This is a genomic window from Lysinibacillus sp. Bpr_S20, from assembly GCF_023337835.1.
GTDB lineage: Bacteria > Bacillota > Bacilli > Bacillales_A > Planococcaceae > Lysinibacillus.
Window position 1 is genome coordinate 1 of sequence record NZ_JALNLQ010000003.1, and the last position, 115,343, is coordinate 115,343.

Sequence of the window (115,343 nt, forward strand, 5' to 3'; positions counted from 1 at the left end):
ACCACATGAATGGGCGAACCACCAGTAGTTAACAAACAAAAACTTCTTGACCAGAACATTTCTTTCCAAAGTTTTTTTACGAACTAATGGGAAGTCACGTTTTATCAGTCGGGAACTAGCACTCTTATACGCATTGATGAACTTACTATAATTCTGTATTAGGTTTGCTTTAAACAAAATGTGAACATGATCTTTGTCATGATTCCACTCATCAATAGTAATATTATATTCTTACCTAGATACGCCTGATTTTACTATAAGGCATGATGTGTTTAAATACTTTTGGCTAACGCCAACCACAATTCATCTCCCACCTATCACTGTGCTACGCCCTGCACGTGATTGAGGAAGGAGTCTTCTTGTGGAAAACCGATAAACTTGGTTTGAAGTTCCCCAATTTAATTACATTGTAAATGAATAATCTTTTAGGACCTTACATATTTCCACATTATATTGCTTATACCATTTTTCTTTTCCAAATTTCTGTGCAACTAGATGTTTTGAATTTTCTTTCCATGCCTGAATAGCCTCTAGTGATTCCCAATAGGATACAGTAATTCCCTTTCCTTCAGTATTTCTGGCACTTTCTACACGGAGAAAACCGGGCTGTTTTTGTGCTAATTCGTCCATCACTTCTGCCATCTTGGCATAGCCTTCTCCATCTTCGTCTGTTCTTTGTGATGTAAAAATTACGGCATAATATGTTTTCATAGCTATTTACTCCCTCCTCAATATGTATTATTGTAAACGATAAATACTATTACGAATATCGAAATGTGAAATGCAGAAAGGATTGTGACAAATGGGTATTAATCCAAACATGGCTGAAATCGCTGCGCTTCTTGGAGAAACTTCAAGAGCTACGATGCTCGCTAGTATGATGGATGGTCGTTTTCATACTGCCAGTGAATTAGCTTATATGGCAGCCATTAAGCCTCAGACTGCTAGCTTTCATCTTGCAAAGTTAGTAGATGGTAAACTTGTTAAAGTAGAGAAACAAGGTCGTCATCGATATTTTCAATTAGCAGACGAAGAAATTGCTCATTTCCTCGAATCCTTCTTAGCAATTTCTCCTCCCCCTGAAGTACGTTCTTTAAAACAATCTAGTCAAATGAAATTATTACAGGGTGCAAGAACTTGCTATGACCATTTAGCAGGTAAACTAGGTGTTCAATTAACAGATTCATTGGTAAACGCGGGTTATCTAAAACTAGAAGAGAAGCAGTTTCTCATAACATCTGAAGGTGCACAATTTTTCACAGATTTCGGTCTTGATTTAGTTGATTTAAAAAGAAAGCGTCGATCATTTTCCCCTGCCTGTTTAGATTGGAGTGAACGACGTTATCATCTAGCCGGTGCTCTCGGTCAAGGGATCCTTGCGCATTTATTACATTTGGGATGGGTGACTCGTGTCCCGTCAATTCGTGCCATTAAAGTGACTGAAAAAGGAAAGGCTGGCTTTAAAGAAGTTTTTCAGCTAGATATCTAAACTAACATAGGGCTCTGCCTTCTTTCCGCGGACAGTCTATACTCGATTCTCCGCGGATATTTTCCTTGTGTGAGCCGTAAAGTTGCGATTCACCAAATAAATACCAACAATAATAAACAGCCCTCCTATGACTAGCGATGGTTTTAACGGATCATTTAATAGTATCCAGCCTGTTATCACGCCGAAAAAAGGGGCTAAAAACAAAAAGGCACTCGTTTTTCCAGGATCACTATTTTGTAAAAGATAATACCAGCCTGCAAATTGAACAATTGACGAGAAAATGCTAAGCCATAACAAAATGAATACCGAATGAACATTCATAGTAAAAAATGGTTGTTCTAACACGAAACTTGCCAATAAAAGTAATAAACCACCAAAAAGCATTTGATAGGCTGATAGCACCCATGTATCAAATAAAACTCCCCATTTTTTAGCCAGTAATGTTGCAATTGCCCAAAAAACAGCTGAAAGAATACCAAAAAGAATGCCGATTTCCCCTTCAATCTGCATACCCATTGTAATCGTAACCCCAATTAACCCCAAGAAAACACCACACCATTGATACAATCGGTAACGCGCTTTCGTAAATATTGTAGCAAATATGACTACAAGCAATGGATTCGTAAATGTTAGAATAGAAGATTCACTCGCCGTAATGGTCCGTAAGCTTAAAAAAATACAGCCCATTACACCCGCAGTTTGAAATGCTCCAATTGTTAAAATTTTCATCCAACCTTCTTTTGAAGTTGGATGGGGTCTTTTCAACGCTGACACCACGACAGCCATCAAAATCCCTGCCAGTAGAAAGCGAAGTGCAGCCAATAATAGTGGCGATGAGTAAGGTAATCCCAATTTAACAATGGCAAATGAAGATCCCATTAAAAAGGTCGTTAAAACTAACAATGCTGTAAATTTATAAATATTCATTATTTCCCCTCCTATTTCAATTAAAGAACATTATAGATAGGAAAAACTTCAACTCTTATCGAAGTATGGAATACATATAATTTTTTCAGTTTCATTTCATTTTTAATGTGTATACTTAGTTGAATATAGGTACTAGGAGGAAGTTGCCTTGAAAATATTACTAGCAGAAGATGATGCAAGATTAAGAAGAAATATCGTTCATATTTTAAAGAAAGAATTTCACAATGTGACAGAAGCAGCGAATGGACAGGAAGCGCTAGACTATACGCTTATAGAGCAATTTGATCTTGTTATTTTGGATTGGATGATGCCGCACCTTAGCGGAATTCAAGTGTGCCAGCAATTACGAAACACTGGGTTCAATGGTAGTATTTTAATGCTAACAGCGAAGGACGACACAGAGGACATCATTAAAGGACTTGATAGTGGCGCAGATGATTACATAGTAAAGCCATTTAAAATAGAGGAATTGTTAGCAAGAATTCGTGCATTATTACGGAGAAAAGATAAAGTGATAGAGCAGGTCATTCAGATCGATCAATTACAGCTGAATGTAGATTCCCGTGTGTTTTTGTATAATAATGAAAGTATTGATTTAACTAAAAACGAATTTTTACTTTTAGAGTATTTATTTATTAATAAAGGTCGTGTACTAACGAGAGAACAAATTTGTATTTATATTTGGGGATACGATTACGATGTTTCGAATAATTCCTTAGATGCTTTAGTCAAGCTTGTACGAAAAAAAATTGATGATGGTCAATCCAAATCACGTATTCAAAATGTTAGAGGGATTGGCTATAAACTGAGGGAAGATTAATGTTTCAGAAAACGAAAAAAAAATTATCCTTTTTGTATGCAACACTTTACTTGTTGTTATTTTCACTATTCGTTATTGTGCTATACTTTTCCCTCGTAAAATTAATGGAAAATCAACAAATAAACGAATTACAAGACTTTTATGTTCGGCAAGAGCACGATTTCTTTGAACATGTTCATGCCAACACTAAAACGTTAAGCTATGATCCAAATCGCAGTTTTTTTTACTATATTTACACAAAGGATCATAAGTTTGTCCATGGAGACGAATCTTTCAAGGGACTGAAAAATCAGATTGAAAAAGCGTTTGGCAATAGAAATCCAGATGAAGACCTCGTACAGCATTATGAATGGCAAGAAGAGCATTTTCTACTTCTAAAAAAGCCAATTTTCAACGACGGTACGGTAGCCGGTTATATAATCGTTGGTAAATCTGTGACATCACAGCATCATTTTTTCCAAATGACAAAGTATTTATTAGTATTATTAACTTGTATTTCTACGGTCTTAATCGGTCTGCTGTCCTATTATATGGCTGGGAAAGCCATGATACCTATTCAATGGTCATTTGATAAACAAAAAAAATTCGTATCCGATGCATCTCATGAATTACGAACGCCACTTAGTATTTTTTATAGTTCACTTGAAATTTTAGAAGTAGAGGAAGGCAAGCAATTAAGCCCTTTTGGAAAAGAATTAATTACGGATTTAAAAGATGAGGCTGAAATAATGAAAGAGCTTATAGAAAAACTGCTGTTCTTAGCAAGACATGATCAGCAGCAAGTTTCCATTCAAAAAGATACCATACCGTTATCAACTTTACTTAAAAAAGTGAGCACGAAATTCCAAAGGATTATGCCTCCTGAAATACAGTTTTCTACAGAAATCCAAGAAAACATCGAGTTACTCGGTGATGCTTCAAAAATACAAGAACTGCTTTATATTCTATTAGACAATGCGATTAGATATACAAATAGTGGAGCCATAACACTTACCCTTTTACAAAATAAAGACACTGTAAAAATGACGGTTGCTGATAGTGGAATTGGTATGACTGAACAGGAATTGCCTTTAGTGTTTGAGCGATTTTACCGTAGTGATGCTGCTCGTCAACGAAATGGCTCTGGTTTAGGTCTTGCCATCGCAAAAGCTATAGTGGAGCAGCACGATGGGAAAATTTATGCGACAAGTTTTGTGGACAAAGGCACTACATTTCATATTGAATTCCCTATTTAATAAGGAATCAGGGCTTGTATAACAGCCCCGATTCCTTTTAATGATTAGGTGACGTTGAAACATTTCCTTTTTTCATGAACTGGCTTATTGTTCTTGCTACCAGTACTAACATAGTAATCCCTCCGGAAACTACATAAAACAATATAAACAACGTATTTTCTGTATCCGTTCCAATTAACACTCCATGAGCAAGTGAAAATGCCCACGCTGGTAACACAAGAAAGTGAAGTTTTTTCCATAAGTTGCGATTCATTGTTCGAATCCATAAATCCGATGTCATGATGACCATTAAAAACAAATAAAATGCGATTGTTCCAAGAGCCGATGGTAGAGACTGATATTTAGCTGAGAAAGGAATTAAAATCTCCGCTATGCTAAAAGGCTCAAACCGATCGATTAAAAGCACTAACATATGTGCGATTACGGTAATTAACCCTAGCCAGCCCGCATTTTGATGTATATGATAAATTAAATTTTTATGTGCTTTGACAAATGATGATTTTCTCAACAAACCAAATATAATGGAAATTGTAAAGTAAAAATACGCTAACAACCCTAATAATCGAATCCATTCCCAAGTACTGATGATCATTTATTTCACCCCCGTCATCTTCCAATTTGCTGCTTGCCCTTCTTTAACAATGAAGCGAGCACTTTGTTGACAATTCTTTTCGAACCATCGCTGTAATTCACCCTCATCCATAAGAAAGCAAAGTTTTGCACCGACCTCTGCATCACATAGAGATGACGTAACGACTGAAGCTTGTACTACTTCTGTATTGGCGATTTGACCTGTTTGTCCATTTAATAAATGATGTTTCTTCGTAATTCCTTGCAACCAGCTACGATAAACTCGATTCGAAGTAGCGATGGCACCTGTTTTTAGTTTAATCGAGCTAATTTCCTTGTCGACATCCCAGGCATCTGCAACACCAATTGTCCAGGTCTTTTCCCCGGAAGACCACATTTTCATATCCCCTCCCCCGTCTATACATCCGAAATCAGGTGATACCTTTTGCTCAAGCCAATTCGCCAATTTTTCAATGGCATACCCTTTCGCAAATCCACCTAAATCAATTTCCTGTGGAGCTATCTTCATCACTTTTTCATCACCTAGAAATTGAAACGGTTGATCTACAATCATAGGTTTATTTTGCAAGTCAACGCTGTTAACTTTATCAAACGGGAAAGATTGATTGTAGCCATGCAGTTCCAATTGACGTTTAAGATATGGAGAAAATAGACCATTAGAACGTTGATAATACCGATCCGCTTGCACTAAACAATCATATAGGAGCGAACTAATGCGGAGCGTTTCGCCAACTTCTAAACTATTAAGTTGGGCTAATTCATTATCTGATTGAAATCTTGACCATTCTTTTGCTACGTATTGAAGCCATTTTTCGGCCTCATCTTTCCATGCAAAACGTACACCTTTTGGCATAGCTAGATAAAATTCAGTATTCATTATTTGTAAAGTTAGAGTATCCACACAACCCACTCCATTACGTTCTTTTCGTTTTGCGGTCACTTTTGACAGCAGGTTGACTTGTCACTTCAAAATTTGTCCAATCTAGCTGTACTAGTTCTTTTTCTTTTTTCGTCATCTTTTCCTGATTTACATCCTGGATAGCATTGGTGCGTGTCATTTCGGCTTCTGTTGGGCTATTAATTTGGGTTAGTATCGCTGCAGATAAAAGTATCCCAGACGCTCCTAATACCCATTTTGCCTTTTTCGGATCTTTCATAGTGCTTCCCCCTAATTCGTAATTGGCTGGCAGACAAACGTTTGGTTGCTTTCTTGCCACTCTGCTATATAACCTAAGCCATTCGTTATAGTACTAATAGGCAAATATAATTCTTCATTTACATAAAATGCTTGTGCAGGTGATGGTGTTTTTACACTGTTATCATAAACAACATTCGTTCCAGCACGGTAAATTAATTCATTCCCCCGTTTTTGTATATCCAAAATTTTACTTTCTTTATAAAAGGTTGCTTTTGCTCCTAAAACCTCCGCTACTGCTTTTCCCGGTACAAAAAATTCACCGTCTTTTGGTATCACAAAAAAGCTCAGTTCCTTATTTGTATCTTCTACCTTTAACGTGACCTTTTGAGAGCCTGTGAAAGGTAACACTTCTTTATCTACTGCAACTGTTCGTGTCCAAATATTCCAAGTCCCTTTTGTAGTTACTGCATCTTGAAAATAGTAAGTTTCACCCTCTTTTTCATCGTCATCGTAATATTCCTCGTCGTCATCATCATCGTCGTGGTCTTTATAGTAGTCCTTATATTCTTTATACTTTTCATGTTTTTTATCTTCATGTTTGTGATCGTCTGCCTGTACGACTACGTCATTTGTGATGAAAATTGCCAATAATAGAACTACAACAAGACTTATTTTTTTTACCTTCATCTACAACACTCCTTTCCTTTGACTTCATTGTAGGTTTAAAAAATGATACGAGACTGAATTTTTCAAAAGAATTTTAGACAAATAAAAAAACACCTCACGTTGAAAAACAGGTAATGTACCTTATTAAATCAACGTGAAGGTGTTTGTCTATGGGACAAGAGTTGTTATCCAGTAGAAGGACCTAAATAGGTGCTTATTTATCTTTAACTATTGCTGAAGAAGAAAATACAATTTTTGCAAAGGTTATACACCCAACAACACAGCTTAATGTTATTAACGATGATACTATGCCTACAATAATCCAAACAGTTGAAAAGTTCATAGCAAGAAGAAGCACGAGACCCGTTATCACGCCAGCCATAATTGTTATACCTGTCCATAAAAATACTTCCTTGCATAAATGGAAAAGAGTTTTTGTCCTTGTCCAACCAATAATATGATACATTTTCAGCTCTGTACTTCTAGACTGAAATAAAACATGTAAACATTCACTTAGCCCTAAAATGGATAAAATAAAAGTAGAAATTAAAATAGATAGTTGAAACCATAAAGTTGCATCTACAGTAAACTCTCCTAAGGAAGATTTTTGAGCATTTACTAATACATTTCCAATACTTGTTGTTTGAATGATTAATAAAATGGTAGAGACATACAAAACGACCATAGTTGGTATAAGAATATTCCGATAATAAAGAAATGAGTATGCTTTTTTATTAGCAATATGCCTTTTCTTTACCTGCTTATTAATAGAAAAAACAAGGCTTAGTATTAATAAACCAATAAGAAAAATAATCGTTGTAATAAAATACGCACTTGTTTCTAATGAAAATAATCGGATCAATGGGAGACTTATTATATATGCTACAAATAGTAACATATACTGTTCAAAATAATTTCTTTGAATGATATGTTTCCGTTGCCAGCCCACTATACTAAGTAATTCATCCTCATTTTTTAGTATAATCTTCTCAAATAAAAGCCTTGCTATGAACCATACAATCGTAAAAACAACAAATAATATCGTTGTAATAAAGGTTAATTTATTCCAGTTTTCTTCAAGCTCTTGTGCTACACCTAATGTAGTCCAAGGCGCTATAACTTTTCCAATACCTTCCACATCTAATGTTTGATTAACAAAAGAAGATCCTGCTACAATATCCACTTCATAACCTGATTTAAGTAAATCAATTGCTACATTTTCAATTTTTTCTTGAGCTTCACCATTATATTCATTGATACCTGCTACTCTTATTCTTATTGCATCAATAGGCTTTGGTCCTTTAATAATTTCAGCAGTTTCCATCGATATTAATGCACCAGCAGGTTGTGCAATAAAGCTTCCCGGTATAGTAGTAGGTTGTAATAAATGCCCCTGTGCAGTTTTTATGTTAGCTGTAGAATATATACCTAAAGGACTAGAGGAAAGCTCTTTAGTTTCAGTTCCCGAAGCTGAAAAAGTTCCTACTTGCTCAAGAAGATAAGGTACCTCTCGTGACTCATATAAACTACTCCCTTTTTTATCTATTTCTTTATAGGATGGAGGACTTCCTTCTTCAACTATATTTATTTTGAAAACTTCATCCGAAAGACCATATTCTAATTTATGAGCAGTAAAAAAAACAGGTGTTTCTCCTCTATTTGCAACAAAATTACCTGTAATTTCAGGTTTAAATTGTTCATTTATTTTCACTGGTGTACCATCAAATGGTCTTTGAAAAGAAGATAAATCAATTTCACGATCAATAGGTGAACTTGCTTCTTTTTGATTTAACTCCGCTATTATTTTTTTTCGGGTTGATTCGTCAGAATTCATTAACCAATCCTGTTCTGATAGACCTAATTTCTTACTATAATCTTTTAGATCAATATCAAGTGTCTCTGTTTTTAGTTTCAAAGTTAGGGGGACTTGTATATCCTTTCTTTGTATAACTTTTATAATAGGGATGTCACCAAAAGTACTATGAATTGCTTGTAACTCTAAAGGGTTTATTTCATTTTCCAGTTCAGAAAAATCAACTTTTGTTAATTTTTGTTCACTTTCAACATCAATTGCAGCTAGTAAATGGTAAGTGGATGGAAGCATAATTTCCATTGTAGCTCCTGAAGCTGTTTCTCCTAAAGACAAATCTTTTAAGTATTGAACATTTCCAGGTTTAGATTCTTTAAAATAGATAAGGCTACGAGGAGGACTTAGAGAGTAATGATGATAGCCATCGGTTGTATAGAACTCCCATGTGAATCTTGTAGATTGATCTAACTGTGGCAATTCAACAGATAATTGTTTACCAGTGAAATAGCCAATCGATGCAACAGGAGCTGCAACTTCAATGGCAGGGTTAGATTTTAGATTTTTCCATTCCTCCATAGATATTCCACCTTGACTATCACCTATATAATTCTCTTCAACAATTCCAATCTTTTTTTCAATATTTGTCCTAGCGTTAGGAGGTCGTACTAATAAATCATAGGATCCTCTTCCATGTTCAGAAATCGAATTTTGAACAACTAACTTTGTTTCCTTGGTGTTTTCAAGACCTATAGGTATTAAAAGAAATACGCTAAGAAATACTAAAATAATTGTAATTGAAACAAACTTCCTATTTTTTATACGATTCCAAGCAAAATGTATCATAATTTATTTCCTCTGACTTCTTCTAGTTTCCCAAGGTTTAATCTATATGTCACATCACCTTGGTTTGCTACTTCCTCATCATGAGTAACTAATAAAATTGTCAAACCCATTTGCTTTAATTCTAACAATATATTTATTATTTTATTTCGATTAACTAAATCTAAGCTGCCTGTAGGTTCATCGCAAATTAAGACTTTTGGATTTGCAATTAAGGCACGTGCGATTGCGACTCTTTGCTTTTCTCCACCTGATAAACTTTCCGGTAGTCTGTTAAATAAATTTTCCGAAATACCTACTTTTTGCAAAAGATTTCTTGCCCTACTATATAAGTTTCTTTTTGGTTCATCATAATACAATGGAAGCACTACATTATCTAACACAGAATAATGAGGTAGAAGTTTGAAGTCTTGGAATATAAACCCCATATTAAGTCTTCGATAATTATTTCTTGTTTTTTCTTTTATTTTATGTATATTGATTGCTTCATAAAGAACATCACCTTCATCGGGGTGTGTTAAACCAGCTACGCAATTTAAAAAAGTGGTTTTTCCACTACCAGATGGCCCTATAATTGAACACCACTGTCCATGATCAATTACTAATGAAATATCATTAAATATTCCGAATTCTTCAGAAAGATAAGTATAAGTTTTCTTTAAATTTTTAATCTCTATCATATTTTTCCTCCTAATTTGGATTATTAAAATGCAAGCCTTTCACCATTCACTTTTGATTTACTAGTACATGAACCAAATGAATTATAATAATATGTAAATTATACATTTTTATCAAATATAATCAATATTATTCCATTTAAATTTATAATGTATCCAACTAGTTAAACTTATCTTCTCTGTTTTAAAAATAGATTTCCAGTAAGGCAATAAAAATATTACAATAATTTGAAAATTCACCATTTACAATACAATTGTTTTTATATACAATAAATATTAACATCTAATACATTTATTGGATGTTAATATAATATATCCCAGGGAGGGTTTTATTTATGAAAACAAAAAAACTATTATTTAGTGCACTGGCAGCAACATTTATTTTAGGAGCAGGTTACACAACTGCATCTGCATCTACTGCTGAAGAACCGTCTAATTCTATTACTCCACGTTACGTTCCCGTAGATGCGTATATTTCCCCTAAACTTGTTACATTAAATACTTCTAGCTCAAGTGTAACAAAAACAATCGGTTGGGGCGGAGGAGTTTCATCATACTATAATGTGTCATATAATGATGGATATACTTCTCGCACGTTTACGGCTGATTTCTATAGCACGACTCATACTAGAACTTATAGTTTATCTAAAAATGACACTACCCGAACTTGGGATAACTATTTATCGGTTACTAATGGTAATACTGCTTCAGCAACCGGGTCGGTTACACTTAGAAGATAAGTTTTATATATAATATGATATAAAATCGTATCTTTTACTGAGTATAAGAGCTTCTCATTTTCTTCCAGGAGAGAGATGACTACTCCCTTTCTCTCCTGAATTTTTTCGTATTTTTAAGATCTAACGAATATTCATATTCATTTTTTCGTTAGATCAATTATGACATAGTGATTTCGAACTAAGTAATTGTTGTTTCGTAAACATAAGTTATTTCATGTGTATAAAGTTGAAATAATACGATAAAGTTAAGTCCTCCATTCAATAAATTGAATGGAGGCTATTAAGATTAGTGAATTTTTAAAAAATTGTAATTAGGGAAGAAATTTTTGTTAAATTTCCCTTTTCAATGTAGAACTGTCTATATAACATTGAACATGTCATATAAGCATTCAAGCTTTCTTGAAAATATAATATTGTACTTCCTTTAGGAACAAAGAATGTACACGTTTCTTTAGAGGACAATTCATTTAAATACCCCTTTGCATCAATTTTTTATCATTGGAAAATCAAAAACAACTGTTCAATCACTTAATCTATCCATCATGTAAAAAATACCTTTTTCATAATATCGCTTCCCTCTTCCGTGAATCTTCAAACAAAATAGGTTGCAAATGTGTGAGTGTTTTATCTACCACATTGCAACCCTGATAGTATTTTGTTCAGTCAATGGATATAGAAATGCGTTCGCCCTTTGACAATCTTGAACTTGGTTTTATGACTTGATCATTTAATTGAATCGTTCCTTTTTCAATTTTTTTGATAATCTGTGATCGGCTCCAATCCTCAATTTGGTTTGCAAGCACTTTATCAATTCGATGTTTTCCAATCACATCATCCAGTACAATGTATATCATCTTAATGCCTTGTTGTATGAAGCTGTTTATCGGAATCGTTGACAAAAATGAAGATTCTTCTTGGTGCTCCTCCATTTCAGCAACATGCTCTGAGAACGTTTTATAAATAGCTAACTTTTTGTTCCACGTATGATTTTTTTCACATTTATAAATTGCATATTGGTAAATATTTTTTCCGTTTGCGTTATGTCTTCGCACATTTGTATCCGTAAAAATAGATATTTTCCCACACATTTTGCAGTGCTTCTTTACGGTACATTCAGGTATTTGAGAAAGTGTCCAGCGAATTGTAATATTTAACATTATCCTTCACCTCTTAATAAGATATAAAGGAACGCAAGCATCTATTCGGATATCTTGCAGTACAATGTAAAATGAATGAAATAAAAAAAGGAGATCCACATAAGGACCTCCTGTCATATCGAGACTACAGGGTTGCTCGGTTCCTTTGTAATGAAAAATGGGCATACTACCCCCTTGAAAAAAACATTGTTTTTTTGAGGGCAATGCTATCCAATTTATTAATCATTACAAAGTAAAGTTTGGCATACGTGTTCTCCTGTATCCTTTCTATCCAAATAGAGTTATCCCTACATTACCCGTAATTAGCTTCGATTGCAAGTGTAATATTTTAAATTATCCGAATTGTAACACATTTTGAATTTGAACTTAAGAAACCCTATTAACTTTGTAGCTAATAGGATTTTCATTCAAGTTTTTTATAATATCATTCGTTTTATATTACATAAGGCTATATTAAAATTCTCCCAACATAATTTATGATACGCTTAATCTTTTGACAAGCAACGTGGTCTTTTGCAGTGATATTGATTGATTTCATACAAAACAAAAAGCACCCTTGTTTAGATACGATATTGTAACTAAAACAAGAGTGCTGTATATTTGTTTACTCAAACGATTTTATATGATTTTTATAAAGAGTTCAGTACTTCATATTACCTACATAGATACCGTTTTTGTTGCAACTGTTTGTTGAAATGCCTGATCATGTTCAACAAACACCATTGTGGGATTAAATCGTTGAATAAGCTCCTCAATTTGCATGCGCGAATAAATATCAATAAAATTCAACGGTTCATCCCAAATATAGATATGAGCTTTTTCACATAAACTTTTGGCAATCAGCAGTTTTTTCTTTTGTCCACCAGAATAATGAGATATATCTTTCTCAAATTGAATTCGGTCAAAGTCCATCTTTCGTAGGATGGATTTAAATAACGTTTCATCAATCTCATGCTCTTCAATAAAGTCCGATAATAATCCCTTCAAATGAGAAGTATCTTGTTGGACATAGGAAATGATGAGACCTGAACCTATATTCATGAAGCCTGTATGCTGTATCGGATCTCCTTGAATTAGTTTGAGGATGCTACTTTTTCCGCTTCCATTCTTTCCATCAAGTACAATTCGGTCACCTTGTTCAACTTTAAAGCTAACTGGCTTATTCACTATTTGGTCATCGTACTGAACAGACACATCAGCCAAAACAATCAATTCATTTGCATGAAAATCCAATGATTCTAATTTTAATGACTCCGTTTTTTCCACATTTTTTAGCAGTTTCGACTTCTCCTCAATAGCTTTTTGTTGCCTTGACTCAAGGTTCTTTGCCCTCTTCATCATCTTTGCTGCTTTATGTCCTACAAAACCTTTGTCTAACTTAGAGCCCGAATTCGTTGTCCCATTTTTGGAAGCTTCCACTTGATTAGACCAACCCGATGACCGCTTGGAAGACTGTTTTAATCTCCCTATGTCTTTTTGTAAACGCTCATTAGTTGCCTCTTCGTGTTCCTGCTGTCTATCGAAATTTAATTTCCAAGAAGAATAGTTACCACTTTGAACTTCAATATTGGCTCTATTTATAGAAAGGATATGGTCAACGCATCCATCTAAAAAGTTTCGGTCATGTGAAATTAATATAAACCCTTTTTTCTTCCTTAAATATTCAGAGACCATCTTTCGCGCTTCCGTGTCTAGATGGTTCGTCGGCTCATCAATTAATAGAAATTGACCCTCCGTCAAAAAAAGTGCAGCAAGCAACACCTTTGTTTGTTCCCCATTTGATAACGTTTTAAAAGGTCGATACATAACCTCGGCATCAACGTCTAGATAGGATATTTCACGAAGAACTTCCCAATCTTCTGCTTGGGGGCAAATTTCTTCCATGATTTCATGAGTATACTTGTTTTTATCCGAAACTGGATAAGGGAAATAATTAAATTCCACCGAAGAATTGATTTTCCCACTATACTCATAATTCCCTAATAATAAATTAAAGAAAGTTGTTTTTCCTCGTCCATTTCTACCGATAAATCCAAGTTTCCAATCCGTATCTATTTGAAAGTTTACATTTTCAAAAATATTGTCAAAGCTACTTGGATAAGAAAAAGTTAAATTTTGAACTTGTATCATTGACATGATAATTCCTCCTTTGTATAGCTATACTTTTTACTTTTTATACAAAGTCGGCATATCCATCCATTGTAAATTTCTCCGTATAAGTTCGATGGATATTAACGACTTGTACGGAGTAATACATGCGTAACAATAGTATCTGAATCGCTCATTTTTAACTCTCCTTTCTTTCTTAAAAGTTCCTGATATGAACCATGAGAGAATAAAAAAACCCTCCCAATTTGTAATAATTGGAAGGATTAATCTTTAACACTTATCATAAATAATTTCTATTTTGCCATTGGAACCATGACAAAAAACGTATAAACTGATTTATAAAAATGGACAGACTAATCCTATATTTTGTAATTTGAAGTTTGAAGTTATTCATTTCAAATAAAAATATAGTTTAGTTAATCATTGTCCATTCATCAGTCCTCTCATAATTGTAATTATATATTAGCAAACTTTTTCCTGAAATACAATTCAAGCATCAACTTCACTTCAAATTATTTTATTTATTATAATACCACTTAAAGCAAACAGCTTAGGGTTAGTGATTACATCTAAGACATCATACTATACCTAACGCTTGTTACTTTTTATCCTCAAAATGTTCAGTTGAATTTTTTCGAATTATTGATATATTACTAATATGACAGACTGATTATAATACCAACTGGAAGGGGATTCACAATGGATAACAATGTTTTTGTCGTAATTTTAGTAGCATTCCTCAGTGCCATGGTCTGTTGGATTTCAGTTTTAAGAAAGAAAAAAGGATCATAGTGAGTTGCTTATGATAGCAACTCATTTTGTTTTAAATTCCAAGCCAATATTTACCGTGATCACTTGTACATCTGGTCATGGTTTTACATGTATCTACATTAAGAAGTAAATTAATTATAGTACAAATTCGATAGTTGTTTTAGCTGCAAATTCACCCGTAATTTGCTCAACCAAATATAAAGTCAGGGTTAAGTACGGTGAGTGAAGATAATAGTTATAACCATTGTGATTTTCATTATACTTTACCTGAACTCGCCCTTTTTCCTACACTTGACTTAGCCGATTCTGGATACTATCATAAAATAAAATCCAAACGGGATAAAATGTAAAATAGCATTATATATGGATGTGTTATCATTAGAATCAAACCTTTTTAGCAGTTTATCCTCAAGCAAAAGAAATAATTTGAATTTTCGTGGGTGATAATATGAAAATTTCAATAGAAGAAATAAGCCAACAATTAGAAGAAGAAATTATTATTAGGTGTCATGAGGTTAATGAAGAAATAAATGCAATTATGAACAAGCTGAAAACTGAAAACCCTATTTTACTCGGTCATCAAAATGATAGTATTCACCGCATTAAGCTTAGTGATATTTATTATTTCGAGGCAGTCGAGGGAAAAGTGTTTATGTACTGCAGGGACAATGTTTTTGAGGTAAAACAAAAACTATACGAGCTAGAGGAATTATGCAAAGGTAAAAACTGTTTTCGCGCATCGAAATCAACCATTTTAAACATCACGAAAATTTCATCTGTTTATCCGACCATAAGTGGCCGATTCGAAGCGGTGCTGGATAACGGAGAACGTGCTGTTATATCAAGGCAGTATGTGCCTGTCCTTAAAAATATGCTTGGTTTATAAAGAGGGATACATATGAATTTTTTTAAATTTGTACAAGAGATAATTAAGGATTTCTTTATCATCTTCGCATCCATAATCATGGTGATTACTTTGTTGCGACAAATGTATTATCCTGACATGGCCTTTGATTTGAAATCGATTTATATCATTATGGCATCTTCATTTTTAAGTGCATTAACGGGGTTTATCTTTTATTCTCCGAATGATCTTAGTGAGAAGAAAATGCGTATAAGAATCATTATTCATTTCTTCACTTTGGAGATTTTATTGATTGTCTTAGGCAGCGCTATTCATATTGTTAATGATGCATCAGGTGCAATCTTTCTAGCACTGCAAATTGCGGTAATCTATATCATTGTTCGTCTACTCTCATGGCAAAATGATAAAAAAGATGCAAAAAAAATCAATGAAAAACTAAAATTAATGAAAAAAGACTTTGATGAATAGTCAAGAGAAGCAGTAGTTACCTATAATAAATTATTTTACGGTAAGCATTAGAGCTTACCGTTTTTTTGCATCTTATTGGCTTGTGAATACAACTTACCGTTTTTCCATATACATCCTTCCATCCGTTTATTATGATGATTTCATAAAAATTTTTCCAATGAAGTGGAGGAACGACTATGGGAATATTACTATTATCAATGGCTTTGATTTTCGAAATTGCTTTTGCCATCTACTGCATAGCGACTAAGCAAAACCATAAAAAATTAAAGAATTGGATGAGGATTGCAGTATTTATCGTATTTGCAATACTTACTGTTTCATCAGTGATTGTCTGGGATTTCCGCTGGGTAATGCTTGCTTTCCTACTTTTCTTATTAGCCGTAAAAGGGACAGTATCTCTTATCCTTAAGATAACGAATATCAAACAATTCAAAACATCTAACATTGTGTGGAAGTCCATTATGATGATATTGTTATTTGTCTTTGTCCTTTCACCCGTCATTATTTTTCCACAGCACCCATCTCCAAAAGTGACAGGACAATATGAAGTCGCAACCGCTACTGACACATTTATTGACAAGAATCGTATTGAGGAGTTTTCTGACAAGGGAGACAACAGAATTGTTAATGTGGAATTTTGGTATCCAAAAAACGCAGATGGAACATATCCGCTTTTGGTATTCTCACATGGAGCATATGGGATCAAGGAAGGTAACGCCTCTACATATACTGAGTTGGCAAGCCACGGTTATGTAGTCGTTTCCATCGATCATCCCTATCATTCCTTCTATACTCGTTCAGAGGATGGAATAGTAACGATGATCAATTCAGATTTTAAAAATGAAGTCAATAATACGAATAAAGGTATTTATTCGTATGAAGAATGGTACAATATCATTCAAAAATGGATGAAACTACGAACAGACGATATGAATTTTGTCATTGATACAATACTTACAAAAGCTAAAGGTGACAATAACCCTATTTATCAACATATTAATACAGAGAAAATTGGTGTGTTTGGGCACTCAATGGGAGGTGCGGCAAGTGTGTGGTTAGGTAGAGAGCGTGATGATATAAGTGCAGTAGTAAATATCGATGCCCCTTTCTTTAGTGAACTTGTTTATAACAAAGCTGATGATAATTTTATGGCAAGCAGCAAAGCCTACACAACTCCCCTTTTTAACATTTATTCGGACGATGTTTGGCGTCAACTGGATCGTACTCCTGTTTACGTAGCGAACAAACTTAATAATAAACAGTTCGAAGGAGCCTATACTACTCATTTCAAAGGGGCAAAACATTTAAGCTTAACCGATTTACCGCTATTCTCACCTATAGTGGCAAATATACTACAAGGAGGAAAAGCCGATATTGATAAGTTCTATTGTATTGAAACTGAAAATGAATTAATTCTTCAATTTTTTGACTTTGAATTAAAGGGAATCGGCCATTTCGCTCCCAAAGAGACATATTGAACACAAAGTTTCTTTCGTCGTTATATAGGATACGGTTAATACCCTTCAAATACTTGTATAGATGTTTGAGGAAATAAAAACAGCTGAGGTTCTTGTGTAACAAGAGTCTCAGCCGTTTGTTTTTCCAAGGCAGGAGTTTATATTCTAATTAATATTACCTGTTGGGTATAATGTTGTTCCTCCAATTGAAACTTTTATTTCATTAGATAACGGAACATTGTATTCATCAATAACTGTTCTCCACCATTCCCATGCAAGACCTGTACATTCTCTTGCATAAATTCTTATATTCTTTGAATTAGGCGGAAGTGGTATCACTGTAGAGAAATGTGCTGTTTTGTCTTTCCAGCTTCCATCCCAAGTTTTATGGGATAGTACTTCTTTTCCGTTTTCGTCATAAGAAAATTCATCCCAGGCTACTTCAAATTGAGCAACATATGCACCATAATGATCAAGGATGATTTTGCCTTTAGAATATTCTGTAGCCGTCGTCTCGATATAATCTGTATTGTTATGAACTGCAGCAATCGAATTATCCTTTAAGAAAACGCTTGTATATGATATTGGGTATGCTGGATTTTTAAGACTAAATTCTGCATTATCCTGAATTATTTTTCTAATATCATTAAAGTCTTTTGAAACAACCTGGTTATGCTTTTGGGAATCTCCCCCTAATACTACAGCAGTAAAGGAACTTTCTTCAAAAATATCTTTGTATTGTCCACTAGTTTCTACATTAGTATTGACATCCTTCAGTAAGGCTTTAAAAGCAGCTTGTACATCCTTACTCTTAGAGCTTGTTTCTAATTTCACATAAATTGTTCTGCCATACGCTACATTTGAAACCATAACGGGAGGAGCACTATTACTTACACCTTTACGGGTTAACTCTTCAAAAGAAACACTATCATCAAAAAGGTCTGATGGATTGTTAGGTAATTCTGCACTTACGGTATAAAATATTTGTTTATATGCCGCAACCATCACTTTTTTCTCTCCACTCGCAATTGCATTAAAGTCAATTCCCAGTGAATTATCAAGAACTTGGGCGTTAACATTCAGAGCGCTTGCTATTTGAGATTTGCTATAAACCATAGATTCTGAATATTGTAGTCTTGCAGGTAAAGTATGGGTTGTTGAATATTTTTCACTCCATGTAGACACTAACTCATCTACTGCCCCAGAAACATTACCATATGTTGGATTATCCACGGTCGTAGTATTTTCCCTTTTCATGCCAGGTAAATCTATGCTAATATTTAGCGGTTTTCTTTTGGCCACTAATAAACTAGGTTGATTGTCTACAAAAGCTTTGTTGGCAAGTTGTAATGCTCCTGGATATGTACGATTCGCCATAGAGTCGATAATAGAAATATCTACCGGTGAAGTTGTAAGTGATTTCTTGTTACGTTCAACCACTATAAACTTATCATTTGAATTAATACCTTCTTTTGGGACAAAACGATCAACCTTATCACCATTCACTGCTAAAACTTCGCTGTTATTATAGTTCAAGTTTGCTATACCAGTATCAATGTCATTAGGATTGCTTTTTTCACTAACTACATTAGAATCAAGTATTGCTGCAAAGGAAATAGTCGGATAATTTATAATGCATAAACTAACAGATAAACATACTAGAACTTTTATTACTTTAAAATAATTTCGAATTCCCAAAAACACCACTCCTTTTAGGAAATTATACCATAAAAACATTTTATTCAAATATAGTACTTTGGTTTTGTGTTCAGATTTTTGAAGAGTAAATATGTAGTGAATATAACAAATTATTATTTCCATTTTTAACTATTTTAGTCATAATAATTATAGTAACAACCTAAATAAGAATTGAGGATAAAAGACCTACTACTAAAGACAGCGTTGCATATAACTCGCATTAGCTACTCTCATACCTGAATCCCAACACCCTACCATTAAATGATCAATTTCTAATTCTTTCGCTACTGTTTTATAACTCCCTCCTGGATCAGTGCTTTCTTCTCGGAGTGGTATTAACTTTGAAGTAGTATCTGTATTTATTTCAATGTTATATTTCCTGAAGAGGTTTCTAGCTGCACTTCATAATCTCCGTTCCCAGATGTTCCTTTTGTTTCTTTTTTACTTTGTTGTTTATCTTTTAATACAATGCCGACTGAACGTCTTCCACTGTTTGATTTAAGTAGGAACGTGGCATTAGGTTTAGCCTCATTCAATGAAATGTCCACTTTTCCACTTGTTGTAGTAACGTGAACATCACTATGAAAATCAAGGAAGTCAAGTTTTACGTTACCACTGCTACCACTAACTTGAAGATCGTGCATTTGCAGATCCTTACCAACGACATTACCAGAAGTGCTATCAACAAAGATTTCCCCTTTGAATTCAGTAGGAACTCGAACTTCTAAATGAGGCATCCGGTCGATTTTAAACAGACGGCTTATATCACTTTTTAATCGAATCGTTAATTTTCGTTTCCCTTTCTCCATTACAATTCCCGGCCCGTTGTCGTATAAAAGTAAGTTTGCTTCCAATTCATCTATATCTGCTGATACTACATCTATATTGATGCTCCCATTTTCAATATAAATGCTATCTATATCTTTAAGGGAAGCTATTTGAATGTCTTCTCTTTCCTCCCCTCCTGAACAGGCACTTACAAACATTATTGTAAAAATAACCGATATAACCATACAGTATTTCTTCATATTCACCACTCCTCTCTTTTGATGCCATTATAAAAGGTGACCCCTCGTCAGTTTCAAGGCTTCTATAAATTAATTCATAAAAGTTTAAAAAGAACTTGAAGCTTACGTTACGTCATTTTGTATACTGTTAAGTAACTACTTTTTGAAATATCTAAATAAATTAGAAAAATAAGGAGGATTAGATGAAACAGGGAGATATAATTATATATGGATGTGTCATTATAGGTGCTGGGATTGGACTGGCTCTAGATCATGCATTTCCTGGTGTACTGATTGGCTTGGGAGCAGGGTACTTACTTAAATCCCTTTTTAATAAAGAAGAATAAGAACGGAATGAATAAAACAGTTGTTAACAAAAGGTATAACGTACAGAAAGGTAGGTTTATTAGTTGATACACATTAACAAAGTGGCAGAGCTGACAGGTGTTACAGTAAGAACACTGCGGCACTACGATAAAATCGGATTATTAAAGCCACCATCCAAAACAGAAGGTGGTCATCGTTTATATACGAATACTGAAATAAAAAAACTACAGCAGATTCAATTTTTAAAAAAAATTGGATTTCGCTTAAATGAAATTATGAACATGCTCGCTTCCAGTGAATGGGATTGGTCTGATAGTCTAAAGAGCCAATTATCTTTTGTCATAAAAGAACAGGAAAACCTAAAGAATATAGAGCAGTCCTTACGGGAATTGATACATGGAATTGCTATAGAAGGTGAAGAAAACTGGGTTGCAATTCAGAAGCTCATGCAATTATCCAGTAAAGATAAAGAAATACAGCAGAATTATAGAGAATCTATATTTAAAGAACGAGAAATAAAGCTATTCGAAAAAGTTCCCAATATGACAAGTGACAGTTCTGATTCACTGGAATGGATTGCTCTGATAGGTCAGTTAAAGCGTTATATGAAGGACGGTCCTAAATCAAGCAAAGTTCAAAATATCATTAGAAGAATGGATGAAAAGCGTTTAGAGGAATTTGATGGTGAAGATGAATTTTTAGATAAGCTGTGGGAAATAAGGATGTCGCAAAAGCAGTCAGAGAAACTGGGATTATATCCGATTGATCAGGATGTACTTGAATTGTTGAACCAGGCATATGAAGTTTTTATAGCTAAAAAGAATAATCCTCAACCGGAATAAGGGGGAAAGAATGGTGAGTATAGAACTACTTCTCCTGATAGGAGGTTTAGCTTTACTGGATACATTAAGCCCTGCTACATTAGGGGTAACGGTCTATCTACTTTTAACAGATAAAGAGCAACAAACCAAACGTTTATTGATTTATTTATTGACGGTTGCAGGATTTTATTTTGCTGTTGGAGTTTCACTTATGTTAGGATTAGGGTTTTTGTTCGAGATTATTTCTGGCTTATTTCAAAATCGAATTGTAAGCTGGATAATCTTTATTATTGGAGTACTTTTGTTCATCGCAAGTTTTTATGTTCCAGCAAAGAGAAATTCAGAACTGCCTTCTCCAAAATCAAAAAGCATTCTTTCAATTGTGGCTCTAGGATTCACTACTTCATTAATCGAAGTAGGTATGGCATTTCCTTATTTTGCAGCAATTGGAATAATGACTACTTCTAATCTATCATGGATGGAGTGGTCTTCTATTTTAGCTGGATACAATTTGATCATGGTGATGCCTTCCCTCTTGCTGCTTCTCTTTTACCTCCTGTTTGGTTGGAGGATGCATAAACCTCTGAAGAAACTTCGAGTGAAACTAGCAAATAATACAGGGTCAGCCCTTTCTTGGATAATGTGTATTGTTGGAATCATTCTAATTTTTAATAGTCTGGATTACTTGTAGGGCGTTTTAAAAAATCCCCTTTAAATAAAATGTTATCTACTTACTGTAGGTTCATTGTTTACTTAAAGGGGATCTACTAGTCTTCAATAGAATGTAGTTAAGGCTTAGGAAGATACTCTATTTTAAATAAGTGAAATCATAATAAGTTTCAATTGACGCTGCTTTTTTCAAGTCGAGAACAAAAGCCTTATATTTCTCTTCTAGCTTTTCATATTCAAGAATAACACGAATGTATTCCATTTGCATTTCCCCATTTTCAGGTGAATTTTGGTATTCGTATTCAATCTCTTCCTTGGATACACGAGTATCTCCCAACTGATTATCAATAAAGCGTTGCATGCGCAATTCTTGCACTACTAATTCTTCAATCTCCTGTTTAGAGTATTCCTCTGATACATCAATTCCAAACTCGTCAAATAATTCTTGCATACAATCCGTAATTTGTTCTTTATCAGGTTCCCATTCAGAAATACTTCTATCCTCATTCATTTTTTGTACAATAAGCTCATGTTCAATGATTGATTCAAGAGCACAATAATAACTCTCAAGAAGGTCTGATGAAGACATTTCAGAAGGTATGATGCCCAACATCAGGTCGTTCATCAGCTCAATATTTAAATAGTTTAAAGTTATTTCATAATCGTTAACCCTTGCCACTATGAACGGTAGTTTAATATTATTATTGTCAGTCAACATCAAAAAATCCGTAATGACTACATTATCTCTACCAATACTTTGGCTAGTATTATTCTTTTTGTTTAACACTAATCATCACCATTTTTCATTCAATTTTTTAATTGCAGTTTCTATTATTACAAACGACTTTTTTGGTCCAGGAATATTCCCTTTAATTAACAATAAGTTGCGTTCCCTATCAACCTTTATGATTGTAAGATTTTGAATAGTGGTTTGTTTTCCACCCATTCGTCCGGGCATTTTTTTTCCTTTGATTACTTTCATGCCATCATTTTTGGCGACTACACCGATGGAACCAGGAGCTCGATGGAATCTTGAACCGTGAGATGCAGGACCTCCACTTAATCCATGCCTTTTAATGACACCTTGGAACCCTTTTCCTTTAGATATCCCGGTAACATCCACTAAGTCGCCTTCTTGGAATATATCTGCACTAATACGTTTTCCAACATCTAATGATGCTCCACGAATTTCTTTAACATATCTTTTAGGATTGGTATTTGCCTTTTGACTTCTTCCTATTTCCGCTTTGTTTGGATTTTTCTTATCAGAAAATCCAATTTGGATTGCATCGTATCCGTCACTTTCCAACGTTTTCTTCTGTAACACAACATTTTCTTCCACTTCAACAACTGTCACAACTATAGGATCTCCACTATCACTAAACACTTGAGTCATGCCTATTTTTCTTCCTAAGATTCCTTTTATCATAATATCCTCCTACTAATTTTTATTTATTGTTCGTAATATCTCTTAGGGTACTTCCCACGTTCTAAACATTACTCTCACCTTTATTTATTGGTTATATTTTTTTGATAGTTTCCATACAATTGCCCACAAGCAGCATCTATATCAATGCCAAATTGACTTCTAATGGTAACGTTAATTCCTGCTGACTTTAATTCTTTATAGAAATTTACAACTTGATGTTCATTTGCTTCCTCAAACCTCATAGGTGAACTAACAGTTGGGTTATATCTAATGATGTTTACATGGAACAAACTCCCTCTTTTATATCTACTTCTTAAAAGGTTTACTACTTCTTTTGCATGGTTAATAGAATCATTAACTCCTGGCAACATAATATAAGCAATATAAACTTTTCTTGAGGTCACACGTATATGCTCATCTAATGTATCCATTACATCCAATAATGGGTAGTGTTCATTAATTGGCATTAACTTGCTTCGCTGTTCATTAAAAGGAGAATGTAATGAAAACGTCAGGTTGACCTGCGGATAGTTTTGAGTCATTTTTTTTATGCCCGGAATAATACCTATAGTCGAAATAGATAATCTGCGAGGACTTAAAGCAAACAACTCTGGATTTGTCAGTACATTTAAAGCATCAAAAACTTGCACGTTCGCTAATGCTTCTCCCATTCCCATAAAAGAAATACTATCAATCGAATGTCCTTTTAAGTGAAAATACAAAATTTGGTCAGTAATTTCATCTGACGTTAAGTTGCGTTTTAAACCTATATCTCCAGTTGCACAAAATTTACACCCAAAATTACAACCGCACTGAGAGGATATACAAAATGACTCCCAGCCAGCTTTATATTTCATATTTACCGTTTCTATTTTTTCGTTTCCTGAAATTCCAAATAAAACTTTTGAAACCTGCTCAGAATGTTGCTCCTTTAAAGGAATAACATCTAAAATAGACTCCCCAAATTCTTCAACTAATTTCTCTCTTAACAATTTAGGAAGTACATTCATTTCATGGAACTTATCAATTCTTTCTTTAAAAATGGCATTCAATATTTGTCTCATTCTAAAATTAGGGTAATTGTGTTCCCTTAAGAAATCTTGTATTCTTATATACTTATTGCTTTGTTTTAATTGCATCATTTTCATCCTTCCTTAGAACTCTCTAGTTTTATAGGAGTAAATAGAAAGGAGTTGTCTATCCTTTAAGCTAAAAATAAACACAAAAAAGCACCAATAGAATTATCGGTGCTTAACTTAAAATAAAAAAGCACCAATAAAATTATCGGCGCCTATCTTAAATAAAAAATATGCTCAAATAAATAAGGACTTTAAGTCATTACCTTGTCATTTAATTGGCATAGAGGCAAAGCTCCGATAACTGTTTTGTATGGTTGTATAACTTAAAAAAGGACAGACTACTCCCTTTGTCCGCCAAACCATTTCCAAGTTTTACATTTTTACCAAAAAGAATTCTAAAAACAGTTAACATTGCTTGCACCTCCCTTAATCAAATTTATTATTGAGTAATTTAACATAAAATTGAATATATGTAAAGTTTGATTTTGGCATATCACTATTAAATGAACAATCTTTTAAATATACTATTTCTAACAATACCTCTGCTTCCATATTAGACTCTCTAAATAAGTTTGTTATACATAATAACGTATTTGCTATTTTTGACGTTAAATATGCATTGTTCATTAGTTAAAATGGAATCCAAACAAACTGTCGCTAAAAACGATAAGAACATCCAACACACTAAAACTTTTTAGATAAAACTGGTCAAACCTTAAAAAGCGCTAGAAATCAATTTTAGAAACGTTGATTTCTAGCGCTTTTCTGATGTGAAACTTTCCGATTTTGCTTTTAAAATATATAAAAAGGCAATTCCAGATTACGGTAAGATACCATAGAGCAATCGGATAAAAACTCTTTGATATCAAACACGTATTCTTGAACTGCCTTGCAAATTGCAATATTTAATTAGATTCTAATTCACATCTTTGGAGTAATTATACTTCGAACGATCAACCGGAGTATAATCTGTTGGCGTATAGAATCTCAATAAGTCACCATTCACGACTTTATCAGATAATTGTAATTTACGATCTACTTTATCTTTGATAGTTTTCGCAAACTCTAATTGACTATCATCTAGTAGTAAACCTGTTTGATTATCATAATATTTTTCATTAATTGAATAAATCGTAGGGCTGACAAAACCGCCATTTCTAAATGGTACAACTTCATCATGTTCTTTTGATAATAAGTCGGAACCAAATTGAACAAATTTTTGCGTATCAATTCCTAGTAAATGTAATAATGTTGGAAGAAGGTCTGTTTGGCCACCATAAGTATGGTTGGTTCCACCTTGCATTCCTGGAACATGTATAAATAATGGTACGCGTTGTAAATTAGCACTTTCATACGGTGTAATTTCTTTTCCAATGATTTGTTCCATCGCTTTATTATGGTTATCTGAAATACCATAATGGTCACCATAAAGAACAATCATCGAATTATCATATAAGCCTGATTCTTTTAATTGATTGAAGACCTGTTCGATTGCTTCATCTGCATAACGTGCTGTTTGGAAATAATTATCGACACTTGCATCTCCAGTATTAGCTTTATCAATTGTTACTAAGTCTTGATCCATTTTATATGGATAGTGGTTCCCTACCGTAATTAATTTCGTATAGAAAGGTTGTGGTAACGAACTTAAAAGACTTTCAGACTGTTTAAAGAATGGTTTATCTAACAAACCATATTCAGCCATGTTTTCTGAAGAATTCGTGTCATAATAACTAGCATCGAAGAAGTGCTCAAATCCAAATGATTTATAAATCTCATTTCGATTCCAGAAGCTTCCGTTATTACCATGGAATACAGCAGATGTATAACCATGATCTTTTAAAATGCTAGGAGCTGCTTGGTACGTATTTTGTGCTTTTGTTATATAAGCAGACCCTTGTGGTAACCCGAATAAAGAATTTTCTAGCATAAATTCTGCATCAGAAGTTTTACCTTGACCAGTTTGATGGAAGAAATTATCAAAATACAATGTATTCTTATCTTTTGTTAATGAATTTAAAAATGGTGTAACTTCTTCACCGTTTAATTTATAGTTGATCAGGAAGTTTTGGAATGATTCTAAATGTAAATAGATAACGTTCATTCCTTTTGCTTTACCAAAGTACTCCGCGTTAGGTTTTGCGTAGTTGGATTTTGTATAGTTCAGCACTTCTGTAATATCACTACTATCCGCCAAAGCTCTCTGTGAAGATGCTTTCATCGTTTCTACTGAATCATAAATCGTATAGTTATACATTCCTAGATATTTCACAATATAGTTTCTATCAAAACCACGTGATAATAGTTGTGGACGGTCCGCTTCAGCAAGTCCTAAATTCAAGATTGAAATTCCTAATGCAAAGGCAATGATTGCGATTGCTTTTTTATTGCCAAAACGATTAGTTTCTTTTTGTATTTTTCTTGAGAATCGTAGGTAAAACATTACAAATACATCTACGAAGAACAAGATATCATAAGGCTTTAATAAAGAAAGAACACTACCGCCTAAATCACCGAAGTTCTGCGTTTGGGTAACTGTAGGTAATGTAATGAAATCACTAAAGAATCGGTAATAAACAATATTGGCATATAAAACAATAGACATCAGCGTGTAAACTATAACTAGTGATGTATATTTTCTCTTTCCTCTAAATAAAAACGAAAATCCTAGGAATAGCATTGCTGAACCTAGTGGATTTAATAGTAAAAGGAATTGTTGAAGCACTCCTTCTACGCCCAGTTCAAATTGTGCTTTTTGCGTGATGTATGTTTTAATCCATAACATTAAAACAGCAACTATATATATCCCTAAAAATTTGTTTAATAGGGCATCTTTTTTATTTAATAAATTTTTCATTTTTGCACCTACTTTTTACTTAATTAATTATGCCTCGGTATAATTCCGTCCGGAGGCTTCAGGCCAGTACATGCTGGTCAATCACTCATTGCGCCATAGAACATGGCAATATTGGACTGAGTTCCTTATGAGGGCATTTGAACACACCCACTAAAAGAAGTTTAATTTAAATCTAGCTATATATTAACTATGATTCAAAAGTATTACGTTTAAAAAGTGTTACTTCACATTAGCTTTTCACGTAGCTATTGTATACTACTCCCCTTATAGAATTCTGTCAAGTTATTATACATAGTAAAACACTTCTAACAACTTTCAAATATTAGTTTTTTAACATAACCTTTGCAAGTCAAATGCCTTCTTTTATATCCTCATTCAGTTCAACCACGCAACCGTTTCACCATGAGATGATCGATGATGATTACCAAGTGTTTTAGATTCGTAGCTTACTTATTGACTGCAAGCACTCAGTGTACCGAACCCAACAAAGGATTCTTTATCAAATTGAAAAACTATATAAACACAACTTCCAAGTAATATTATGTAAAGTAAAAATACTTTGCACCCCTATTTCCTTCTAAGGGTCACTTCGATTAAATGAATTCTTTTCCTTATTTCACCCATACTATCCATGTTTAAAAATGTTCATATAAGAAAAGATGAACAAGTATGGCGATAATAAGTGGAAACTCTAAAGACAAGCCATAAGTTTAGCATCTGGTTCGCTTTAAACTTTGGCTGTAACTGTTCCATTAATAAAATCTACGAGGTAATGTTATGGATATATTTTCATGGTTAGCAAAAGGAACAGGTTTGTTATATTTTTTACCTTCGATGATGGTCTTACTAGTTGTTATTGTAGTATGTGTGAGAATCTACGTTTTACTATTCGTAAAGACTCTTTCACCTAAAGTATTTAAAACTCTTTTGGTACCTGTTGTCCTTTTAGGATTCATTATTTGGGCTATTCCAATGAACATGGGATTTTATGATTTTTTTAGAGCGAAGTTTTCTTAGTAACATGATCTACAGGTAAAATTAGCTGGTAATTCATGCTTGGTACTTCATTAGAAATATCTACGAATAATAAAGCATCTTCTGTACAGACTAATTTCAGGAGGTGAAATCCATGAATAATAACAACCAAAACTTTAACCAAAAAGCCCCAAATGCAATGAACTCGTTGAACGCAGAATTTGGGAATGAGACTGATGTTAATCAAATTAGACAACAAATCCAACAAGCCGAAGCAAACAAAAAACAAGCTTCTGGTACAAAGCACTCAATGAACGAAGAATTCGGGAATGAGACTGATGTTAATCAAATCAAACAACAAATCCAACAAGCAGAGGCAAACAAAAAACAAGCTTCTGGTCGATTTGGAAATAATAACAGTATGAAATAGTGAAATATCTTCCCTAACCGGCAATCTTCTTTGCCGGTTTTTCCTATTTCACCCACCTTTTTTATTCTAAGATGTGAACCCTTTCTTGTAATAAAAAAGATTCTTTTGATGCACACATTCGAAGTACCGAACGCCGACAAAAGACCTTAAATTATGTTGGTTTAAAATTGTTTGATTAAATTTCACTCAATACTCTTGATTTCACTGCATAAAAAAAACCAATGTTTTTGACTATAACGTTGGTTTTCCTTTAATGTTATTACTTTTTTAAAAGATTGCATTTGTTACTGTTGTTGTTTAGTAATATTTAATAAACTATCCATCAATGTAAGAAAAAAGCCACCCTATTTAAATGTGTCGCACATCCAGTTATAAAATTTTTCCTTCTCTTCAAATTGTGGATAATGAGCTGACTCTTCAAAAGAAATGAACCCCTTTTGATCCGCTTCAAGCATATCAAAATACTTTTTTGCTGCATTCGATGAAGTCATTGCGTCGTATTTACCCATTACAAAATAAAATGGTAACTCAAGTTTGGTAACGATCTTAGATAGCGGCTTATCCAAGGTTTCTTTTACAAGCGGTTCTTGTGAATTAGCAGCTCCATTGTTATAGCGAATAAAATCCAACAAATTATATTCACGACTTAATAGTATATCGCCATCCGACATATTAATAAGTCTTGTAGCGCCGCCGTACTTATACACATAACCTCTTGGAGTCACTGCCTCTCCAGCATGTATTTTTTCAGCGACCCCCTCTAAGTACTTCACATCTTCTGTATTTCCGGCTTTTTTCGCTTCACTTATCATATTATTCAAATTATCTATTTCACTTTCTTGCATATTACTCATCTGACCAATCCCAATATAGGCTTCATATTTTTCTGGAGCTTTATAAGCAGCCATTGTTCCTAAGTATGTGCCGTAAGAATGACCCATTAAGATCACTTTCTCTTTGCCAAATCGTTTCGAAATATTGTCCGTAAGTTCTAATAAATCATCTACAAGTACATCTGCCGTTAATTTAGAATAATCCTCATTAAAATGATACGATTTGCCGCTTCCTCTTTGATCGTAATGAACGACTGTAAAATCCTTTTCTAATAAGTCTTGGAACTTAGCAGCATAAGGTATTTCGGAACAACCCGGTCCCCCATGTACATAAATAATGACCGGGTTATTTTGATCACGACCTCGAATCATGATTTGCTGTTTGGTACCGTTGATCTTAACTTGTTCTAAGACGCTAATACTGTTATCCCCTTTTATATTCGAAGTCCATGTGGGCCTGAAAAGTGCGATTACCAGTATTATAATAATGAATACACCGACATATTTTATTAATCTCTTTAAGTTTTTCATCTAATCCCTCCTTACCCAATACACTACAATTAAAAAGTAATATATTGTAGTGCCGGTAAGTCACTAATAAGTCATAAATATTTATAAATAAAACGACAAATTATGACTTTTGGCTAATATTTTAAAATAAGGGGCCGCAATCAAAAAAAGAGCATAGACAAAGTCAATTTAACTTCATCTACGCTTTCTTATTTAATATTTCTTATCTTCTATAAGACTCTCTTCCATTGCTTTAGTAATAGCGGAAGATCTGTTTTTTACATTCAATTTCGAATAAATGGTAGAAACATAGTTTTTCACAGTTCCCATAGAAAGAAACATTTTTTCTGTAATGTCTTTATTGGACAATCCTTGGGTTAAACATTTGAGAACTTTTATTTCTTGATTATTTAAATCATAGGGATGAATCATAGAGTTATGGTCTTGATCCGTGTGTGAGTTATTTTTTAATTGTATTTGACCAAACACCTCTTTTGCTAATTGTTGAGGAATGAGGGAGCCTCCGTAATACACCATTTTAATTCCCTGAACTAAATATTCTGGATCAACAGCCTTTAATATATAACCCTCTGCACCAGCATTTAAGGCATTCAACACATGAGTGACATCTTGAAAAGTAGTAAGGATGATCACTTTTATATTGGGCCAACGTTTTTTTATTTCTTCTGTTGCCTTAACCCCATCCATCACCGGCATTTGAATATCCATTAAAAGAATATCAAAGTTTTCTCTTTCGCATAAAGCAATTGCCTCTTCTCCATTTTCTGCAGTTCCAACAATCTCAATGTCAGAAATATTTTCAATCACAATTTTTAAACTTTTTCTTAGAATCTCTTGATCTTCAACGATTGCTGCTTTAATCATGATCATTAAACTTCCTTTGCCATAGGTATGTTACACGTGATCCTCATACCATTATTCAATTTAAAATCAAAGTTAACCGTACCCGCTAATTCCGATATTCGATCTTTCATGGAGCGTAAGCCAAATCCTAAATTTAATTTATGACAACCCTTTCCATTATCTTCGATAAGAACGATCAATTCTTCTAGTTCAAACGAAATATTTACTTTAATAAAAGTAGCCTGACCATGTCTTTTCGCATTTGTAAGTCCTTCTTGGATACAACGAATAATGGCAAACTTTACTCTTTCACTGACTTTGGTCGCTTCCCCTTTGACACTCAGTTGTATATCTGTTGATGTATGTTTCATAAAATCAGCAATCAATTCTTTCACTGATTCAACAAGTGTCTGATGGTCCATTGGAGACATATGGTGAATTGTCTTTCTCACATCGTTCAAGCCATTCCGTGCTAAATCTGAAATCTCTTTTATACTTTTTTCTGCTTCTTTTTGATCTGCCCGATATAGAAAAGGAAGGGCGTCTAAGCTTGTTATGACCGATGTGAAAATATGGCCTACCGTATCATGCAAATCTTGTGAAACTCTATTTCGTTCTTCCTTTATCGTCAGTTCCTCAATTTTTTTTGAATAATACTTCAAATCCTTATTTTTTTCCTCTATAGAGGCAATTAACTCTTTATTTGCTTTATTGACGATGGTCATCCTTCCTAAGCAAAACCCAATACCATAAAAAATAGTAGTATCAATGAAGAGTTTAAAGAAATCCTGATTAGTGAAGAGACTGCCTGCCCATGTACTAGCAGATACGGCAAAAGGTCCTAACCAAATTAATGGCTTAACTTGACAAGCATAAGCAAGAGTAAGGATAGGAACAAGTAAAAAACTGTAAGTCACTGATATATCATACTGACTTGATAAGTAAATAAACAAAGACCCCGTTAACAACACCTCGGCCATTAAATAATAATGGAACTTTATAAGCCCAGGCCGATAAAATAGATGGGGTATGATATAAGAACAACTAGCCCATAAAAAAATAATCCACTTTTCCGAACCAATCGTACTAACGAATATCGCGTATCCATTAAAAGAAAACCATACCGTACGCATGAGAAATAGAAAATAGTCGGGCCAATGCCATTTCCTTTGATCTATTATTGCTTCCACTTTTATTCCCCTATCTTCGGTGTATATACCATCATTCCTAATACTAATCATTTTCGAATCCTACCTGGAGATTATAAATTGAACTGCAATTGCAGTTTCAAAGAAGTAAATATTTTCAAATCTTTGTATTTATTTAGTTATCTCTAAACTCCAAGCTACAATCTTCTATTACAATTCCGATTAATGTCCCTTTTTTTAATTTCTCGCCCACTAAATAATTTAGAGATGATATCTCCTTTTGTTAAATTAGGTTTTTACAGATAATTAGCCATTATATGTATTATTAATTGGAATATTTATCATATGCATTTTTTAATTATACCATCTCCTTCTTCAACTGAACTCAAAATAAACAATGTTGTGATCATGGACTAAGTACTGACATGCAACATTGTTTTTTTATTATGAATTTATCTTCTGCCCTATTGCACAAGAAGCGACTGCTCTTATTGAACAATCGCACCTGTTAGTTGAATAACATAACCTCCAATTTGAATCAATAATCAATTGAATTGGCTATATCTATCAAGGTTTCAGGAGTAACTTTATCTGATACTCGTTTATCAATACTTAGCATATACTGCCAATCATCTCTCTCGAAAACAAGTACATTAAATCCTGAAATAGTCATATAAGTGGCTACACTTCCATTTTTTAATTCAAAGGTTTTTACCACGTACTTCTCTCTTAAAGGAATATTATTCTTTATCGGTCGAACGTTAATTTTATAATGATTTTCGGGTAATTGATCATTTATAAACGTCACTTCAAATGAGTCATTAATATCGCCATCTAAATCATTAAACCTACCAAAATGATGTGTAAAGCTTATTGGTGGTACCCTAAGCGGAAGCTTAAGTTTTTGTTTGAAATGCTGTTCAAAATCTTCCAATGCAGCTTCCACAGTTTTGTAACCTATTTCAGGATAAATTTCTTCATAAGGACTGGATTTATCGTTTGCAGTTGCATATATGGTCAAGAAAAAAAACAAACAAAATGAAATCAACAATAGTGAAATAGATCTGGTCATTTTCTAACACCTCAATGTATTTTAGGTGTAGTATTCCCAGCTTCATTAAAATTAAATTGACATTGCTTGTTCAACTAAACCTCGCCGTTAGCCATCCATGACGCGCCAAAAATCAACACTTCACCACAGAAAATGAAAGATGATTAAGTTCTTTCATGGGAGTTGAATAACTTAATAATCAGTTGTTTGGAATAGCACACCTTATTTTTAAATGTTGGAGTTGGGAGGCGTAAGCTTAAAAGCAAGGTATGTTGAGATTGTGGTAGCACATCATTAAGTTGATGTGCTTTGTTAAGTCTCTCAGACAGCGCTCAGACGACTCGAGTATCAGTTAGACATACACTTGGTTGCATGGGTTGCTATCAGGTAGGTTCTCAGAGCTACTTTCCAATTCTTATGAACGTTGATCAAGAGCAGGGAGCATAACAAAAAGGACTTGTGTATGATATTACGCACAAGTCCATAGTTTGAAGTGTGATAGGATGTTGTTCCTCTTGTTGAAAAATGACTCATAAAATTATTTTTTCTCCAAGATAATCTAAATCCCTTTTTAAGTTAAAAATAATAAGTATTCTATGAGACCTTTCTGTAACTCGACCAAAATCTACAATTTGTTGTATTTCAACTATGTCATTTGTATAAATTTTTTGTGAGTCTCTAACTTCGGTAATCTTTTCGCCTAAATTGTCAATAGATTCCCAATGTACAATGTTAAGTTCAACTACTCCTTGATAAGAAGCTTTTATACTCAAATCATCATCTCCCTGCATCTTAAATAACTGAAAATTATGTCTATTAAGAATGATAACACAGAAAAGTTTGATTTGGTAGATAAATAGAAAAATTTACCAGAGGTTTATTTCTATTACAGTAGTCCACACAATAAGGTCAAAACAGATTCTTAATAAGAACAGCGACGCTTCTTGCACAATCGCGCCCGATTGTGCAGGATCGTTATTCAACTAAGAATATATTTTTTAAGGTATTTGCATTATCATTATTTAGTTCTCCGTGACTTTTGTATTTATCAATGCTAGCAATTGTTCCTGTACCAGTATTTTCATTGAACCAAACTCCTAATTCCCTCAATCTTTCAGGCTTTTTATCATCAGTGTAAAAAAATGTAGCTTTTACATCTGGATTTCTAGCCATGTTAACCCCTGTATCTTCCCATTTAATGTTTTCGATTGTTTTCTTTAATAAATCAACCGTTTCATTATCTGTTATCATTAAAACTTCTTCGTAATTTCTTTCTTTACTTAACTTTTGAAAATCTACTCTTGTTAATTCCCTTTCATCTTCACTATAACAGGCAACTAAAAACATTGTTGCAAAAAGAAAAATAATAGTTATTATTCTTTTCAAATTCATAAACCTCCAATATTAGTTTTCAATACGCAAATATTCGGAAGGATTTCTCATGACAAAATGTTTTTCAATAGACATTAGGACTTCATCATTTCCAGGTAATGAAACCGTGGCAATTGCCTCTTTAAACGATAACCATTTATATTCGCTGTGTTCGTAATTTAATGTGACTTCTTGTTGTTCTTCAACATATCCAACAAATACAGGTGCAACATAAATATAATTTTCTTTTGGTGAAAATATTTGATCAAATTTGTTAGTAGTATATAATAAAATCTTTGAAATACCTGTTTCTTCTTTGACCTCTCTTACAGCAGACTCCCAAGCCATTTCTCCTTCCTCGATACCTCCGCCAATATAACACCAAACATTATTTAATACAGATGTAGACCTTTTCAATAACAGTACTTTATACTCTTTTTCAATCTTTTTTAAAAGTACAATTGCAACACCTGTACATTTTATTGGAACTTCACCATAATCTCCACTCATTTACTCACCTCGTAGTGTTTTTCTATAACCCTTAAATTTCCTTTTTGCTTTAAATAGAATTATTCATAATCTCAATATAGAGAACGAAACTTAGTGGTAAATGTTTCCTTAAAGTGTATAAAAACGTCCCTCAAGAATATGGCCCGATTGTTGAATACAAGTTAAACAACACTGTTCAACTAACCTGCCCCTTTAGTTTAAGTAAATTTCTTCACAATCTCCAAAGAGTTTGGGGCCGGGATCCTGTTTTTTGCGGCCCGGAATTTTACGTTGTGGTACAATATGTTAATTAATTACAATACTTTCTAAAAGGAGGATACATAATGAAAGCAACGAAACTCGTATCATTAGCAATACCTATTCTATTATTAGTAGGTTGTGCGGTAGAAAATAAAGAGTCTACTCCTAAGACTGAGCAGGTAAGCAAATCAACAATGAAAACAGTAATATCAGAGAAACAGTATCCCTATTATATTTGTGAACAATTAGTAGAGTTTCAATACTTGAAGGATTTATTCATAGTAAACTCGATGAAAGCTACGAAAGACAAAGAAAAAGAAAAAGATATTTTAAAAACAGCAAACAAGATGGATGAGATTTTAGACAATATGGAATATATAAAAGTTCCTGATAAATACAAAGACATTCACAAAGACATACAATTAGGGGTAACAGATGCAAGAAAAGGAACAAAGACTATTAAAGACGCTAGTAAAGAGGATAAACCGAATATGCAAGAAGCTGTACTAAAAAGTATGCCACATTTATCAGGTGTAGATGGGGAATATTGGAAAAGGGCGGGTTATGAGTTAAGTAAGGAAAACAAAGATGCTTATGTTAAAGCACTTGAGAAATTAACGAAAGAACATTCGGAAAATGACTTCCGCTAACGATAATTATGTAAATGAGCTGACCATATGGGCGGCTCATTGTATTTTTTGCTTAGCATGGGTTTTTTCCAAAATGCTGGCGGTACCCCAATCAATCTTTATTTTAAATAATCGAACTTTGTTTTAAATGATCAATCTTTTTTATAAAACTACAGTATTTTCAGATAATGACTCCTCCCAACCTTACAAACCATGCTATGACTGACTTTTAACAAAAGTGTATAAAAAGCTGTATAAATAATGTTCATAAGAAAAGCCACGAAACGTTGATTTAACAACATTAGCGGCCTTTGAGTTCGTCTCCAAACTTGTATTTGGGAACGTTTTTTTGAATGTTTATGTATTTACTTATATTTACAAAACAAGTAATATGTAATAAATTTATTACATATGAAACATATTAATAATGGTGATGAATTACTTTTGTTTTTGGAAGCTTTATCTAATCCTCATAGATTAAGAATTATTAGCATTTTGTCTAATGGTAAACAGTACGTTAGTCAGCTTGCTAGAGAGCTTGGTATGAGCAGACCCCTTTTGTATTTGCATTTACAAAAGCTTGAAGAAGCAAATCTTGTTTCAAGTGATATGGAATTACTAAAGAGTGGTAAAGCTGCGAAATACTATATGCTAAATTCTTTTAAATTACAGTTAAATGAGGAGCTTATTTCAAAGTTAGAACCAACGCTTACTCTCAAAAAAAATAAGAAGATGGAGGATTAAATCAATGTCTCATGGTGCGACAGGTGTAAATGCAGGAGATACAGTAGCAACAATTATTATGTTAGGATTTATGGTAGTTCCAATTTTTTTAGTAGTTTTATTTTACAGAGCGTATAAGAATAACGTTAAACGTGCAGAGGAACGATTAAATGTTGAAAAACAGCAAACATTTAATTTACAAAAACAAGTGGATGAATTAAATGAACGAGTAGGGAAAATTGAAAGTTTATTAAAAGAAGTAGATTAATAGTCAACAAAAGCCTTTATCCGAAATGATTGGAAAAAGGCTTTTAAAGTCCCAAAGTGTCCTTTGGGTACATTTCATTGAGATTCTATTTATATGTTACCGCCATTCAGAACAAGTGGATCGATCAGTCTTCTTTAAAATTATTTTTCGCAGCGTCTCAGAGTGTTATTTTATTATCACAAGATCAAACTACGACATTGTGAACTTCACCTGTAAAAAACATCGATAATCCCATCAATGAAATTAAGATACCAATATAAAATGGCCAAGGGTTATCTTCTTTTTCCTTATCAAATGTAAAGTAGGTTAGTATACAAAAAATCAAAGTAATTATGGATAGACCGTATTGTGGGAAAAGGAATGCCAATATACTAAGAACAACCGCCATCATGCCATACGGATTTTGGATTCGTATATGCTTCATTTGTTCCTCAGTTAATTCCATATCTTTGTCTCCCCAAATATCAAATTTTTTCATTTTGTTAAGAAACTCAATTATTTTTTTAAAGATATCCATAATTCTCCTTTGAAATTAATAATAATTCTTTGAAAATGGTACGAAATAACAAATATAATAGTTTCAAAATTTTGGGGTTTTTATTTTAAATAAAGGCGTGATTTAGATGCATTTATTGAATAAGTAGCTAAAAGCAAATACCCCATTCAAATTACTTCAATAATACTAAGATAATCTCTTCTTCATTTTCCCCTTTATAAGTGAGCTTTTCATCACGTCCACGTTATCCAAAAAGAAAATAAATCCCAATCCCTAAAATCCCCTCATTATCACTCAATCAAATTATACCAAAATAATCCAAACGTTTGTTGAACTACTCTTCCCCTCCATTCAGAACAAGTGAATCGAACAGTCTTCTTTAAAATTATTTTTCGCAGCGTCTCAGAGCGTTATTTTCTAATAAAAACAGCGACAAGCACTGTTAAATCAGTATTTGTCGCTGTTTGAAATGTTACCAACCTTTTGTTTGGGAACGTTTTTTGAGTAACATATACATGAAGCATTAATTAAGCTTCTCCAATTCCCATGGCTAATAATAATAGAAACGCAAGAACTAAAATCACTAAATTTGCGATTAACCCGATTAATCCGATTAATAATTTACTTATGCGTCCTTTAGACATCCATAAAGATATTACAGAAAGTATAATACCTATAATGGATAAAACCCCTGAAATATTAATTATTAAGTAAATATCAGCATTCGGACCTCTTTCTGTATAGTAAAAAATAACACTTACTATCGCAGGCAATATAGATAAGAATCCTAAAGTTGTCCCTACTTTGCTTTTATTCAAAATCCATCCCCCTTACATTAAGCTCTCCCTTTTTCAATATAGACATAAATTGTAATTAAATTGTTCCCAAACCCTCGTTTGGTCACATTTCTTAACTTAGCGTTGTAAATCCCCATAATTTTGAAGGTACTCCTTGTTGCACTAAACTGCCCCGTTAGCTCAATAAGAAAAAAAGATGCTGCCGCAGCAACATCTTTTTTAACTCTTGCACTCGTTAGTTTAAGAAGAACAGCGACGCTTATTAAACAATCACGCTCCCTTATCAATTAGTCGACTCAACTTTAAACACTAAATAACCATCTGTTGAGAAATTCGCCAGGTGGCTAATTCGTTTTATAAGCGATTATAGTTACGAAAGTAAAAATTATTTTTCTACTACTTGCATAGCTCCTTGAAAAATAACAAGCATTCACTCATCAAGAAGAAGTGTTTTATGCAGGAAAATGATCTTCAAGAAACGCACTCCGTTAGTTGAAAAAAATCCTTTAACTCTCCCGCCTACATTGTATAGTGCTTTCTTTTTCAGAAATACCCTTTTGTATTGTAACTTTATTTATTTTAACACCATTTTCTGGAGTATCAGTCAACGTGATATAGATTCTATCAAAGGGAGCGTCACCATGATGTGCACTATAATTTAACGCACTTGCATGAACTATATGTCTTCTTGTATCGCCATCCAGTCTTTCAACTTTATCTATTTTTGGACACATGATAAAATCTGAATAAGTTTCAGCGAGATAGGAAAAATATCTGGTATATAAAGTTTCTTCAAGCAACTCATCTTTAGGTGGCCCAACACTTTCATATTTCCAACCAACTAAGAGCCAATCATAAAATTCTAGTGATTTCAATCGAACCTTTTTGTTATTTCGAGTATATATAACCTCACCATCTGCTATCGTGCATGTTTTTACATGGTTTTCGGACACACAATTATATGCAGGTTCAATAACTGCAACGTCCCCATCTTTCATTTTTATTTTCATTATCGAGACTATGGGAGTTTTATTTAACTCAATTACTCCTTCGGAAGGACTTGCTGTGTTTATCCAGTTAACAACCTTACTGATAATCACTTCCTCATATCCATCATTTTCTTTAAATAAACGAGTTTCCTCATTTAAACGGTTTACTTGAATAAATGAAACAGCCTCTTTTTCTAATTTTGGTTGAAAACTCGCTTGTACTAATAGTAATTGCATCGAGAAAAATAATCCAAAAATCACCGTGACTAGTATAACTAACTTTCTCAAGAATTATCGCCACCTCTATTGTGAATTTTGTAGGTATTTTCCCCTTATATTAAAAATAAATACTTAAAGAACAAAGATGCAAATCAAACAGATTACGATACAAAAAGGAACGTTATTCAATAGCCCTTCTTGTTCAACTAAACTGCGCCGTTAGTTCAATAAAGAAAAAAAGAGCTGCATTATGCAACTCAATGATCTTCAAGTAAAGCCCCTGTTTGTTTAATAAGAAAACATTATTTTTTTACAATCGGTATATAAATATTAAAATGCGGATCATTCGGATCACGATCAACTGGATAATGTTCATGTTTAATCGGCATATAAGGATCATAATAATCTACACCAGCTTCTCTAAATGCGGAATAGTCACTATCAAATAACCATTGATGTAAATCCGTATAGGTCTTTTGTATATCTTCTCCTTTATTATGTGTCGTCTTCACATACATCCATTCAGGAACCCATATTTCAATCATCCCATCAGGAATTTCCTGCTCCTCACTCACTTCATACACCGCGTAATGTACAAATCCATTCTCAATTACATGATAAGATAGACCTAATTGAACATTTGGATTCACCTTATTCTCTAACTCATCAGCACGGTCTTCAACTTGTTGAATGACATTTTTTAAATTCGGTACAATTTCAGAGAATGTTCCCTCCCATTTTAATCCTACTGTCCGATAGGCAGGTAACGTTATAATTTCATAACTCAATTTATTCTACCCCTTTCTCCTAAAGCGTCATAAATTCCTTTTAACATTTTTCGCTTGGAGAATACCTTCTTTCACTAACTTGCTCCGTTAGTTCAAAAAAAAAGAGCTGCATATGCAACTCGTATCGGAAAATACCGCCATTCAAAATCAATAATATCCTTTGAATTATTCTGTTTTGAAAGCTGCAATAACTCTTTAGATTCTTTACTATCCCTTGTAAAAGGTTTTTCGCATACAACATTTATTCCTCTTTGCAATGCGTATTTCACCATTTCAAAGTGATGAATTGGTATTGAACTCACAAACTCAAGTTCCTCCTTCTCTAACATATCCGTCCAATTTTGATAATGAGCAGGAGGATTTTCACCATTTAATAATTCTTCAGGTAATTGATGACACTCCATAGTGCTAACAGCAGTAATTTTCATCATAGGATGTATTTTACATGATAGGGGCTTGAACTTTTAAACCAAAACCGCCCCCGATTATTCCAACTTTCATATATATATACCCTTGTTTGCTCAACAAAAGTCCCTATCCCGTTATAGTTCGGATCACCCTCTTATTTTTTGAGCGGTTTAACATTATATATATGCGTCTCTGATTTCCCTTCAACAATTGTACTACCGATTATCCTAATGATATTGCCAACTTCATCGTTTTCTACACGTAATCTTTCCTCTTCGTACAATTCCAATAGTGGATCGATATTATAAAAGAAATCCACTTCAGAAAGCCAATTGTTTTCGTAAGTGTATTCCTCATACTGAAGATCGGCAAATTCCTCCGTCCAGCAACCACTTCGTTCATACTTCATCAATTTTCCGTTTTCGTATATGCACTTGGACACCACTACTAACTCGCCTGAATTATCAAATTCTAAACCATAAACAATATCATCAATGTATATCAAATACTCTTCGTCAAATCTACTGTCTGGAGTTGTAAACTCATTCACACCCTTTACTCGAAGTAGCCTGCCGTCCTTATCAAAGCCATATTCGTATGTGTAATTCCCGAATTTAGGTTTCTTCTTTTTGAACAGTCTACCCCTTTTCATCCCACCAACGATTAAATCTAAAACGGGGCTCGGACAGTAGTATCCACGATGGATTGTTTCTCCTCCTTTAGAATACTCTAACCTTACAATTTTCTTCTCCGTAGCATTGCGTAAATCTAACAATTTGTCCGCATACTTATGTTTAATACTGACCAACTCTGCAATAACCTTTACAAAAACATCTAACTTTGATTGATCGATTTTACCCGAATCCTTTATTTGCTTTTTTACATCTACTAACCAATCATTAAATTCCGCCATAATATTCTCGAACTCATCCACATTAACACCTTCCTGTTCTATAAGTATCTTTAATTAACGCACCTCGTAGTTGAACAAGATAAATGTTTACCTCTTTCGACTTTCTAACCAAGGTTGAATGTATCATCATCTGAAGATAAAACATCTTGCACATGTGGGACAATTTTCTTCTGGAAAAGTTAAAAGTAACTCTAATACGCTTGGTGCCACTGGCCAATTCATATCTTGAATCCATTCGAGAAGGTTTGGCAGCAAAGGTAATATTTTATTTCTATCTATTTTTTAATCATTTCTACTCTATCATTATCAAATTTATGTCTTGGCAAAATATCTTCAAAGTTTTCCATATACATCCCTCCCTTAAATTTATATATATTAGATGGAACTAGATGAGTAGCATGTCGTTGTATGCTGATTAATAGGGGACTTGAAAAAAAATAACGCTGGTGACGCTAGACTTTCAATAACATTAATCCCATCCGTAAACTACAATTAAAACTACAAAAACAATGGCACAGATTATAGTAAAAATAGACCATGCTTTCATTAGGGTAACTAAACAACCTTTGCTATTTCTGTCAATATATAATCCTCCGATATTCATTGTTAATAAAAGTATTACACTTATTATTAATTTTATATCCATTTCTATCTCCTTTAAATTAGATGATGTACCTTGTTTTCTATATACATGACTTGCAAGATTATAACAATTCATCTTCTTGTACTTCGTAATATTAAACCGGCGGACGTGATTTCGTAATTACATACTAAACGATACCACCCGTTAGGTTGGTCGTTCCGTAAAAGGGAGTGGAGGGGGATGTACGGTATGGTACAGGGGACCCCCGCATTGAATTTAATAACTTTTCTATATCATCGTATTTAATGAGGAAATCCTGTCCTAATATTTTGATATCTTTCATCAATGTATTCTCCGTTAGTAAATAACTTCTCTACTTGTAGGAGAAACACACCCGCTCTAATTTCTTTCCATAGAATACTTGACCTATCAAATCTTAACAATGTATTGTTTTATTTTATATATGTAATTTTTTCCTCATTCAACTAAACTGTTCGGTTAGTTCAATAAAGAAAAAAGAGTTGCATATGCAACTCTTTGATCTGATCTTCAAGTAAAGCACCCGTTACTTAATAAACTCTAAATCTTTTGGCGTTTATTAACCTTATTTCTTAAATACGTTATCAATGCAAAATAACGCTACCTTTTAGAGTTCCAATTTCTTAAGTCGTTTAAAATCCTTATTCATACAGGAATTTTTCAATTTTCTACTTCTTAACAAATCTTTAATGTTAGAGACATTGTATGAGAGTTGAATGTAAAAGTAGTTAATAAACTCTAAAATTGCAAAAATATATATGAAGAAGGTGATTGTTAAACCATCTAATGGCAAAGATGGATACCATTTTATGAAATCAAAAGCAAACACAATAATTGTGGTCATAATTATAATCATATTCACTGTTTTTAAACTATGTAATTGTCGAACAACCTGAATCGGAGTTATAGGGTTATTCTCATTTCTTATTCTTTTAAGTTTTACATACCAATAAATCGTTCCTTGTAACAAAAGAAACTCTAAGAGAATAAAAGATACCCAAAATGAATATAGAGAATACAATTGTAGATTGGGAAATGCGTAATTTATTAGATAACTAGTAGGTACAAAAGTGATTATAGAAAATAATTCCCCTGAATATAAATAAGCCAACCTATTTTCTAATGTTTTTTTCATCCTTACCACTCACCTCTTTCTTATTATTCAATTTACTTTTCTATACGAATTCACAACCTAAAATTTATAATATTATCCTATTTCGTTATTCTACAAACCTGCACCGTTAATTCAATAAGAAAAAAAGAACTGCATATGCAACTCAATGATCTACAAGTAAAACACTTGTTAATTTAAGTACAATGTTTCACAAATTGATAACTTCCTTGGAATTTAATACAACAAAAAGGTTCTAAAACCAAAGCCTTTTTAGTTAAATTCACCTTTTAAATCCACCTTCTGAATGAATAATCTGACCTGTAATCCAATCTGCTTCATCGTTCACTAGAAATTTAATAGTTTTTGCAACATCTCTCGGTGTTCCTATTCTACCAAAAGGAAACATCGGTTTTAATTCATTTTTTATTTCTTCTGTCATCCAACCTGTATCAGTTGGACCTGGATTTAATGCATTAACCGTTATTCCTAAAGGGGCTAGTTCAGCCGACAACGTAATAGTTAAAGCATCAACTGCTCCTTTTGTTGTTGCATAAGCTAATTCGCCAGGCATTGGTCCTTGAAACTGACCTGAAGTAATATTGACTATTCTTCCACCTGATTTCTTATCAAACCTTTGAGCAAATCTACTACTTAATAATGTCGTTGCACGCACATTTACCCCAGTTGTTCATATCATGCCTCATGTCTATAATTTAATCGCTGATAGTAAAGTGAATGCAGGTGATATCATTACACACGTCCTCCCTCTTGAAAAAGCAATACATGGTTATGAAATATTCGATACAAAACAGGAAGACTGTATTAAAGTGGTTTTAAAACCCTAAAATATAGCGTTTAGGTACTTTTGTCTCTCTATTACAAAAGTACCTTTTTCTGTTGACTTGGGGGTACATTTATACTTGGTACTTCTAACTTTTATTAATCTTGCACTAATCTGCCTTCCTAGTAAACTGCCCTAATGACGGTCTCAGTGTTGCGTTAAAGCACCCGTTGTGGGTCACTCTCTTTTTATTCTACGTTAACATCAAAAACAAAAGTTTGTTTTCCTTTAGACCATATTGTTATAAGTTGATAAATATAATATCCACTTTCCGATGGCATCTTAATTTCATTATCTTTCATTTCGACAATATCAGTTGTACCATCTTCATTCAGTTTAGCTACCTTAATTGAAGTAGGATTTTTATCAATTTCAAATTTTAATGTATCGTCTTTTTCAACTTCTATTGTTTCGAATAGTTCAGCTAATTCATTAATATCGGCAGAACTTTTTGTACTAATTTCAACATTGTCTTCTTTCCACTGGTAATCACTTTGAATCATTTTATATTGTTCCCCGTTCATAATCACTTTGCCTTCTGGTTGACTAAGAGTATCGGTTGGGAATACATTGCATCCAGTCAAGATAATAACTATCAATATGGATAAAATTAATTTATTCATTTCATTACTCTCCTTTATTTTTTCATTTAATTTCATAATTTTCTTTTTATTTTAACATATATATCCAATAAATCTGTTGGATGTTATTAAAGTAAACTGCTTGTTCGTTTAAGTACATTTCTTCGCAATTTCCAAAGTGATATTATCATAAATTCCCAATAAAAAACCTCACCTCTTAAAATGAATAGAGGTGAGATGTTTTTAATCAAACTTTATTACAAATTATTTATCTTTATTATTAATGATCAAATTTTTTTTATAAAGCTACAGTTGCCATTTTAACTTCTTTCATCGGGTTGTATCATACACCTTTTCTCAAGCTTTTCTTGACCAAATGACAACTGGAATAAGGAATAAAGATAATAGACCTCCAGCTAAAGATAATGTCGCATAACTCGCATTAGCTACTACCATGCCTGAAAGAGCACCGCCTGAAGCTCCTGCTAATGCAATTAAAACATCAATTTTCCCTTGCGTTTTGGCACGAGTAGAAGGTTCGGTCGAATCAACTATTTGAGCAGTGCCACTAATCAAGCCGAAGTTCCAGCCCAACCCAAGTAAAGAAAGAGCAATGATTAATAGAACCATCGAATCACTCGGTGCAAATGCCGCTAATAAACCAGCAAATAACAAAGTAACTCCTGAAGCGATGCTCATGGCTGTTCGCCCAATTTTATCAACAAGAACGCCTGTTACGAGCGACGGAAGATACATAGAACCTACATGAAATCCTATAACAATTCCAACCGCAGCTAAACCGTGACCATGATGTTTCATATGTATTGGTGTCATTGTCATGATAGCAACCATTACAATCTGGGTAAGTACCATCACTGTTGCACCGACTGTAAGACCTCTTTTATTGATAGTTTTTTCATTAAAGGTTTGCGTCTTATTTCCATATTCATTCTCTCGTCTGTGCGCTTCTATCATTTTTGCAATTTCTAATGGATCTGGACGTAACATAATAAAAAGGATAAGACCTGCTAAGATAAATGCTGTTGCTGATAAAATAAATGGACCCGCAAGCGACGGAACACCAATGGAAACAGCAAATTTTCCCATAACATCTACTAAATTTGGACCTGCCACAGCCCCGAACGTTGTCATCATCATTGTTGTGCTGATAGCCGTTGCTCGTTGTTTATTATTGGCTAAATCTGTCCCGGCATAGCGAGCCTGTAAATTCGTCGCAGTCCCTGAACCATAAATAACTAGAGAGGCGAATAATAAAATAACACTATTCATCATAGCAGCAATTACTACACCAATTGCACCAAGTCCACCGACAATAAAGCCTGTCGATAAACCTGTGCGACGCCCATAACGTTGTGATAGTTTTCCTACAATGAAAGCCGCACCCGCCGACCCTAAAGTAAATAAAGCGGATGGTACTCCTGCATAAGCATCTGTTCCTAGCATTTGCTGAGCTAAAAGTGCCCCTACCGTAATACCTGCAGCTAGCCCCGCCCCGCCAAAAACTTGTGAAAGACTAACTATGATTAGCACTCGTTTATATAAGCTTTTTAGCTTTTCAGGGGAATCAATATAACTGTCTGTAATTTCTTGTGCTTTTCCAAGCATTTTTCAACACCTTCTTTTTACTTTTCTCAATGATTGACCATATTAAAGCAGCGTTCGCGGACCTAAATGTATTCCACTCTTTTTCCGTTTTTTTGTCTCCAAAATATGCTCTAATTTAATTATTGCGCGGATTGAGCCATTCTTTAACGCTTAAAGACGAAAGCCTCTATTCCAACTCTTCGATAGGAATAGAAATAGTAAAAAACCCCAAATCTCCACGAAATGTAGATAAAAACATAATTTAAAAGCTAGAGCTGTCAAAAACATGTACAAATTTGACAGTTCTTATTTAATGGGCATGCATTACAACATTCTTTTTCTTTGAATAGAATAAAAAAGTGATCGTTAAACTTAAGCTAATAATACCAAAAACAAGCCCCAATCCACTTAAACCAACTAAATCTAGCATCATGCCTGTTGACAATAAGACGACTTGAAAGATGACAGAATCAATCATATTACGGAATGAGAAAAATCGCCCATGAAAATCTTTTGGCACTTGCTTTTGAAAAATCACCATTGTCGTTGGGAAAAAACAGCCTACTGAAAAACCAAAAACGCCAAAAGCCACTAATGCTAAAAATTTAAAATCCGCGAATATTAGCATGAGCTCCATCGAACCGATGATAAATGCTAATATAAAAAGTAGTGTTCCAGTGTTCAGCCGTTCTGTAATAAATTTCAAACCAGCTGCACCTAGCATAAAACCTATTCCCTCAACTGTATATAGTAATCCTGATATTGTCGTTGAATGATGAATCTCAGAAATTTTCATAATCACTAAATTAAAGGAACCTAAAAATAATGTTGGAATTAACATTAAAACAAGTGTCATTAAAACAACAGGATGCTCCCTCACCATCGGTAACACTTCTTTAAAGTCGCCCTTTTCTTTAGTTGATGACGATTGTTGTGCCGTTTCATCTAATTGTAGGAAGTTCGTAATAACAAACATCATGATATAGACAATAAATGAAATGATGTACAACCATTTCAGATCAAAGAAACTTAACATGAATCCCGCGGCGGCAGTCCCAATAATCCTTGAAATCGTTCGAGCATTCATTTGCCAAGCATTTAATGTAATTAAATCCCTATCCTTAACAATCATTGGAATAATAGATTGTAAAGCAGGCATATAAAAGGCGGCTGCTATTTGCAACGTAATTAAAAAAAGAATCATCCACATAACCGAATTTGTATAAAGTGCCACAAACATAAATAAAACACTGATAATGCGCCCTATACTAGCCCACTGTACAACCGTTTTTTTCATCGACTTGTCAATAATACGCCCGGCTAAAGGACCTACTACTAAACCCGCCAATATACCGCTAGAAATAATTAATGATTTGTAAAAGTCAGAGGGAACGACCTTTTGCATGAAAGCTAGATTCCCAATAATGCCAGCCCACAATCCTAGACCTACAACAAATTCACCTAATAAAATTATCCATACATTCCGATTACGCCACATGCTGATCTCCTTGTTGTTTCATTAATTAATAAATCGTAACAAAATTACAAAAATTAGTACATAGTCATTTTACAATAACTTCATTAAATGTATGTCTTGAATATATTTAGATTAATCACATCTAAAAATATAGTTATCTTAAGGAAAGCAAAAAAACATCGTTTGATTCCCTTATCAAACGATGTCTAATAATATATAAACGCTTTTAGTTTGCATAAAGCTGTTTAGCAATTTTTTTTAATCGAGAGACCCGTCATTAGCATTTTATGAGGAGCCTTAAAACTGACACTACGCAAAATTAGAAAGATCTCACTTTCCATTCATATTAATTTTCTTACAAGGCGACGCCAGCCTATCCAGAAAATAATGACCATCATACCTGCACCAACAGACTCGGTCAGTTTCCAAAAAAGTATAAGAATTAGCAAAAAAATTAACGGAAGAATCGTTAGCTTTAAATCATCTAACTTTTTCATTTCATGCACTCTTCTTTCTAAAGTGACATAATTAGTACTCAACATACTTCCGACAAGCACAAAACACTAAAATTTTTCTTGTTTTAAAAGTGCTGGTGTTTACTCTCAAATTTATATTTTTGTATGAAATATCTCCCCCCATCCAACATGGATATTGCTTATCTACATCATATTCTGAAGGTAGCGTAATGGAAACCACATGCTTTTTTATTTTCAATTGATGCTCCTCCATCAAAATTATCAGTATCTTTTCTTCTTTTTTCCATCCTCTTCACTATCATTAATTGTTGCAAAATGATGCAGCTTTTTAATAACAGTCGTTGATAGTAGCACTGAATTCTTTACATACTCGCTTCCCCATATTTCAGCTGATACTTTTCCATTACTCGGCTAAAGAATGAGGCTAGAACTTGCTGAAATAACATACCAAGCACTACAGGCATAATCGTTTTTGCAGGAAAGTATGTAGTCGCTATTACAACCCCTACAGCAATATTACGCATCCCTCCTGTAAAAACGAACATCGTAACAATGCTTTTATCCTTCCAAAGCATATGCCCTAATATTAAACAAAAAGCATATCCTGAAAAAGCAATTAAAAAGACGACGAAAGTAACACTAACAAGCTCCACGTTCATATTTTTAATGTATGGAGCAATTGCACTACTATTTATCATCACGATACTAAATAAGCTAAGTTTTGAAAAAGGGGCTAATTTTTTACCTAGTGTCAATTCAATTTTTCCTTTAGTAAACTCATTTAATGCCACTCCTATTAGAGAAGGCACAACAATCATCCAAAGTAAATCTAGAATGAGACCAACAGTATCAATTTCAATTGTTTGCCCTACAACAATATGAAGTAATGCAGGAATGACAACAGGTGAAATGAGTGTATCGATTAAAATAATTGCAAGACACAATGCAAGATGACCCCTACAAATACTAACCCAAATAAAGCTTGTTACCCCTGTTGGTATAGCGACTGCTAAAACAAAACCAATTGTCAGTAGATGATCGTGAAAAATAATGTTTGATACAAAATAAGCCCAGATTGGCATGAGTAGGTGTAAAAATGCAATAACAATTAATATAACTGTTGGGTATTTATTAAGACTTTTTATTCCTTCTAAATTCATGCTTAAACTACCTGCAAATGTCATAAAAGCAAATAGCCACGGCACGAATAATAATAGCTGATGCCCTACGTTCGCAAACAATACACCAATCACTAAGCTAAGCGGTGTTAAAATAGGCATCCATTTTTGGAGGAATTTATTTAAACTATTTAACATCTCTTTTTATTCCTTCCTACTTTCATAAAAAAATAGTTTCCTTCAGTCTATAAACTAGAAAAATTTGCAGTTTATATCCATATCCTTCAAACTATTAACATGACTAGAAAGAAAGGATGACTGAGACAAATGAAAAAATTAGTGTGCGTGTTATTGCTTTTCATAGTTTTTATGTCAAATGAATACACTGTGCAAGCTGCTGGCTTTAAAGATGTGCCAAAAGATCACTATGCCTATGATGCTATCATGTGGGCAGAGGAATATGATATCATCAATGGCTACGCAGATGGTACATTTAAACCGAATGCAACCATTACAGAGCAACAATTCGCAAAACTACTTGTAAATTTTTATGAGCTTGAATCACCGTTGGATAAGCTAAAAAAACAGACCCCAACTGCAATCTGGTCTGATGAATTTTACAATCGACTTGCAAGCTATGCTGTTCCATTAAACGGGTATTTCGATAATACTATTAGAGCGGCTAATGTGAAGCGCGGTGTTGTGGCACAGGCCATTACACATTTAGCTAATGGTAAAAGTGGATTAGATCAATCCATACAGTTTTTACTCGATTATTACATTTCTACTGGTCAAAACTTTCAGTATGAAAATCGCAATTTACAGAAGTTTTTTGGGGTAACAAATTTTATGACTCGAGCTCAAGTCGTGACAATGCTCCACCGTATGGATGAAAGAAATTTTTATGAGATTTCAGAGGACGCACAAGCAAGTCATGATAATAAAAGTAATGATTCTTTAAATACACGCGCGAAAAATGGCCAAAATCAATTAGATAAAATAATGCAGCTAACAACACCTTCTAAAAGTGCTTGGAATGGTAGCTATTCGTACTACTATAAATGGGGGAATGGCATAACTGATTTTAATCGTCGTGATGCCTATATTTCAAACGCAACAAGCAAAAACTTTCATATTTTCATTACCTCAAATGATGGGGTCGCTGCAGGAAGTGTTGATGGTACAGCGACGATTACTTCTAGCACTAAGGCCGTGATGAATAAATCCTCAAACGGCAATCGTTGTGTATTAGAATTTGAACGTCTTAATAATGCACTTAAAATTATCGAGGTAGATTGTCGTACAGAGCATGATGAAGGAACTAATTTTTCTGGTACTTTAAAGAAACAATAAATTTCTCATAGGTCAACTGGAAATCTTCAAACTTATATAAATAACAATAATACTCTTTCATAGTGAAAAGAACTAAAAAGTGCGAAATGGATTAAAAAATTCATTCGCACTTTTTGGCCTACGTTATTCCTTTCAACACAATGATTCTCCCTTTTTCTATAAAATGCAAGAATATGGTCTACACATCCATTTTTTCAAACAGTCAGCAAAAGGAAAAGGATTGTTCAAAATGAAGTCCAGATTCAAAAAAATGCCATTATAACTTCTTATACGTCTTCATTGCAATTTCTATAAAATCAGCAAGGTACAGAGATATATGTTTATTCTTATGCCAAGCGATATCCGTAAAAATATCTGCTAAATTCACGGATGTATCCAGTTCTATTAAACATCGGTTTTCTAACTCCTTCTCCACCACCATTTTAGGTAAGAATGAAATACCTAAACCTGCCATCACACATTGCTTAATGGCCTCAATACTTGCAAACTCAATCATTTGTATTGGTAGCGCACCTTCCTGCTGTAGCTGTACTTCCAATTGATTGCGATAAGAACAACCGCTTTCCGTCAACAGCATAGTTTCATTTGAAAGTTGCTGTAAAGAAAATACGGCTCTCTCCTCGTTGCTATCAATAGGCGCACCAACAAAAACTAATTGCTCTTGAATAAGTCGCTCACGATGTAACATAGGTGTTTCCTTATATGCATCCGTAATAAATGCTATATCTAGATTGCCTGACTGTAATAAATCTTTGGCTATTTCTGTTGTATGTACAGGCTTAAAAATAATTTTGACTTGTGGATGGGATTTCTGAAATTGTTGTAAAACACTTGGCAAACGGTATACACATTGACTTTCCTGTGCACCTATTTTTAATATCGCTTGTGTTTGTTCATTTAATACAGCTTTTTTCATCTCCATATTTAAATCTAGCATTTTTTGGGCATACTGCTGTAATCGTTGGCCCTCCTCCGTAAGGGTAATGCGTTTTCCAAGCCGCTCAAAAAGAACTACGCCAAGCTCTTCTTCAAGCGATTTAATTTGTGCTGTAATACTCGACTGAGCATAATCTAGTAGCTGTGCTGTTTGCGTAAAACTTAACGTTTTCGAAGCTGTTAAAAACGTTTGCAGCTGCTTAATATCCATCTTCCCCACTCCTAAATCGTTTTTTTCGATACATTCCATCGAAACATTCAGCTTTATCGATAATAAAGATAAGTTTACACTAGTTATAACCTTAGAGATAGAGGAGGATTCTTATGAACATCACCGCATTTATTGGTAGTTCTAGAACTGATAGTAATAGTGAACAACTAGCCGATTATGTATTAGAGGGCTTAAACCATAAAAAAATAAATCTGAAAAATTTAACGATTGAGCCCATTTACGATTTGCGCCATGATAACAAAGGTTTCCAGTTTGTAGATGATGATTATGATCAAATTATCCATGCGTTGTTAACAAGTGATATCGTTATTTTTGCCACGCCGATATATTGGTACAGCATGTCAGGCATAATGAAGAACATGGTGGATCGATTGAGCCAGGCTATTCGAGATGAGCGTTTTCCACAGCTAAAAGAAAAATTACAAACTACCGAGGCCATTGTTCTTGCTGTCGGTGGTGACGCACCATATATTAAGGGTCTACCATTGATTCAGCAATTCCAGTATATCTTTGACTTCTTAAAGATGCCGTTCTCCTCGTATATAATTGGAGAGGCAAACAAACCTGGTGACATAAGTCACGATGAACAAGCACTTGCGCAGGCGTCTATTTTAAATAAGCAGTTAAAAGCACGTATCTATCCGATATAAAAAACCGACCTGAAAGCGGCTATGCTTTTAGGTCGGTTTTTTATGTTAAAAGAAAATAATTGAAAAAAATCTTAGTGAAAAAAAACGGGCTATTACTATAGTTAACGCTAGTTTCTGAGAAAGCTATTTCGCTATCCCATGCTTTTTAAATCAAACTGTAATCTAAAAAAACGACCACATTTTAATGGTCGTTTGTAAATTCAAGCTCTTTAGGTGGTTCGCCTTTTTTATTCATCAGGCGCATACGGATTGGCTCAATTTTAAGTGTAATCATTTCATCATGGTTACCAACGAAGATGCTTGTAAAAAATTCGGCTATCTTATTTTTTATTCCTTCCTCTAGAATTTCTGTTAGCTTTCCTTCAATTTCAACGTACGTGTCACCAAAGCCCCCATTTTCGTATCCATATAATATATGTGTATATGGGTTTTTGCGGAGCTCCTCCATTTTTTCAGAATGTTGGTTTGTTACTGTGTATAATACAAAATCTTCATGTTGGAATGTCATATAGCGTGAGTATGGTTTGCCATTCTCCACGGTTGCCATCGTCCCTATTTTTTCACGATTTAAAACTTCTAGTATTTCATCTCGTACAGAGGTCATCTCATCCCATCCTTTCTTATCCCTACTATTTTGTCCTTATTTAGCTTACCTAATCATATTTTTTGAAAAATATGAATTGACAATCTTCGTTTTATTTTAAAATCTATTGTTATAATAATTTGTTGAACAACATGAATTTTTAGAGTGAGGGTTATAATGATGAAGCAAGCATTTTTCACACGGTGTCTGTTCTTCTTAACGGGTATTTTGCTTTTATCCTTAGGTATAACATTGACAATTAAAGGTCAGGTTTTTGGTGTTGGTTCGTGGGATGTGTTACATATTGGGCTAGCTAAAACTTTAGGATTAACCATTGGTACTTGGTCCATTCTCATCGGATTAGCCATTATAGCATTTGATATGGTAGTAACGAAGAAGTTTCCACTTCCCGGTACATTTATAGATATGTTTTTAGCAGGGATTTTTATTGATATTTTTAACTATTGGATTCCAGAAATAGATGGTTTTTGGATGCAACTATTATCTTATATATCTGGCTTAGTATTACTTGGCTGGGGTTGCGGTATGTATATGGTGGCGAATTTAGGGATTGGCCCTCGTGATTCATTAATGCTTCTAATGGTCCATAAACTTGGCTGGAGTGTCACACGCTCTCGAACAACAATGGAAGTAACAGTTGCTATACTTGGTTTTTTACTTGGCGGACCAATTGGAATTGGAACGGCTCTAATGGCTTTTGGGCTAGGGCCAATTGTACAATTTGCTCTTACATTCAACGAGAAATTATTTACGAAATGGACTGGGATCAAAAGCGCCGTGGTATAGCTTACAAGACAATGCAAAAAGTGCATTGTCTTTTTTTATTCAGTTGCAATATACAGTTCAACTATATATAATCAAACTATATAGTTGAACTGTACATGAGGTGAACTTGTGAAAAAACATAAATTACTACCTTTATCCGAAACCATGCATTATATTCTACTCGCCTTACGTGAACCGCTTCATGGCTATGCGATGATGCAAAAAATCGAGGACATGAGCGCTGGTAGTGTAAGGATTGCGGCTGGTACTATGTATGGAGCCATTGAAAATTTGCTGAAATATCATTGGATTGTGCCTGTAGAGACACAGGATACGAGACGCAAGGTTTATCAAACAACAGCTGAAGGACTAGCAATATTAGCGGCCGAGCAACAAAGATTACAGCGCATTTTATCTTTATATGAGGGAGCTGATAGACATGATAAAGTTTAAAATTTTTTTTGATATTGAAAAGGAAGAACAATGGTTAAATCATATGTTGTCCGAAGGATGGGTTTGTGCAAATGTAATTTCTGGAGGCTTTTATACATTTAAAAAGACAGATAATCTTGAACGAGTTATCCGTATTGATTTTCAGCAGGATCTTAAGAAAGAAGAACGCACTAATTATAAACAATTGTATGAGGATTTTGGATGGCAATCATTAAAAGAAAAGTCGTATGATGGTTCTTATTATTGGTTAAAAAGAAAAGATGGCAACGATGAATTATTTTCCGATAATGATTCGCAAATTGCTAAATATAAACGACTAATGAAACATTCCAGTAATTGGGCAATAATCTTTTTTATATGGCTAATGATGTTTTATTCAAATGATAACTTTTATCCTTTCAATATAAAAGACGCTTATTTTACGCCAGGTTTATGGGATAAAGAAGGTTTTTCTTTCGTCTTTTCCTTCTTATTTGAAACACCCCTTGCCATTATGCGGTTTATCGTACCTTGGCTATTTTTCATAACTTTCAGTATGTACGTAATCATGTATTTCCGCTATCGCCAATCCATTCAGCAGTATACAGAATAAACAGCAAGGAGCCGCTTACCACGTGTAAGATGGCTCCTTCTCTGTTTTTATTCTTCTGAAGCAGATGGATTTTTCCCAGTTGCCTCGATTACTTCAGGGGTTCCATCCACTGTGTCTTCCTGCACATTTTCAGCAGCAGGCGGTGTAATCGTCACTAATGTATAGTCATCTTCCTGTAAAATTTCAAAGGAAAACTTTTGACGAATATCTCCTACATAAAGGGATGTTCCGATCGCTACATCCGTCACATCAACCTCTATTGTTTCGGGGATATTTGAAGGATTTACTTTTATTCGAACTTCTCGATTAGGTTGTAATAGGAATCCACCATCCGCAACGCCAATGGCCTTCCCAGTAACCGTTACTGGAATATCAACCTCTAGTTCCTCGGACATATTGATGGACTTGAAATCTACATGCTTTACATTGCCTTTTAACGCACAGCGTTGCACTTCTGTTAATACTGCATTGATCCGTTTACCGTCTACATCTAGTTGAAAGACATTTTTATTGCCAAACTGCGCTAACATTTTTGCAAATTGTCTGGCATCCATTGATACTGCTGTTGATTCCATTTGATAGCCATAAACAACTCCTGGAATAGCACCGTTCTGTCTAAGTTGAGTCAATGACGAATTACGCCCTTTTTCGCGTTTTTTTACAGTTAAAACAGTATTCATCGTATTTTCCCCTTCCATGGAAACTAGTCTCATAAAAGGTTTTGCCCGTTCTATAGATTTTTATACATAGACAAAGTATAGATTTCCCTTACGTTCGTCATTCATGGATCCAACAAAAAAAGCCGAGACGTTTGATGCTCGGCTAATTTTACATATTATAATCTTCCAGCTGCGCTCAAAGTCACTGCTAATAATTTAGCAAACTCTCCACGGCTAATAAATTGATTTGGTAATAAATGAGGACTGTCATTTAGCGCACCGATGGCATACAAAGTCTTAGTATGCTGCAATGCTTCCCCCTGAAGGTAGTAGCCATCCTGATAAGGTAAAACCACATATTCTTTTTCTTGAACATAATCAATAGCTTCTAATGTTCGACCAAGCATTAAAATGGCCTGTTGACGTGTAATTTTTCCATTTGGATCAAATGTAGTTGACGTTTTACCATTTATAATTCCTAAAGAATGTAAGGCACCAACATAACCACTATACCAAGATTTTTTGACATTAATGTCTTTAAATTGTTTTGTCGGTATTTGTTGAAAGCTAAATGCACGGGTTAACAATGCACTAACCTGGGCACGTGTTAAAGAATCGTTGACACCAAAATGATCTGCTGTTTTGCCTTGAACAATGCCCCGCTTCGATAAACTAGTAATATACGAACTATATGGTGAATTTCCTAGATCACGAAAATTATTTGGCTGTGAATAAACAAATGTTAATTCTGCATTATTGTGAATCGTTGCAATTACGCGATCCTTTAAATCTCGATAAGCAACTGGCTCCATTTCACCTTTTTTAACAACCTGTTTTAAGACCCCATTCTGACCATTTTTAAAAATTTCCACTTCTAAGGGCTGACGGTTATTGACAATATTAGCTTTAACACTAAAAGTATCTCCTTTTTCTGATGCGTTAATGGTAGCACCATACGCAGAGTACACTGTCATATTTGGCGTTTGCATATGTACATAATCGGTTGGCTTTTGATAGGCATGTACCTGCATTGGAATGACCAATGCTATACCAAACAATCCTACTAAAACACCCTTTGCTATTTTTCCTTTCATCTTATATCTCCTTTCTTTCCATCTAAGACTGATACTATCTATCCAAAAAACTACACTTCATTTGTTCGGGTTTATGAACAGTTGAAGTGTAGTGAGAATATGTACCTACAAAATTTCGACTTTGTGACCTAATAACAAATGTAAATCATGAAGTTTTTTTATTTCATATTGTGGTTGAATATCGCTTGTATTTTTTATATCACGTATATTAAACCAACATGTATCAATTCCAGCTTGAAGCCCACCTTTAACATCAGATGTTAAGGAATCACCAATAATCAAGGTCTTATCCTTATTTATATGATCAATACGTTCAAAAACATAATCGAAAAAAGCTGGCATTGGTTTTTGGTAGCCTGTTTGCTCCGAGATAAAAATCCCTTTAAAAAATTGTGCTAAATTTGCATCCTCTAGTCGTTTATTTTGGGTCATTGTTTTACCATTTGAAACGACATATAAATCATAGTCATCTGCAAGCTGTTCGATGACTTCATAGGCACCATCTACATAATGATGCGCCTCTTTTAAATATTTTTGGAAAATCGCTTCAAAGTACTCCCCATCCACATCTAGACCGAATTCCTTTAAAGCAATCGAAAATCGAGTATTATGTAATGTATTTTTAGAGATCTCACCACGTTCAAAAGCACGCCACATCGACTCATTAATCTCCTTATAACGGGCAATCATCGTTGGCGTCATAGCAATATTTTCCTGATTAAATAATCGGTCAAGCGCTGCATTTTCAGCTAAGTCAAAATCTAATAATGTATCATCCACGTCAAACAATAATGTTTCATATTTAGTCATGTCATTTCCTACTTTCTTTGGTACTGTATTACCATTTACTCCTTCTATCATAACGTAAATTTACCCATTCATCCACTTTCCAAAATTTTAGGATATTTCATGGAAGGAGGAGAGCTAATATTTCCTTCATTGGGTAACAAAAATGATCATCTTGCCTAAAAATAGCCCTTTCGATAATTTCATATTTGAATTTATTAACGAATATGAGACAATAGAGTGCTAGAAAGGAAGATGTAAGAATTATGACGACCCTACAAAAAATTACGCCTGCCTTTGATCCATGGGAAGCGTATTTAGATGTTGAACAACATGGGCAAATGACCCTATCCAATATTGAATTTACAACAACAACTCTTTGTAATATGCGCTGTTCACACTGCGCTGTTGGCTATACATTACAAACTAAAGATCCTGATGCTTTACCAATTGAGCTAATCATTAAGCGTCTCGATGAAATTCCACACCTTAAAACAATTTCGATTACTGGTGGAGAGCCGATGATGTCTAAGAAATCCGTTCAAAACTATGTATTACCTTTATTGAAATATGCCCATGTTCGAGGAGTACGCACACAGATCAACTCCAACCTGACATTGGAGCCTGAACGTTATTTACTGATTGCCCCTTATTTAGATGTACTACATATTTCACATAACTGGGGTACTATTGATGAATTCGTTGAGACAGGCTTTGCCATGATGGAGCGAAAACCTACTTATGAACAACGTGCAGCTTTATTCCAACGCATGATCGATAACTCTAAAATGCTTGCTGATCACGGCGTAATGGTATCGGCAGAAACAATGTTAAACAAAAAAACTTTGCCGTACTTAGAGCATATCCATAACCAAATCATCAACGAAATGAAATGCGCACGACACGAGGTGCATCCGATGTACCCTTCAGATTTTGCAAGTTCCCTTACTTCGTTATCACTTGACGAAACTCGTGATGCGATTCATCAACTACTTGATGTTAGGGATAAAAATACATGGATGTTATTTGGTACGTTACCCTTCTATCCATGTAGTATGAATGAAGAAGATCAACATCTACTAAAACGATTAAGAGAAGAAAAAAACGTGACAATGCGTAATGATCCAGATGGTCGCTCTCGCTTAAACGTCAATATCTTTACAGGTGATGTCATTGTGACCGACTTTGGCGACACACCTGCACTTGGCAATATTATAAACGATGAATTACCAGCAATCTTTGATAAATGGATGGCTACAGATTTAGCGAAATCACTAAACTGTCATTGTCCAGCGGTAAAATGCTTAGGTCCTAACGTCCTTGTTAAAAATATGTATTATAAAGATACACAGTTTGTTAGTGGCTCAGCTAGAGTGTAACGTGAAAATGTCCAATGCAAATGTATGCATTGGACATTTTTATAGGAGTTATAATTTTTTCGCCTTAACAAAAAGTGTTTTATTAAATCTTGCTGATGGTGCTTTCCTTGCCACCATCAATATAAGACAAAGTGATACTTTAAACGGATTTACCCCTATGACTTAAAGCCTTATTTCTGAGGTGGTAAAGTTAAACTTTTTATTCTTTCAATTTCTTCTCTCGATAATCCTAATAAATCCATAATTTCTTCAATCGGTTCATGACGTTTTAATAATTTTTTTACTAATTCTATTTGCTCTTGTTTACGCCCTTGTTCTAATCCTTGTTCTAAACCCTGTTCCAGTCCTTCTTTCACTCCTTCTGCTTTCCCTTGTTCTCTTCCCTTATTGATCCCATCAATGTAGCGAGCTTCTTCATCTAGGATATACTTTAAGCGAGACTGATAAGCAAGAATTGTTTCAGGGGATTGACTAATTTCTTCCCATGTATTAAATGCTGCACGTAAATTTTCATCTTTCATCGCTAACTCCTCCAATTCTCGATAGATCTCTGCATAAACTTTCTTTTTGCGACCGTCGACCATACCAAGCAATAACAACCATCGATATCAATTATGCCTCGGCATAATTGCGTCTGGAATCGGCTTTGTGCTTAGGCCTACGTGATGCAGGTCAGTTAGCCGTTATCGCATGGATGCGATGATCTTAGGCTAACATCCTCTAAGAACTCCTTTCCGATCCCGTGACATCCGCCGGAGGCTTTAACTTCTTTCAGCTTTTGCTGAAAGAAGTTAATATATCATCAAGAACATCCAGCTTTTCTTCACGCCAAAGAGTAATAAACTTATTCATCTCAATAAAATGAATTTCCAACACATCTTCTTTTGGCATTAACCTCGTTAATATTTTGTCTTCATAAAGATGATACGTACTATGATAAGCTTTATTATCTTTAAACATTGTAAAATTACATATATTGATTGTAATGGTTGGGCGTAACTCACTGTACCCCATCCCTCTAGTTAGTTGTGACTCATACATTTTTGCCCAATAATATAGCGTTCGCTTTGTCATATCATGCTGATTGGATAGTTGAATTTCTACATTAATTAAATCACCATTTTGTGTTTTAACAAGAATATCAAGACGAGATTGTTTATCGTCTTGATATTCACCGCCCAATTCATGTTGAATAAATGTTACTTCTTTAATAGTATCTCTTCCAGTTAGCTTTAAAACTGCATTCAAAAATACAATAGTTATTTTTTTATTTTTCTCACTACCGTTTTCTAATGGAATTCTTCGTATTGCTTTTCGATTCATCAGAGATCACCTCATTTTTATTACTATCATTTATAGTATGTGTAATCTACTAGACCTCTTTACAGCATCAAAAATGTTTTTTGAACATACATTTTTTTAAAGATCCACACTCTTAATATAGACGAGCTTGTTTCCAAAAAGATTTATGTTTTCGAAATAGGTTTATATAACAAGAAATATTTATGAATAGATGGTAAAATAATGACAAAGAATAAGGTGGGATTTGATGGCTGAAAATATTTTATTAATTATTTTAATCATTCCCTTATATGGTTCGATAATTTGGTCTTATTTTTATCCTGAAGAAAGTTTATTGTTCGGAAAAAGGTGGATGTACAAAGAAGAACCAGAGTTATCTAATGCAGTTATCCGTTATACTAAATTTACATCAATGATAGGCATGATTGGATTACCCATCGTTATAATTGGTTTCATCTTTGATATTTTCATTCTTAAATTCTCATTGGCGGGTTTTATTTTAGTAGTGGTAATTGGGGCATTTAAAATATTTACAGATGAAAAAGATTACTAAACCGAAGGAAAATTTCCCAAATGTGATTTGTCATTGAAAAATATGATCTAGGGGGCAGGACGCATTGTAAAAACTCCTTTAAGATCATATTCAAAAAGACAATAGTAACAAAGCGTTTAGAAGCAAATAGATTTAATCAAAAAAGCTATGTTCACGGAACATAGCTTTTTTTGTTATTTTAGATGATTCATAGAGTTTTTCGCTAGCAAATTAGAAACTTCTATTGTTGTTTAGTAGGTTTTGCTTAATGCCACTAACACTGTATAGTTCATATTAATTCCTTTGCCATTAACTTAAAAGTATTCAAGCGACTTTCTAGTGCATATTGATTGCAGTTTAGCATCACTTCATCAAATCCATAATGTTCTTGCTCTGTTATTAAAAATTCAGCGATTTCCTTAGGAGTTCCGACAAGATTGGCTTTTCGATTATTAGCAATTGTCATTTTGTCCATCTCTGACAGTGGATAATCTTTTGCTTCCTCAGGTGACATTGCTTGAATGATTTGTCCTTTCATGAGATGAAGACGTGTAATATCAATTGGCTTGGCCAAATATTCCGCTTCTTCTAAAGTTTCTGCAACTGTCGCCGCATAGGTAACGATAATTTGTGACTTCTCCATATAATAGGACGGTATAAAGTAATCTCTATACGTATCAAATATATCCTTTGACATATTGCCAGTGAAAAACTGTGCATATGAATAACCTACACCAAATCGTCCTGCTTGCATGGCACTTTGACCACTAGAACCAAGCAACCAAGCCTCAGGTAATTGGATATTAACTGGTGCTGCTATCACTTGATCATAGACATCTTCACCTGTTTTTTGATTATTCATCAGTTTTAAAGTTATTTCGAGCTTATCGTATTGCTCGGTAAAACGTTGTCTTCTTCCCTCTGCTAATGCATAAATAGAGGCATGGTCGCCACCAGGTGCTCTACCGACACCAAAATCAATACGATTCGGTGCCAAGCCACTTAACGTTTTAAAAACCTCTGCGAGCTTATATGGAGAATAGTGCATCATCATTACGCCTCCAGTACCGATACGAAGACGTTTTGTTTTCGCTGCTAAGAAAGCGGCTGTAACCTCGGGAGCTGAACTTGCCAACGAATGACTATTATGATGCTCTGCCAACCACATACGATGATAGCCTAGCTCTTCACCTAAAAGTGTAATTTGTTCTGTACGCTGAAAGGCTTCCTCAACCGTATGACCTTTCGGAACAGGCATTTGATCTAAAATACTTAATCTCATTGAAAACACCCTCTCTGTCTAAGCACTCCTCTCTACTGTAATATAGTAAAGTCTTTATACAAAGCAAAAGACCTTACTCATAGGCGAGCCGCTTTGAATGCCATGTTTCATAAATCATGCCAATAAGCAACCGGTTTTGTACGGGACTCAAAACGACATCATTAAATTTCATCGCATAAGCAGTAAATTCTTTTGTTTGTTCATCCACTACGAACTGTAAAATGGCATGTCCTTTCTCACCTTCAAATGTAATATCACCTGATAATTCGACAACATGCTCGCCTGTTTTGGCCTGATAATATCGCCAATATGGTTCAAAAAATGCGTAATTAAATGCATTTCGAACAGAAACATCTGAAAAATTCTCCAAATACCCTTCTTTTACTATATCAATATACTCATTATCTGTTATATCTTTTTTGGCATTATACACACATCCGACAAGTAGCCCCATAACTACTACACAAACAAATACTCTTACATGATTCCCTAAACTCAAATGTCATCATGCCCCCTTAACGAAAAACATCATTAACTACATAATACATTAAAATATACACATAAAGTAGAATATTTTTGAATTTTACAGAATTTAAAAATATCTAAAAAGATCTAATTCTCGCAATTAACAAAAAGAACATTGTAAAGCTATTTACAGTCACTTTTCATTTCGCTACTATAAATTATTATTATAGAAAAGAGATGACCTACTGTGCCTTTTGATTTAGATGTAAACATCTTACTCATTCTTATTTTTTTTGGCTTTCTAGCCGCATTTATCGATTCTGTTGTAGGAGGCGGTGGACTTATTTCATTGCCTGCTCTTATGTTTGTTGGTCTTCCACCATCTGCTGCCGTGGCTACTAACAAGTTAGCGGGCACTATGGGTTCATTAACGAGCACCATAACATTTTACCGCTCTGGAAAATTGGATCTTAGATCGGTTTATATATTGTTCCCTTTTGTTTTTATAGGTTCAATGATTGGTGCATGGATTGTCCATCTTATGGATCCGAGCGTTTTAAAGCCGCTCATGCTTGTCATGCTAGCTGCTGTGGCTATTTATACTATTTTCAAAAAAGATTGGGGTAGCATTTCTACCTATAAAAAGTTAACACCTAAGCGTTTTGCATTTTTTGTTGTGATCATAACCTTCATCGGCTTCTATGATGGCTTTTTAGGACCAGGGACAGGCTCGTTTCTACTATTCGCCTTTTTAATAGTTGGCTTTGACTTTTTAAAATCTGCAGGAAATGCCAAATTTTTAAATTTCGGAAGTAATATCGCCGCCCTTCTTATGTTTATATACTTAGGGCAAATAAATTATGCCTATGGTTTACCAATGGGACTAGCTCAAATTGCTGGTGCAATTGTTGGTTCTAAATTTGCCATAAAACGTGGTAGCGGGTATGTACGTAATTTATTTATCGTTGTGACAATTCTATTACTTTTAAAAAATACATATGACTATTTTTCATAATTGATTCGTTATATCTATTAAAACTAATTTAAGCGATGCAATTATATTCATTGCACCGCTTAAATAGTCAGTAGACACGCTTATTTCGATAACCTTCTTAGGATATGTTTTGGTGTAGTGAATTAAGTTAAGGGCATTTTCTTCGATAAAACATTCTATCAATATAGAAGTTCCCCCTGTGCTTCAAATAACATCCAGGTGTCACAATTTCTAATTTTAACCAATTTACTCTTTCCTCTTTCTAAGCAATTGTAAAAGGTTTATAATTTGCTATGATTTTTCTCCAATTTAAAATTAGTAATGCACAACATTATAAACAAGGAAAGTTGAAATAAAGTACAACTTTAACCAGCGATGGTATTTTTCTTTCCCTTACGGATTATTTTAATTTTACAGTCAGTGAATGCTGAAAAAGTACTCATTACTTATCTTTGAAGAAAAGCAAAATAAGATAAGTTTTTTTTACCTTCAACTTTTTTTCCCCTTTCATACGTCTAGTAGATGTATACAATTTGAAAATGTTAAAAAGGAGCTTCTTTGGACATGAAAACAAGAAATGCATTTCAACATGAAGAGGTGTTTGTCCAGTTAATTCGTGAACAGAAAGAACGTTTTTACTTGCTAGCGTATAACTATACAAAAAATGAACAGGACGCACTTGATGTTGTACAAGACAGTATTCAAAAAGCAATGCTTTCTCTTGATCGACTAGAAAATGTCGAGTATATGAGAAGCTGGTTTTATAAAATCGTCGTACGTACAGCCATAGATTTTTTACGTAAGCATAAACGCTTACAGGTGACAGACGATGATACATTGCAATATTTAACTCCTGCACAAGAGGATGTTTACGAAAACGTTGATTTAGAGCATGCGTTAGATGAATTACCTATAATGTATCGTGAAGTTGTCATTTTACACTATTTTGAAGACTTAAAGCTCGCTGATGTTGCAAATATCCTTAACATTAAGCTGAGTACCGCTAAATCACGTCTTTATAAAGCGTTAAAACTATTGAAAATCCAATTACAAGATGTGAAGGGAGAAACAGCACATGGATGAAAAATTAAAAGAATTAGAAAAGCAATATAATGAGGTATCTATCCCAAAGGAGCTTGATTTTGTAGTTGAAAACGCTCTAAAACAAGGTAAAAAGAAAAGAAAAAAACGAGCACCACAATGGTTACTTGGATCCGCGGCGGCCGCAATGCTTTTTACAGCTGGTTTAAATGTCAGCCCTGCGATGGCTAAAACACTTTCAGACATTCCGGTTGTTGGTAGCGTTGTTAAAGTCTTAACATGGACTGAATATCAGGTAGCAGAGGACTCCTATGATGCTGACATAAAAGTTCCTTCTATTGAAAACCTAGACAATAAAGATCTTGCTAATGCTTTAAATGAAAAATACCGTTCTGAAGGGAAAGCTCTATATGATGACTTTATTGCTGAAGTAGGCGATTTAAAAGCTAACGGAGGCGGGCATTTGGGAATAGACAGTGGTTATGATGTGAAAACAGATAATGATCAGATCTTGTCTATTGGTCGTTATATCGTTAATACAGTTGGATCTTCTTCTACAGTCATGCACTACGACACAATTGATAAACAAAATGAAATTTTAATTACACTACCGATGCTATTCAAAGATGATCATTATATTAAAACGATCAGTGAAAACATTAAGGAACAAATGCGTGAACAAGCTGCTGCATCTAACCAAGAAAAGGTATACTGGTTAAAAGGAGCAGGTATTCCTGATGAAGAGCTTTCAGATGAATTTACAGCTGTTAAAGCCGATCAACAATTCTATATTTCCGATAAAGGTAAGCTTGTTATCTCCTTCGATAAATACGAAGTAGCGCCTGGCTATATGGGTGTTGTGGAATTCGAAATTCCAACTGATGTCTTAAAAAATGATCTTGTAAGCTCTACGTATATTCATTAATCATTTGACTATAGAGTGAAACTTTTATCTGTGGGGATTCTTGTATCCCGTAGATGATGTCTTCACCAATCGGACTTTTACAGGCAGTTTTTCTCCTAGAAGAAAAATTACTCATAAAAAAACAAAAAGCGAGGTATTTGACAATTCAATAGTCAAATACCTCACTTTTTTCTTTCATAAACGTGTTAGGAGCGACAACCTCATGAAGGTTTTAAATTCTTCATTTACGGGTAATTTGCCACGCTTATAATCCTCTCACTTTTTGTCTAAGCTAAAGTGTATCAATTAACGTTAGAGGGTTTTCATATGAAAGGTGTAGGATCAATTAGTATTTTACATGTTGTCTTCTTATCTATGACTGTCATCGGCTTAAAAAATCACGTGACAATTATTCCACCGATACTCCATGTAGTAGGGAGAGATGGTTGGGCATCTGTAATAATGGCCACTGTTATTATCTTCTTCTGGCTATTTCTTTTAGTTTATATTCAAAAAAAGATGAACCATGAGCCTATTAGAGACTGGTTAGATGGGAAAATTGGGAAAACCGGCTCTACAATTGTCATTTATATTATCGTAATTTTTTTACTCATTTTAGCTGCCTTTACTATGGTTGAAACTTTGCAATGGGTAAATACAACTTTTTTACCTGAAACACCGGTCGTTATATTACTACTCATTTATACAATTCTCTGTATTTTACTCGTTACAACAAGCTTACAAACCATGGTTATTCTTAATGTCTTTGTACTATTTGGTGTAGTAGTCTTTGGTTTTTTTGTAGCATTCACAAATATACAGGTAAAAGAATACGAGTTATTACGTCCATTTTTTGAGCATGGATTTCAACCCGTCGTGAAAGGGATGGTTTACCCGGCATCCGGATTTATTGAATTAATAATGCTTTTATTTTTACAGCATCAATTTAAGGACCGTCTTCGTTGGTACCATTTTGGCATCATACTTGTCATTTTAATGGGACTTACGTTAGGGCCACTTATGGGCGCAATTGCAGAATTTGGTCCAACCGAGGCTTCAAAGCAAAGGTATCCTGCTTATGAAGAATGGGGACTAGTATCGATTGGTCGCTATATTGAACATCTTGACTTTTTCTCTATTTACCAATGGCTTACTGGTACATTTATACGAGTTAGCTTTATCTTATATATCATTGCGGATTTATTGAAAATGACTGGGGATCCAAAACAAATTTGGAGAATGATCGCTCCCCCCTTCTTTCTACTTTGTTTACCGCTAATTATTTTAAATGAAAACATATTTTTGAAGGTAAAAGGGAACTATATATTGACCATTACTTTTATTTTCTTTTTCCTTTTGTCAATTTTTTTCGTAATAGTAGCTTTCTTTTCAGGAAAGCCTTCCAATAAAGGGCAACCTGAAAAACAAGAGATGGAAAGTGGTGAATCATAATGCCTCAGCAAGAGAAGGCGATAGACCTAAACACTTTAAAAAAACTATTTCAAAAATCAGCGGATATTCAATTTCAGGAATATACATTCAATCAAAAAAGGGTTCATTTCATTACCTGTGATGCAATGATCGATCAGCAGCTGCTTAATGAAGTCATAATTCGCCGTGTTCAATTTCTTTATGATCATTTAGCTGACGTACCGTTAGAAGAAAATATTACAAATCAACTTCATATCCCTACCCTTCAAAAAGTCAAAGATAAAGAAGAAGCTATTACCTTTGTCTATACTGGGTTCCTACTGCTTTATTTTGAAGAGGAAGAGCTTTTATATGCTAGTAGTATTGCGAAAAAGCCTAATCGAAATCCTGAAGAAACGAGGATGGAAGTTCTCGTTAAGGGGCCAAGGGATAACTTTATTGAAGACATTCGTGTCAACATTGCCCTATTACGAAAACGTTTACCTACGAATTCATTTTGTGTAGAAAAAGTGGAGTTAGGAAAACGTTCAAAAACAACCGTGGCAATACTTTATTTTGACGATATTGTCGACATGGATATTTTACATGGCATAAAAAAACAACTGGCATCTGTAGATACAGATATTGTCTTTAGTGGAGATATCTTAATGGAGCGAATTAATAAAAACTCCAAGCTTTTCCCTAAATTCGATTACACTGGACGACCCGACTATGCTATTCAAGCACTAGTTAGAGGACGTTTTCTCATTTTCGTCGATGGCGTAGCATATGCCATTGTTACACCTGTAAACTTATTTTTATTATTAAAATCCGCTGAAGATAATGAATATCCCATCGTTTTCAGTTCTATAGAACGAGTTTTGAGGATTCTTGGCATATTAATTGGTTTGCTATTACCTGCTTTTTGGCTCTCTCTGACAACTTATCACCAAAATCAGTTACCGTTTCAGCTTTTAGCTACAGTTGTCCAAGCAAAAACGGGATTACCTCTCCCCTCCTCTCTCGAAATGCTAATAATGCTACTTATGTTTGAATTGTTTCGAGAAGCTGGGTTACGTCTGCCTTCTGTAATCGGAGGTACAATAAGCGTTGTTGGAGGTTTAATTATTGGTGATGCGGCTATTCGCGCAGGTGTAACGAGTCCAGAAATGATTGTGGTTATTGCCATCTCCACAATTGCATCATTTACGCTTGTCAACCAATCTCTTGTCACAACCATCAGTATATTGCGTGTAACGTTTATACTAGCCAGTGCTTTTTTAGGTTTATTCGGATTTTTCATCTCCCTATACTTTACACTTCTTTACTTATGTAACATCCGGATCTATGGTTACTCTTACATGAATCTTGCAACAGATTTAAATTGGATGACGATTAAAAAATCGATCTTCCGCTTATCGCCAAAAGGTTACGCTGAGCGTAATAAAGCACTTGCACCTCAAGATAACACTCGTACCTCAAGCAGGAAGAAACAATGAACAAGCAATTAATTTTATTTACAAGTTTAGCTACTTCACTACTTCTTTCAGGTTGTTGGGATGTTACCGAGCCTCAAAGAATGTATTATGTTGATGGCCTTGGTATTGATTATAAAGATGGTCAGTATGAAGTATACTTACAATTAATTAACTTTACCAAGGTTGCTAATTCTGAAAATCCTAATTCTCAAGCAACACAAGCAGAGGTTGGACAATCTAAGGGAAAGACGTTAGAAGATGCTCTTTTTAAATTATTTCGATCTATCGACCAAAAAGTGTTTTGGGGTCATATGACTTACATTATTTTCTCCGAAGATGCAATGAAAGATAAACATGCCATCTCTATTATAGATAGTTTATTACGGTATAGGGAAACAAGATATCAAATATGGGTTTACTGTACACAAGATCCTATAAAAGATATCCTTCTAATAACGCCGATTTCGAATAAATCCCTAACATTAGGAAAGCTTAGTAATCCTTTAAATACTAAAGATCAAGAAACATTTGTCGAGCCCATAAATTTCCGAAATTTAGTTATTGGCTTAAATGAACCAAATCATGAAATTGGGATCCCTTATATAACAATCAATAAAAACTGGGCAACTGCAGATCAGCAAAGACAGGATACTGCTTTTACAGGGATCGGCGTACTTTCCTTAAAAGGTTTGAAAGGCTTTATTACGAATGATGCTGCAAGAGGGATGCAATGGATGCAAAATCGAACACATAGAGGAGCAATAACGTTTAAGTTAGAAGATAACGAAACAAATTATTTAACGGCAACATTGGAAAAAATAAAAGTAGACATCAAACCACTTGTTAAAAATAATCAAGTAACATTTGAGGTAGTAGTAAAATTAAATGCAACGTTAAACGGTTTCGAAACAACTTTATCTGAAGACGAAATCAAAAAAAAGATTAAAAATGAAGTAAAGAAAGAAATTAAAACCACCTATGAAGAAGCATTAGCAAAAGATATTGATATTTATCGCCTTTCTGAACAATTATATCGGAAAAATATGAAGGCATGGAAGAAACTAGAGAAGGATGGGAAAATCCCATTAACATCTAGTTCTATTAGTAAATTGAACATATACGTAAACCAAGTAAATTCAGGCCGTAAAACATTTACAAGTACACTGAATAAATAATCAAAAAAATACCTAGGCACATATCGAATTGCTTTTCTCTAAGAACTGTTATAAAAAGTCTAAATATAGCTCTACATTTTGATTTGCAATTGACGATTAGCATGCTATAATTCATGTATAAAGAATTGAATAGCTTTTGACAATTATGTCAAAGGGGAGTAGCTAGCAGATGTGACAAAGCATCTGATTTCACATTCGTCATTACATGGTTATTTACCATCGGGTGTGAAGGCATATTTTGGCGTACAGATATTCTGTGTAACCATTTAATTAGCTTAGCAAGACCTTTGCCTATTTTTTAGGCAGGGGTCTTTTTATTTTGCCTAAAAAAGCAAAGAATACGTTAGAAGCAGTTTATTCATTTTCTGTTCAAAGTAAAAAGGAGGAAATAAATTTGGAAGCAATTTTTCTAGAATACGCATGGGTCCTCGTCGTATTAATTGTACTGGAGGGTTTATTAGCTGCTGATAATGCCGTTGTTATGGCCGTCATGGTTAAGCATTTACCAAAAAATCAACAGCAAAAAGCATTGCTCTATGGCTTAGTAGGAGCTTTTATCTTCCGCTTCGCTGCACTATTTCTTATTACGACGCTCGTTAATTTCTGGCAAATTCAAGCCCTTGGTGCCGCATACTTATTAATCATGTCTAGTAAGCATATTTACGATTCACGGAAAGCTGCACAAAATCCTGAGGAAATTCATGAGACTAAAAAACAATCTGGTTTCTGGATGACCGTACTAAAAGTCGAGTTTGCTGACATTGCCTTTGCCATAGATTCAATTTTAGCTGCTGTTGCTATTGCTGTTACACTACCCCATATTGGAAATTTCGATGTTGGTGGGATTAATGCCGGTCAATTCGCAGTGATGTTTTTAGGAGGTATTATCGGTGTTATTATGATGCGGTTTGCTGCTCGTTGGTTCGTGAAAATTCTCGATAAATTTCCATCGCTTGAAACAGCTGCCTTCTTGATCGTTGGTTGGGTTGGTGTAAAGCTGGCTGTTCTAACATTATCACACGAAAAACTAGGTATCATTCCACATGAATTTCCACACTCAACACCATGGAAGGCCACTTTCTGGATTGTCTTAGTTGGAATTGCCCTTGGTGGTTATTTAGTTGGTGTGAAAAACCAAAGAAAAAATTGAAAATCTCACCTAAAAATAAACCTGGTCTAAGCAAGATCAGGTTTATTTTTATCACCAGTACTTGGGCACCCTGCCAACGGTATTCAAACCCACATTATGATAATAATACAAATTTTTTACGTTTGAATCTTTTTCTAATTTGACTCGTATGTTACTATATAAAAGTTATTTTAAAAAAAGAGAGGATTCTTCTATATGGCGTATGCTAAAAATCAAAACTTAAATAAAATTTTAAAACACTTTGCTTTCATGTGGGTATTGACAGTTATTGGAATGTACATCGCAACATTATTACCTCCTGCAATTGTCATGCCAATTGCTATTATTGCTCTTGTACTTCTTCTCATTGCCATGTTTGTACGAAAACTGAAACTTGCTAATTCCATTATGTATGCAATCCCCTTTTTAATGGGTATTTTGCTATTTTGGACAACACAATTTTACATTGCTGAGCTAGGGCAACAACTTGTTCTACTTGTTTTCGTAGCGACCGTAGCTATTTTCATTGTACTAGCACTTATTGGTATGATGATGAATAAAGACGTTTCCAATTGGGGAAGCTATTTATTCACTGTCTTAATCGTCATCATTGTATTTTCAGTAGTCTTTATGTTTTTCCCTGTTAGCAACATGATCGGTTTGATTATTGCGGGAGTTACTGTTCTACTTTTTAGTCTCTATACTGTCTATGACTTTAACCAAATCCGACATAATCACGTTTCAGATGCTGAAGTCGTTGGTATGGCTTTAAATCTTTATTTAGATTTCATTAATTTATTTATCAATCTTTTAGAAGTAATTTGGCGTATTAAAAAATTATTTGATTAATTTTTTTCATTGAGAATAAACATCAATTAAGCTTTGCAATGCCGCCTTTTTCCGCTGTATACTATAAGAGATGCAGGAGGTATTTACTGCAAAGGGAGGAAAACTTTTATGTTATCTGAAAAACTACACACAGCACTAAACGAACAAATGAATTTTGAATTTTACTCTGCGCATGCTTATATGGCGATGGCGGCATATTGCACAGATCAAGATTACGATGGTTTTGCCAACTTCTTTTTAGTACAGGCTGAAGAAGAGCGCTTCCATGCGATGAAGTTTTACAATTTCCTAAGCGATATGGGCTACCGCGCAACAATCCATGGTTTCGATAGTCCAGATAATCATTTCGAGTCTATTTTACATGCTTTCAAAACTGCCCTTTCTCACGAGAAAGAAGTCACTCGCCGTATTTATAATTTATCGGATATTGCTTTAGATGAACGCGAGCACGCGACAATGGCTTTCTTAAAATGGTTCATTGACGAGCAAGTAGAGGAAGAATCAACGTTCGACACGTTAATTCGTAAAATCGAACGCATCGAAAATGACTCTAACGCAATCTTTATGCTGGACGCGGAATTAGCGACACGTACATTTACACCAGGTGCTGACGCTTAAAATTTAATTGTAATAAAAAGAATCTGCTGTATAAGCAGATTCTTTTTTTGACTATTTCAATGGAATATCAACCGTTTGGGTTCCATCTAAAAAGTTTTCATAATGTGTGAAATAAATGCGGACTGGATTGACTACTCCCTTTATGTCATATATTTCTGTTTGTTCGATTACGTATTCATCAGGTCTATGAGAACTTCCTGAATTACTGTAAACAGTTTTTCCATTTGCATCTATTGCAGTACCAAGTAAACCGATATTTTTATTTTTATAAGAAGTAGGGACATTCATTGTTACCATTTGCTTATTAACTTGAACTTTTAAGCCTGGCAGAGATGGTTGGGATAGCACTTTCTTTTGATTAAAATCCACCTCTATAAAATCCTGACCTTTTGGCAATGCCTTTACTTTTCCAATGGATAATGTTAAATTTTTAGGCTCTCTAAAATAATTACTTTGCATATAGATTGTTTCTTCTCCATCTATTAGATTACCTGTAGCTGTTAAGCCATTATTGATTGTCGTCCACTCCTCCCCTTTTTCATCCAATAAACGTATATCATCAAATCCTAAAATTCGCATTTCATTATTTGGGTCGAGAGCGATTGTAATACTTGTACGGAGTGGTGAAATAGAGACAGACTTGACGGTGATTTGCTGATCTTGAAAACTCATTTTTTCATTCAATACATAGGTTTTCGTTTTCGCTATCGGCTTTTTAAGTGAAAATGGGATTGTAAACTCTGTTTGTTTTTCATCTGCAAATTGTATATATAATTCAAAATTAGCATTGTCATAATTTATAGGATCTTGAAATATAAACTCAAATTTATCTTCAATCAAAGGTGTGTCCTTTTCGCTATACCAACTGTAATTTACTCCAGCGGGTAATACATCACCATTTAGACGGAGCTCCATTTTCTTAGTTTTTAAATCATGAACATCAAACGGCGCTGAAAATGTATATGGCAAAATCATTCCTGTTTCATCAGCAATTACTCCTTGAAGTGTAAATGATAAATCATTTTTTGTTTGTGACAATCCCAGTCCCTCATAATAGCTATTTTGGAGTATATCTTTGACCCCTTTATCATACGTAATCATCTCAACTAGTGGAGCAAAGCCTGGGATTTTTGCGATGGCACTAGCAAAAGCTGGAGATACACGGATGGACGATACAAACAGTAACAGTAATGCACAAGTAACTGCAATGCTTTTCCATGTACGTTGTCGATTACGCTTTTCTTTTCGGAAGCGTATGACACTTTTCCTACGCGACTTTTCTAATTGCTCATATGGAATGTCAATTTGCGCTAGTTCTTTGACAAAAGTATCATAGTCATGCTTTTTTACCTGTTTCACCTACAACTCCCCCTTCTCCGTAAAATATAGTTTTAGCTTTTTCAATGCCGCATGTAACCTCGACTTCACAGTTCCTTCCGGAATATTTTGAAGGATAGCAATATCTCGATTTTTATAGTCTTGAAAATATTTTAGAAAAATAAGCTCTTGCTGCTCGTTTGGTAGCTTCGTAATGATATCCGTTATTTCAAAACGCTCGTGATTGGGAGCGTGATCACCGATTTCTATGTCTTCCTGCAAATCAAGACGACTGCTTCTTTTACGCATATCATGACAAATATTAAGTAATATTCGGACAAGCCAAGTACCAAAATAACCTGGTTCTTTTACGGTATGTATTTTTTTTAGGCTTCGATAAGTAGCTTCTTGTACCGCTTCAATGGCATCATGTTCATTTTTTAAATAGGCAAATGCCATACGGTACATCGTCTGTTCATACTGTTTTATTAAATGTAAAAAAGCTTCTTCGTCCCCTGTTATTGCACGCCTCACCAACGCTTCTTCATCCATCACATTCACTTCCTTCTACTTATTAGACAGTCGAGCTAACATTTTCGTTCGATTTATTTTCAACTATTTGATCAATTGTAACAAATTTCATTTTCATAAAATTGTATAGAGGTGGGAAACTTCTGTACCTGTCGCTACGCTTTCGGTACAAAAACACTTGCTGAAAGAATTTAAATGTACATTAAAGCCTATTTCTCAAGCCTCTAAGTAATAAAAGATAGAGGTTGTTTTTTAAAATATTGTTGCTTTTTAACGATAAAAAGGACTGAAAGATATGTCAAAATATATATAACAAATTGTTTTAGGAATATCGCCTGGCAGTCCGTTTATATAGAAAAAGTTAAAGTTGAAAATAATAATCTTCACTTAACTTTTGAGGATCTCTTATTTGCAAAAGAACACCCTCTTAACCCTTTTGACACTAAATGGGAAACGAATGAAGCAGTATTAGTTTTTATGGCTTCAAGGTATTTGATTCTGGATATTATGATTGTTCACAAGTCAAAAAAAATTTAGAGCCTACGATAAAGATTGTCAGCATTTCCCAATTCCACTTTTATAGTTAATTACCGATTTTACTATTGTTACTGAAGATACAAAAGAAAAAATAAATCATTTGAGGGCTTTTCTTGAAATTTCGAAGAAGATACTTGGGGCAATTTTAAACTTCGATCTAAACGAATGGAAATGATGTGGGATTCTTTTCATAACGAATGATAAGTACAATCAACGCTTATTCTACTATTAAGGGCTTTAATTAAAGTATCATGGGATTGCCATGGGTAATTCTAATTTCTTTTTCAAACAACTCAACAGTTTTAAAGGAGGAAGTGAATGACAATATCTATTCACGATGGTGTGTTAGTAGGATACTCAGTAAATTTTTTAGAAAATGAATTGCTATTAGATATCGAAACGGAGGCAGATGAAATTGTAACTGTTACATTCGAGAATTACTTAGCACATTATTTCGATCATGTAACTATTTATTGGAATAAATCTAACCGTTTCCTTAAGAAACGGTTAGATTTAAGAGAGAAAGTTCATTCATTCGTATTTCTTTAAAACAATCGTCGCGTTATGACCTCCAAATCCGAATGAGTTAGATAGACCTGTATTTATTTTCACTTTACGAGCAACAGATGGTACATAATCAAGATCGCATAATGGATCAGGATTTTCTAAGTTAATTGTTGGAGGAACTATTCCTTCTTTTATGCTCATGGCCAAAGCAATGGCTTCCACACCGCCAGCTGCCCCTAACATGTGACCAAACATAGATTTATTTGCTGTTACTGGAATTTGATAAGCTTGTTTTCCAAACAGCTGCTTAATAGCTAATGTTTCAGATATGTCACCCACTTGTGTACTTGTAGCATGGGCACTAATAACATCTACTTCTTCAGGAGCTATGTTTGCATTTTTTAAAGCTAATCTCATTGCAAGTTGCGCCCCTTTACCTTTTGGATGTGTTGCTACCATATGATGTGCATCTGAACTCGCACCATATCCAATAACTTCTGCATAAATTTTTGCCTCTCTACGTAAAGCATGCGATAAGGATTCTAAGATTAGAATTCCAGCTCCTTCTGACATGACAAATCCATCTCGGTTTTTATCAAACGGACGACTAGCTTTCGTTGGGTCATTGTTTCTTGTTGATAATGCTGTAGCATTCCCAAAGCTTGCTATTGATAAGTCTGTTACAGCTGCCTCTGTTCCACCAGCAAACACAACGTCAACTTCTCCAGAACGAATTAGTCTAAAGGCTTCTCCAATAGCTGTATTTCCAATTGCGCAAGCAGAAACTGGCGACATAGAAGGTCCCATTGCATTCCATTTAATGCTAATTTGCGCTGCAGCAGCATTGGAAATCATAGCTGGTACTAGAGCAGGGCTGACTCGTCTTGGTCCTTTCTGTCTAAGCGTATCTATATTTTCAATTAAGGTTTCAATTCCCCCAATGCCTGAACCTACGTACACACCTAATCTTTCGGAATCTATACTATCGAGATCTAACTTAGAATCTTTCCAAGCTTGGTCAGCTGCTGCCAAAGCAAATTGGGAAAAGCGATCTAAACGTCTTGCTTCTATCTTTCCTAAAATTTCATCTGCATCAAAATCCCGTATGATACCTGCAATTTTTGACTTATGATTAGTAATATCAAATGTATCAATAAGAGATATACCAGACTTGCCGTTAATTAGATTGTTCCAAAATGTTTTGATGTTATTGCCTATAGGAGAGACTACTCCCATACCGGTAATCACTACTCTTTCCACTCTTCATCACTCCAAATCAATAATATAATTGTATTTTATAATCTTTTTATCCTATTACAAGTGATTATTTATCATGGTATAATTTCCACTAGGAAAAATTGGTTTCATGAGGAGTTTTAAAAATGAATGATAAAACTAGGCTTGAGGCTTTGTCGACATTTCTAAAAGCTAAGCGTGCCCAAATCAAGCCAGAGTCAATTGGTTTACCTGCCGGAACTCGGAGAAGGACACCTGGGCTACGAAGAGAAGAGGTTGCACATTTAGCAGGTGTAAGTACTACTTGGTACACATGGCTAGAACAAGGAAGAGATATAAAAGTTTCTTCTATCGTACTTGATTGTATTTCTACAGCGTTGCAATTAAATAATGATGAAAGAGACTATTTATATGACCTGGCATTAGAAACAAAAACGGAAATTGATAATCCAAAAAAGGATCAAACAGAGCTTAGCCCTTCTTTAAAACGAATACTAGCTGAATTAACATATTGTCCTACCATCATTACAGACCGACATTGCCATATTGTGGGCTGGAATCCTGCAGCTGCTCATATTTTTTTAGATTTTGACCAAATACCAAATGATCAAAGAAATTTGATTCGTATAGTTTTCACCAGAAAAGAATTAAAAGCTTTAGCCGCTAATTGGGAACACTTTGCGAAAGGTTTTCTTGCCATATTCCGTACCTATTATGGCCACTATTTAGGCGATGAGTGGTACAACCAATTTATAAAAGAAATGAGTCATTCACATCCAGAATTTCAAGATTTATGGCAAGAGAGTCAAGTAAGTAAGGCTCCCGAAATGTTAATTGAATTTAGACATGCTAAAGTAGGTAAAATGCTGTTTAATTTAACTTCTCTTCAGGTTCAAGGTGAAATGGATTTACGGTGCAGTATCTATACACCAGTAGAGGAGACAGATACAGAAAATAAATTAAAACGATTAATGAAAAAGATTTCGGTTGAAAATAAATAAAGTAATTTCGTTATTCCATTTTCTGAAGCCACTCTTTAGTAGGTAGGTTTCTTTTTGATGTTCCCATTCACATTAAGAGGATTAGATTTTTTTAAGATAAAAAGAGACAGCAATCGCTGTCTCTTTTTACTACTTATTACTGTTTTATAATACATTCACTTGTCTTTAATTTTACAGAGTAAACGTTACTCTTTACTTCTTTATAGTAACTGAGGTTCTCGAATTTCTCCATCAAATGCAGCACGATAAATTGTATAAATATCTTCTCGCTTAAGCGGCATCGGACTACGTGCTAAGATTCTAGTTTGCTTTGTCGCATCATCAGTTAATTGTTCCAGCGCTAATTCTGGTATATTAAATCCTTTTAAGGTTGACGGAATATTAACATCCTGCACAAGCTGCTTTAATGCATCTACACATTTATAAGAAGCCTCTTCTTGCGATATATACGCAGATGAAATACCCATCGCATCTAAAATATCTTTCATTCGTTTTTCGCAACTTTTGCGAATATAGCCTATGACATATGGTAATAGCACTGCGTTAGAATCTCCATGCGCAATATGGAATTGGCCACCAAGAGGATACGCTAAAGCATGTACTCCGGCAACCCCCGCATTGAAAAAGGCTAACCCTGCCAAATAACTGCCATAACTCATATCCGAACGTGCTTGCTTATTCTGACCGTCATGCACAGCAGTTCGGATAGAGCCACTAATTAATTTAATGGCTTGTAGTGCAAGTGCATCTGTTACTTCATTGGCATTGACCGAAACATAAGCCTCTATTGCATGCGTTAAAGCATCTACACCTGTAGCAGCCGTCACTTTTGGTGGTAAGGAAATCGTTAACGCAGGATCAACAATGGCGACATCTGCTAATAAGTAATCATGCGTAACAACATCCTTTGTTGTGTCTAGTGACAGTACTGAAATATTCGTTACTTCTGAGCCTGTTCCAGAAGTAGTTGGAATTAAAATCTTGGGTAACCCTTTATTTTCAAGATTTTTTGATCCCGTTAAATTTAAGTAATCTGCCACTTTTCCATCATGTGTTGCTAAAACTGCCGCAAGTTTAGCCAGATCTAATGCACTTCCTCCCCCCAAACCAATCACTACATCAAAATGATGCTTTCTTGTAAATTCAACTAGTTTTTCACCAATTGCGAGCGGTGGCTCAGGAGCAATATCGGTATAAATAGTTGTAGCGTACCCATTTTCAATTAAAGGCTTTTCAATACGCTCTGTTAAACCTAACTCTTTTAAAAATGGGTCCGTAATAATTAAAATATTATTTGCTTTGAGCTTTTCTACTTCTACTAGTAGCTGATTCAAACAACCCCAGCCTGTATAACTTACAGGAGTAAAGGTTAATTTTTGCATAATGAGTCTACTCCTATCTATTCATATATATCAGCGGATGTTTGGACACCGCTGAAAGACGTTAATTGTTATTCCAAATCACTAGCTTCATTTCTGTCATTTCCTCCACTGCGTATTTGATTCCCTCTCGGCCAGTTCCGCTTTCTTTCACGCCTCCATAAGGCATATGGTCTACACGGTATGTCGGGACATCATTTATAATAACACCCCCGACCTGTAATTTTTTAGAAGCTTTAAAGGCAGTCTCGATTGAAGGTGTAAATATCCCTGCCTGTAAGCCATAATTTGAATCATTGACAGCATCAATAGCTTCTTCAACTGATGAAACAGTATTGACAATCACAACAGGTGCAAATATTTCTTCACAAGATACACGGCTATGAGAGGATACGTTTAATAGCACTGTTGGGAGTAAAATATTATTTTCAATACGACCACCAGTAATGATCTCTGCACCTTCTGCTACCGCTTCCTCTATCCATGTGACAGCACGCTGTTGCTCAGTTTCTGATATCATCGTTGCTAAATCTGTGGTTGCGTCAAGTGGGTCCCCTATCGTTAGCTGATCTATTTTTGCATTGAGTTTTTCTAAAAATTCCTCAATCATATTTTCCTTTACATATATACGCTGTAGGGAGATGCAAACTTGGCCTTGATTGGAAAAAGCCCCCATAACAATTCGGTCCATGATTTTATCGAGTTGAACCCCTTCATCAACAATAACACCAGCATTCGAACCAAGTTCTAATGTGACTTTCTTTAAGCCAGCTCGATTGCGAAGAGAAATACCTACAGCTGGGCTTCCTGTAAATGTGATCATTTTTACTTTTGGATGTGCTAAAAATGCATCCCCTACTAGTTTTCCTTGCCCAGTTACTAAGTTAAATGCACCATCTGGTAAATTTGTTTGTGCCAATAGATTCGCTAGAAAATGAGCAGATAACGCTGTTTGTGTAGCAGGCTTCAAAACAATCGTATTTCCAGCTGCTAATGCCGGTCCAACTTTGTGGGCCACTAAATTTTGTGGAAAATTAAAAGGAGTAATGGCCGCAATAACGCCCAATGGTTCGCGAATTGTATAGCCAAATCTGCCCTCTCCACTTTTAGATGCATCCATCGGAATCATTTCACCTGATAGTCGCTTCGCTTCTTCTGCTGCAAATTTGTATGTTTCAATTGTTCGATCAATTTCTGCATAAGCATATTTTAGCGGCTTAGCTGATTCTAGTGAAATGATTCTAGCTGCCTCCTCTCGATTTTCAGCAAATAGATCCGATAATTGTTCTAAAATCTCTGCTCTTTGAAATGCTGTTAACGCAGCCATTTCAGATTCTGCTGCATAAGCACTTTCAATTGCATGCTGTACATCGTCTTCAGTTGCCATAGCAAATTGTGCAACGACCTCTTTTGAATAAGGAGAATGAACCTCCATATATTCATCTGTCTTCTGCCAATGTCCATTAATAAATAAGTCCTTTTTCAAGACTCGACTCACTCCTTCGTTTGAATGGTTACGTATTCATTTCTGAAAATAAAGAAATGAATACGTAACCATTTTGTTATAAAAAATAAACTGATCTCTCAGCTTATTTTTTACACGTCGTATTTCTTGGGAAAAGTTTAACAGATTCTGTTTGTTGAATGCAAGCACTTTTTTTCTCCATTACCTCAAATAATTTTTCAATAGCAATAAATCCGAGGTTTTTCTCGGATTCTAGACCTACTGTTGTTAAGGCAATTGAATGGTGTTTACTGAGCTCAACATTATCAATGCCAATAACATTAAAATCATTAGGAACATGAAAGCCCCTCTCTAAACAAAGGTTTAATATTTCAATTGCAATTGCATCTGTTGCGGCACAAATAGCGGTAGGTCTCGTAGGAAGCATTAGTATTTCTTCAAATATTCGTTTAATATCGTTTTTGCTCGTATTTGTAAAAAAAGATGGCACGTTTTTTACCTCAATACCGCTATCTTTTAATGCATTTCTAAAGCCCTCGTACCTCCCATAAAAAGTACTTATTTCATGTGGACCGCCAATCCAGCATACATCTCGATGACCTAACGATAAAATATGATTCGTTGCTAGATAACCCGCTTCTACATTATCAATTTCAACAAAATATCTGTTTTCTTGATGTTTGCGATTATACATGATAAATGGGATGCCTAGTTTTTCAAGCTTAAAAAATAAGTCATCTTTATATAACATGGACGATAAAATAATCGCATCAGCCTTCGTTTCCAAAACAGAATTATAGATAGAATCTAAATTATCTTCCGTACCAAAATAAACATTTACCTTATATCCCCGAGCATTCACATAATTAACGATGGCCGTTGTTGTATCAACAAAAAAAGGATTATGTAAAGGCCCTGAAATCAACGTAATAATGCCTGTTTTTTTCTGTACAAGCGATCTCGCAATATCATTTGGAATATAGTTTAATTCTTCAATCGCGTTCATCACTTTTTCAACAGTTTTCGGCTTTACAAGTTCAGGAGTATTTAGCACTCTTGAAACTGTTGTTTGAGAGACACCCGCATACTTTGCCACATCTTTTGAAGAAACCAAAAAACCACCCACTTCATCTTTGTAAGCCTATTTTATACCATAACAGATAGAATGTTAATAGTTGAAGGTGGGTGGAAGGTATAGTGAATTTCTATGATTAGCCATTCTTTTTATTTTTTTCGTTTATAAGGCTTAGTCGCTTCACTAGCTTTAAAATTATAAACGGGTGTAATTACTTTTAATATATCAGCAGTTTCCTCAAGAACAGATGTAATTTCTGACATCGGCTTATACGCCATTGGGGCTTCATCTAAAGTCTCTTCATTGACGGATGTTGTCCAAATACCTTGCATCGTTTCTTTAAAATCCTCCATGTTTAATGCTTCTTTTGCAGCACGTCGAGAGTACATACGCCCTGCCCCATGTGGTGCCGAGCAATTCCAATCTACATTCCCTTTGCCAATACAAATAAGTGAGCCATCCCGCATATTCATAGGAATAACAAGCTTCTCCCCTTTATTTGCTCGAACAGCTCCTTTTCTTAACGTCATTGTTTCCGTATCAATATAGTTATGGATCGTATCAAATGTTTCGTTAAAATGCCAGTTCATATGCTTGGCGATTGTTTCGGCAATTGTCCAGCGATTCATCCGAGCATATTGCTGAGCGATTTTCATATCATGAATATAATCATCGAAATATTCACCCTCTAAATAGGCTAAATCTTTTGGTACAATTGGATTTTGCTCTTTATAAGCTTTAATCATTGCTTGAATTTCTTTCTCGCGCCCCTGATCTTTCAGTTCTCCTATTTTTACTTTTAAATCTTCCCGTTGCAATGTTTCAAAGGCTCTTTTTTGATGCCAATTTGCTACCTTAGCTCCGACGTAACGCGAGCCGGTATGGATAAGTAAGTAATGTGTACCTTCTTCATCTTTTGCAAGCTCAATAAAATGATTGCCTCCCCCAAGTGTACCAAGTGATAAATTCGTATAGTCATCCTTTAAACCACTCGCTACAAACTGCCTCCCCTCGAATTCAACAAAATGACGAGCTGGAGTTACTTCCTGATGGATACCCTGTCCACTTGGTATATGTGCTCGAATTGTAGCATCTAATTTAGAAAAGTCTATATCTGTCTCATTTAACTCAGCTACAAATACACCGCAACCAACATCAACGCCTACAAGGTTAGGGACTACACGATTGTGAAGTTGAATCGTTGTACCAATAACACAGCCCTTCCCTGCATGATAATCTGGCATAATCCGTATTTTTGTTCCTTCCATAAAGGCTTGATTTGCCAATTCTTTAATTTGATCAATAGCTGACTGTAATGCTGTATTTGAATATATTTTTGCTTTCGTGAAATGTCCTTTAATTTCTATCATTTTATCCCTCCTACTATCTATACGAAATAACACTTGATTTGTTTCAATTTTCAGCATTTAAGGCTGTTTTCGAAAAAAAAGACATTTCTCAACAAGTTAAAGACTATATTGAATTTACTTGCAAATAGTTATTTCTGAAGGGATCTTCAGAAGAGGCTTCATCTTAAATACTTTTTAATGAAGGAGAAAAAAATATGTTTTTCATAGCATATGTACCTATTTTTTCTTTACTTATTATTAGAATTTTATAGAAGTTCACCTGTTAGAGAAGAAATACAAAATCGTGGTTCCAGTTTTTTTATCGGGCTAGTTTTAGCCTTGATGATAACCATTCCAGAGATCATGTATTTCTTTACAATAAAAAAGACGAATGATGCATGGCCGCTTTTTGGTGTTGTTGTCGAGCTAATCGGTGTATGGATAAGGTTTTCTTCAATGAAAATATTAGGGAGATTTTACAGTAGAAATGTCGGAATGCAGGGGGATCATCAGTTAATTCAAAACGGTCTTTATAAATATATTCGCCATCCTGGATATCTGGGGACTTTTTTAACCTTTTTAGGATTTGCGATTTCATCATCTTCGTTCATTGCCATCATCTTAAATATCATTTTATTTTTCCTTGAGTATTCGTATCGTATAAAAATTGAAGAGAGAATTCTTGTTATACTGTTTGGTGAACAATATAAACAATATCAGTCCAAAACTTGGCGAATCATTCCATTTTTATACTAGAGATGATCGGAGAAAGTTCAAAAAAGATATTTGGTCTTTACGTTAGCGTCGTACCTAAATAATTATTGTGAAAAACTGTACATAATGTAGGCATTCGTTAAATTTCAATCGCGAACTATGAAAACAACAAGGCAGAATTTAATCTACATGTTTTGTCGATTAAATCTGCCTCTAAATGTCCTAAGGCGGATGCCAACGAATCAGCTTTGTACTTGCACAAATTGAGGCAAGATTGATCGTCTATGCTTCATATTGAATATCCAATTTTTTTGGAATTTCTGGTATATCGTTTGATTTCACATCTATTTCTGCTAAAGCTAACGTATGTAATGGATATTTTTTCTGAACATCAAAAGGAATCGCACTACTTTCCATTTTATTGTTCATCTGACTACGTGCAAGTAGACCATTATTCGTCAGGTCAATGCTTATGATACTGTTAATCGTTTCTTTTAGCATTTCAATATCTTTTTCTTTCAGCGGCATTTGTTCGTCCATAAAAAATGGTTGAATATTGTCTTTAATATAGCCCTGCGCCTCAACTAAACAAGAAAATTCGTTTAATTTATTTGCGTATAACTTTAATTGGCGCTTTTCTTTTAAACGTTGTTGATTTAGCTCATGGACTTTTTGCTCAATACGTACCAATCGATTTTTCGTTAACTCCATAAGATAGTTTTGTGTCGAATGAATGGACTGAAGCATTATTGCCTCTGCTTCTTGTACTTTCTCAAATTGTGCAATACAAACAACTTGCTGCTCATTTAACTTGTTCACACGTTCCTTGAAAAATCCATTTTGTGTATGCTGACCAAAGATAGCCTTCATAAGTCCTTTTCCATGAATTTTTTTATGTTGAGCGTCCAATCGATCATACTCACGCATATATTCGCTATGCATATTACGATACTCTCGTAACATCTGTTGATAAAAAACGGCCTTTTCTGTAAAACTTTCCACAATTTCATCCTGCATATAATCATTTTGTGAAATAGTTTGTAAAAGTTGATATAATGTTTGAACATTTTTAAATACATTGGCAGCCTGCTCGTATTCTTGTTCATATTCAGTCACAATTGCTAAATCACGTTGATAGCGTGAAAATTCGTATTGTGAATCGCCTGTATACTTTTCAATGTTCTCAACTGCAGATTGGAATGGATCTCTTTGTGGAATAACAGTTAATTCGAAGCGGAATCGTTCGAGCCACTGCAAGAAGCGAATTAAAATGCCATACGTTTTCTTATCACTATTTTCTGCAACTCGATGAATTTCAGCTATTAATTGCTCATACTGACTTTTTTGCCAAAGTTCATCACTATTAGACTGTTTAGCTTCAATCGCTTCTCTAGCTGATATAGCTACAAAATCACTGATTAAATGTCCGAAACGCTCTCTCTCAGCTTTGATAAACTCCTTTGTATTGTCATTTGAATCAATGGCATTGATGACACACAGAGGTTCAACACCTTTGTTTTTTAGCGTTTCCATTAATAATATTTCAGGATAAATAGCCATCGAACCGGAGCGTAATACCCAAAAAATTTCATCAACACGATTCATTAATGCTTCTGGGAAGTAGGCCATTTCTCCTCCCCCGGCTTCCAATGAAACAGAATCAATAATTGTCACTGATTTTAATAAATCATTTTTCAAATATACTTCTAGGTAATCTAAATGTTCTCGAAGTATTTGAGATGCAAAAGTATCGCTAGTTGTCAATAATTCTAGCTTGCTCATATCGAAAATTGCTACAACACCATCCAAAAAATACGCCTTTATTTCTTCATGTTCACCGTATCGCAAAAATGTATTTACCCCTGTTGGATGCTGATCACTAATAGGTAAAACTTGACGGCCTAACAATCCATTCACAAGTGTTGTTTTTCCAACACGCTCTTTCCCAACAATTAGAATCATCGTTTCATTGTTAGCATCTTGAATGATACGATTTAAGTGTTTGGCTGTATCTTTCACATATGTATTTTGCAAAATAATGCCATGTAATTGTCGCAAATGATCAACAAGCTGTGGCAAAATATTATTCGCTGAGGCTGTAAATTCGGTCGGCACATTATCAATATTTGTCATCCTCGAAACCTCTTTTCGTATGTATCTAAAGTTATTATAAATGAAAATATTCCCTTATTAATACATAGTACTAAGAATTAACGACAAAAAAGGATAATATACTCAAATAACATCGCCATAAATAGGTAATAACTCTTATGCATTTCACCAAACTACCGCAGATAATATTACTCATTCAGACTAAAAGAAATAATATTTTTGTAAAGTGAGTTGTGTTCCCATTATTCTTCAACACCAGTCAAACGTGCATAAACTGCTCCAAGATTTGGCATTCCACCTTGCGCACCGAATTTCTCCACTGATAATGAAGCAGCTATATTTGCAAAATATACTGCCTGATCCAATGATTGTCCTTCTACTAAAGCATAAGCTAATGCACCGTTAAACGTATCGCCTGCACCTGTTGTATCTACTGCTTTCGTCATATAGCCCGGTACATGAATAGGATATTCACCATCAAAATAGCGTGCACCATCACTACCTAGCGTAATAATCATTTTATTAGGATATTTTTCTACTACTCGCTCAATATCTTCACCAAAAATTTCGGCACACTCCGTTTCATTTGGTGTGATATAAGTAATATCCTCCATCCATTGCACATCGAAATTAGCTGCTGGAGCTGGATTTAATAAAACAGGGACATTGGCTTCTTTACAAAGTTTTATTGCATAAGCGGTCGTTTCCTTTGGGATTTCTAACTGCATAATGACCAACTGGCTTTTTTGAATAATTTCTTTCGCTGCCTCTAAATGTGCAGGCCTTAATTCATAATTTGCCCCAGGCACTACTATGATGCGGTTATCGTTATTGTAGATTAAAATATTAGCAATCCCAGTAGGTGCCGATACACTCGAAATAGCTTCAGTTTGAACATTCTCTTGCTGTAAAACCTTGCGCAATGTTTCACCAAAACTATCGGATCCCACACACCCTATCATTGCAACTTCACTACCAAGACGTGCCGCAGCAATGGCCTGATTAGCCCCTTTCCCTCCTGGAATTGTTTGAAACTCTTTCCCGAGTATAGTTTCTCCCTGCTTTGGAAAAGTCCCCATTTGTACAACTAAATCCATATTTATGCTTCCTATAACTGTAATCATTTTATGACCTACCTTCCATCTTATTTTTCCATTTTAACTGAGAAAACAATAGAAAGACAGGTCATTTACATTTGAAAATTATGGAGTAACGCGAGCGTTTTTAATTTTCAATTAAAGTTTTCCTAACAATCCTTTCCTTGACTCCAATTCAATTTTTCTATCACAATCTTCACAGGAAAATTTCCCCTCCATATTTTGTTTATACAGTCTATATTTCTTTGACCCTTCTACCACTTCAAATGTTTTTTTACAAAAAATACAATGAACTGAATAGCTAATCATACTTTTTCCTCCTTTAAACCAATATTGTTTTTTGGGGAATATAGAACAAAATACAGTGAAACTGAGAATAAAATACTAATAATACCGAAAATCATTGCAGTCATTTGAAGCGTAAATAGTTCTGCAAACAGACCCAATAATAACGTAAAGGAAATTTGTAATATATTTTGAAATATAGTAGAAAAACTACCAAATCTCCCCATTATGTCAGTCGGTACATATTGCTGATAAAACGTTTCATAACCAGAATTACTAAATGCCATAAAAAAGCCTAGAAAAACTAAACTTACAAAAGCCAAAATACTCGATGTCGAAGCATAAAAAGCTGTGTAAAACAGCATTGTCAGGAACAAACCAAAGGCTATATATGATCGAGTGGACGATTTTTTGGCGAAACTTGCAGCAACCATTCCACCTATAATTGCTCCGGCTCCTGCACTACTCACAAAGGTTCCGTATAAGCTATCGGATAAAGCTAAATCTTGTTTTATAAATGTTGTTTCTTGAGAATCTAGGGCAAATGCAATCATTAACGTACTTTGAAACAGTAAATAAATCGTAATAAATAATGAATTTTGTCGAATGAAAGCTAGTACTGCTAGGTAATCACTTTTTAATAGTTGCCAGGTAATTCGTTGTTGTGAAGTTTCTTCCACGTTATCTACATCTGGTAAAAAGTAAATGATCATAGCACAAATAAAAAATGTAAAGCTATTGAACCAAATCGTCACTGTCGTATTAAAAAGCATGATGAATAATCCTGCTAATGCTGGACCTAGTAAAAACGAGCCTGAATTGAACGTGCCAAGTATTGCGTTAAAACGTTGTCTATCTTCTGAGGGAACAAATTTTGTAATATAAAATGTACTACTAGGTCCAAAGAAACTACTCGCTATATTCGCTAAAAATAACAGCGTATAAATAAGCCAAATAGATTCCATAAACGGCATACAAAAAACAATAAACCCTCGTATAATATCCGCTGTCATCATCAACTTGCGTTTATTCATACGATCAATGAACGAACCAGCTACCAAACTTGTTAAAACTCTTGCAATTGGTCCGACAATAAAAATTCCAGCCATCGCTGCAGGCGATTGTGTTAAATGCCATATAAATAAATTTAGCGCTACAAGGTAAATCCAGTCCCCTAATTTAGAAAAACCTAAGCCCCCAATTAATAAGCTGTATTTTCGAAGGTTTGCCAAGATCGTTCCGCCCCTTATATTTAGTAAGAGCTCACTTCCACTTTTTTCGATAAATATAGAACATTCCCATTATTTATCATATCTCTGTTTACATATTATCAAAATATTGCCTCAATTCGTTATGTTTTTTAAAAAATAATCAACAAATCACAATATCTAATGCTATATTTTTATTATGTAAAGTGGTAAGGACTAATCATTCACCAAGTCAATGAGTTTTTTTCACTACCTGGTCATTTCTACTCTAGCCCCAGCAGTTCTTTCTACTTCCTGATCATTTCCCACTCTAACCCGAACAACCCTTTCTTTATGCAATAAAAAAACTGAAGACAACAAATTTGTCTTCAGTCAAAAGTAAATCCCTTGATCCATTAATATGCAACACGTTCTGCTTCGTAAGCAGCAATTTGTTCTTCGTATTTAAAGGTTAAAGCAATTTCATCCCAACCATTTAGCAATGTTTCCTTATAGTAAGGATCGATGCTGAAATTATACACTGTACCATCTTCACCCGTTACTGTTTGTGCTTCGAGATTGACTTCCATCGTGTACGGATTTTCTAAGCCTTTCGCTAAAATTTCATCACACTCTGCTTCAGTTAGTTTGATGGGTAGGATCCCATTTTTGAAGCAGTTATTATGGAAAATATCTGCGAATGATGGTGCAATGACTACATTGAAGCCATAATCTAAGATTGCCCACGGTGCATGTTCACGTGAAGAACCACAGCCGAAGTTATCTTGAGCTACTAAAATTTTGGAATCTTTAAATTCAGGTTTGTTTAAGACAAAATCCTTTATCTCATTGCCATCCGCATCGAAGCGCCAATGATAAAACAAAAACTGGCCAAACCCTGTACGTTCAATACGCTTTAAAAACTCTTTCGAAATAATTTGGTCTGTATCGACATTTTTACGATCAAGTGGTGTTATCACACTATTTACGATATTAATTGGTTCCATATGCAATCATCCCTTCAGTGTAAATGGCAATTACACAGTTTCCTTTACGAATTCTCGAACATCCACAAAGTGACCAGCAATTGCTGCCGCTGCTGCCATTGGCGGTGATACTAAGTGTGTACGAGAACCAGCTCCTTGGCGTCCTTCGAAGTTACGGTTTGATGTTGATGCACAGCGTTCGCCCGCTGGTACTACATCATCATTCATTGCTAGACACATTGAGCAACCTGTTTCACGCCATTCAAAGCCGGCATCTGTAAAGATTTTATCTAATCCTTCTGCTTCTGCTTGTTGTTTCGTCGAATATGATCCTGGTACAACGATCGCTGTTACATTTTCATTGACCTTACGCCCTTTAATAACATCTGCAGCTGCACGTAAATCACTGATACGAGAATTTGTGCAAGAACCGATAAATACGTGTTGAATATCGATTGAAGTTAATGGTTGACCTTCCTCTAAGCCCATGTAGGCAAGTGCTTTGCGAAGGGCAGCTTTATCTGACTCATCCTCATAATCTGCCTGTGTTGGAACATGACTTGAAACACCTGAACCCATTGACGGATTCGTTCCCCAAGTGATGATTGGTTCAATTTCTTCTGCTTGAATTATTCGAACCGTATCATAAGTTGCATCTTCATCCGATGCTAAGCTTAACCAATACTCTGCTGCTTCTTCAAACTTTTCTCCTTGTGGTGCATGTTTGCGTCCGCGAATATAGTCAACAGTCGTTTGGTCAGGCGAAATTAGACCTGCTTTTGCCCCTGCTTCAATCGACATGTTGCATATTGTCATCCGTTCTTCCATAGAAAGCTTGTGGATAGCCTCTCCAGTGAATTCCACAATATGTCCTGTACCGACACTGATACCAAATTTCGAAATAATCGCTAAAATAATATCTTTTGCAGCTACACCTACCGGAAGCTCACCTTCTACACGAATTTCCATCGTTTTCGGCTTATTTTGCCACAGCGTTTGTGTTGACAATACATGTTCTACCTCAGATGTCCCAATACCGAAGGCAATCGCTCCAAACGCACCATGTGTAGACGTATGGGAGTCACCACAGACAATTGTTTTACCAGGCTGAGTTAAACCTAGCTCTGGCCCAATTACATGTACAATTCCTTGGTCAGGATGCCCCATTCCCGCAAGCTCAACCCCAAATTCTTCAGCGTTTTTAGCTAACGTTTCAATTTGGTTACGTGCGATTGGATCATGAATCGTTGGAAGATTTTTGGTAGGTACGTTATGATCCATCGTCGCAAAGCTTAAATCTGGGCGACGTACTTGACGCCCGTTCATTCGTAGACCTTCAAAGGCTTGCGGAGACGTTACCTCATGAATTAAATGGAGATCAATATATAACAGGTCCGGTTTGCCCTCTTCCTGATAAACAACGTGTTTATCCCAAATCTTTTCAATTATATTTTTACCCATTATCTTCACCTATTTCTTAAATGTATGTTGTCATAATACTTTCTGAAACAAAGCTTGTATCAATCTCATTAATGATTTTATCTGTCCATTCATTCGTCGATAGTATACGACTGCCATCACGTGCTAAATCTGCTGTGAAGTAACCATCATCAAATACCGCACTTACAGCACGTTCTATTTCTGCAGCCTCTTCTTTTAAGCCAAATGAGTATTGTAGCATCATGGCAACTGACAGGATTGTTGCCGCTGGATTAGCAACACCTTGCCCTGCAATTTCTGGTGCTGAGCCATGTACTGGTTCATATAGACCAAAATTATCACCGCGGATAGACGCAGATGGTAATACACCTAAAGAGCCTGTAATAACAGATGCTTCATCACTTAAAATATCTCCAAACATATTTTCTGTAACGACTACATCATAATGACTAGGATTTGTAATTAATTTCATAGCAACTGAGTCTACTAAATTGTGTTCCACTTGCACATCTGGATATTCTTTTTTCTTCGCTTCTACAACTTCTCGCCATAAACGACTTGTTTCTAGAACATTTGCTTTATCAACAGAGCATAATTTGCCTCCACGTAAACGTGCTAATTCAAAGGCATTTTCAACAATACGTTCAACTTCTGCAATTGAGTAAACAGTTGTATCAATCGCGCCATTCTCAGTACGCATACGTGGTTCCCCGAAGTATACGCCGCCTGTTAATTCACGTACAATCATTAAATCGACGTTTTCGGCTACTTCACGCTTTAATGGTGAAGCATCTAGTAAACTCGGGAACGCCTTTACTGGACGTAGATTTGCGAATAGGTCGAAGTGTTTGCGAATACGTAATAATCCTTTTTCTGGACGTAATTCAGGCGGATTATTATCCCATTTCGGACCACCAACAGCTCCAAGTAAAACTGCGTCACTATTTTCACACATCTCTATTGTTTCATCTGGTAGTGGATTATTGTGTTGGTCGATGGCAGCGCCTCCGATTGTTGCATAACCTAAATGGAATGTATGGTTGAATCGCTTACCAATAACCTGTAATACACGTACAGCAGAAGCAACAACCTCTGGTCCGATTCCGTCACCAGGAAGTACTGTAATTTTTTTCTCCATCGTCAAAACACCTTTCTTTGTATAACGTAAAATTACGCTATTTTAGTAAGACTCTCACCTATAGGAATAGGTGAGGTCATCAATATTACGACTTGACATCATTGCGTTTGGAATGTTCTAGCAAAATCTGTGACATGTACAGAACCGAAGATCCATTAACTTACAGGCTGTGCACGAAGGCTTGCTTGAATCAAATGACGATTGATGGCATTTAAATAAGCCTTTGCAGATGCTTCTAAAACATCCTGAGATGAGTTTCGTCCGGTTGTTGAAATACCGTCATATCGAATATTAATAACGGCTTCACCTAGTGCATCTCTTCCTTTACCAACAGACTTCACTCGATAATCGATTACATGGATGTCTCCTTGTACAAGTTGTTCAAGCGTATTGAAAATGGCTTCCACCGAGCCAGAACCTGTTGCCACAACGGTCTTCTCAAGACCTTCTGGTGTTAAAACAATCGCGGTAGCTGTTGGTATATTCTCTGTACCATATTGCACCTGTACCATCTTTAGTTCGTAGAGTGGCACATCTTCTAATTGAACTTGCTGCTCTGTCAGAAGAGTTAGCAAATCTTCTTCTGTAATTTCTTTTTTACGATCTGCAAGCTTTTTAAATTCAGTAAAAGCTTTATTTAATTTTTCATCCGAAAGGTTGAAGCCCATTGTTTCTGCTCGGTCACGGAATGCTGCGCGTCCTGAGTGTTTACCTAGAACGAGTGGCACATCCCCTTCACCAATAAGGGCAGGTGTAATAATCTCATACGTTTCAGGATTTTTTAACACACCATCTTGGTGAATACCTGATTCGTGTGCAAATGCATTTTTACCAACAATAGCTTTATTCGGCTGAATAACTACATTTGTAAGCTTACTTACTAATTGAGATGTACGCTTAATTTCTTGTAAATGAATACCTGTTTCTACAGGATATATATCTTTACGGATATGAAGGGCCACTGCGATTTCTTCAAGCGCAACATTTCCTGCTCGCTCCCCGATACCGTTAATCGTCCCTTCTACTTGTGAGGCACCATTTTCTATGGCAGCAATTGTATTAGCGGTTGCCATCCCTAAATCATCATGGCAATGTGCAGAGAATTTTACCTTGTCAGCACCTTTTACGTTTTCAAGTAGGAATTTAAATAATGCACCATATTCTTGTGGCGATGCATATCCTACTGTGTCAGGTACATTAATGGTTGTTGCACCTGCCGCAACAACATCATTCATAATACGTACTAAAAATTCACGATCTGAGCGGAATGCATCCTCTGCAGACCATTGTACAAGTGGAAAGAATTTTTTTGCATATTTGACGGCTTCCACCGCTTGTTCTACCACTTGATCAGGTGACTTTTTCAGCTTGTATTCCATATGAATTGGGGAAGTTGCTAGGAAAATATGAATATGTGGCTGTTCGGCCACTTTAATCGCTTCCCACGTTGTATCGATATCCGTTTGTACACAGCGGGCTAAGCCTGTTACGATTGAGTTTTTGACTGTTCCTGCAATACGATTTACCGCCTCAAAGTCACCGGGTGACGAAGCAGGAAAACCTGCTTCAATAATTGTCACTCCTAGGCGCTCTAGTTGCTTGGCGATTTCAATCTTCTCTGCTGTGTTAAGATTAATACCAGCAGATTGTTCGCCATCGCGAAGGGTTGTATCGAAAATATCAATTTTTCGCACTTGCAGCCACTTCTCTTACAACTTTTTCTTTACCTTCGTTGATGAATGGCATCATAGCACGTAATTTAGCACCAACTTCTTCGATTTGATGGTTTGCACCAGCTTCTTTGAATTTTGTATATTCTGGACGTCCGTTTTCGTTTTCTTGAATCCAACGGCGAGCAAATGTACCATCTTGAATATCAGTTAATACATCTTTCATACGTGCTTTAACTGAGTCATCGATGATGCGTGGTCCTGCAACATAGTCACCCCACTCAGCTGTATCTGATACTGAATAACGCATTGTTGCCATACCACCTTCAAACATTAGGTCAACAATTAATTTAAGTTCGTGAAGTGTTTCAAAGTATGCTAACTCTGGTTGGTAGCCTGCTTCCACTAAAGTTTCAAAACCTGCTCTTACTAATTGTGTAGCACCGCCACAAAGTACAGCTTGCTCACCGAATAAATCCGTTTCCGTTTCTTCTTTAAATGTTGTTTCAAGTAAACCACCACGAGCTGCACCGATTCCTTTACCGTAAGCAAGCGCTAAATCTTTTGCTTGACCAGTTGCATCTTGATGAATTGCGAATAATCCTGGTACACCAGCACCCTCTTGGAATTGACGACGAACTAAATGTCCTGGACCTTTCGGAGCAACTAGGAATACGTCCACATCTGCTGGTGGTGTAATTTGACCGAAATGAATATTGAAGCCGTGTGCAAACATAAGTGCTTTACCTGCTTCAAGATGAGGAGCAATTTCCGCCTCATAAACAGCTTTTTGACGCTCATCTGGAAGTAAAATTTGGATAACATCTGCTTCTTGTGCTGCTTCTGCAACAGTTTTTACATCTATTCCATCCGCTTTTGCGGCATCGAATGATCCGCCTGGGCGAACTCCTACTACTACATCGAAACCTGATTCTTTAAGGTTTAATGCATGTGCGTGACCTTGTGAACCATAACCGATGATTGCGATTTTTTTCCCCTTTAATACTTCCTCGTTGATGTTTTGTTCATAGTACATAGTAGCCATAATTTGTTTCCTCCTAATATTGGGTTTGTTTTTTTACTTCAAATGCACGTAAGCCCTAAGAGCTATGCATCCAAAGCTGTCAATTTTATATGCAAACTATTTTAAAATAGAGAGCTGCGTATTTGAGATTTTTTGCGTTTCACGAACAGATGCCGTAGCCCCCGTACGCGTTAATTCTTTAATACCATAAGGTCGAATTAGTTCAATAAAGGCATCGATCTTATCTGGATCTCCTACTACTTGATAGGTGACAACGTTTTTCGCTGTATCAATAATTTGTGGACGGAATGGTTCAACAATTGAATTCATTTCCAGTCGTAGGTTTGGTGGTGAAATGACCTTCACAAGTGCTAACTCACGTAGCACGATTGATTTATCTGTAATGTCATTGACCTTTAACACATCAATTTGTTTTGATAATTGTTTCACAAGCTGTTCAATTTTCCGCTCATCCTCAACGTTTACAACAAAAGTCATTTTCGAAAAGTTTGGCTGTTCTGTATGGCCAACTGTGATTGATTCAATATTAAATTGACGCTTCATCAGTAAGCCTGTTACACGGTTTAAGACACCGCTTTGGTTAATCACTGTTACGGTAATTACTCGTTTCAATTCTCTTTCACCCCAATCATTTCTTGTAAGCCTTTGCCTGGTGCCACCATTGGGTAAACACATTGAAGCTGTTTAACACGACAATCAATTAACACTGGTTCATCAGAAAGTAGTGCCTCACGGAAAATACTTTCCGCTTCATCGATTGTGTTAATTCGATAGCCCTTGAGGCCATATGCATCAGCTAATTTAACAAAATCCGGTTGGATCGGCATAAGTGAAGATGAATAACGCTCCTCATAAAATGTTTCTTGCCATTGGCGTACCATTCCTAAACAGCTATTATTTAAAATCACCACTTTTACCGGTAAGTTGAACTCTTGTAGTATCGAAAGTTCTTGCGCAGTCATTTGGAATCCTGCATCACCTACAATAGAAACAACTTTTTTGTCTGGTTTCGCAAACTGGGCGCCAATTGCAGCTGGGAAGCCGAAGCCCATCGTACCAAGTCCACCAGACGTTACCCATCCATGATCATTGTTTAAACGGTAATATTGCGCAGCCCACATTTGATGCTGACCAACATCTGTCGTGACAATTGCGTCACCTTCCGTAATTTTATGCACAAGCTCTAAAGCTTCCTGAGGTAAAATTTCTTTGTCCCCAGGTTCTTTGCTGTACCATAATGGATATTCCTTTGCATGATTATTCAAAAATGCTAGCCATTCTGTTGTCTCTGGACCCTCGAAGTCTTTTTTCAATAATGCTTTTAATGCTTCTTTGGCATCTGCAACGATTGGAATATCTGTCGGAACATTTTTTCCAATTTCCGCTGGATCAATATCGATGTGTATAATTGTTGCATTTGGAGCAAATGTTGCTAAATTACCTGTTAAACGGTCATCAAAGCGAGCTCCGATATTCAATAATAAATCAGATTTCGAAATCGCTATGTTTGCTGTTGCAGTTCCATGCATTCCTGCCATACCGATGAAGAGTTCATGCTCCCCATGGATTGAACCAAGCCCTAGCAACGTGTTTGCTACTGGAATTCGGTATTTTTCAGCGAATGTTGTTAACTCTTCTTTAGCATCCGCAAAGAGTACACCAGCCCCTGCTAAAATGACTGGATTTTTGGCCAATGAAATCGCCTGAATGGCTTTTTGAATCTGTAAATAATTCGGTTTGTATGTTGGTTGATAACCTGGTAAATATATTTCATCCGGGGCCTGCGGTGGATTCTCTACATCGAATAACATTTGAGAAACGTTTTTCGGGAAATCCACTACTACAGGGCCTTTTCGACCAGTACTTGCAATATGGAAAGCTTCTTTAACAATACGAGGGATATCATTAACATCCTGCACCTGATAATTGTGCTTTGTAATTGGTGTCGTAATTCCCATAATGTCGGCTTCTTGGAAAGCATCTGTACCGATGACAGCTGTTGAAACTTGACCTGTAAATACAACTAACGGGATGGAATCAATCATCGCATCAGCAATACCCGTTACTAAGTTTGTTGCCCCAGGACCACTTGTTGCTATTACAACACCAGGTTTATTGGAAACACGTGCATAACCTTCCGCTGCATGGATTGCACCTTGTTCATGTCGAGTTAAAATATGACGAATCGGGTTTTTATACATTGCATCATAGATTGGTAGCACCGCTCCACCAGGGTAACCAAAAATAATTTCAACACCTTGTTCATGCAGTGCTTGCACTAATACGTCAGCACCATCTTTCGCTTGATAGGTTTGTTCAGCTTTTGCTGTTGTTGCTAATTCTTCTTTCTCATTAATAGAAACATTCGTACTCATCAAATATGCCTCCTTCTTATCCTTCCATTTCACTTCGGTAATGCACACCAGTGAAGTGTTTAACGTTGAAAAAAATAAAAAGCCTTTTTCTCCACACGCAAAGAATTACCTTACGTAGGGATGAAAAAGACTTTCCATGGTACCACCCTTTTTTATAGCAAATAATTGCTACCTCGTGAATAAACATAAGCATTTAAGCACCAATGCGAAATCCCTCGCATCCAATACGGTGTCAAAAATTATTTATTCATTAATAACGAGCACTTTCGATTATGCCCGGAGCTATCTAATGGCGAACACGCGTTTAATAGCCCACTCAGAGGGGATGTCGGATCTAGTTGTATCGCCGGCTTCCAGCACGACCGGCTCTCTGGTAAATACAAGGCTCTAGAACCTTTAACCTCATCAACGCTTTATCTTTATCAATTGTGCCTTGGCATAATTGCGTCTGGAATCGGCTTTGTGCTTGCACAAAGAACTCCTTTCCGATTCCATGACATCCGCCGGAGGCTTTAACTTCTGAAAGAAGTTAAATTTTCATAACGCCACCTGTAGAAGCGTTTGTTACTAATTTTGAATATCTTGCTAGCCATCCGCGCTTAATTTTCGGTTCAAATACCGGTAGTTTTGCACGACGTTCAGCGAATACTTCATCTGAAACTTCTAAATTAATAGTACGATTTGGTAGATCAATTGTGATAATGTCACCGTTCTCTACTAAAGCAATTGGACCACCTTCTGCTGCCTCTGGTGAAATATGTCCGATTGAAATACCACGAGATGCACCTGAGAAGCGTCCATCTGTAATTAACGCAACCTTTGTACCAAGACCTCGACCTTGAATCGCAGAAGTTGGAGCAAGCATTTCAGGCATCCCTGGGCCACCTTTAGGTCCTTCATAGCGAATGACGACTACATGGCCCTCTTTAACCGTCCCGTTATCAATATTCTCCTGCGCTGCCTCTTGTGAATCAAAGACGATTGCTTCGCCTCTGAATACTTTAATAGAAGGGTCTACAGCTCCTACTTTAATAACAGAACCATCTGGTGCGATGTTGCCAAATAACACCGATAAACCACCAACTGGGCTATACGGATTGTCTTTTGTACGAATAACTTTATCATCTGTAATTTGATAATCCTTCACAAGCTCACCCATTGTCACCCCTGCAACTGTTGGTCGATCAGGGTGAATTGCACCTGGAATAGATGTTAATTCATTAATAATGGCACTAACGCCACCTGCTTTATTAATATCATCCATTGAAATATCTGAAGCAGGCATTATTTTCGCTAGATATGGAACACGCTCTGCAACTTTATTAATATCTTCAATGTTATAATCAATTTCAGCTTCATTGGCGATTGCTAATGTATGGAGGACAGTATTTGTCGAACCACCCATCGCCATATCAAGTGCAAATGCATCATCAATTGCTTCTTTAGTAATAATGTCACGAGGTTTGATATCCTCTTTAATCATTCGGACTAATTGTTTCGCTGCTTCTTTAATGAGCTTATGACGCTCTTCAGAAGTAGCTACAATTGTGCCATTACCAGGTAAAGCTACTCCGAGCATTTCCATTAAGCAGTTCATAGAGTTGGCAGTAAACATACCTGAACATGAACCACATGTTGGGCATGCATTGTTTTCAATATCTAAAAGCTCTTCAGCAGACATGTTGCCAGATTTATGAGCTCCTACACCTTCAAAAACGGAAGTTAATGAAAGTTGCTTGCCTGTAGCAGAAGTACCAGCCTCCATAGGACCACCAGATACGAAAATTGACGGTACATTAGTACGAACTGCTGCCATTAACATTCCCGGTGTAATTTTGTCACAGTTAGGAATGTAGAATACACCATCGAACCAGTGTGCATTAATAACTGTTTCCGCAGAGTCTGCGATAATTTCACGACTCGGTAAAGAGTAACGCATACCAATGTGCCCCATTGCAATACCATCATCTACACCGATTGTATTAAATTCGAATGGAATACCACCCGCTTCTACAATGGCCTCTTTGACAACATCAGCAAATGTACGTAAATGAACGTGACCTGGTATAATGTCGATATAAGAATTACAAACCCCAATAAATGGCTTGCCTAAATCTTTCGCTTTTACTTTGCCTGTTGCATATAAAAGACTTCGATGTGGCGCACGATCTACGCCTACTTTAATCATGTCACTTCTCATTTTAAACGCCCCTCATTTATTGCTCTGTTCGTTGCTATATACGAAATGTTCTGTCTATTTCGTTTTTGCGTATATTAATCTTTTAAAAGATTACTAACTACTTTAACGAACGTGTTAAATTGTTGTTATCATAGTACGAAAAAAAGGTCTAGTCAACAGTATTTTTCGAATTGTTTGAACAATTTAAATAATATACAAAATTTGAAATCGTTTTCATGCTGATTAAGTATCACTTTTTTCTCGCTTTAGGGAATATTTTGACATTTCGTTCAAATTTTAATTTTTTCAATACTCTATTAACGACATTTCCAAATACTTCAAAAATATGTGCATGTTATGTCCTTACAATGTAAATAATTTTCTTAAGTACCCTGTCAAAAACACATGATCAGGATCGTTTTGATTGCGAATCGCTAAAAATTTTTTGATATCCGGGTATAGCTCATATACATAGTTAGCAGTTAAATGACTTAGTTTACCCCAATGCGGTCGTCCTTTATATTTCTTCATCATCGTATGAACCCATTCAAAATAAGGCTCTTCCTGCATTCCCTTATACATATGAAAGGCAATAAATGCTGATTCTTGTCCTTGTGTAGGACTTAAAAAACCCGCTTCACCTGCTGCTGTCCGACATTCTAACGGAAAATGCACATTAAACATACCACTTTTAAAAGTTGCGTGGATTTCCTCCATACATGCCTCAAATTGTGTTAATGGAATAGCATATTCACTTTCTTGGAACTTTACGCTACGCGGGGACGGAAAAATTTCGTAGCTTATCCCCTTTTTCTCACCCTCGACTACATTAGCTGCTGCTAATTTGCTCATAGCGCCACTTAACGCCGGCCTCCATTTACAAAGTTCGGACATTGCAAAAAAAGCGCCGTTCTCTACTATTTGCAGTTTCAATGTTTCCATTCTCTTACTCCAACTACTTTGAAAAACAGGCGCTATGGCGTTCATACGTTTCACTTGAATTGTTTCACTACTAGGGAAATAAAACCATTCAACATGTCGATTTTGTCGAATATCTTCAGCAAATATCGACAGTCCATTTTCTAAAGTGTCCCTTGTGCTTACATAATGTAAGCTATACAGTGGGATCACCTTAATTGTTACTTTTACAAGTACACCCAGCAAACCTAGTGAAACATGCAAAGCTTCAGATAAATCATCCGCTCCCCTCTTATGTTCCCTATAAGTACCTGTACCATCTACAAAAGCCCACCTAGTTACAGCTGATGATAACGAACCGAGTGTTACACCTGTTCCATGGGTCCCCGTTGATACTGCTCCAGCAATCGTTTGCTCTTGAATATCTCCCATATTTATAAGGGCAAAGCCATGCTGCGCAAGTAATGGACCAATTTCATATAAATACGTTCCAGCCCAAAGTGTCGCCTCTTGTTTCTCCTCATTCACTGCTATGAGCCCACGCATATTATGTAAAGAAAGTGCTATATGCTCAGGCATTGCCACAGCGCTAAAGGAGTGAGCTGCACCCGTAACACGAATCGTTTTTCCTAATTCACGTGCATGCTTCACGATATTTGTCACCTCTTCAATAGACTGAGGTAAATACATCTCAGATGGATAAGAGATGACATTGCCAGCCCAGTTTGTCCACTTCTCACCATTTTTCCACTTATCTATAGAAAACATTGTCCATCCCCCCTATAGGTTTTATAAGCTCCTACATACTTGTCCCCTCTAATTCCATGTAGTTCCTGAAATCTTTCACAAAGTTCACCAGCCTTCGCATGTCGAAAATAAAGCGTGTCTCCTATCTTAACTTTTTTACGCTTTATCTTAACGGGTGTTTGAACTTCTCCTGCCCCTTCCAAACTAAGATATGAGAAAAAGGTCGGCTCATAGAATACCGGTAAACGATCAGCACTAATTGCCCCTGATGCTAGATAACCACCACCATGACAAACAACAATATTTTTTTCTGGCTTTCTTGTTACACTTAAAGCAAATCCAGCTGCCTTTTCCAGCTGTAAATGCGTAAATTGATCAAACAAAGCTGGTGCATAAAATGCAGAGCCAACCGTAATTTCTGATACTTCCTTTTGTTGCGCCGTGTATGCCATACTTCCAGAACCACCACCATTCACGAAGTGCAAGTTTGGAAAATACGCTTTTATATGGGCAATTGCTAATCTACGAAACTGGGTAACTTGCTTTTTAGCTTGCAATTGCATTACTTCAATAAGTTTCCCTTTAACAGCATTGTCTGGACGGTTACCAACTCCTGCAATTTGAGCCTCATAGCCCATCGCTCCAACTACCTCAATAAATGCTTGATTTTTAATATATTCGAGGAATGGTGTTAATGACTCAAGTGATTGAAGCGAAGAGCGTTTTGTACCAAAATAAAGTAACTTAAAATCATTGGATACATTTATATCAATACATACCTGCACACGAACACCTAACTCTTGCCCTAACTCCGCTAAAAATTTAACATGCTCCCGCTTATCCACCATAAAAGTGACGGTTTTCCCTGCCTTTACAAATTGTAGTAAATGGCGAACAGCAGCTTCTTCCATCACTGGATACCCTAACAGTAAATTATCAAAATGTTGTTGCAGTAAAAAAATTGTCTCCGCCGCTGTAAACGTCATAAATCCCGTCACATTATGTAGATTTTTTTGTAAATAGCGTAATATATCCACAGAACGGACTGATTTCGTAGCAATACGAATATTTTTTTCTCCACACATGTTGTGTACGGTTGAAATATTATGATCCAGTGCATCAAAGTCCAACCAAGCAAACGGATGCTCTAGTTCATGAAACGCTCGATCAAATCTAGTGGTCATGCAATCACTCCTATGTTTTTTTATCAAAAGACAATAAAAAACAACCGTGGACATGTAATCAAATTTGCCTTCACGGTTGTTTTTAATAATGGACAAGCATTTAACTCACCTTTCTATTTTTTTAAGAGATTACGAGGAGAATATGAAATCCGCTGCTAAATTTAACAATACTAGCAGATGTAAGCCTGCAATAAGTAATCCTTGGCGATTTAAACGTTTCATAGCTGTCATATTCATATAGACCACTCTCCTTTTTTTCACATTATACTCTCAGAAAAATCAATTTTCAAACTATTCGTAATATTAAATTTGAATCATTTTTCTGACAAACAGGCCCAAATATGGCATGATAAAGGTGAGATTATACCTATTAGGAGAGTGAAAAGGTTGAAAAAGGCTTTATTAGTAATTGATTATACGTATGATTTTGTTGCTTCTGATGGAAAACTAACTTGTGGTGAGCCCGGTCAAATGTTGGATAAAAAAATCTCATCCTTAATTCAAAAATTTATTGCTGAAAATGAATTTGTTGTTTTTGCGAATGATCTACATGAGGAAGATGACCCGTTCCATCCTGAAACAAAGCTTTTTCCTCCGCATAATATTCGCGGTACGGAAGGACGTCATTTATATGGGCAAGTTGGTGAAATGTATAATCTTCACAAAGATAAAGTTTTGTGGCTCGATAAAACTCGCTATAGCGCATTTGCCGGAACCAATTTATCGATTTTATTGAATGAGCGAGGTATCAAAGAAATTCATTTAGTTGGAGTTTGTACTGATATTTGTATTTTACATACAGCAGTTGATGCTTATAATTTGAGCATTTCAACAGTTGTTTATGCGGATGGTGTTGCAAGTTTTGATGCTGCAGGTCATGAATGGGCATTACGTCACTTTGAGCACACATTAGGTGCAACTGTTATTAAGTAATCCATTTCGCGTTTGTGTAATTGTAGATTCTTCCCTAAAGAAAACACTAACAGATGTTTTTTGCACAAAAATGAGGTATCAGCATAAACTAAATAATGATAAAACCTTTTTATGAATTTGTAATAATTACTAAGAAGCTAGACGCGTAATATACTGCTTTCAGGGCATAACTAAGTAATCGCCATTATGTCTTAATTTTAAGGAGATGAAAAAAATGATTAGCTTCATTTGGTATTTAATCATCGGCGGAGTTTTAGGTTGGTTAGCTGGCGTGATTTTAGGTAAAGATGTACCTGGCGGCATCATAGGAAATATTGTTGCCGGGGTTGTCGGTTCGTGGATCGGTAGTATGGTTCTTGGCAACTGGGGTTGGCGAGTTAGTAATTTTTACGTATTCCCAGCATTAATTGGTGCTGTCGTGCTGATCTTCATCGTAAGCCTTATTTTAAAAGGTATGCGTAAAGCAACCTAAATATGTAAAAAAGAGCCATCATTTTTGATGGCTCTTTACTTGTTCAAAAATAATTGCGGGGCGCGCCTGATCCCTAAGGAGTTGCCCAGCCTCCACTCCAATCAACTAAATATGTATTTTCTGGCATTTCACCATTTTACTTTTCTTTATATAGGACCGCTTCCTTTAGTTCATCATGATAGTCATTATATAAATTGAAATAATGTAACACTTTTTGAACATATTCGTCACTGTGATTGTACTTAAAAACAGCTTGCTTTATATGACCATCTGCTGCTCCATTTTTCGATAAATAATTCGCTGCACTAAATATAGCGTCCTCCATATCATATGGATCTGCTATGCCGTCTCCATTAGCATCTATGCCATATCCACCATATTTTTTAATGGTTTCAGGATTCATTAATTCAACCTTCGATATATCCCCTTTTCCTAACCCTGAGCAAGATGGATGTTTCCAGCCGACAAATGTACAAGGCATAAATTGCATCGGTCCTTCTGCTCCAGCAGATGAAACGAGAGATTTCATGGAGGAGAATCGTGTTTCAATTCGATGATGAGCGGCAAGCAAAGTCCAAGGCACACCATATTTCTCTTCCGCTGCTACATAGATAGGAATATATTGCTCAGGAATTTCCATATCGAAATTTTGTTGAATTTCTTCTAACACTTTTTGTTGCGCTAATTTTTCGAATATCGGTAATGTTTGTAGTTCCTTCCACGCAAAAAAAGCAAAAACACACACAGTTATCGCTATTGGTATTAATAAAGCTATCATGCCTATTTGAGCGGAAGGCGATAGCATCGGTTTTTTCTTCTGTTTTTTCGCCATATGTCACACCTAATCTTTTTTTCTAATTCCATATTACCAAAATTTCCGATTTTATAGCAGACTTTTCAGTATATAATTTCCACTACTTAAATAGTTGAAAAAGAGGAGAAAAATATAGTAAAATATAATTCGATTATTTTATCTGGATAATAATAGGAGGAATTTGTTTTGTGGAAAGACTTTAAAGAGTTTGCTATGAAAGGCAATATTGTCGATTTAGCAGTAGCAGTAGTAATTGGTGGTGCTTTCGGTAAAATTGTTTCTTCCTTAGTTGAAAATATCATTATGCCATTAGTCGGTATTTTAACTGGTGGTATTGATTTAACAAAAAGCTTTGTTTATGGTTCGGGTGATGCATCAATCCAGCTAGGTGTATTTTTACAGTCGATTATTGACTTTTTAATAATTGCTTTTGCAATTTTCATGGCATTACGAATTATGACAAAGTTAACTCGTAAAAAAGAAGAGGCTGTTGTAGAAGAACCAGCACCAGAATTGGATGCTAAAGAAGAGCTTCTAAAAGAAATTCGAGATTTATTAAAAAAAGAACAAGCTTAAAAAGAATCTGTCTAATTACCACTACTTGAGGTAATAGACAGATTCTTTTTAGCTCTGTTAAATTTTAATGTTGAGTAAAACATTAAGAGTTCCTATTTCTAAGGAACTTCCAAAATAAAGATGATCTTAATCGAGAAGAAATCCAATATGTATCAGATGTTTTAAGTTGATTCAGTACCCTTACTGCAACTTTAGAATAGTCTTCTTCAGATTCAGCTTTTTCATAATTAAACCATATCCCGTCCTCTTCTAAAGATTTAGCTCCTAACTTAAAACGCTTATTTATATGAAGAGCGTTTACTTTATTAAGTGGGATTTTTTCACCCCAATACATTGTAGTTCCATCTTCCGGGCAAGATGCTAATTCAACAACTAACGAGCCTCCCCATTTGTTGAATTGAAACGTAATCAAGTCTATATTATTTTCGTTGCATCTTCTAAAATGCGGGAATGATCCCTTGAATCCTTGTTCTCTTAGTACTGGTATTACGATATTCTTGTGCTACGCCCTGCACGTGATTGAGGAAGGAGTCTTCTTGTGGAAAACCGATAAAGACACTTCCTTGAGCATTCCTGTTCCACCTATTACTAGCCAATGTTTCAACATATTTTTCCACCTCCCATATTTCCTACTATTCCTAGATGATTTAATTTAAATAATCTCTCTAATTTTCTGAAATTATCTTGTTCTTCTTTAGTATACATGTTAAATTGGTAACAATTATTGAGAATCCAGGGAAAAGAAGTTCTAGTCTTTAGATATTTTACTCCCCGTTATTATGATGAAGAAAAGAGTGACGACATGACAAACAGCAGAAGTATTGAAACAAAACTTGTACAGCTTGGGAATTTAAGTGATCCTATAACAGGTGCTGTCAGCCCACCGATCCATTTATCAACAGCTTACAAACATACAGGTATCGGTGAATCCACTGGTTTTGATTATACACGTACCAAAAATCCAACTCGTGCTCTATTAGAAGCAGGAATTGCCGATTTAGAGGGCGGAGATGCGGGCTTTGCCTGTAGCTCTGGGATGGCTGCTATCCAGCTAGTTCTATCATTATTTAAACCTGGTGATGAATTAGTAGTGCCTGATGATTTATATGGTGGTACATATCGACTTTTTAATTTCTTTGAAGAAACCTATAATATAAAGCCTGTCTACTCAAAATTTGAATCAGTTGAACAGGTCGAAGCTTTAATGAATGACAATACGCGTGCTCTATTCATTGAAACGCCGACAAATCCGCTTATGCAGGAATTTGATTTGCAAGTTTATGCAGAATTAGCTCGTAAGCATGGGGCATGGTTAATTGTCGATAATACGTTCTATACACCATATTTCCAACGCCCCATCGAATTAGGCGCTGATATTGTCATTCATTCGGCTACTAAATATATTGGTGGACATAATGATGTGTTAGCTGGTTTAGTTGTCGCTAAAGGCGTTGAATTAGCAGAACGTATTGGCTTTATTCATAATGGTAGCGGTATGGTTTTAGGTGCGATGGATTCCTGGTTACTTATTCGTGGATTAAAAACAATGCATCTTCGTTTAAAGCAGCACGATGCGAATGCTAAAGCAATTGCTGCCTTTTTAGAGGAAGAAGAGCTTGTAACTGACGTACTTTACACAGGAAAAGGTGGCATGCTTTCATTCCGCTTGGAAAAGGCTGAGTGGATTGACCCATTCCTTCGAAACTTGAAGTTAATTACATTTGCTGAAAGCCTTGGTGGTGTTGAAAGCTTTATTACGTATCCTGCTACTCAAACACATGCAGACATGCCTTATGAGGAGCGTATTGAACGTGGTGTATGTGACCGATTACTGCGTTTCTCAGTTGGCGTTGAAGAGGCTGAAGATTTAATTGAGGATTTAAAACAAGTATTCGAAATCCTTAGAAAAGAGGTTAAAAATGAAGCAGCATATTGAAACAAGCCTCATTCACGCTGGTGTTCGTGACGGCTATAAAAATAAAAAAGGTGCGGTCAATGTACCTATGTATGTATCATCTACTTTCCATCAGGAGAGTATCGATGAATTCGGCGAATATGATTATGCGCGTTCTGGTAACCCTACTCGTGATGCATTAGAAAAAGCAGTAGCAGAGCTTGAGGCTGGAGTACGAGCCCATGCATTTTCTTCTGGCATTGCCGCAGTATCTGCAGCGTTAATGCTTTTATCTCAAGGGGATCATATTGTCATTACGGAGGATGTTTATGGAGGAACATACCGCTTCGTGTCCAAGGTTTTACCACGCTTCGGTATTTCCCATACGTTCGTTGATTTCACAGATTTAGCGGCGGTAAAAGCAGCCATTACGCCAACAACAAAGCTACTATATATGGAAACGCCGTCGAATCCAACACTTGGTATCACAGATATTCGCGCAGTAGTAGCACTCGCTAAGCAACATCATTGCTTAACGTTTTTAGACAATACTTTTATGACACCTTTACACCAACGTCCACTTGAGCTCGGTGTCGATGTTGTTATTCATAGTGCTACAAAGTTTTTATCTGGGCACTCCGATATTATCGCGGGATTGACGGTGACTGCAGACGAAAAAATTGGTCAGGAGCTATACTTTATCCAAAATTCATTTGGTAATATATTAGGTGTACAGGATTGCTATACTCTATTACAAAATATAAAAACAACAGATGTCCGTTTTAGCCGATCTGCTGAATCGGCACAAAAAATAGCAGAATTTTTAGCTACAAATTCCCTTGTCGAGCAAGTATACTACCCGGGCCTTACATCACATCCTGGGTATGAGATTCATCAAAGTCAATCAACTAGTGCAGGTGCCGTGCTATCCTTCCGCCTACCAAGCTATGCAGCTGCAAAAGCACTTGTAGAAGCGATGAAAATTCCTGTTTTCGCTGTCTCTCTAGGCGGCGTTGAATCGATTTTATCCTATCCGGCTAAAATGAGTCATGCAGCAATGGAGCCTGAGGAGCGTGCAAAACGGGGTATTACTGATGGTTTATTACGTTTCTCGGTAGGGCTAGAACATGTGGACGATCTGATCGCCGATTTTGCTCAAGCATTAGAGGTGGTTGGCGCAAAGGCTATATAATAGAGCAACCGCGTTTCTAAACTATAGAAACGCGGTTTTTTCATTCATACAAAATTATTTAACCATCAGTTATTCACACGAGCCAGCACTCGATATAAATAATCTCCATGTCCATTTACTAGCGTTACTTGTTGTTCGTCTGTGATCCAGTAAAATGAAAATTCAAAGCCTACCTCATTCACACCAGTCGGATAATGCTTCCATGAATCTCGTTGTTCATTTGTCGTTAAATGATAAAAATAACGTTTTTGTAATAGCCCTGAATGATGATTAAAATAATCCTGGGCAATTAACCCCTTAACGACTAAATCGGACAAACCCGTCTCTTCAAACATCTCTCGTTTCACTGCCTCTAACGGAGTTTCCCCTTCTTCTACTGTGCCTTTCGGAATTTGAATCCCTGCTCCTTCTGTATTTTGCTCAAATACTAGCACTTGTAACTGACCCTCATGCTCTCTCGTAATATAGCCAAAAGCCTTTTCAACAACATGCATGAAGTCATCCCCTTTCGCGTGATTTGATGTTACAATAAATAGAAAAATTGGAATTACAGTTGAAAAGTATTGATATCAATTATAAGACATATGCAAAAGAATAGCATCATTTTCGTGCAACAAGTTGCCAAAAATAGTTAGTATCAAACAGACGAAAGTATAATCCCATAGGAAATTCAAAACCGTTTTTTACAAGTGGCTTATAGTAGAGATTGATGGCTAGATTGTGTGAAAAAAGGTCCATTTTTAGTAGCTATTCTTGAAGAATCAATTGTAGGCTTTGTAAACGTTGTAGATGATGAGGCAGAAATTTTCTCCATATATTTACTTCCAGAAACTCAGGGCAAAAACTTCACTATTAGTTTGTGTAGAAAAAGAAAATACGAATGGCATGAACTTTAATCAAGCTTAGGGCTTCAAGAAATTGGAGGAGTTTGATGAGCTTTTTGATGGTCATTTTTTTAAACAAGTTCAACTAGGCTTTAATATAACTTAGTGTAACGGAGCTATAACTTACTCCGTTACACATTTTTTTGTAATCTATGCAAGATTGATTTGCTCTGATTGGATGACAAGTGCTGTTAAACCTGATTCACTTCCGGATTCATGTGCTTCTCCTGTTTGCCAAAGAACACCTTCTCCAGTTTTTATAAATACTTTCTCTTGATCCTCACCGCAAACCCATCCTTCACCCTGAATCACAATAAATAACTGTGGTACAGGCGCCTTATGCATCCCAACGACTCCACCAGGCTCTATATACATGAATCCAATATTTGTAGGCTCCACTGTTCTCATGATTTTCGTATAAAAAGCATCTATCGATTGATAATTGTTAATTTGGTTAGCCAATTCTTGTGTAAAATTATATTTTTCCATGTCAGCATAGTTCCCTTCAATCTTTTACTACCATCTTGTACATTAAAACATCATCAATATATTCGTTGTCGTGTAGCTTAATTTCATTGATTTTTCTTCCTTCTTCAACAAATCCCATCTTTTTATAGAGCGCAATAGCCCTTTCGTTTGTTGAAAATACGCCAAGACTAATTTTTTCAATATAAGGGTTGTATTTTGCCCATTTTAGTAGATTTTCAATTAAGAGCTTGCTTAGACCACGATATTTATTAAGCACCATCATGCCAAAAGTACCCGTATGTGCTAGTCGTTTTCTTTGTGGCGATTGAAATACAAGCCAACCTACTATTTTTCTTTGATATTGTGCAATAAAAATTGTTTCTCGTTTATTTGTTATTTTCGCTTGTATCCATTCTCTTTACTCATCAATCGTTTGCTGAAATTCATCTATTGTAGTGATTAAATACTTTTCTTCTGCTAAAACTTCTTTCTGGATTTCCAACAGGGCTTCAGCATCGTCTTGATAAGCAACTCTAATTTTGATTTTTTCTGTCATTAATCCACTCTCCTTTTTAATAAACGAAAATTACGATTGTCTAGCCTAAAGTCTTATTAGGAGTAGAAGTTACTCCTTTTTAAGAATCCAATTTTTTAAAGATTTCTAGTCAGATATCTTTGGAAATTTTTTAAATCCTTCGCTAAAAATTCATTTGATAACCAATTGTTTTTTGTCATAATATCTTCAACAAAACTAGAAATAGAAGTTTTATCTAACTGACTAAAATGATTGGAAACTATCGTATTTTTAATTGTTTCTTGCCAGACACTATAATTTTCTATTTTCTTTTGTACTAGATGAGATTGATTTGTATAAATCGACTTAACAAGCTGGTTATAGTCCTTAAATGCTTCAAGAAGTGCGTCTTTATCCTGTTTTTCAGTAACAGCTAATATGTTATCCTTAAAGCTCTGCCATTTTTCAGGGAAGGCTTCTTTCACAAAGTCATCTATATGAATATAATCATCAGGTGCGTTTACTAGTGGGCCTTTTTCGATAGCAAAAGTTACTTTGCCATCGTCGTTTTTCACGCCATTAACTGCAAATTTTGCGATTGTCGTCATGGCATCCATATAATCTTTTGCTTGTTGCCCAGTTAAATAATTATCTGCAATATATTGTGCTTTTTCTAAACCAAGTGAGATCATAGCTTGACGTTGTTCTTCAGTCATATTACCAACATCGCGTACAAAAAAGTTTTGAGATATTGTTGTGTATGTAGCATCAAATACTTGCTGACTCGCCCCCTTTAAACTATTGGCGAGCTTATCATTTGTTTGAATATGTGGAATAATGATAGCAAGAACATTATGCTCAATCTCTTCATCAAGCCTCGCCTGCTGTTCAGCACGAATAGCTTGTTGCTCTTCACTTTCAACAAAATTAATTTTTCCACCATCCTTGAAAATGGAAGCTATTTTTTCAGCTATCTCTTCTGGAACATCTTGCAATTGAATTTGGCGATCGCATAATTGACGCGCTTCCTCTCCAATAGTTACTGCATCCTGTTCTTTTTTTACTGCTTGAACATTCTCCCCCTTAGATTGGACATTCGTAGTTTGAAGAAAATTTACTGTATTATTATAGGATGTTATCTTCATAATAAAATTGTCTCCCCCTTTTACATATGTTAGAGATTATATCGGAATTTTTACAAATAATTGAATAATGTATAATAATTGGGTATATCTCAAAATATAGTTATGGAGGGAAGCAGCTCGATCCCGCCCGCGGAAATCAACGGCTTTACTTTATTTTTAAAAGAAAAAAGACTGTAGGCAAACTCTCAAATTTTTTGAGTTTGTCTACAGTCTGAACCCAGAATATTTTCTGGGCTTGATAACACTTACTTTTCTAGCATGATTAGAACTGTCGGGCTTTTGCTTCACTTCTCAAGATACGATTATGGAGAGTAATCTCCGTTTCACCATTTACTTGAGATTTTGAACGCTTAATCCTTGACCAGTTGCGGTGGATTTTTTGAGATTTTGGGTCTAGTTGTTCGAACCTACTCATTCGTGTCATCCTCCTCATCAATATAGATTCCATAAGTGAAACCTTTTTTAGTATGACCTTACAGTTTAAAAATATTCAGTTTCCTAAAAGCATTAACCCCACACTTCTTGCAGTGTACTTCTAAATAACGCATCTAATTTTTGTGTAGGATCATCGACTTTAACATGAAGATTTTTGCAGTATGTCTCGATATGCGCTATTTCTGTATCTAAATACTCATTAATACATTTAATTCGCGGCTCCAAATTTAGTTCATCACCCGCTATTTTTCTCTGCAAAAGTTGCTGAATTTCGGTTTTTAACGGACCCTCAGAAATGATTTCATTTAATAATTCCTGAAAATCAATTGGTGGAACTGTATTGTTTTTCTCTATCCATTTACATGCTAAAACTGGTCTGAGAACATAGAAGTATTTTTTTATTTTTACTTCTGAACTCTGTAAATACTCTCGATAATTGTTTTTAGCCATATTTAAATAATGATATAGGCATGCATTGGGATAAAATACTTCTCTTTCTAGTAACCGTACATTGTCAATAAATGAATATTGTTGGTCATACACAATATTGCTTCGTAACCACTCAAATAAAGGTGGATTACTTTTGCGGAATAGTCTTAATGCTTTTGTTATTTCCCAACCACTAATATCTAATAAATCATTGATCGGTACTTCAATGACATCCCTCTTTGCCCCAATTCCTTGAGGGTCGATCGAAAGATACCATTGTGGTTGATGAATATATATGAAACGAACATCATAATCGCTATCCTTCGAAGGGAATCCCCAAGCACGACTACCTGATTCTACAGCATATAAAATTTTCACTTGATACTCTTTTTCAATTTCTTTTAATTTTCTTAGGATAATTTCCTTCATATAAATACCACTTTCTAAATTTGTCTTTTAAAGCATTTGCCTAGCATCAACTATGCCTGTACGATCATACACTCTCAATTGGTTACGACCGCTTTCTTTTGCAATATATAGTGCTTGATCCGCACTGTCAAGTAGCTCATAAAATGTTGAAATATTTTTAGAATGTCCGTATCCAGCAATGCCAATACTCACTGTCACATTGATTTCAAAATCATTTGCATGGTATGGGTTATTTTCAACTTGTTGCCGAACTCTTTCCGCTATTTTTACTCCACTCTCTAACGTAGTATTGGGGGATAAAATGACAAACTCCTCTCCCCCATATCTTGTAATAATGTGGATGCTTCGCACACAATTTGTAATGATGGTTGCGACGTGCTTGAGTACTTCATCACCGATTAAATGTCCATATGTATCATTGACCTTTTTAAAAAAATCAATATCAATAGCTATACATGAACAATGGTTTTGTTCTTCTAAACATTTCTGAAAAACAAGCTCCCCCTGTTCAATCAAATAACGACGATTATACAACTTTGTCAACTGACAAGTAATCGATAGTTCTTTCAGTAAAATAGTATCTTTTCTCACCTTGGCGCTCATTTCATTGAAGGACGAACAAAGCTCCTGAAATTCTTGCGCAAAAGGTACCAGCTGTTGGTCATTTATTTGATAATCATAAAAACCTTGTTCAACCTTTCTGACACCTGTAAGAAGCTGCTGAATAGGTTCTTCGATTCTTTTAGAGAGATGTAGCATCATTTTAATGGTAAAAAATGAACCTACTACTAAACAAAAAGTTATCAATGAAAATCTAATGATTAATGGTTTATAGGCCGCTACCAGACCAATTTCTGATATGATAAACCATGTCCCTTCATTAATAGGTTTACTTTTAGCAAGAACCCATTTATCATTCGCGTCTTTATATAGCTCGAGGCCGCTCGCCGTATTTTTTAAAGCTGCGTTCAGGATATGCTCATCAACTAAATAATTGCCTGAAGACCGTTGTTGTTTATTGTTAAATTCAGAAAGCATAGTACCTTCCTGATCGATAATATAAGCGTGACCTAAAAAGCCCACTCTCGATTCTTGTAGCAGTTGATCGATGGTGTCTAAGTTTACAGCGCCAAAAACTACACCATTGAATTGTTGTTGTGCATTAAGAATCGGTGAAGCAAATGCAATAATAGGCCGCTTCGTCACTTTACTTATTAAAATATCAGTTATATAAGGTTGTTTTGTTTTTTTAGCAACTTGAAAATACTTACGATCATTTACATCCATATTAACGCCATTTTTACTATATTCGGTAACTGTGTCAAATTGCACGATGCCCTCTTTATTGACAAATATTAAGTCGGTGAAATTTGTTTTTTCTTTATAATCTTGAAAAAAAACTTGGGATTTTTCAAAATTATAATCCTTTACAAAATCTAAATTAGCTATTGTATGTATATCGCTGGATCGCTCTGATAACCAGCTTTCAAAAAAATATGTTTGGGCATCCAAATAATGCGTCATCTCTTCATTTTGATGTTGGATGGTTTGTCGATATTCAATATAAAGTGTTGGAATAAAAATACATAGGCCAATAATAAAAGTAATCCAAACAAGAGCTCGATGAAGTTGACCTTTTATTGTGTTTGACTGTGGAAACTTTTTTAAAACCCTCAAAGCATTTACCTCCAAATTAATCTAAATTTTTCCTTAAAATGGGCAATAAATAGTATTTTATTCATTAAAAATACCACAACCGAATGATTGTGGCAGTGAGAAATTTAACTTCTTTCAGCAAATATTTTCTGTAGCGTTAGCGAAGCGCCAGCTACAAATATTTTCTGTAGCGTAAGCAAAGCGCCAGCTACAAATATTTTCTGTAGCGTAAGTGAAGCGCCAGCTACAAATGTTTTATTTAACGTAAGTCATAAAATTTATTGCAATAAAATTTGTAGAATTGTAATAAATACAGCCGTGACGATGGGCAATAGTTTCAAAGAGGTATAGCCGACTGAAGATGTACAAATTGGCTCTAACGGATCCTTCGTTGGTGAAGCTAAATATTGAATAAAACGTTGCCAGCGACTTTTCTTGTAGGTCATTAGCTGCTTAGGAATCTCCACTTTATCTTGATCTAAGCTGTCTTTTAACCATTGCTCCTTTTGAAATTCATCCTTAAGCATCGAAATCCTCCTTTAGCTCTTCCTTTAAAGTCCTAATCGCATTATGCAACCTTGATTTAACTGTACCAAGGGGAATGGACAAAATTTGTGCTATTTCCTCCTGTGGCAAATCATGATAATAAACAAGCAAAATAACAGCACGTTGCTTTTCGGGTAACTGGAGTATGGCTTCTTGTATCGTTAATTTTTCATCAGTTGATAGACGACGACTTTCTGTTGGTACTAAGAACGGAAAGAGTGTGCGCCACTTTTTACGTCGATTTAATTTATTGATCATTAAGCGATAAGCGATTTGAAATAAAAATGCTTTCACCGTTCCCTTTTGCTGGTCAAAGTCTTTTTTTATATATTGTAAACGCTCAAAGGTATCTTGCACAATATCAATGCTTAGCTGATTTTCCCGAGTATAGCGGAATAAAAAGCAGTACAACGGCTCATACAAACGACTATAGAGCTGTTCAAAGCCCTCGACTTGGCCGTTTTTGTAGGCCTCCATCCACTCCTCATTGCTTATCATCTAGCTCATCCCCCCAATGAGCCTTTATGGACTTTAATGTTATAGAAACACGAGATACCAAATAGCCTACTATTACAATGACCCATGCTTGCGATTGATTTGTAAAAAACTGTACATATGGATTTTCGATTGTTTGGCTACGAAATAAGAGCATATTTAACGCTTGTACACAGAATATTGTATAGATGGCTAAAACGAGCGTTAACGTATCAAATACATTCCAACGTAAATAAATTGTTGTTTTTTTATAATTAATTTTTCCATTTTCGCGAACAACATATTTTTTATCCATCGGGATTGTAAATCCTAAAATAATAATAGTAAACACTACAATTGCAATTAAAGATACAATAAATCCAATTCCCACCAAATCACCTACTTACTGATATATACTTTTTTAGCGATGGATGCTAACCCAAAGCTAATCACTGCTAAAATTATACAATATTGATACTGCGGAAGCCATGTGTCGTTAATTAAATTCAAGTACTTTTGCAAACTATCATTTAAATAAAGCATTGGATTCCAGCTTAGAAAAATATAATAATCATGTGGGTTTTTACCCCCAATTGTTAAGAACATCGTTGTCATCGTTACTGAAAACATGAATAAAATCATAATTGGCACTAGCATACTTTGAGCTACTTTCTCGTTTTTAA

120 protein-coding genes and 3 pseudogenes (1 of these 123 running past the window's edge) are annotated in these 115,343 nt (G+C 35.2%); 40 read left to right on the forward strand and 83 right to left on the reverse strand.

The genetic code is table 11. The features are described 5' to 3' along the window. Positions 1-228: pseudogene (gene tnpA, locus MWJ95_RS07800) on the reverse strand (IS200/IS605 family transposase); the annotation flags it as partial. A gap of 174 nt (positions 229-402) precedes the next feature. After that, positions 403-711, reverse strand: a complete 309-nt coding sequence (locus MWJ95_RS07805) for an antibiotic biosynthesis monooxygenase family protein (RefSeq protein ID WP_249104935.1) — start codon at positions 709-711, stop codon at positions 403-405. A gap of 91 nt (positions 712-802) precedes the next feature. On the opposite strand from MWJ95_RS07805, the gene MWJ95_RS07810 reads away from it, so the two are divergent. Continuing rightward, positions 803-1,489: an ArsR/SmtB family transcription factor gene (locus MWJ95_RS07810; protein ID WP_249074477.1), complete on the forward strand. Its 687-nt coding sequence runs from the start codon at positions 803-805 to the stop codon at positions 1,487-1,489. A 36-nt stretch (positions 1,490-1,525) separates the two neighbouring features. Here MWJ95_RS07810 and MWJ95_RS07815 read toward each other — a convergent pair whose 3' ends face one another. After that, positions 1,526-2,416 carry a DMT family transporter gene (locus tag MWJ95_RS07815; RefSeq protein ID WP_249074476.1) on the reverse strand — a complete coding sequence of 297 codons (891 nt, stop codon included), beginning with the start codon at positions 2,414-2,416 and terminating at the stop codon, positions 1,526-1,528. Positions 2,417-2,564: 148 nt separating this feature from the next. On the opposite strand from MWJ95_RS07815, the gene MWJ95_RS07820 reads away from it, so the two are divergent. Then, on the forward strand, positions 2,565-3,236 hold the full coding sequence (locus tag MWJ95_RS07820) for a response regulator transcription factor (RefSeq protein WP_249074475.1): 672 nt from the start codon (positions 2,565-2,567) through the stop codon (positions 3,234-3,236). Beyond that, positions 3,236-4,471, forward strand: a complete 1,236-nt coding sequence (locus tag MWJ95_RS07825; RefSeq protein WP_249074474.1) for a sensor histidine kinase — start codon at positions 3,236-3,238, stop codon at positions 4,469-4,471. Before MWJ95_RS07820 ends, MWJ95_RS07825 begins: the two co-directional genes overlap by 1 nt. Positions 4,472-4,508: 37 nt before the next feature. Here the strand turns inward: MWJ95_RS07825 and MWJ95_RS07830 are convergent, their stop codons facing one another. The 6 genes from MWJ95_RS07830 to MWJ95_RS07855 all read right to left on the reverse strand — a co-directional run bounded on the left by MWJ95_RS07830 (position 4,509) and on the right by MWJ95_RS07855 (position 10,196). Continuing rightward, a complete protein-coding gene (locus tag MWJ95_RS07830; protein WP_249074473.1) occupies positions 4,509-5,063 on the reverse strand; it encodes a ferric reductase-like transmembrane domain-containing protein in 555 nt (184 codons plus the stop codon). After that, entirely contained in the window at positions 5,064-5,963 is a 900-nt protein-coding gene (locus MWJ95_RS07835) for an FAD:protein FMN transferase (RefSeq protein WP_249074472.1), read from the reverse strand. Positions 5,964-5,976: 13 nt separating this feature from the next. Continuing rightward, positions 5,977-6,219: a hypothetical protein gene (locus tag MWJ95_RS07840; protein ID WP_249074471.1), complete on the reverse strand. Its 243-nt coding sequence runs from the start codon at positions 6,217-6,219 to the stop codon at positions 5,977-5,979. A gap of 11 nt (positions 6,220-6,230) precedes the next feature. After that, on the reverse strand, positions 6,231-6,887 hold the full coding sequence (locus MWJ95_RS07845) for a copper amine oxidase N-terminal domain-containing protein (protein WP_249074470.1): 657 nt from the start codon (positions 6,885-6,887) through the stop codon (positions 6,231-6,233). A gap of 193 nt (positions 6,888-7,080) precedes the next feature. After that, on the reverse strand, positions 7,081-9,519 hold the full coding sequence (locus tag MWJ95_RS07850) for a hypothetical protein (protein WP_249074469.1): 2,439 nt from the start codon (positions 9,517-9,519) through the stop codon (positions 7,081-7,083). Next, positions 9,516-10,196, reverse strand: a complete 681-nt coding sequence (locus MWJ95_RS07855; RefSeq protein WP_249074468.1) for an ABC transporter ATP-binding protein — start codon at positions 10,194-10,196, stop codon at positions 9,516-9,518. The genes MWJ95_RS07850 and MWJ95_RS07855 overlap by 4 nt, the downstream gene beginning before the upstream one ends. Before the next feature lie 332 nt (positions 10,197-10,528). On the opposite strand from MWJ95_RS07855, the gene MWJ95_RS07860 reads away from it, so the two are divergent. Next, positions 10,529-10,933: a hypothetical protein gene (locus MWJ95_RS07860; protein WP_249074467.1), complete on the forward strand. Its 405-nt coding sequence runs from the start codon at positions 10,529-10,531 to the stop codon at positions 10,931-10,933. Positions 10,934-11,592: 659 nt separating this feature from the next. On the opposite strand, the gene MWJ95_RS07865 is transcribed toward MWJ95_RS07860, so the two are convergent. Next, positions 11,593-12,090, reverse strand: a complete 498-nt coding sequence (locus MWJ95_RS07865) for a S4 domain-containing protein (protein ID WP_249074466.1) — start codon at positions 12,088-12,090, stop codon at positions 11,593-11,595. Between the two features lie 657 nt (positions 12,091-12,747). After that, positions 12,748-14,226, reverse strand: a complete 1,479-nt coding sequence (locus tag MWJ95_RS07870) for an Lsa family ABC-F type ribosomal protection protein (RefSeq protein WP_249074465.1) — start codon at positions 14,224-14,226, stop codon at positions 12,748-12,750. A 1,192-nt stretch (positions 14,227-15,418) separates the two neighbouring features. On the opposite strand from MWJ95_RS07870, the gene MWJ95_RS07875 reads away from it, so the two are divergent. The 3 genes from MWJ95_RS07875 to MWJ95_RS07885 all read left to right on the forward strand — a co-directional run bounded on the left by MWJ95_RS07875 (position 15,419) and on the right by MWJ95_RS07885 (position 17,781). After that, positions 15,419-15,856 carry a LytTR family DNA-binding domain-containing protein gene (locus tag MWJ95_RS07875; RefSeq protein WP_249074464.1) on the forward strand — a complete coding sequence of 146 codons (438 nt, stop codon included), beginning with the start codon at positions 15,419-15,421 and terminating at the stop codon, positions 15,854-15,856. Positions 15,857-15,868: 12 nt separating this feature from the next. Next, positions 15,869-16,303, forward strand: coding sequence for a DUF3021 family protein (locus tag MWJ95_RS07880; RefSeq protein ID WP_249074463.1), 435 nt, complete (start codon positions 15,869-15,871; stop codon positions 16,301-16,303). A gap of 176 nt (positions 16,304-16,479) precedes the next feature. Beyond that, a complete protein-coding gene (locus tag MWJ95_RS07885) occupies positions 16,480-17,781 on the forward strand; it encodes an alpha/beta hydrolase family protein (protein WP_249074462.1) in 1,302 nt (433 codons plus the stop codon). Positions 17,782-17,925: 144 nt separating this feature from the next. Here MWJ95_RS07885 and MWJ95_RS07890 read toward each other — a convergent pair whose 3' ends face one another. Further along, positions 17,926-19,497, reverse strand: coding sequence for a thiol-activated cytolysin family protein (locus MWJ95_RS07890; RefSeq protein ID WP_283164709.1), 1,572 nt, complete (start codon positions 19,495-19,497; stop codon positions 17,926-17,928). Positions 19,498-19,817: 320 nt separating this feature from the next. Beyond that, complete coding sequence (locus tag MWJ95_RS07895; protein WP_249104937.1) at positions 19,818-20,486, reverse strand: DUF4097 family beta strand repeat-containing protein; 669 nt, start codon at positions 20,484-20,486, stop codon at positions 19,818-19,820. Between the two features lie 182 nt (positions 20,487-20,668). Between MWJ95_RS07895 and MWJ95_RS07900 the strand changes: the two genes are divergently transcribed. From MWJ95_RS07900 to MWJ95_RS07910, 3 genes are all read left to right on the forward strand, one after another. Beyond that, entirely contained in the window at positions 20,669-20,812 is a 144-nt protein-coding gene (locus MWJ95_RS07900; RefSeq protein ID WP_249074460.1) for a hypothetical protein, read from the forward strand. Positions 20,813-20,875: 63 nt separating this feature from the next. After that, positions 20,876-21,634, forward strand: a complete 759-nt coding sequence (locus MWJ95_RS07905; protein ID WP_249074459.1) for a MerR family transcriptional regulator — start codon at positions 20,876-20,878, stop codon at positions 21,632-21,634. Positions 21,635-21,644: 10 nt separating this feature from the next. After that, positions 21,645-22,304, forward strand: a complete 660-nt coding sequence (locus tag MWJ95_RS07910) for a GAP family protein (RefSeq protein WP_249074458.1) — start codon at positions 21,645-21,647, stop codon at positions 22,302-22,304. A 117-nt stretch (positions 22,305-22,421) separates the two neighbouring features. Here MWJ95_RS07910 and MWJ95_RS07915 read toward each other — a convergent pair whose 3' ends face one another. The 4 genes from MWJ95_RS07915 to ltaS form a co-directional block, all read right to left on the reverse strand. Then, on the reverse strand, positions 22,422-23,069 hold the full coding sequence (locus MWJ95_RS07915) for a hypothetical protein (RefSeq protein WP_249074457.1): 648 nt from the start codon (positions 23,067-23,069) through the stop codon (positions 22,422-22,424). Positions 23,070-23,075: 6 nt separating this feature from the next. Further along, entirely contained in the window at positions 23,076-23,711 is a 636-nt protein-coding gene (rplC, locus tag MWJ95_RS07920; RefSeq protein WP_249074456.1) for a 50S ribosomal protein L3, read from the reverse strand. Between the two features lie 80 nt (positions 23,712-23,791). Next, positions 23,792-24,850 (reverse strand): Cfr family 23S rRNA (adenine(2503)-C(8))-methyltransferase, encoded by a 1,059-nt coding sequence (locus MWJ95_RS07925; RefSeq protein ID WP_249105549.1) that lies wholly within the window; start codon positions 24,848-24,850, stop codon positions 23,792-23,794. Positions 24,851-25,706: 856 nt separating this feature from the next. Next, complete coding sequence (ltaS, locus tag MWJ95_RS07930) at positions 25,707-27,647, reverse strand: lipoteichoic acid synthase (RefSeq protein WP_249074455.1); 1,941 nt, start codon at positions 27,645-27,647, stop codon at positions 25,707-25,709. Between the two features lie 1,129 nt (positions 27,648-28,776). Here ltaS and MWJ95_RS07935 point away from each other — a divergent pair. After that, the gene (locus MWJ95_RS07935; RefSeq protein WP_249074454.1) at positions 28,777-29,052 is read left to right on the forward strand and encodes a gamma-type small acid-soluble spore protein; all 276 of its coding nucleotides are present in this window, start codon (positions 28,777-28,779) and stop codon (positions 29,050-29,052) included. A gap of 344 nt (positions 29,053-29,396) precedes the next feature. On the opposite strand, the gene MWJ95_RS07940 is transcribed toward MWJ95_RS07935, so the two are convergent. From MWJ95_RS07940 to MWJ95_RS07970, 7 genes are all read right to left on the reverse strand, one after another. Next, entirely contained in the window at positions 29,397-30,416 is a 1,020-nt protein-coding gene (locus MWJ95_RS07940) for an alpha/beta hydrolase (protein WP_249074453.1), read from the reverse strand. Between the two features lie 192 nt (positions 30,417-30,608). Then, a complete protein-coding gene (locus tag MWJ95_RS07945) occupies positions 30,609-31,280 on the reverse strand; it encodes a response regulator transcription factor (protein ID WP_249074452.1) in 672 nt (223 codons plus the stop codon). A 5-nt stretch (positions 31,281-31,285) separates the two neighbouring features. Next, a complete protein-coding gene (locus tag MWJ95_RS24610; protein WP_249074451.1) occupies positions 31,286-32,449 on the reverse strand; it encodes a sensor histidine kinase in 1,164 nt (387 codons plus the stop codon). A gap of 496 nt (positions 32,450-32,945) precedes the next feature. Then, entirely contained in the window at positions 32,946-33,479 is a 534-nt protein-coding gene (locus MWJ95_RS07955; RefSeq protein WP_249104939.1) for a hypothetical protein, read from the reverse strand. Positions 33,480-33,988: 509 nt separating this feature from the next. Further along, a complete protein-coding gene (locus MWJ95_RS07960; protein ID WP_249074077.1) occupies positions 33,989-34,231 on the reverse strand; it encodes a hypothetical protein in 243 nt (80 codons plus the stop codon). Between the two features lie 202 nt (positions 34,232-34,433). Then, entirely contained in the window at positions 34,434-34,844 is a 411-nt protein-coding gene (locus MWJ95_RS07965) for a YhfM domain-containing protein (protein ID WP_249074076.1), read from the reverse strand. A gap of 18 nt (positions 34,845-34,862) precedes the next feature. Beyond that, the gene (locus tag MWJ95_RS07970; RefSeq protein WP_249074075.1) at positions 34,863-35,339 is read right to left on the reverse strand and encodes an NUDIX hydrolase; all 477 of its coding nucleotides are present in this window, start codon (positions 35,337-35,339) and stop codon (positions 34,863-34,865) included. Between the two features lie 323 nt (positions 35,340-35,662). Between MWJ95_RS07970 and MWJ95_RS07975 the strand changes: the two genes are divergently transcribed. The 3 genes from MWJ95_RS07975 (at position 35,663) to MWJ95_RS07985 (ending at position 37,199) form a co-directional block, all read left to right on the forward strand. Continuing rightward, positions 35,663-36,229: a DUF7018 domain-containing (lipo)protein gene (locus MWJ95_RS07975; protein WP_249074074.1), complete on the forward strand. Its 567-nt coding sequence runs from the start codon at positions 35,663-35,665 to the stop codon at positions 36,227-36,229. A gap of 390 nt (positions 36,230-36,619) precedes the next feature. Then, a complete protein-coding gene (locus tag MWJ95_RS07980) occupies positions 36,620-36,952 on the forward strand; it encodes an ArsR/SmtB family transcription factor (protein ID WP_249074073.1) in 333 nt (110 codons plus the stop codon). A 4-nt stretch (positions 36,953-36,956) separates the two neighbouring features. Then, on the forward strand, positions 36,957-37,199 hold the full coding sequence (locus MWJ95_RS07985; RefSeq protein WP_249074072.1) for a hypothetical protein: 243 nt from the start codon (positions 36,957-36,959) through the stop codon (positions 37,197-37,199). A gap of 184 nt (positions 37,200-37,383) precedes the next feature. On the opposite strand, the gene MWJ95_RS07990 is transcribed toward MWJ95_RS07985, so the two are convergent. From MWJ95_RS07990 to MWJ95_RS08030, 10 genes and pseudogenes are all read right to left on the reverse strand, one after another. Beyond that, the gene (locus MWJ95_RS07990; protein ID WP_249074071.1) at positions 37,384-37,716 is read right to left on the reverse strand and encodes a cell division protein FtsK; all 333 of its coding nucleotides are present in this window, start codon (positions 37,714-37,716) and stop codon (positions 37,384-37,386) included. A gap of 506 nt (positions 37,717-38,222) precedes the next feature. Further along, complete coding sequence (locus MWJ95_RS07995) at positions 38,223-38,513, reverse strand: hypothetical protein (protein ID WP_249074070.1); 291 nt, start codon at positions 38,511-38,513, stop codon at positions 38,223-38,225. Positions 38,514-38,998: 485 nt separating this feature from the next. Next, positions 38,999-39,769, reverse strand: a complete 771-nt coding sequence (locus tag MWJ95_RS08000) for a hypothetical protein (protein WP_249104940.1) — start codon at positions 39,767-39,769, stop codon at positions 38,999-39,001. Between the two features lie 233 nt (positions 39,770-40,002). Continuing rightward, on the reverse strand, positions 40,003-40,488 hold the full coding sequence (locus MWJ95_RS08005; protein WP_249074068.1) for a GyrI-like domain-containing protein: 486 nt from the start codon (positions 40,486-40,488) through the stop codon (positions 40,003-40,005). A 92-nt stretch (positions 40,489-40,580) separates the two neighbouring features. Continuing rightward, entirely contained in the window at positions 40,581-40,919 is a 339-nt protein-coding gene (locus MWJ95_RS08010) for a Gfo/Idh/MocA family oxidoreductase (RefSeq protein ID WP_249074067.1), read from the reverse strand. Positions 40,920-41,050: 131 nt separating this feature from the next. Further along, the gene (locus MWJ95_RS08015; RefSeq protein ID WP_249074066.1) at positions 41,051-41,830 is read right to left on the reverse strand and encodes a hypothetical protein; all 780 of its coding nucleotides are present in this window, start codon (positions 41,828-41,830) and stop codon (positions 41,051-41,053) included. A gap of 105 nt (positions 41,831-41,935) precedes the next feature. Further along, on the reverse strand, positions 41,936-42,031 hold the full coding sequence (locus MWJ95_RS24615; RefSeq protein ID WP_249074065.1) for a hypothetical protein: 96 nt from the start codon (positions 42,029-42,031) through the stop codon (positions 41,936-41,938). A gap of 247 nt (positions 42,032-42,278) precedes the next feature. Continuing rightward, positions 42,279-42,455, reverse strand: coding sequence for a hypothetical protein (locus tag MWJ95_RS08020; RefSeq protein ID WP_249104942.1), 177 nt, complete (start codon positions 42,453-42,455; stop codon positions 42,279-42,281). 583 nt (positions 42,456-43,038) lie between these two features. Beyond that, positions 43,039-43,566: a general stress protein gene (locus tag MWJ95_RS08025; RefSeq protein WP_249074064.1), complete on the reverse strand. Its 528-nt coding sequence runs from the start codon at positions 43,564-43,566 to the stop codon at positions 43,039-43,041. A gap of 259 nt (positions 43,567-43,825) precedes the next feature. Next, a pseudogene (locus MWJ95_RS08030) lies at positions 43,826-44,224 on the reverse strand (SDR family oxidoreductase); the annotation flags it as partial. Position 44,225: 1 nt separating this feature from the next. On the opposite strand from MWJ95_RS08030, the pseudogene MWJ95_RS08035 reads away from it, so the two are divergent. Then, positions 44,226-44,390 (forward strand): annotated as a pseudogene (locus MWJ95_RS08035) (glutathione-dependent formaldehyde dehydrogenase); the annotation flags it as partial. A 184-nt stretch (positions 44,391-44,574) separates the two neighbouring features. Here the strand turns inward: MWJ95_RS08035 and MWJ95_RS08040 are convergent. The 6 genes from MWJ95_RS08040 to MWJ95_RS08065 form a co-directional block, all read right to left on the reverse strand. Beyond that, complete coding sequence (locus MWJ95_RS08040; RefSeq protein WP_249074063.1) at positions 44,575-45,009, reverse strand: hypothetical protein; 435 nt, start codon at positions 45,007-45,009, stop codon at positions 44,575-44,577. 315 nt (positions 45,010-45,324) lie between these two features. Continuing rightward, positions 45,325-46,593: an MFS transporter gene (locus MWJ95_RS08045; protein WP_249074062.1), complete on the reverse strand. Its 1,269-nt coding sequence runs from the start codon at positions 46,591-46,593 to the stop codon at positions 45,325-45,327. Positions 46,594-46,882: 289 nt separating this feature from the next. Then, on the reverse strand, positions 46,883-48,070 hold the full coding sequence (locus MWJ95_RS08050) for an MFS transporter (RefSeq protein WP_249104944.1): 1,188 nt from the start codon (positions 48,068-48,070) through the stop codon (positions 46,883-46,885). A gap of 320 nt (positions 48,071-48,390) precedes the next feature. Continuing rightward, complete coding sequence (locus MWJ95_RS08055; RefSeq protein ID WP_249104947.1) at positions 48,391-48,546, reverse strand: hypothetical protein; 156 nt, start codon at positions 48,544-48,546, stop codon at positions 48,391-48,393. 31 nt (positions 48,547-48,577) lie between these two features. After that, positions 48,578-48,763, reverse strand: coding sequence for a hypothetical protein (locus tag MWJ95_RS08060; protein ID WP_249104949.1), 186 nt, complete (start codon positions 48,761-48,763; stop codon positions 48,578-48,580). A 124-nt stretch (positions 48,764-48,887) separates the two neighbouring features. Further along, a complete protein-coding gene (locus MWJ95_RS08065; protein ID WP_249104952.1) occupies positions 48,888-49,841 on the reverse strand; it encodes a bile acid:sodium symporter family protein in 954 nt (317 codons plus the stop codon). 129 nt (positions 49,842-49,970) lie between these two features. On the opposite strand from MWJ95_RS08065, the gene MWJ95_RS08070 reads away from it, so the two are divergent. Beyond that, complete coding sequence (locus tag MWJ95_RS08070) at positions 49,971-50,996, forward strand: S-layer homology domain-containing protein (protein ID WP_249104954.1); 1,026 nt, start codon at positions 49,971-49,973, stop codon at positions 50,994-50,996. Positions 50,997-51,252: 256 nt separating this feature from the next. On the opposite strand, the gene MWJ95_RS08075 is transcribed toward MWJ95_RS08070, so the two are convergent. Beyond that, a complete protein-coding gene (locus MWJ95_RS08075) occupies positions 51,253-52,143 on the reverse strand; it encodes a LysR family transcriptional regulator (protein WP_249104956.1) in 891 nt (296 codons plus the stop codon). A 113-nt stretch (positions 52,144-52,256) separates the two neighbouring features. Between MWJ95_RS08075 and MWJ95_RS08080 the strand changes: the two genes are divergently transcribed. Then, positions 52,257-52,814 (forward strand): flavodoxin family protein, encoded by a 558-nt coding sequence (locus tag MWJ95_RS08080; protein WP_249104958.1) that lies wholly within the window; start codon positions 52,257-52,259, stop codon positions 52,812-52,814. A gap of 181 nt (positions 52,815-52,995) precedes the next feature. Here the strand turns inward: MWJ95_RS08080 and MWJ95_RS08085 are convergent, their stop codons facing one another. Continuing rightward, positions 52,996-53,418 (reverse strand): pyridoxamine 5'-phosphate oxidase family protein, encoded by a 423-nt coding sequence (locus MWJ95_RS08085; protein ID WP_249074055.1) that lies wholly within the window; start codon positions 53,416-53,418, stop codon positions 52,996-52,998. A gap of 159 nt (positions 53,419-53,577) precedes the next feature. Here MWJ95_RS08085 and MWJ95_RS08090 point away from each other — a divergent pair, with 159 nt between their 5' ends. From MWJ95_RS08090 to MWJ95_RS08100, 3 genes are all read left to right on the forward strand, one after another. Next, positions 53,578-54,204, forward strand: coding sequence for a YczE/YyaS/YitT family protein (locus MWJ95_RS08090; protein ID WP_249105551.1), 627 nt, complete (start codon positions 53,578-53,580; stop codon positions 54,202-54,204). Positions 54,205-54,348: 144 nt separating this feature from the next. Then, a complete protein-coding gene (locus MWJ95_RS08095; protein WP_249074097.1) occupies positions 54,349-54,636 on the forward strand; it encodes a PadR family transcriptional regulator in 288 nt (95 codons plus the stop codon). Further along, positions 54,623-55,228 (forward strand): DUF2812 domain-containing protein, encoded by a 606-nt coding sequence (locus tag MWJ95_RS08100; RefSeq protein ID WP_249104960.1) that lies wholly within the window; start codon positions 54,623-54,625, stop codon positions 55,226-55,228. The genes MWJ95_RS08095 and MWJ95_RS08100 overlap by 14 nt, the downstream gene beginning before the upstream one ends. A gap of 47 nt (positions 55,229-55,275) precedes the next feature. Here MWJ95_RS08100 and MWJ95_RS08105 read toward each other — a convergent pair whose 3' ends face one another. The 3 genes from MWJ95_RS08105 to MWJ95_RS08115 form a co-directional block, all read right to left on the reverse strand. After that, complete coding sequence (locus tag MWJ95_RS08105; RefSeq protein WP_249104962.1) at positions 55,276-55,908, reverse strand: 50S ribosomal protein L25/general stress protein Ctc; 633 nt, start codon at positions 55,906-55,908, stop codon at positions 55,276-55,278. Positions 55,909-56,063: 155 nt separating this feature from the next. Then, on the reverse strand, positions 56,064-56,981 hold the full coding sequence (locus tag MWJ95_RS08110) for an S-layer homology domain-containing protein (RefSeq protein WP_249074052.1): 918 nt from the start codon (positions 56,979-56,981) through the stop codon (positions 56,064-56,066). A gap of 105 nt (positions 56,982-57,086) precedes the next feature. Further along, a complete protein-coding gene (locus MWJ95_RS08115) occupies positions 57,087-57,791 on the reverse strand; it encodes a YjjG family noncanonical pyrimidine nucleotidase (RefSeq protein ID WP_249104964.1) in 705 nt (234 codons plus the stop codon). Positions 57,792-58,033: 242 nt separating this feature from the next. Between MWJ95_RS08115 and yfkAB the strand changes: the two genes are divergently transcribed. After that, positions 58,034-59,146, forward strand: coding sequence for a radical SAM/CxCxxxxC motif protein YfkAB (gene yfkAB, locus MWJ95_RS08120; RefSeq protein ID WP_249104966.1), 1,113 nt, complete (start codon positions 58,034-58,036; stop codon positions 59,144-59,146). A 170-nt stretch (positions 59,147-59,316) separates the two neighbouring features. On the opposite strand, the gene MWJ95_RS08125 is transcribed toward yfkAB, so the two are convergent. Both MWJ95_RS08125 and MWJ95_RS08130 read right to left on the reverse strand, forming a co-directional pair. Beyond that, a complete protein-coding gene (locus tag MWJ95_RS08125) occupies positions 59,317-59,667 on the reverse strand; it encodes a hypothetical protein (protein WP_249104968.1) in 351 nt (116 codons plus the stop codon). A gap of 250 nt (positions 59,668-59,917) precedes the next feature. After that, positions 59,918-60,469 carry an Rpn family recombination-promoting nuclease/putative transposase gene (locus tag MWJ95_RS08130; protein WP_249073854.1) on the reverse strand — a complete coding sequence of 184 codons (552 nt, stop codon included), beginning with the start codon at positions 60,467-60,469 and terminating at the stop codon, positions 59,918-59,920. A 226-nt stretch (positions 60,470-60,695) separates the two neighbouring features. Here MWJ95_RS08130 and MWJ95_RS08135 point away from each other — a divergent pair, with 226 nt between their 5' ends. Continuing rightward, entirely contained in the window at positions 60,696-61,001 is a 306-nt protein-coding gene (locus MWJ95_RS08135) for a hypothetical protein (protein WP_249073853.1), read from the forward strand. A 268-nt stretch (positions 61,002-61,269) separates the two neighbouring features. On the opposite strand, the gene MWJ95_RS08140 is transcribed toward MWJ95_RS08135, so the two are convergent. Further along, complete coding sequence (locus tag MWJ95_RS08140; RefSeq protein WP_249104970.1) at positions 61,270-62,262, reverse strand: LLM class flavin-dependent oxidoreductase; 993 nt, start codon at positions 62,260-62,262, stop codon at positions 61,270-61,272. 73 nt (positions 62,263-62,335) lie between these two features. After that, entirely contained in the window at positions 62,336-62,761 is a 426-nt protein-coding gene (locus MWJ95_RS08145) for a hypothetical protein (protein ID WP_249073851.1), read from the reverse strand. 213 nt (positions 62,762-62,974) lie between these two features. Between MWJ95_RS08145 and MWJ95_RS08150 the strand changes: the two genes are divergently transcribed. The 9 genes from MWJ95_RS08150 to MWJ95_RS08190 all read left to right on the forward strand — a co-directional run bounded on the left by MWJ95_RS08150 (position 62,975) and on the right by MWJ95_RS08190 (position 72,325). Continuing rightward, complete coding sequence (locus MWJ95_RS08150) at positions 62,975-63,742, forward strand: TSUP family transporter (RefSeq protein WP_249073850.1); 768 nt, start codon at positions 62,975-62,977, stop codon at positions 63,740-63,742. A gap of 543 nt (positions 63,743-64,285) precedes the next feature. Continuing rightward, positions 64,286-64,804, forward strand: coding sequence for a sigma-70 family RNA polymerase sigma factor (locus tag MWJ95_RS08155; RefSeq protein WP_249073849.1), 519 nt, complete (start codon positions 64,286-64,288; stop codon positions 64,802-64,804). Then, on the forward strand, positions 64,797-65,687 hold the full coding sequence (rsiV, locus tag MWJ95_RS08160; protein ID WP_249104972.1) for an anti-sigma-V factor RsiV: 891 nt from the start codon (positions 64,797-64,799) through the stop codon (positions 65,685-65,687). The genes MWJ95_RS08155 and rsiV overlap by 8 nt, the downstream gene beginning before the upstream one ends. 306 nt (positions 65,688-65,993) lie before the next feature. After that, on the forward strand, positions 65,994-67,118 hold the full coding sequence (locus tag MWJ95_RS08165; RefSeq protein ID WP_249104974.1) for an endospore germination permease: 1,125 nt from the start codon (positions 65,994-65,996) through the stop codon (positions 67,116-67,118). Continuing rightward, positions 67,118-68,575 (forward strand): spore germination protein, encoded by a 1,458-nt coding sequence (locus MWJ95_RS08170; protein ID WP_249073846.1) that lies wholly within the window; start codon positions 67,118-67,120, stop codon positions 68,573-68,575. Before MWJ95_RS08165 ends, MWJ95_RS08170 begins: the two co-directional genes overlap by 1 nt. Next, complete coding sequence (locus MWJ95_RS08175) at positions 68,572-69,729, forward strand: Ger(x)C family spore germination protein (RefSeq protein ID WP_249073845.1); 1,158 nt, start codon at positions 68,572-68,574, stop codon at positions 69,727-69,729. The genes MWJ95_RS08170 and MWJ95_RS08175 overlap by 4 nt, the downstream gene beginning before the upstream one ends. Positions 69,730-70,123: 394 nt before the next feature. Next, positions 70,124-70,879, forward strand: a complete 756-nt coding sequence (locus MWJ95_RS08180) for a TerC family protein (RefSeq protein WP_249104977.1) — start codon at positions 70,124-70,126, stop codon at positions 70,877-70,879. Between the two features lie 195 nt (positions 70,880-71,074). Continuing rightward, entirely contained in the window at positions 71,075-71,707 is a 633-nt protein-coding gene (locus MWJ95_RS08185) for a Bax inhibitor-1/YccA family protein (protein ID WP_249104979.1), read from the forward strand. A gap of 108 nt (positions 71,708-71,815) precedes the next feature. Further along, on the forward strand, positions 71,816-72,325 hold the full coding sequence (locus MWJ95_RS08190) for a ferritin (RefSeq protein WP_249104981.1): 510 nt from the start codon (positions 71,816-71,818) through the stop codon (positions 72,323-72,325). A 51-nt stretch (positions 72,326-72,376) separates the two neighbouring features. Here the strand turns inward: MWJ95_RS08190 and MWJ95_RS08195 are convergent, their stop codons facing one another. Both MWJ95_RS08195 and MWJ95_RS08200 read right to left on the reverse strand, forming a co-directional pair. After that, the gene (locus tag MWJ95_RS08195) at positions 72,377-73,684 is read right to left on the reverse strand and encodes a DUF5643 domain-containing protein (protein WP_249104982.1); all 1,308 of its coding nucleotides are present in this window, start codon (positions 73,682-73,684) and stop codon (positions 72,377-72,379) included. Continuing rightward, complete coding sequence (locus tag MWJ95_RS08200) at positions 73,685-74,194, reverse strand: sigma-70 family RNA polymerase sigma factor (protein ID WP_249074094.1); 510 nt, start codon at positions 74,192-74,194, stop codon at positions 73,685-73,687. A gap of 834 nt (positions 74,195-75,028) precedes the next feature. Here MWJ95_RS08200 and MWJ95_RS08205 point away from each other — a divergent pair. Further along, the gene (locus MWJ95_RS08205; protein ID WP_249104984.1) at positions 75,029-75,259 is read left to right on the forward strand and encodes a hypothetical protein; all 231 of its coding nucleotides are present in this window, start codon (positions 75,029-75,031) and stop codon (positions 75,257-75,259) included. On the opposite strand, the gene fabF is transcribed toward MWJ95_RS08205, so the two are convergent. Further along, positions 75,242-76,477, reverse strand: coding sequence for a beta-ketoacyl-ACP synthase II (fabF, locus tag MWJ95_RS08210; RefSeq protein WP_249104986.1), 1,236 nt, complete (start codon positions 76,475-76,477; stop codon positions 75,242-75,244). The genes MWJ95_RS08205 and fabF overlap by 18 nt on opposite strands. 122 nt (positions 76,478-76,599) lie before the next feature. Here fabF and MWJ95_RS08215 point away from each other — a divergent pair, with 122 nt between their 5' ends. Continuing rightward, positions 76,600-77,454, forward strand: coding sequence for a helix-turn-helix transcriptional regulator (locus tag MWJ95_RS08215; protein ID WP_249073837.1), 855 nt, complete (start codon positions 76,600-76,602; stop codon positions 77,452-77,454). A 200-nt stretch (positions 77,455-77,654) separates the two neighbouring features. Here the strand turns inward: MWJ95_RS08215 and MWJ95_RS08220 are convergent, their stop codons facing one another. The 4 genes from MWJ95_RS08220 to MWJ95_RS08235 form a co-directional block, all read right to left on the reverse strand. Then, a complete protein-coding gene (locus tag MWJ95_RS08220) occupies positions 77,655-78,836 on the reverse strand; it encodes an iron-containing alcohol dehydrogenase (protein ID WP_249104988.1) in 1,182 nt (393 codons plus the stop codon). A 61-nt stretch (positions 78,837-78,897) separates the two neighbouring features. Continuing rightward, positions 78,898-80,319, reverse strand: coding sequence for an aldehyde dehydrogenase family protein (locus tag MWJ95_RS08225; RefSeq protein ID WP_249104991.1), 1,422 nt, complete (start codon positions 80,317-80,319; stop codon positions 78,898-78,900). A 103-nt stretch (positions 80,320-80,422) separates the two neighbouring features. Next, positions 80,423-81,412 carry a LacI family DNA-binding transcriptional regulator gene (locus tag MWJ95_RS08230; protein WP_249073833.1) on the reverse strand — a complete coding sequence of 330 codons (990 nt, stop codon included), beginning with the start codon at positions 81,410-81,412 and terminating at the stop codon, positions 80,423-80,425. Positions 81,413-81,522: 110 nt separating this feature from the next. Further along, positions 81,523-82,743: an RtcB family protein gene (locus tag MWJ95_RS08235; protein ID WP_249104993.1), complete on the reverse strand. Its 1,221-nt coding sequence runs from the start codon at positions 82,741-82,743 to the stop codon at positions 81,523-81,525. 321 nt (positions 82,744-83,064) lie between these two features. Here MWJ95_RS08235 and MWJ95_RS08240 point away from each other — a divergent pair, with 321 nt between their 5' ends. Beyond that, positions 83,065-83,478, forward strand: a complete 414-nt coding sequence (locus tag MWJ95_RS08240) for a methyltransferase family protein (RefSeq protein ID WP_249105553.1) — start codon at positions 83,065-83,067, stop codon at positions 83,476-83,478. Between the two features lie 240 nt (positions 83,479-83,718). Here the strand turns inward: MWJ95_RS08240 and MWJ95_RS08245 are convergent, their stop codons facing one another. The 13 genes from MWJ95_RS08245 to MWJ95_RS08305 form a co-directional block, all read right to left on the reverse strand. Continuing rightward, positions 83,719-85,569 carry a dynamin family protein gene (locus MWJ95_RS08245; protein ID WP_249104995.1) on the reverse strand — a complete coding sequence of 617 codons (1,851 nt, stop codon included), beginning with the start codon at positions 85,567-85,569 and terminating at the stop codon, positions 83,719-83,721. A gap of 221 nt (positions 85,570-85,790) precedes the next feature. Further along, positions 85,791-86,672, reverse strand: a complete 882-nt coding sequence (gene rbsK, locus MWJ95_RS08250) for a ribokinase (protein ID WP_249073829.1) — start codon at positions 86,670-86,672, stop codon at positions 85,791-85,793. A 278-nt stretch (positions 86,673-86,950) separates the two neighbouring features. Then, entirely contained in the window at positions 86,951-88,162 is a 1,212-nt protein-coding gene (locus MWJ95_RS08255; protein ID WP_249073827.1) for an MFS transporter, read from the reverse strand. A 371-nt stretch (positions 88,163-88,533) separates the two neighbouring features. Continuing rightward, the gene (gene leuD, locus MWJ95_RS08260; RefSeq protein WP_249073825.1) at positions 88,534-89,124 is read right to left on the reverse strand and encodes a 3-isopropylmalate dehydratase small subunit; all 591 of its coding nucleotides are present in this window, start codon (positions 89,122-89,124) and stop codon (positions 88,534-88,536) included. A gap of 30 nt (positions 89,125-89,154) precedes the next feature. Continuing rightward, positions 89,155-90,564 (reverse strand): 3-isopropylmalate dehydratase large subunit, encoded by a 1,410-nt coding sequence (gene leuC, locus MWJ95_RS08265; protein WP_249073822.1) that lies wholly within the window; start codon positions 90,562-90,564, stop codon positions 89,155-89,157. Between the two features lie 16 nt (positions 90,565-90,580). After that, the gene (gene leuB, locus MWJ95_RS08270) at positions 90,581-91,681 is read right to left on the reverse strand and encodes a 3-isopropylmalate dehydrogenase (protein ID WP_249073821.1); all 1,101 of its coding nucleotides are present in this window, start codon (positions 91,679-91,681) and stop codon (positions 90,581-90,583) included. 155 nt (positions 91,682-91,836) lie between these two features. Next, complete coding sequence (locus MWJ95_RS08275; RefSeq protein ID WP_249104998.1) at positions 91,837-93,375, reverse strand: 2-isopropylmalate synthase; 1,539 nt, start codon at positions 93,373-93,375, stop codon at positions 91,837-91,839. Beyond that, positions 93,362-94,396: a ketol-acid reductoisomerase gene (gene ilvC, locus MWJ95_RS08280; protein ID WP_100543809.1), complete on the reverse strand. Its 1,035-nt coding sequence runs from the start codon at positions 94,394-94,396 to the stop codon at positions 93,362-93,364. The genes MWJ95_RS08275 and ilvC overlap by 14 nt, the downstream gene beginning before the upstream one ends. A 96-nt stretch (positions 94,397-94,492) precedes the next feature. Then, complete coding sequence (gene ilvN / locus MWJ95_RS08285) at positions 94,493-95,008, reverse strand: acetolactate synthase small subunit (RefSeq protein WP_049664470.1); 516 nt, start codon at positions 95,006-95,008, stop codon at positions 94,493-94,495. Continuing rightward, complete coding sequence (ilvB, locus tag MWJ95_RS08290; RefSeq protein WP_249073819.1) at positions 95,005-96,771, reverse strand: biosynthetic-type acetolactate synthase large subunit; 1,767 nt, start codon at positions 96,769-96,771, stop codon at positions 95,005-95,007. The genes ilvN and ilvB overlap by 4 nt, the downstream gene beginning before the upstream one ends. Before the next feature lie 529 nt (positions 96,772-97,300). After that, entirely contained in the window at positions 97,301-98,971 is a 1,671-nt protein-coding gene (gene ilvD / locus MWJ95_RS08295) for a dihydroxy-acid dehydratase (RefSeq protein ID WP_249073818.1), read from the reverse strand. A 342-nt stretch (positions 98,972-99,313) separates the two neighbouring features. Next, positions 99,314-100,636 (reverse strand): D-arabinono-1,4-lactone oxidase, encoded by a 1,323-nt coding sequence (locus MWJ95_RS08300; protein WP_249073817.1) that lies wholly within the window; start codon positions 100,634-100,636, stop codon positions 99,314-99,316. Then, positions 100,624-101,799: an amino acid deaminase/aldolase gene (locus MWJ95_RS08305; RefSeq protein ID WP_249073816.1), complete on the reverse strand. Its 1,176-nt coding sequence runs from the start codon at positions 101,797-101,799 to the stop codon at positions 100,624-100,626. Before MWJ95_RS08305 ends, MWJ95_RS08300 begins: the two co-directional genes overlap by 13 nt. A gap of 387 nt (positions 101,800-102,186) precedes the next feature. On the opposite strand from MWJ95_RS08305, the gene MWJ95_RS08310 reads away from it, so the two are divergent. Further along, on the forward strand, positions 102,187-102,732 hold the full coding sequence (locus tag MWJ95_RS08310; RefSeq protein WP_249073815.1) for a cysteine hydrolase family protein: 546 nt from the start codon (positions 102,187-102,189) through the stop codon (positions 102,730-102,732). 214 nt (positions 102,733-102,946) lie between these two features. After that, the gene (locus MWJ95_RS08315; RefSeq protein ID WP_079562065.1) at positions 102,947-103,204 is read left to right on the forward strand and encodes a GlsB/YeaQ/YmgE family stress response membrane protein; all 258 of its coding nucleotides are present in this window, start codon (positions 102,947-102,949) and stop codon (positions 103,202-103,204) included. 136 nt (positions 103,205-103,340) lie between these two features. Here the strand turns inward: MWJ95_RS08315 and MWJ95_RS08320 are convergent, their stop codons facing one another. Then, positions 103,341-104,036, reverse strand: coding sequence for a lytic transglycosylase domain-containing protein (locus MWJ95_RS08320; protein ID WP_249073814.1), 696 nt, complete (start codon positions 104,034-104,036; stop codon positions 103,341-103,343). Between the two features lie 168 nt (positions 104,037-104,204). Here MWJ95_RS08320 and mscL point away from each other — a divergent pair, with 168 nt between their 5' ends. Beyond that, positions 104,205-104,594, forward strand: coding sequence for a large conductance mechanosensitive channel protein MscL (mscL, locus tag MWJ95_RS08325; RefSeq protein WP_249073813.1), 390 nt, complete (start codon positions 104,205-104,207; stop codon positions 104,592-104,594). 82 nt (positions 104,595-104,676) lie between these two features. Here the strand turns inward: mscL and MWJ95_RS08330 are convergent, their stop codons facing one another. Next, entirely contained in the window at positions 104,677-105,087 is a 411-nt protein-coding gene (locus tag MWJ95_RS08330) for a DUF4304 domain-containing protein (RefSeq protein ID WP_349294140.1), read from the reverse strand. 309 nt (positions 105,088-105,396) lie between these two features. Between MWJ95_RS08330 and MWJ95_RS08335 the strand changes: the two genes are divergently transcribed. Both MWJ95_RS08335 and MWJ95_RS08340 read left to right on the forward strand, forming a co-directional pair. Next, positions 105,397-106,530 carry a methionine biosynthesis PLP-dependent protein gene (locus MWJ95_RS08335; RefSeq protein ID WP_249105001.1) on the forward strand — a complete coding sequence of 378 codons (1,134 nt, stop codon included), beginning with the start codon at positions 105,397-105,399 and terminating at the stop codon, positions 106,528-106,530. Then, positions 106,514-107,680 (forward strand): aminotransferase class I/II-fold pyridoxal phosphate-dependent enzyme, encoded by a 1,167-nt coding sequence (locus MWJ95_RS08340; protein ID WP_249105003.1) that lies wholly within the window; start codon positions 106,514-106,516, stop codon positions 107,678-107,680. The genes MWJ95_RS08335 and MWJ95_RS08340 overlap by 17 nt, the downstream gene beginning before the upstream one ends. Before the next feature lie 65 nt (positions 107,681-107,745). On the opposite strand, the gene MWJ95_RS08345 is transcribed toward MWJ95_RS08340, so the two are convergent. After that, positions 107,746-108,174: an NUDIX hydrolase gene (locus MWJ95_RS08345; protein ID WP_249073810.1), complete on the reverse strand. Its 429-nt coding sequence runs from the start codon at positions 108,172-108,174 to the stop codon at positions 107,746-107,748. Positions 108,175-108,402: 228 nt separating this feature from the next. On the opposite strand from MWJ95_RS08345, the gene MWJ95_RS08350 reads away from it, so the two are divergent. Then, positions 108,403-108,576 (forward strand): GNAT family N-acetyltransferase, encoded by a 174-nt coding sequence (locus MWJ95_RS08350; RefSeq protein WP_249073809.1) that lies wholly within the window; start codon positions 108,403-108,405, stop codon positions 108,574-108,576. Positions 108,577-108,714: 138 nt separating this feature from the next. Here MWJ95_RS08350 and MWJ95_RS08355 read toward each other — a convergent pair whose 3' ends face one another. The 11 genes from MWJ95_RS08355 to MWJ95_RS08400 all read right to left on the reverse strand — a co-directional run. Further along, positions 108,715-109,053, reverse strand: a complete 339-nt coding sequence (locus MWJ95_RS08355) for a cupin domain-containing protein (RefSeq protein ID WP_249073808.1) — start codon at positions 109,051-109,053, stop codon at positions 108,715-108,717. A gap of 16 nt (positions 109,054-109,069) precedes the next feature. Continuing rightward, positions 109,070-109,441 carry a GNAT family N-acetyltransferase gene (locus MWJ95_RS08360; RefSeq protein WP_349294141.1) on the reverse strand — a complete coding sequence of 124 codons (372 nt, stop codon included), beginning with the start codon at positions 109,439-109,441 and terminating at the stop codon, positions 109,070-109,072. A gap of 9 nt (positions 109,442-109,450) precedes the next feature. Next, positions 109,451-109,588, reverse strand: a complete 138-nt coding sequence (locus MWJ95_RS24620; RefSeq protein ID WP_308221908.1) for a hypothetical protein — start codon at positions 109,586-109,588, stop codon at positions 109,451-109,453. 95 nt (positions 109,589-109,683) lie between these two features. Beyond that, complete coding sequence (locus MWJ95_RS08365; RefSeq protein ID WP_249105005.1) at positions 109,684-110,691, reverse strand: hypothetical protein; 1,008 nt, start codon at positions 110,689-110,691, stop codon at positions 109,684-109,686. 262 nt (positions 110,692-110,953) lie between these two features. Next, the gene (locus MWJ95_RS08370) at positions 110,954-111,139 is read right to left on the reverse strand and encodes a YpzG family protein (RefSeq protein WP_481817346.1); all 186 of its coding nucleotides are present in this window, start codon (positions 111,137-111,139) and stop codon (positions 110,954-110,956) included. A 59-nt stretch (positions 111,140-111,198) separates the two neighbouring features. Beyond that, entirely contained in the window at positions 111,199-111,984 is a 786-nt protein-coding gene (locus MWJ95_RS08375; protein ID WP_249073805.1) for a nucleotidyltransferase domain-containing protein, read from the reverse strand. Between the two features lie 27 nt (positions 111,985-112,011). Continuing rightward, on the reverse strand, positions 112,012-113,661 hold the full coding sequence (locus MWJ95_RS08380; protein ID WP_249105007.1) for a sensor domain-containing diguanylate cyclase: 1,650 nt from the start codon (positions 113,659-113,661) through the stop codon (positions 112,012-112,014). 257 nt (positions 113,662-113,918) lie between these two features. Next, positions 113,919-114,167: a hypothetical protein gene (locus MWJ95_RS08385; RefSeq protein ID WP_249073803.1), complete on the reverse strand. Its 249-nt coding sequence runs from the start codon at positions 114,165-114,167 to the stop codon at positions 113,919-113,921. Next, positions 114,160-114,663 carry an RNA polymerase sigma factor gene (locus MWJ95_RS08390; protein WP_374110145.1) on the reverse strand — a complete coding sequence of 168 codons (504 nt, stop codon included), beginning with the start codon at positions 114,661-114,663 and terminating at the stop codon, positions 114,160-114,162. Before MWJ95_RS08390 ends, MWJ95_RS08385 begins: the two co-directional genes overlap by 8 nt. Before the next feature lie 7 nt (positions 114,664-114,670). Further along, the gene (locus MWJ95_RS08395) at positions 114,671-115,051 is read right to left on the reverse strand and encodes a group-specific protein (RefSeq protein ID WP_249073801.1); all 381 of its coding nucleotides are present in this window, start codon (positions 115,049-115,051) and stop codon (positions 114,671-114,673) included. A gap of 8 nt (positions 115,052-115,059) precedes the next feature. After that, a protein-coding gene (locus MWJ95_RS08400) for an ABC transporter permease (protein ID WP_249073800.1) crosses the window boundary here: on the reverse strand, positions 115,060-115,343 show its end. 466 nt of this gene lie beyond the right edge of the window; the window shows 284 of its 750 coding nt (coding positions 467-750); its start codon lies off the right edge, out of view; the stop codon is at positions 115,060-115,062.

Coding starts and splice junctions, on each gene's coding strand:
- MWJ95_RS07805 (WP_249104935.1), bottom strand. CDS start 711: ATGAAAACATATTATGCCGTAATTTTTACATCACAAAGAACAGACGAA.
- MWJ95_RS07810 (WP_249074477.1), top strand. CDS start 803: ATGGGTATTAATCCAAACATGGCTGAAATCGCTGCGCTTCTTGGAGAA.
- MWJ95_RS07815 (WP_249074476.1), bottom strand. CDS start 2,416: ATGAATATTTATAAATTTACAGCATTGTTAGTTTTAACGACCTTTTTA.
- MWJ95_RS07825 (WP_249074474.1), top strand. CDS start 3,236: ATGTTTCAGAAAACGAAAAAAAAATTATCCTTTTTGTATGCAACACTT.
- MWJ95_RS07830 (WP_249074473.1), bottom strand. CDS start 5,063: ATGATCATCAGTACTTGGGAATGGATTCGATTATTAGGGTTGTTAGCG.
- MWJ95_RS07840 (WP_249074471.1), bottom strand. CDS start 6,219: ATGAAAGATCCGAAAAAGGCAAAATGGGTATTAGGAGCGTCTGGGATA.
- MWJ95_RS07845 (WP_249074470.1), bottom strand. CDS start 6,887: ATGAAGGTAAAAAAAATAAGTCTTGTTGTAGTTCTATTATTGGCAATT.
- MWJ95_RS07850 (WP_249074469.1), bottom strand. CDS start 9,519: ATGATACATTTTGCTTGGAATCGTATAAAAAATAGGAAGTTTGTTTCA.
- MWJ95_RS07855 (WP_249074468.1), bottom strand. CDS start 10,196: ATGATAGAGATTAAAAATTTAAAGAAAACTTATACTTATCTTTCTGAA.
- MWJ95_RS07860 (WP_249074467.1), top strand. CDS start 10,529: ATGAAAACAAAAAAACTATTATTTAGTGCACTGGCAGCAACATTTATT.
- MWJ95_RS07865 (WP_249074466.1), bottom strand. CDS start 12,090: ATGTTAAATATTACAATTCGCTGGACACTTTCTCAAATACCTGAATGT.
- MWJ95_RS07870 (WP_249074465.1), bottom strand. CDS start 14,226: ATGTCAATGATACAAGTTCAAAATTTAACTTTTTCTTATCCAAGTAGC.
- MWJ95_RS07875 (WP_249074464.1), top strand. CDS start 15,419: ATGAAAATTTCAATAGAAGAAATAAGCCAACAATTAGAAGAAGAAATT.
- MWJ95_RS07880 (WP_249074463.1), top strand. CDS start 15,869: ATGAATTTTTTTAAATTTGTACAAGAGATAATTAAGGATTTCTTTATC.
- MWJ95_RS07885 (WP_249074462.1), top strand. CDS start 16,480: ATGGGAATATTACTATTATCAATGGCTTTGATTTTCGAAATTGCTTTT.
- MWJ95_RS07890 (WP_283164709.1), bottom strand. CDS start 19,497: ATGTTTTTATGGTATAATTTCCTAAAAGGAGTGGTGTTTTTGGGAATT.
- MWJ95_RS07895 (WP_249104937.1), bottom strand. CDS start 20,486: ATGAAGAAATACTGTATGGTTATATCGGTTATTTTTACAATAATGTTT.
- MWJ95_RS07900 (WP_249074460.1), top strand. CDS start 20,669: ATGAAACAGGGAGATATAATTATATATGGATGTGTCATTATAGGTGCT.
- MWJ95_RS07910 (WP_249074458.1), top strand. CDS start 21,645: ATGGTGAGTATAGAACTACTTCTCCTGATAGGAGGTTTAGCTTTACTG.
- rplC (WP_249074456.1), bottom strand. CDS start 23,711: ATGATAAAAGGAATCTTAGGAAGAAAAATAGGCATGACTCAAGTGTTT.
- MWJ95_RS07925 (WP_249105549.1), bottom strand. CDS start 24,850: ATGCAATTAAAACAAAGCAATAAGTATATAAGAATACAAGATTTCTTA.
- ltaS (WP_249074455.1), bottom strand. CDS start 27,647: ATGAAAAATTTATTAAATAAAAAAGATGCCCTATTAAACAAATTTTTA.
- MWJ95_RS07935 (WP_249074454.1), top strand. CDS start 28,777: ATGAATAATAACAACCAAAACTTTAACCAAAAAGCCCCAAATGCAATG.
- MWJ95_RS07940 (WP_249074453.1), bottom strand. CDS start 30,416: ATGAAAAACTTAAAGAGATTAATAAAATATGTCGGTGTATTCATTATT.
- MWJ95_RS07945 (WP_249074452.1), bottom strand. CDS start 31,280: ATGATTAAAGCAGCAATCGTTGAAGATCAAGAGATTCTAAGAAAAAGT.
- MWJ95_RS07955 (WP_249104939.1), bottom strand. CDS start 33,479: ATGACCAGATCTATTTCACTATTGTTGATTTCATTTTGTTTGTTTTTT.
- MWJ95_RS07970 (WP_249074075.1), bottom strand. CDS start 35,339: ATGAGTGGAGATTATGGTGAAGTTCCAATAAAATGTACAGGTGTTGCA.
- MWJ95_RS07975 (WP_249074074.1), top strand. CDS start 35,663: ATGAAAGCAACGAAACTCGTATCATTAGCAATACCTATTCTATTATTA.
- MWJ95_RS07980 (WP_249074073.1), top strand. CDS start 36,620: ATGAAACATATTAATAATGGTGATGAATTACTTTTGTTTTTGGAAGCT.
- MWJ95_RS07985 (WP_249074072.1), top strand. CDS start 36,957: ATGTCTCATGGTGCGACAGGTGTAAATGCAGGAGATACAGTAGCAACA.
- MWJ95_RS07990 (WP_249074071.1), bottom strand. CDS start 37,716: ATGGATATCTTTAAAAAAATAATTGAGTTTCTTAACAAAATGAAAAAA.
- MWJ95_RS08010 (WP_249074067.1), bottom strand. CDS start 40,919: ATGATGAAAATTACTGCTGTTAGCACTATGGAGTGTCATCAATTACCT.
- MWJ95_RS24615 (WP_249074065.1), bottom strand. CDS start 42,031: ATGAATTGGCCAGTGGCACCAAGCGTATTAGAGTTACTTTTAACTTTT.
- MWJ95_RS08020 (WP_249104942.1), bottom strand. CDS start 42,455: ATGGATATAAAATTAATAATAAGTGTAATACTTTTATTAACAATGAAT.
- MWJ95_RS08025 (WP_249074064.1), bottom strand. CDS start 43,566: ATGAAAAAAACATTAGAAAATAGGTTGGCTTATTTATATTCAGGGGAA.
- MWJ95_RS08040 (WP_249074063.1), bottom strand. CDS start 45,009: ATGAATAAATTAATTTTATCCATATTGATAGTTATTATCTTGACTGGA.
- MWJ95_RS08045 (WP_249074062.1), bottom strand. CDS start 46,593: ATGCTTGGAAAAGCACAAGAAATTACAGACAGTTATATTGATTCCCCT.
- MWJ95_RS08050 (WP_249104944.1), bottom strand. CDS start 48,070: ATGTGGCGTAATCGGAATGTATGGATAATTTTATTAGGTGAATTTGTT.
- MWJ95_RS08055 (WP_249104947.1), bottom strand. CDS start 48,546: ATGAAAAAGTTAGATGATTTAAAGCTAACGATTCTTCCGTTAATTTTT.
- MWJ95_RS08065 (WP_249104952.1), bottom strand. CDS start 49,841: ATGTTAAATAGTTTAAATAAATTCCTCCAAAAATGGATGCCTATTTTA.
- MWJ95_RS08070 (WP_249104954.1), top strand. CDS start 49,971: ATGAAAAAATTAGTGTGCGTGTTATTGCTTTTCATAGTTTTTATGTCA.
- MWJ95_RS08075 (WP_249104956.1), bottom strand. CDS start 52,143: ATGGATATTAAGCAGCTGCAAACGTTTTTAACAGCTTCGAAAACGTTA.
- MWJ95_RS08080 (WP_249104958.1), top strand. CDS start 52,257: ATGAACATCACCGCATTTATTGGTAGTTCTAGAACTGATAGTAATAGT.
- MWJ95_RS08085 (WP_249074055.1), bottom strand. CDS start 53,418: ATGACCTCTGTACGAGATGAAATACTAGAAGTTTTAAATCGTGAAAAA.
- MWJ95_RS08090 (WP_249105551.1), top strand. CDS start 53,578: ATGAAGCAAGCATTTTTCACACGGTGTCTGTTCTTCTTAACGGGTATT.
- MWJ95_RS08095 (WP_249074097.1), top strand. CDS start 54,349: ATGCATTATATTCTACTCGCCTTACGTGAACCGCTTCATGGCTATGCG.
- MWJ95_RS08100 (WP_249104960.1), top strand. CDS start 54,623: ATGATAAAGTTTAAAATTTTTTTTGATATTGAAAAGGAAGAACAATGG.
- MWJ95_RS08105 (WP_249104962.1), bottom strand. CDS start 55,908: ATGAATACTGTTTTAACTGTAAAAAAACGCGAAAAAGGGCGTAATTCG.
- MWJ95_RS08110 (WP_249074052.1), bottom strand. CDS start 56,981: ATGAAAGGAAAAATAGCAAAGGGTGTTTTAGTAGGATTGTTTGGTATA.
- MWJ95_RS08115 (WP_249104964.1), bottom strand. CDS start 57,791: ATGACTAAATATGAAACATTATTGTTTGACGTGGATGATACATTATTA.
- yfkAB (WP_249104966.1), top strand. CDS start 58,034: ATGACGACCCTACAAAAAATTACGCCTGCCTTTGATCCATGGGAAGCG.
- MWJ95_RS08125 (WP_249104968.1), bottom strand. CDS start 59,667: ATGAAAGATGAAAATTTACGTGCAGCATTTAATACATGGGAAGAAATT.
- MWJ95_RS08130 (WP_249073854.1), bottom strand. CDS start 60,469: ATGAATCGAAAAGCAATACGAAGAATTCCATTAGAAAACGGTAGTGAG.
- MWJ95_RS08135 (WP_249073853.1), top strand. CDS start 60,696: ATGGCTGAAAATATTTTATTAATTATTTTAATCATTCCCTTATATGGT.
- MWJ95_RS08140 (WP_249104970.1), bottom strand. CDS start 62,262: ATGAGATTAAGTATTTTAGATCAAATGCCTGTTCCGAAAGGTCATACG.
- MWJ95_RS08155 (WP_249073849.1), top strand. CDS start 64,286: ATGAAAACAAGAAATGCATTTCAACATGAAGAGGTGTTTGTCCAGTTA.
- rsiV (WP_249104972.1), top strand. CDS start 64,797: ATGGATGAAAAATTAAAAGAATTAGAAAAGCAATATAATGAGGTATCT.
- MWJ95_RS08165 (WP_249104974.1), top strand. CDS start 65,994: ATGAAAGGTGTAGGATCAATTAGTATTTTACATGTTGTCTTCTTATCT.
- MWJ95_RS08170 (WP_249073846.1), top strand. CDS start 67,118: ATGCCTCAGCAAGAGAAGGCGATAGACCTAAACACTTTAAAAAAACTA.
- MWJ95_RS08175 (WP_249073845.1), top strand. CDS start 68,572: ATGAACAAGCAATTAATTTTATTTACAAGTTTAGCTACTTCACTACTT.
- MWJ95_RS08185 (WP_249104979.1), top strand. CDS start 71,075: ATGGCGTATGCTAAAAATCAAAACTTAAATAAAATTTTAAAACACTTT.
- MWJ95_RS08190 (WP_249104981.1), top strand. CDS start 71,816: ATGTTATCTGAAAAACTACACACAGCACTAAACGAACAAATGAATTTT.
- MWJ95_RS08200 (WP_249074094.1), bottom strand. CDS start 74,194: ATGGATGAAGAAGCGTTGGTGAGGCGTGCAATAACAGGGGACGAAGAA.
- MWJ95_RS08205 (WP_249104984.1), top strand. CDS start 75,029: ATGACAATATCTATTCACGATGGTGTGTTAGTAGGATACTCAGTAAAT.
- MWJ95_RS08215 (WP_249073837.1), top strand. CDS start 76,600: ATGAATGATAAAACTAGGCTTGAGGCTTTGTCGACATTTCTAAAAGCT.
- MWJ95_RS08220 (WP_249104988.1), bottom strand. CDS start 78,836: ATGCAAAAATTAACCTTTACTCCTGTAAGTTATACAGGCTGGGGTTGT.
- MWJ95_RS08235 (WP_249104993.1), bottom strand. CDS start 82,743: ATGATAGAAATTAAAGGACATTTCACGAAAGCAAAAATATATTCAAAT.
- MWJ95_RS08240 (WP_249105553.1), top strand. CDS start 83,065: ATGATAACCATTCCAGAGATCATGTATTTCTTTACAATAAAAAAGACG.
- MWJ95_RS08245 (WP_249104995.1), bottom strand. CDS start 85,569: ATGACAAATATTGATAATGTGCCGACCGAATTTACAGCCTCAGCGAAT.
- rbsK (WP_249073829.1), bottom strand. CDS start 86,672: ATGATTACAGTTATAGGAAGCATAAATATGGATTTAGTTGTACAAATG.
- leuD (WP_249073825.1), bottom strand. CDS start 89,124: ATGGAACCAATTAATATCGTAAATAGTGTGATAACACCACTTGATCGT.
- leuC (WP_249073822.1), bottom strand. CDS start 90,564: ATGGGTAAAAATATAATTGAAAAGATTTGGGATAAACACGTTGTTTAT.
- leuB (WP_249073821.1), bottom strand. CDS start 91,681: ATGGAGAAAAAAATTACAGTACTTCCTGGTGACGGAATCGGACCAGAG.
- ilvC (WP_100543809.1), bottom strand. CDS start 94,396: ATGGCTACTATGTACTATGAACAAAACATCAACGAGGAAGTATTAAAG.
- ilvB (WP_249073819.1), bottom strand. CDS start 96,771: ATGAGTACGAATGTTTCTATTAATGAGAAAGAAGAATTAGCAACAACA.
- ilvD (WP_249073818.1), bottom strand. CDS start 98,971: ATGAGAAGTGACATGATTAAAGTAGGCGTAGATCGTGCGCCACATCGA.
- MWJ95_RS08300 (WP_249073817.1), bottom strand. CDS start 100,636: ATGTTTTCTATAGATAAGTGGAAAAATGGTGAGAAGTGGACAAACTGG.
- MWJ95_RS08305 (WP_249073816.1), bottom strand. CDS start 101,799: ATGACCACTAGATTTGATCGAGCGTTTCATGAACTAGAGCATCCGTTT.
- MWJ95_RS08315 (WP_079562065.1), top strand. CDS start 102,947: ATGATTAGCTTCATTTGGTATTTAATCATCGGCGGAGTTTTAGGTTGG.
- MWJ95_RS08320 (WP_249073814.1), bottom strand. CDS start 104,036: ATGGCGAAAAAACAGAAGAAAAAACCGATGCTATCGCCTTCCGCTCAA.
- MWJ95_RS08335 (WP_249105001.1), top strand. CDS start 105,397: ATGACAAACAGCAGAAGTATTGAAACAAAACTTGTACAGCTTGGGAAT.
- MWJ95_RS08340 (WP_249105003.1), top strand. CDS start 106,514: ATGAAGCAGCATATTGAAACAAGCCTCATTCACGCTGGTGTTCGTGAC.
- MWJ95_RS08345 (WP_249073810.1), bottom strand. CDS start 108,174: ATGCATGTTGTTGAAAAGGCTTTTGGCTATATTACGAGAGAGCATGAG.
- MWJ95_RS08355 (WP_249073808.1), bottom strand. CDS start 109,053: ATGGAAAAATATAATTTTACACAAGAATTGGCTAACCAAATTAACAAT.
- MWJ95_RS24620 (WP_308221908.1), bottom strand. CDS start 109,588: ATGACAGAAAAAATCAAAATTAGAGTTGCTTATCAAGACGATGCTGAA.
- MWJ95_RS08365 (WP_249105005.1), bottom strand. CDS start 110,691: ATGAAGATAACATCCTATAATAATACAGTAAATTTTCTTCAAACTACG.
- MWJ95_RS08370 (WP_481817346.1), bottom strand. CDS start 111,139: ATGGAATCTATATTGATGAGGAGGATGACACGAATGAGTAGGTTCGAA.
- MWJ95_RS08375 (WP_249073805.1), bottom strand. CDS start 111,984: ATGAAGGAAATTATCCTAAGAAAATTAAAAGAAATTGAAAAAGAGTAT.
- MWJ95_RS08385 (WP_249073803.1), bottom strand. CDS start 114,167: ATGCTTAAGGATGAATTTCAAAAGGAGCAATGGTTAAAAGACAGCTTA.
- MWJ95_RS08390 (WP_374110145.1), bottom strand. CDS start 114,663: ATGGAGGCCTACAAAAACGGCCAAGTCGAGGGCTTTGAACAGCTCTAT.